Consider the following 112,769-nt stretch of genomic DNA (forward strand, 5'->3'; position numbering starts at 1 on the left):
CCGACGGGAGATGCTCGGCCTGAACGATCCCCTCATCGTGCAGTACTTCGACTATCTCGCGGGTCTGTTCCGCGGCGATCTCGGTGTCTCGATCATCACGGGCCGCTCCGTCACCGAGCTCGTCTCGCACCGGCTGCCCGCGACGCTCGAGCTCGCCGGCATCGCCTTCCTCGTCGTGCTGCTCGTCGCCGTCCCGGTGGGTCTCGGCATCGCGATCATCACCCAGGGCAACGGCCGCCGCGGCGTCGAGACGGTCTTCACGGGGGTCACGGCCTTCATCGCCGCCATCCCCGAATACCTCCTGGGCGTGGTCCTCGTCATCGTCTTCGCCATCACGCTGCACGCGTTCCCCGTCGCCGGGCGCACAGGCCCGGCGTCGTACCTGCTGCCCGTGATCGCCCTCTCCGTGTCGGCGGCCGCGTCCATCTCACGCATCGCCCGTATCGAGGCTCTCCACACGCTCAAGGATGACTATGTGCGTACGGCGCGCTCGAAGCGGCTCCCCGCCTGGATGGTCTACTTCCGGCACGCCCTGCCGAACATGCTCACCGCGACGCTCACGATCGGCGGGACGCTGCTCGGGGCGATGATCGCGGGCAGCGTGCTCGTCGAGCAGGTGTTCAACTGGCCGGGGCTCGGAATGGCATTCGTAGGAGCCATCACGACGAAGGACTACGGCATCGTCCAGGGCCTCGCGCTCGTGTACGCCGCGATCATCCTCGTCGTCAACCTGCTCGTCGACCTCGTGCTCTCCCTGCTCGACCGGCGTACCTCGCTCCTGGAGACCTCATGACGACCCGCCGTTCCGCACTGTCGCGGCAGCCGATGGCGATCATCGCCGTGTGCATGCTCGGGGTGCTGGTCCTGCTCGCCGTGTTCGCTCCGGTCGTGTGGGGCGACGAGGCCGTGGCGGCGGATCCCGACTCCATCGCGCTGCCCCTGTCCGCTGAGCACCTGCTCGGCACCGACAAGCTCGGTCGCGACATCCTCCTCCGCACGCTCGTGGCCACCCGGCTTTCGCTCGTGATGGCCATCGCGGCGACACTCATCGGCGCGTGCATCGGCCTGCTGCTCGGGGCCATGCCCGCGGTGTTCGGCGCTCGCGCCCAGCGTTGGTTCGCGAGCGTCGTCAGCACGTGGCTCGCGTTCCCGGTGCTCCTCGTGGCCATGCTCACGGTAGTTCTCCTCGGGCCGGGGGCCACGACCGCGGTGGTCGCCCTCGCGCTCACGATGACACCGTCGTTCGCGCGCCTCGCGCAGACGCTCTCCTCGCGCGTCGGCGGCTCAGAGTTCCTTGCCGCCGCGCGCATGCTCGGTGTCTCTCGGAGGCGCCAGTTCACGCGGTACGTGCTTCCGAACATCGCCGAGCCCGTCATCGTCAACGTGACCACCTCGATCGGAGGTGGCCTGCTCGCGCTGTCCAGCCTGAGCTTCCTCGGCGTCGGCGTGCAGCCGCCGGACTTCGACTGGGGACGCCTGCTCAGCGAGGGATTCGGTGAGGTGTACAACTCGCCCGTCGCCGCCATCGGTCCCGGTGTCGCCGTCGTGTTCGCCGGCCTCGCGTTCAGCATGCTCGGTGAGTCGCTCGCCGCGCATTTGCGCAACCGCGAGCACGGGAAGGCGTTGTCGCCTCGCCGGCTCGGCCCGGCACCGGTCGCCGAGCGACCGGCGGAGACGCCGTCCGCGTCCGCGACCGACTGCGCGGAGACGATCGTCCCGCTTCTCGAGGTCGACGGACTCTCGGTCTCCTTTCCCGGACCGGACGGCTGGATTCGCCCCGTCCAGGATGTTTCCTTCCGCATCGCCCCGGGTGAGATCGTGGGCGTGGTCGGCGAGTCCGGCAGCGGCAAGAGCGTCACCATGATGTCGGTCGCGCAGCTCGCCCCGGCGGGTGCGGCCGTGACCGCCCGACGGCTCCGTTTCGACGGCGAGGACCTGACCGGCCTCACGCCCGCGGCTGCGGGCAAGGTGCTCGGGACCCGCGTCGGCGTGGTCTTCCAGGACTCCCTCATGGCGCTCAATCCCGCCCTGCGCGTCGGTACCCAGCTCGCCGAGATCCCGCGCGTCCATGGCGCCGTCGGCCGTAGACGGGCGCATGAGATGGCGGTCCGAGCGCTCGACGACGTGCAGATCCCCGATGCCGCGCACCGCGCTCAGCAGTTCCCGCACGAGTTCTCAGGAGGCATGCGCCAGCGTGCGCTCATCGCGATGTCGCAGATCGGCTCGCCGTCGCTCATCATCGCCGACGAGCCCACCACGGCGCTCGACGTGACCGTCCAACGGCGTGTGCTCGCGCTTCTCCGTCGCGAGTGCGCCGAGTCGGGCGCGGCCGCCATCGTCGTGTCGCACGACGTCGCCGTCCTGGCCGAGCTCTGCCAGCGGGTTCTCGTGATGTACGCCGGCCGCGTCGTCGAGGACGTCGACATCGCCCTCCTCGCGACCCCGGAGCGGCTTGCGCATCCCTACACAAGGGCGCTCACCGCATCGCTTCCCGACCTCGACACCGACCGAACCACGCCGCTGGTGACGATCCCCGGCGAGCCGCCGGACCTGTCGCGTCCCATAACGGGGTGCGCCTTCGCCGCCCGCTGCGCGTTCGCGACCGAGCTCTGCCGGACCGAGACCCCCGTCCCTGTTCCGCACCGCCACGGCGGCCGGGTCGCGTGCTGGCATCCGCAAGACGCGATCGCACCTGACACGACACCTGGACGCGAGGAGGTAGGAGCCTGATGGCCGAACTCGTCATCGAGGACTTGGTCGTGACCTTCGGTCACCGTCAACGCGCCTTCAACGCCGTCGACGGGGTTTCGCTGACCGTACCGCACGGTACGATCGTGGGCCTGGTCGGGGAGTCGGGGTCGGGCAAGTCCACCGTCGCACGCACGGTCGCCGGGCTGCAGCGCGCGACATCCGGGCGCATCACGCTCGACGGCGACGACCTACTGCATACGCGCGGCGTGGATCGTCGTCACCGTGCCCAAGGCGTGCAGATGATCTTCCAGGACCCCTACTCGTCGCTGAACCCGCGTATGACCGTCGGCGAGACGATCGAGGAGGCCCTGACCACGCACCGCGACCTCAACGCGAAGCAGCGGGCCGCATCCGTCCGCGAACTGCTCGAGCTCGTGCGCCTGAAGCCGGCGGTCGCAGGCCAGTACCCGTCGCAGATATCGGGCGGGATGCGACAGCGCGTGGCCATCGCGCGGTGCCTCGCCGTGCGTCCGCGGCTCATCGTCGCCGACGAGATCACTTCGGCGCTCGACGCCTCGGTCCAGGGCGCGGTGCTCAACCTCATCCGCGACCTGCAGCGTGAGCTCGAACTTTCGATGATCTTCATCACCCACAACCTCGCCGCCGTCCGCTATATCGCCGATACCACCGCGGTGATGAGCCGTGGACGCGTGGTCGAGTACGGTGACGCAGAGGAGATCGTCGCGAATCCGCGCCATCCGTACACCCAGGCGCTCGTGTCGGCGATCCCGCGCATCGAGAACGCGGGCACCGACCACCTGCTCCGACTCGCCGATGAGGACGGTCTGCGTTGATGCACGAGGACGCCCGCCGGATCCTGCCCGAGCTCATCCGCCTGCGCCGCGGGCTCCACGCGGACCCCGAGATCGGCCTGCGGTTGCCAAGGACCCAGGAGCGGGTCATCACCGCGCTGGCGGACCTCGACCTCGAGGTCACGCTCGGCAAGGAACTGGATTCGGTCGTGGCGGTGCTACGAGGCGGCCGTCCCGGACCGGTCGTGCTGCTGCGTGCCGACATGGACGCGTTGCCCATGCGTGAGGAGGTCGACCTGCCCTATCGCGCGCGTGGAGACGCGATGCACGCGTGCGGACACGACCTCCACGTGGCCGGACTCGTCGGTGCCGCGATGCTCCTGCACACGCGGCGCGAACAGCTCGCCGGCGACGTCGTGTTCATGTTCCAGCCCGGCGAGGAGCTCGGCGACGGCGCTGCTCGCATGATCGCCGAGGGGGTGCTCGACGCCGCGGGGGCGCGCCCCACTGCGGCCTACGGCATCCACGTGGTACCAGGCGAGTTCGGCGTCTTCTCGACGCGTCCGGGGCCGCTCATGGCCGGGTGCGCCGAGTTGGATGTCGTCGTCCGGGGTCGAGGCGGCCACGCTTCCGCCCCGCACCTCACGGTCGATCCCGTGCCCGCCGTCGCCGAGCTCGTCCAGGCACTCCAGACGTTCGTGACGCGCCGGTTCGACGTCTTCGACCCTGTGGTCCTCACCACGACGCAACTGCAGGCGGGTGGAGTGGCCCGCAACATCATTACGGATGAGGCCAAGCTCGGCGCGACGATCCGCATGCTGTCAGCGGATGTGCTCGACCGGCTGCAGGCCGAGCTTCCCGAGCTGGTCAGGGGCGTCGCCGCGGCCCACGGGTGCGACGCCGACGTCGAGGTACGCGTGGTGTGCCCCCCGACGGTCAATGATCCGGCCCTCGCAACCGACGCGTTGGCCACGCTGTCGGCGACCTTCGGCGACGAGCGCGTCCGCGTCTCACCCGCTCCCGTCATGGGATCCGAGGATTTCAGCCAGGTCCTCCGCGAAGTGCCCGGGGTCTTCGTCTTCCTCCGCGCGACGCCGCGCGACATCGATCACGAGACGGCCGCGCCGAACCATTCGCCGCACGTCGTCTTCGACGACGCCGTACTCGCCGACCAGGCCGTCGCGCTCGCGTCGCTGGCGATCCGGCACCTCGGCTGACTGTGAGGACGGCGTCGGTGGCCTGACGCAGGCAATCGGCGAGCCGTGCGGTGCCCATGCCCCGCGCGGCTCGCTCTGCCTCGCTCGCCGAACCGTCAGGAGGGGTCGACCGGCTTGTGAGCGGTCGATCGGGCGTAGAAGGCCGCGAGGTCGGCCTTCATCCGCGCTACGACGACCTCGTCGACGAACGTCATGTGGCCCGATTCGTAGAAACGGAACTCGATGTTCCCGCGCAGATGCGGGGCGAGATACAGCTTGGCGATGTCGACTTCGGCGCCGAAGAACGGAGTCGCGAGGTCGTAGATGCCGCCCATCACCGCGACCCGCAGGTTCGGGTTGCGGCGCATCGCCGCCGAGAGGTCGAGGCTCACGACGGGCACCGGCATCGGTTCGTCGACGCCGGGGGCCTTGTGGTGCCAGTCCCATGCACGCGAGATCACCATGTTGTACAGGTGGCGGTAGTGCAGATCGCTCGTGTAGCCGAGATCGCCGGCGAGGTGCTCCCGGAACGCCGAGAGGTGCGCGCTGTTCACGCCGGCGGTCGCCGCGTCGTCGGTCGCGGGATCGTGCGAGCCGGTGCCGACCACGTACTGGTGATCGGCGACGAAACGAGTGTCGAAGCGGCCGACGACCCGGCCCTTGTCGGCGAGGAGGGCGTAGCGGAACGGCTCCATGCCGATGCGGAACCGACGCTGGCGCACGAGGTCGGCATCGAGGCCGGTGAACGCGCTGAACCGCTCGGCGACCGCCTGCTCACGATCGGCGGGGAGCCGGTCGCCGAGCTGGAGCGCCGTCGCGTACTCGCCCTGTGCGAACTCGCGCGCCTGATCCAGCACCTGCTCGATGCTCGTCGCGTCGATGCGGGACCGGCCGTGATACCAAGCGGTCGCGGCGAACGAAGGCAGGAGGTTGATGTGCTCCTGGTCGAGACCGAGGTGGTTCTCCGCCCAGTTGAGCATGGTCGAGAGCAGCACGACGCCGTTGAAGTCGAGCCCCTGGTTCTGCAGCCGATGCACGAGCGCGGCCGCTCGCGTCGTGCCGTACGACTCGCCGAAGAGGAAACGGGGCGCGTTCCAGTTGTTCGTGAGGGTGAGGTAGCGGGTGATCGCGCGGGCGAACGCGTCGACGTCCTGGTCGACGCCCCAGACCTCCGCGGCCGATGTGTCGCCGAGCAGGCGCGAATAGCCGGTGCCGGGGGCGTCGAGGAAGACGAGATCGCTGTGCTCGAGCAGGCTGTGCGGGTTGTCGTCGACGGTGTACGGCGGGGGCGGGGTCGCCGCCGGTGTCGCGGTCGGCGTGCGCTTCGGCCCGAACCCGCCGATGTTGAGCCACAGGCTCGCCGAGCCGGGTCCACCGTTGAAGAGGAAGGTGATCGGTCGCCTCGGGGCGCCTTCCTCCTGGAGGGCGGAGTACGCGACGTAGAACATGCTCGTCCTCGGGCGCCCCTGGTCGTCCTGGACGACGACGGTTCCCGCGGCCGCGGTGTACTCGAGCGTGCGCTCGCCGAATCGGATCGTGTGCCGGGTCTCGAAGCGTTCCTCCGCGTCGACTGCGGCTACGAGATCGGTCATCCTGCTCCAATCAATACATACGATTATTGCGAATAGCCTAGCGGAATGTTCCGTGATGGCCCGTTCACGCGATGTGTGGGGCTACGTCGTCTACGGGCCCCCGCTTCGGTTCCTGGCTGCTGTTGACAGTGGTAACTTCCGTTTCATATCATCCTAAATGATTATAACTATTTAGGTGATGGCTTCGCGAGGACCACGACATGCCCCAGCACTACACGAGCCGGCACTCCGCAGTGATCCGTGACGCCCGCGTTGAATTCACGGCGGAGGTGCGGCGCATCTCGATCGCCGACGAGTCGGAGCGCACGCTCGGCGACGCGTGGACATTCGCGTACATCCGGGACCCGGCGGAGGCGGAGCGCCCGGTGCTCTTCCTCTTCAATGGCGGGCCGGGCTGTGCCTCTGTGTGGCTCCACCTTGGTGGGCTCGGCCCCTGGCGCGCCGCGGTGCCCGGTGAGCTCGACGCCGCACCCGTCGTGCGCGACGCGCTGGCACCGAGCCCCGACGCCCTCATCGACATCGCCGACCTGGTGTTCGTCGATCCGATCAACACCGGCTTCGGCCGACTCGCTGACGGCGTCGAACCCGCCGCGATCTCGAGCGTCGACCGCGACGCCGCGATCACCGCGCAGATCGTACGGTCGTGGCTGGAGCGCCACAACCGGCTCGAATCACCTGTCTACCTGCTCGGCGAGAGCTACGGCACGATCCGAGCCGCACTCACCGCCACAGCCCTTCTCGCCGCCGATGAGCCGGTCGCGGTTTCCGGCGTCGCCATGCTCGGCCAGTGCGTGAACGCGCAGGAGACCACGCAACGTCCGGGCAACCCCGTCGGGTTCGTCGCCGCCCTCCCGCTGCTCGCCGCCACCGCCTGGTACCACGGGAAGAGCGCCCACGGCGCGCTCGCCCTGGATGAGGTGGTGCGCCGGGCGCATGCGTTCGCCGTGGACGAGTACGCGGTGGCGCTGCTCACCGACGAGATGCCTGCCTCCGTCGTCGAGCGACTGGCGGGCTTCACCGGACTCGGCACCGCGGAACTCCGGTCCCGCCGCCTGCGTGTCGACAAAGAGGAGTTCCGTACGCTGCTCCTGGCGGACCGAGGGCTCGTGCTCGGGCTGACTGACGCGCGCTACACCTTGCCTGCCCCAGCCGGTACAGGCGAGCCGCATATCGACGCCGCGTCCGTACGACTCGATCCCGTCTTCTATGCCGCCGCACGGCGATTGTTCACCGAGCACTTGGGGATCCCCCGCGAGCGGCGCTACCGCGTCGCCGTCGCCGCTCATGAACGCTGGAACTACCTGGAGAACGCTGCCGTCGCACGGTTCGGCGGCAGCGCGATGCCCTCGCCCTTCGCGATGTTCGACTACCCGGCGCACCTCGCGGCGCTGCTCCGTGCGAACGCCGGCGCGCGCCTGTTCTTCGGCACCGGATACTTCGACACCCTGACGACCGTCGGCTCGCTCGAGCACCTGCGCTCGCAGTATGGACTGCCGGCCGCGCGTCTGCGCGAGGGACGCTACCCGGCCGGACACATGATGTACACCGATCCCCACAGCTTGACTGCGCTGTCGGACGACCTCAGGGCCTTCATCCGCGAGGGAACAGCGTGACCGACAACGCCGGGAGCGCACCCGCGCGACTCGACTTTCTCGCACGGTGAGGCCCAGCCGACGACGTGCGTGCCATCCACCTTCAGGATCCCCACGCGTGCGACCTGACGGAGCGCACGTGCGGGTCAACCCGAGATGTGGCATCGCCGGCGTCGGCATCGACACACTCGCGCGGCAGATGGCCGCGCTCGGCAACAGCAGGGAAGGGAAGTAAGCATGGCGGATGTCGCATTCGTCGGTGGACGCGTGGTGACCGGCACCGGCCACGTCATCGACCGCGGCACGGTCCTGGTGCGAAACGGCGTCATCGAACGCGTCGACGACGATCTACTCGTACCCAAGGGCGTCCCCATCATCGAGGCGGACGGGTGCTGGGTGCTCCCCGGGTTCGTCGACACGCACACCCACATCGGCGCCCACGAGGACGGTGAAGGCCCCGCGGGCGCGGATGCCAGCGAGGTCAGCGCACCTGACATGTCCGCCGTGCGTGCCATCGACGGCATCAACATCGAGGACCGCGCCTTCCGGGACGCGCTCGCGGGCGGAGTCACGACCGTCGTCGTGAAGCCCGGATCGGGCAACCCGATCGGCGGGACGAGCGTGGCGATGAAGACCTGGGGCGGCCGGACCGTCGACGAGCAGGTCGTGAAGCATCCGGTCGGGATGAAGTCGGCCCTGGGCGAGAACCCCAAGCACGCCTGGGGGGAGCGCGGTCAGCTGCCGCGCACCCGGCTCGGCGTCGCGCTCGTCATCCGGAAGGCGCTCATCGCGGCGGGCGAGTACGCCGCCCGGCGGGCCGACGCCCAAGAGAAGGGCGAGTTCTTCGCACGCGACCTCGGCAAGGAGGCGCTCGCCGCCGCACTGGCAGCCGACCTCGTGTGGGACCAGCACGTGCACCGCCACGACGACATCGCGACCGCACTGCGGATCGCCGACGAGTTCAACCTTCGCCTCGTGCTCAACCACGGCACTGAGGCCCACCGGCTCGCCGCCGAGCTGGCCGAACGCGACGTGCCCGTCATCTTCGGTCCAGTGCTCAGCACCCGAGGCAAGGTCGAGACCCGCGAGGCGTCCGTGAACAATCTCGTCGCGCTGACGCGGGCCGGCGTCCGCACCGCCATCTGCACCGACCACCCGGTGGTGCCGATCGATGCTCTCGTTCTCCAGGCGGCCGTCGCCCGAAGAGCCGGACTGACCTGGGACGAGGCGATCTCGGCGATCAGCTCGGTCGCGGCTGAGATCGCCGGGCTCGACGAGCGGGTCGGCGCACTGGAGCCAGGCCGCGACGGCGATGTCGTCGTGTGGAGCGGCGACCCGCTCGAGGTCGGCTCGACCGTTGAGCGCGTGCACATCCACGGACGTGAGGTCTACCGAGTCGAGAGCGGCGCGCCGATCGTGGCGGATCGGTGGGCCGGGCGATGAGCGCGTCGACGCCCGAGTCGCTGCGCGAGGACGCCGCCGGACTCGCCGAAGGCCTCATCGCACTTCGACGCCGTCTGCATCGCGAACCCGAGGTGGGCTTCGACCTGCCCCGCACCCAGGCGGCGATCATCGAGATGCTCAAGCCGCTCGAGCTTGAGATCCGCACGGGTGAGCGCCTCAGTTCCGTGACCGCCGTCCTTCGTGGAGACCGGCCCGGCCCCTCGGTGCTGCTGCGGGCGGACATGGACGCCCTTGCGATCCGTGAGGAGACCGGACTGGAGTTCGCGTCGCAGAACGGTGCCATGCACGCCTGCGGCCACGATCTGCACGTCGCCGGCCTCGTCGGTGCGGCGCAGCTGCTCGCGGCTCGGCGATCCGAGATCCGCGGTTCCGTCGTCTTCATGTTCCAGCCCGGAGAGGAAGCGGGCGGGGGCGCGCCCCTGATGATCGACGAGGGCGTTCTCGAGGCGGCCGGGCAGCGCGTCGAGGCGGCGTATGGCATCCACGTTCTCCCCGGTGCGCCCGGCACATTCTCCACGCGTCCCGGTCCGCTCATGGGCGGTGCGAACGTGCTGCGTGTGCGGGTCATCGGGCGCGGCGGACACGGTTCGCGCCCTCACGAGGCCGTGGATCCGGTACCGGTGCTCGCAGAGATCGTGCTCGCGCTTCAGTCGTACGTCACCCGTCGCGTCTCCGTGTTCGATCCGGTCGTCATCTCGGTGGCGAAGCTCGCGGCGAGCGACGTGCTCAACGTGATCCCGGAGCATGCGGAGCTCGGCGGGACGGTGCGCACCATGTCGAAGGCGTCGTCCGAACGCCTGGCCACGGAGTTGCCCGCGCTCGCGACGCGTATCGCGGAAGCCCACGGCTGCCGCGCTGAGACGGAGTTCGAGATCGTCTATCCGGTCACCGTCAACGACGCGGAGCGCGCCGAAGTCGCCATCCACACGCTGGCCGAGACCTTCGGGGCCGACCGCGTGCATCGGCTCGAGTCGCCGGTGATGGCTTCGGAGGACTTCTCGTTCGTGCTCGACGAGGTGCCCGGAGCCTTCGTGTTCCTGGGGGCGACGCCGTCCCACGTCGATCCGGCGCAGGCCGAGATGAACCACTCGCCTCGTGCGGTTTTCGACGATGGCGTGCTCGCCGACCAGGCTGTGGCGCTCGCCGCACTCGCGCTACGCCACGTCACAGCTCGGGGCTGAGCGGCTCGGCGTGGGTTGTGCCGCGATGGCGGCGTGACGACCGCCTGCTGTCCCACCTTCGGCGCCGACGACCCGCAGCGGACTGCCCGGGGCGTCGGCGCCCGCAAGGTCAGGACCGCCGCAGCAGTTCGGCGGCGAGGGTGAGGAAGCGGTCGTTCTCCTCGGTCGCGCCGATCGTCATGCGCAGCCCGTCCGTGCCGTACGCGCGGAGGATGACCCCGCGCTCCTCGAACGCCGCGGCCATGGCCGGGCCGTCGGGCATCGGCATGAAGACGAAGTTGGCCTGGCTGGGCACGACGGGGACGCCCAGGTGGATCAGTTCGTCGGTCACGCGGGTGCGCTCGGCGACGACGTGTCCGATGCGCCGCTTGAGTTCGACGGCGGACTCGGGAGCCAGCGAGGCGAGGGCACCGGCCTGGGCCAAGGTGGAGACCGAGAACCCGACGATCGACTTCCTGATCAGGTCGGCCGTCTCCGGCCGGGTCACGCAGTACCCCACCCGCAGCCCGGCCAGGCCGTACGCCTTGGAGAACGTGCGTAGCACGGCGACGTTGGGCCGCTCGCCGACGAGGTCGATGCCGCACGGCGAGCTAAGGTCGGTGACGAAGTCCTGGTAGGCCTCGTCCAGCACCACGAGCACGTCGTCGGGAAGCGCGTCGAGCAGCTTCTCCAACTCGACCCGGGAGACCACGGTGCCGGTCGGGTTGTTCGGGTTGCAGATGATCACCATGCGGGTTCGGTCGGTGATCGCCGCCGCCATCGCGGGCAGGTCGTGGGCGTACTGGTCGTCCAGCGGGACCGCGACCGCGGTGGCTCCCGAAACCGCGGTCACGATGGGGTAGCTCTCGAAGGCCCGCCACGCGTAGAGGATCTCGTCGCCCGGACCGGCGATGACCGAGGCCAGGACCTGCAGCAGCGCGCCGGAGCCGTTGTCCACGACCACCTGCGACGGATCCACGTCATGCCGCCTCGCCAGCGCCTCGGTCAGTTCCACGCGGTGGAAGTCGGGGTAGCGGTTCAACGTGGCGGCGGCGTGCGAGATCGCATCCAGCACGGTCGGCAACGGTCCGAACGGCATCTCGTTCGAAGAGAGCTTGACCTGGGGACGGCCCGCCACAGGAGCCCGGCCCGGCTTGTAGGAGACCAGCTCGTCGATGGCGGCGCGGTGCTTGACGGTCATCTCACTCCTCTCACAGAGAACAAAATCACGTAAATCTATATAATGATTCTTGTAGAAGGGCAAGACGCGGAAGGGGCCGGCGCCCGTTCGGCGCCGGCCCCTTCCGCGTCCTCGAGGTCCCCGAGGTCAGCGGTCGTCGCGTGTCAGCCCGCGGTGGCGCAGGGCCATGGCCTCGGCGCCGCGCTGGTCGCCCCGGATGACCGCTTCGACCAGGTCGACGTGCACCTGGAGCCGGTCGTCGGAGCCCTTGCGGAAGTCCTCCGCGGTTATGGCAGAGGACAGGTCTCTGCTGATGTAGTCGACCAGCCGGGTGTACATGGTCCGCAGCAGGATGTTGGGGGAGATCAGGGCGAGGCGGCGGTGCAGGTCCCAGTTGCGGCGCTGGGCCTCGGCCGCGTCCGGCCAGGATCGCCGCAGCTGCTCCATCATCTCGACCAACTCGTCGATGTCCCGTTCGGTGCGGTGGGCGGCCGCGTCGAGCGCCACCTCCTGGTCGAGCACGTCCAGGACGGCCAGGCAGTGTGTCACCGACGCACCGTCGTGGCCGAGTTGGAGCATGTCGTGGCCGAGCCGGACCAGTGGTGACTGTTCGGCCACGAAGATGCCGCCACCCGGCCCCGGGCGCACGTCCAGCACGCCGCGCAACCGCAGCACACGGATCGCCTCGGCCAGTGTTGCCGGAGCGACGCCGAACTGCTGGCGGAGCTCGTCCTTCGTGCCCAGGCGGTGGCCCGGCAGGAGGCGGTTGCGGCGAATCGCGTTTTCGAGGCGCTCAACCAGCGTCTCGGCGATCGACGACCGCGCGTCGGTGCGGTCGAAGGTCACCTCGGTGACCGTGTCTGCGTCGTACATTCCGGCTTCTCCCGTGTGCGGCGACCCGTCAACTGTAGATCGTTCGTCGCGCGGCGGGGCGTCTTCCACGCGTCCTCATCCATAGAAACCATACAAATGGTTGACACCCTCCCAGAACAGCCATAACCATATACATGATTTGCGGGGTCGGCTCGGTTCGGAAGAGGTGCGCGATGGGCTCGATCGTCCTCGTGACGAAGATCGCGCACGGGCCGTCGATCCGGCTGTCGCTGAACACTGACACCAGGCATGAGGGCGTCCGGCAGAACGCCGCGGACGGCTGGCTTGGTCGAGCTCGGTCGCCGGGCGCGTGAGCGCGGCGCGGACACCTATGTCCCGCTGAACGCGCACCGGCAGAAAAGCGCCGGCTCTCAGCCTGAACGCGAGCCGCCGGCGACACGATGTTCATCCGCGTCGCCCGCTGCCGCTCGCCGCGCCTGGTCCTCGACCGATGAACTTCCCTAAGGAGACCCATGAACATGACGGGCGGCGAGGCTCTCGCCCGTTCCCTGGCGGCCAACGGCGTCAGCCAGATATTCGGCATCCCCGGCGTGCAACTCGACCACGCCGCGGACGCGCTCTACCACGTGGCCGACGACATCGCCTTCACCTGCGCGCGCAATGAGCAGGCCGCCTCCTACATGGCCGACGGCTACGCCCGCTCCACCGGGCGGCCCGGCGTCTCGATGGTGGTGCCGGGACCGGGCATGCTGAACGGCCTGGCCGGCCTCGCCACGGCGTACGCCTGCTCCTCGCCGCTGCTCTACATCAGCGGGCAGATCGATTCGGGGGCGATCGGCAGGGGGCTCGGCGCGCTGCACGAGATCCCCGACCAGAGCGGCATCCTGCGCTCGCTCACCAAGTGGAGCGGGCTCGCGACCAGGCCGGAGGACATCCCCGGCATGGTCCACCGCGCCTTCGCCGAGCTGCGCTCCGGCCGGCCCCGCCCGGTCGGCCTGGAGATCCCGCCGGACGTGCTCGGTGCGACCGCCGACGTCGAGATCCCCGGTGCGGCTCCGCACGCGCCCGCCGTACCCGACCGGAAGCTGATCGACGCCGTCGCCGAGCTGCTGCGCGGCTCCCAGCGGCCGGTGATCTACGCGGGCGGCGGTGTGATCGCCGCCGACGCGTCGGAGGAACTGCGCGAGCTGGCGGAGATCCTCCACGCACCGGTCGTGGTGAGCGAGAACGGCCGCGGCGCGATCTCCGCCAGGCACCCGCTCGCGTTCGACGCGCTGGCGTTCCGCCGGCTGCGCGAGCACGCCGACGTCGTGCTCGCCGTCGGCACCCGCTTCGTGACCGCCTTCAGCGAGCAGGTGAACACGGCCGGCGCCCGGCTGGTCCTGATCAACGCCGAGGCCGCCGACCTGGGCGAGCCGCGTACGCCCGACCTCGCGGTGCACGGCGACGCGCGCCTCGCGCTCGCGGCGCTGGCCGAGGAGCTGCGCGGAGTGGCCCGCGAGTCCCGCACGGCCGAGCTCGACGCCGCGCGGGCCTGGCTGGAGGAGCAGTACGCCGACATCGCCCCGCAGCGGGCCTACCTCCGGGCGATCCGCGCCGCGCTTCCGGACGACGGAGTGCTGGTCAGCGAGCTGACCCAGATCGGCTACGCCGCCAACACCTGCTTTCCCGTCTACCGGCCGCGCACCTACCTCACCCCCGGCTACCAGGGCACCCTGGGGTACGGCTTCGCCACCGCGCTCGGCGCGAAGGCGGCGGACCCGGACCGGCCGGTCGTCTCCATCACCGGCGACGGCGGCTTCTCCTGGACGCTCCAGGAGCTCTCCACGGCGAAGAAGTACGGCCTGGCCACGGTGACGGTGGTCTTCAACGACGGCTTCTTCGGCAACGTGCGGCGCATCCAGAAGAACCGCTTCGGCGCCCGCTACTTCGCCACCGACCTGGTCAACCCCGACTACGCCAAGCTCGCCGATTCCTTCGGCATCGCCGCGGCCCGCGCGAACGGCCCCGAGGAGCTCGAGGTGGTGCTGAAGGAGGCGCTCACCGCGGGCGAGCCGGTGCTCGTCGAGGCACCCGTCGGGGAGTTCCCCGGCCCCTGGCACCTGATCCACGAGGGCGTCCCGCGCCCCGCACCCCTGGAGGCACCGTGATCCAGCGTGACGACCTGCTGATCGGCGGCGCGTGGACCGCCCCGCGCGGCGACGACACCTCCGACGCCCTGGCCACTCCCCGCACGCTCGACGTGGTCGATCCGGACACCGGCCAGGTGGCCGGACGGGTCCCGATCGCCTCGGCCGAGGACGTCGACGCCGCCGTACGCGCCGCCGCGGCGGCATTCGCGAGCTGGTCCCAGGTGCCGATGGCGGAGCGGGCCGCGCTGGTCGAGCGGATCAGGGCGGGAGTCGAGGAGCGGCGCGAGGAGCTGGCCGGGCTGCTCACCCTCCAGATGGGTACGCCCATCACCTTCGCCAGGCAGGCGCAGCTCGGCGTGGCGCTGGCCGACCTCGACGAGATCGTCAAGGCCGGGCGTGACCACGCCGCCGAGGAGTCCGTCGGTGGCGCCCTGGTCCTGCGTGAGCCCGCCGGCGTCGTCGCCGCGATCACCCCGTGGAACTTCCCGCTGCACCAGATCGCGCTCAAGGTGGGCGCGGCTCTCGTGGCCGGGTGCACGGTGGTACTCAAGCCGAGCGAGCTGACGCCGCTGGACGCCTACGTCTTCGCCGAGATCGTCCAGGCCGCCGGGGCGCCCCCTGGCGTGTTCAACCTCGTGCCGGGCGACGGGCCGGTCACCGGGGAGGCGCTCGTGGCGCATCCGCTGGTCGACGTCGTCACGCTGACCGGATCCGTCCGGGCCGGAGCACGGGTGGCCGAACTGGCCGCCCGCACGATCAAGAAGGTGACGCTGGAACTCGGCGGCAAGTCGGCCGGCGTCGTGCTCGACGACGCGGACCTGGCGTCCGTCGTCCCGCAGGCGGTCGGCGGGTGCTTCGCGAACGCGGGACAGATCTGCGCCGCGCTGACCCGGCTGCTCGTCCCCGAGCACCTGCTGGAGGAGGTGGAACGGCTCGCGGTCTCGGCCGCGTCCGGCTGGGTTCCCGGCCCGCCGTCCGATCCCGCCACCAGGCTCGGCCCGCAGGCGTCGCGGCGGCAGCAGCGGATCGTCCAGGACTACATCTCGGCCGGGATCGCGGAGGGGGCGCGGCTCCTCGTGGGCGGCACCCCGATAGAGGGGCCGGGCGCCTACGTCACGCCGACGATCTTCTCGGGGGTACGCCCCGAGATGACGATCGCGCGTGAGGAGATCTTCGGCCCGGTGCTCTCGATCATGAGCTACGCCACCGAGGACGAGGCCGTCGCCATCGCCAACGACTCCGAGTACGGGTTGTCCGGCGGGGTGTGGTCGGCCGACCCGGCCAGGGCGCTGGCGGTGGCCCGTCGCCTGCGTACCGGGATGGTGAGCGTCAACGGCGCGGGGCTCAACGTGGCGGCGCCCTTCGGCGGCTACAAGCGGTCGGGCGTCGGCCGCGAATGCGGACGCTACGGCATCGAGGAGTTCCTCGAGGTCAAGAGCGTGGTCGGCCTACCCGAAGGCATGGCCCGGGGCGTCGCCTGAGACGTCGGCGGCCGCATCACCGGCCGCACCCCGGCGGCGTCGCGGGTCACGTGACGAGCCGTACCGCGGTTCTCCCACCGGGCCGCGACATCACGGAATTGACATCTATTCGGTTGAGTGGAGCGGGCATGGCGGAAGTCCGGATCACCGGGCTGGTGAAGCGCTTCGGAGACTTCACCGCGGTCCGGGACGTCGAGCTGGCGATCACCGACGGTGAGTTCCTGACGCTGCTCGGCCCCAGCGGCTGTGGCAAGACGACCACGCTGCGCTGTCTCGCCGGCCTGGAGACGCCGACCGAGGGTGAGATCACCATCGGAGGCGACACCGTCTACTCGGCCGCGCGCGGCGTATGCGTGCCGCCGGAGCGGCGCCGGGTCGGCATGGTGTTCCAGAGCTACGCGCTCTGGCCGCACCTGACGGCCGGCGCCAACGTCGGCTACCCGCTTCGCGCGGCCCGCATGGGCGCGGCCGAGCGCAGGGCCAGGGTGGCCGAGATGCTGGAGGCGGTCGGCCTGGCCGACCGCGCCGGGCGCTACCCGGGCGAGCTGTCCGGCGGACAGCAGCAGCGGATCGCGCTCGCCAGGGCGATGGCCGCGCACCCCCGGCTCATGCTCTTCGACGAGCCGCTCTCGAACCTCGACGCCAAGCTGAGGGTCGGCATGCGCACCGCGATCCGCCGGCTCCAGCGCGAGATCGGCACCACGGCCGTCTACGTCACGCACGACCAGGAAGAGGCGATGGCGCTCTCGGACCGGGTCGTGGTGATGAGCGAGGCCGCGGTGCAGCAGGAGGGCACACCCCGGGAGGTCTACACCCGACCGGCCAACCGGTTCGTCGCGGACTTCATGGGGTTCGAGAACCTCCTCGACGGGACCGTGGGGGAGACCGACGACACCGGGTTCGCCTTCCATCCGGCTCCCGGAGGGCCGCCCCTGCGGGTCGCCGGGCCGCCGCCCGGCCCGTCGGGCTCCGCCGTCGAGATCGCCGTACGGGCCGCGCATGTGCGGCTTGTTCCGGAAGGGGCCGCGGGCGAGGAGCCGGGCGTACGCCGGGCCGTGGTCCGTGACGCCGTCTACCTGGGCGGGCGGACCGAACTGACGGTGGACGCGGAGGGGCTGCCGCTCACCGTGTCCCACGGGCACGTCGACGACGGCGCCGGGGTCCCCGGCGTCGGTGAGCGGGTCGCGGTCGCCCTGACCGCCGCGCACGCCGTGGTGCTCGGCCGGGCCGGAACGCCGGCGGGAGTGGCCGCGTGACCGCCGGAGCGCCGCCGCACTCCGGGGTGCGGCGGCGCTTCCCCGGCCGCTTCCCCGGCCGACTCGTCGCGCGGGCGCGGCAGATCGGGCCGGGCGCGTGGGCGCTGGCGGTGCTCTGCACGGTGCTGTTCGTGTGGCCGGTGGCGATGATCGCCGTGGCGGCGTTCCACGACGGGCTGATCAGCGATCCCGGCGGGACCTGGACGGCCGGCCCCTTTGTGGAGACGCTCTCCGATCCCGGCACGCTCGCGGTGCTCGGCCAGTCGGTCCTGCTCGCGGGCGTCGTGTCGATACTGTCGATGCTGATCGCGGCGGTCTTCGCCTGGATGGTCGCGCGTACCGACGTGCCGCTGCGCGGGCTGGTGACGCCGCTGATGCTGCTCACCATGGTCAGCCCGAACCTGTTCTTCGCGATCTCCTGGGACATGCTCGGCAACCCGCGGGTGGGGCTCGTCAACCAGGTGATCATGGCGGTGACCGGGGCGGATCAGGGGCCGGTCGACATCACGTCGTGGCCCGGTCTGGTCTTCGTGTGCGTGCTCAAGGCGGTCGGGTTCAACTACTTCCTGATCCTCGCGCCGTTCCTGGCCATGGACCGGTCGCTGGAGGAGGCGTCGCTGGTCTCCGGTATGGGGAAGGTCCGCACGTTCTTCCGGGTGCATGTGCCGCTGCTCGCCCCGGCCCTGCTGGGGGCGCTGCTGATGGCGTTCGTGAGCTTCCTGGAGGCGTTCGACTTCCCCCAGATCATCGGGCTTCCCGCCGGGATCCGGGTGTTCTCCACCGAGATCTACCGCTACATCAGCGGTGACGCCGGTGGCCGGTACGCCGAGGCCAGCAGCCTCGCGCTGGTGCTCATGGCGATCATCGTGGTGCTGATCGCGGTGCAGTCCAGGGTGCTGGGCAGGCGGCGGTACACCACGATGAGCGGCAAGTCCTACCGTACGGAACGGTGGTCGCTCGGCCCGGTGCGCTGGCTGGGCACGGCGGTGATCGCGCTGCACGCGCTGCTCGCCCTGGTGCTGCCGCTGGTCCAGCTCTACATCGGCAGCTTCCAGTCCTTCTTCGGGCTCTACGACAACTGGACGCTCGACAACTACCGCAGAGTGCTCGACGACCCGGACACGATCAACGCGATCGTCACCACCTTCGGCCTGGCGTTCTTCGGCGGGTTCGTGACCATGTTCCTGTGCGTCGTGCTCGCCTGGGTGATCAGGACGCGGCCCGGTCTGGTCAGCCGTTACATCGGGGGCGCCCTCTGGGTGACCGTCACGGTGCCCGGGATCGTGCTCGGCATGGGGATCATGTGGTCGTTCCTCGCGGTCCCCGGGCTGAACCAGCTCTACGCCACCGTCTGGATCATGCTGATCGGCCTGGTCATCGCCGCCGTCCCGGTCGCGGTGCGTACGGCCGAGGGGTCGGTCGCGCAGATCCCGCCGGAATTCGAGGAGGCCGCCAGGGTCTCCGGAGCCGGTCGTGTGCGCGCCTTCCTCGGCCTGATCCTGCGCCTGCTCATCCCCAGCTTCGGGTACGGCTGGTTGGTCGCCGCCATCCTCATCTCCGGCAACCTCGCCGTCCCGCTCCTTCTGGCCTCGCCTGACGTCGACACCGTGGCGATCGAGGTCCTGAACCTGAACCGATCGGGGGACACCGCCACCGCGGCCGCCCTGTTCGGGCTGCTGCTCGCCGTATGGGGAGCGCTCGCCGTACTCGCTCTGCTGGCCCGCGCCGTGGGCCGGCGCCTCAAGGAGAACCGATGAAGCACCTGTTCAGGGCGGCCTCCGCCATGGCCGTCGCGGGCGCGCTCGCGCTGACGGCCGCCTGCGGCGGATCCGCGGGCACCACCGTCGGAGCCGACCAGCTCGACCTCGCGCCCCTGAAGGTGGACTCGCCCACGGCCGCCCACCTGAAGGACCTCTACACCAAGGCCACGGACGGCGGCGACACCAAGATCGTCGCGTACATGCAGGGCTGGGAGCAGTACCAGAAGGTGTGGGAGGCGTTCGAGAAGCGCTTCCCAGGGATCACCACCAAGGGCCTGGCGATCAACGGTCCCGAGCTGTCGACCAAGCTCTCCACCGAACGCTCATCCGGCAAGCATGTCGGCAGCCTGCTCGGCGGTCCCGACTTCCAGCGCAAGGACGTGCTCAGGACGCTCGACCTGCCGACAGCGGCGACGCTCGACCCGGCCTACCGCGAGGACTCCGGCGTCTTCTACGCGCCGACCACCACGGTCTGGGGCATCGAGTACAACGCCGAGAAGGTCACCGGCGCCGACGTGCCCAAGAAGTGGGCCGACCTGCTCGACCCCAAGTGGAAGGGCCGGATCGTGGCGGGCGACGCCACCACGCCCAGCGCCACCTCCGGCACGCTCATCCGGTTGTACGGCGGGCACGCCATCGACGACGCCTGGCTGGACCGGCTGAAGGCGCAGGACGTCACGTTCAAGTCGTCGCTGGAGATCGCCGACCAGGCGGTGGCCCGGGGCGAGTTCGACATCCTGCTGACCACGTTGTCGGACTTCTACTTCCCGTCGAAGACGAAGGGCGCGCCGATCGGGTTCGCCTTCCCCCTGGAGGACGGGAACGTCTCGACCCCGACCTACTTCGCCGCGCTCAAGGACGGCGCGGCCCCCGAGGCCACCGAGCTGCTCATGAACTGGCTGTTCACCGCGGAGGCGCAGCAGGTGTTCGCCGGGATCAACGCGCTGCCCACCATGCCCGGCGCTCCCGCGGTCCAGGGGCTGGTGCCGCTGGACCAGGTGAAGCTGCTCGACATCCCCGGCCCGGAGGAGATCACCTCCCTCTGGGACCCCATGACCGCCAAGTTCAAGGACGTCTTCGGCTCCCCCAAGGGCTGAGCAGCGGAGCAGGGAGTAGGAGGGGGCCGCCTGCCCGAGGCCCCTCCTACTCCCTCAAGCCGCCCTCGCCGCTCAGCCACTCGGGCGCCCCCGTGGTCCGGTCCGCGCTCGGCTGACGATCAAGAGGTGAGGCTTGTCGGTCTTGTGTCGGCTGCTTGAACGCCACTGGCCTGAGATACTGGATTCACCATGTCTGTTTCACGAGCTGTTCCACGTCGGCGCTCAGCCGTTGACGCTGTGGCGTCCGAGATCGAAGACGGCATCACCGAGGGACGGCTCCGGGTGGGCAGCAGACTCGGCACTCGCGCGGAGCTCGCCAGCAGATTCGGGGTGGCGCCGACGACCATCGCCGAGGTGGTGCGTGTCCTGGAGGCCAAGGGCATGATCACGACCCGCACCGGTCCCCAGGGTGGAGTCTTCATCGCCCAGAGAACGGCGCAGGCGATGATCGCTAACGGATTCCTGAACCTCCAGGATGTGACAAGTACCGCGATCGACTGCGTCCGGGTGATCGACGCGCTGGAGCCTGCCGTCGCACAGGCAGCCGCCGAGCACCGGACCGCAGCCGACGCCGACGACCTCAGCCGGATGCTCGAACAGCTCCGCGCGACATGGAGTGACCGGGTCGCCGGCCTGCGGGCCAACTGGCAGCTGCACCGCCGGATCGCGGAGATCGTGCCCAACCCTGTCCTGAAGACGGTCTATCTCAATCTGCTGGCGTACGTGGAGTCACACGACGACTTCTATGTCGCCGATGACGGCATCCCGCCCAATTCCTCGGTCCGGCTCGAGATCCATGAGGAGTTGGTCACCGCGATCATGGCGGGAGATCGAACCGCCACCGCGGACGCCGTCCGACGCCACCAGACCGTCTACGACGACTTCTGCGTCGTCGAGGCTCCGTGAGAAGACGCTCTTCGAAACGCCGCGTGGAAGACTGCCTCGTCGATCGCGGATAGGTCGAGGCCCACCAGGCCCTTGGAGGGGTCGACCCGGACGACGACACCGCCTGGATCGTCGGGCAGCGGGTCCAGGTCGACGACTGGGTCATCGATCCACACCCAGGGGCGACCGCCGGCGTACTGCCGGATAGCGGCGAGCTTGTTGAACTGCAACGGCAGGTAGGGCCACGGGGTGGCGGGGAGGTCGAGAATGTCGGCCAGTGCGAGGTGAGCGTTCGGTCCCCACTCGGAAGCCCAGACGATGCTGTATCGCTGTGCGAGGTGGGCGACGGCCTCGCGGGTGCCATCGGGTATCTGGAGGTCGCGCACCCACTTTCCTCGTGCCGAGAGATGCTCGAGCCGAGCCGGAACGTGCGCCTCGCCGTCGAGGACGACGACGCCCTCGACGCCGAGCACGGCCAGCGGTGTCCCGGAAGTGACAGCCGCCGGCGTGTACTTGGCCAAGAGCGCGACAGAGCTAGGCATCCACGAGTCCCTCCGCCAGCGCTTCTTCGTGCGTGAGGAAGAAGTTGCCGCCGGTGATGCTGACGACCTCGTCGGCAGGGTCGCGGATCACGCCGACCGGGTCATTGCCGGCGGCGACGGCACGGACCTGCTTGGCCATCATCCGGCGCAGCATCGCCACGCCCTGGTCAGTGGTGGTGAGGTGGTCCTCGGAGTGCAGGGAGATCGGTCCCTGGCTCTTCTGCGCCTCGTAGTCACCGGGCATGCGCCGGTGCTCCTCCTCGTTGAGTTCGGCCCACGGCTTGCCGCCGAAGGTGGAGCGCAGCTTGACCAGGAAGTCGGGGTCCTCGTGGAGCGCGAGGGTGAAGATGCGGAAGGTGGTGTCGTCCTCGGGCACGACCCACCCGATCAGGTTGGTCTGGCCCGGCGTGAGCCGGGGGCTGGGCACGACACGGAGGTTGGGGAACATCACCTCGGTTCGCCGGCGTAGCGCCCGCTTGTCGTCGAGCTTTCTGATCTGTGTCGAGCGGACCCCGACTGGTGTGTACTCGAACGTGACCTCAGGTATCACGGCCATCTCCGGGGTGAACTGCTCGCCGCTGAACCGCGCGTGCAGGATCGGCACGTGGAAGGGGTCCATCACGTTCTCCCAGTGCTGCAGCCAGTTGAAGTCCAGCACCTCCGGCCCACCACCGCCGACGCCGGCGTCGTTGACGATGAGATGCTGCCCCTCGGGGATGGTCTCGAAGACGTCGTACCGGGGCAGGACGGGCTTCTTGTCCGCAGGCCCCATGTAGGCCCACACCAGTCCGTAGCGTTCCTGCACCGGGTACCAGGGTTGACGGACCTTGTCGCGGTGCTGGCCGAGGTCGGGCTCGCATGGCTGCTCCAAGCAGTGGCCCGTCGGATCGAAGACCCAGCCGTGGTAGCAGCAGCGGATGCCATCCTCTTCCACCCCTCCGTAGTAGAGCGAGGCGCCGCGGTGGATGCATCGCGGATGCAGTAGGGCGGGCTCGCCACGGCCGGTGCGGAAGAGGATGAGCTCCTCGCCCAGGACCTTGACGCGGCGCGGGGTGGTAGTAACCTTCTCGACCTTCGAGATCGGATGCCAGTACCGGCGCATCACCTCCCCGTACGGCGTGCCGGGGCCGACCTGGGCGAGCTCGTTCAGCGGCGCGCCGAGCTTCAGCCCGTAGGCGGTTCCCGTGTCGAGTGCGGCTTCGGTGGCGTGGGTTGTCGTCGTGTCAGACATCGAGTTCCAACTCCTCGGTCAGGGCCCGCGAGACGCAGACCATCATCGTTTCGTTTGCTTGCTTCTCCGCGTCGGTGAGGATCGAGTCACGGTGGTCGACCGCGCCGTTGAGCACGGCCAACTCGCAGGTCCCACAGACGCCTTCGCGACAAGAAGACGGGACATCGACGCCGGCACTCGCCAGGGCGTCGAGAATGCTCTGGTCGGGTTCGACCGTGACCGACTGCTGCGAGCGCCCGCAACGCACCACGAAGGTCCCTTGGCGCAACGGCTCACTCAACGGCTTGGCCTGGAAGCGCTCCACTCTGACCTCGCGCCCGAGGTCGCGGGCGTACTGCTCCACCTCGACCAGCATCCGCTCGGGACCGCAGCAGTAGATGGCCGCCGACGGGTGCGCTCGCGCGACGGCATCGCGCAGGTTGAGGCGCTTCCCCTCGTCCGAGGCGAACACATGAACGGTCCCGGTGCCGCTGCCGTCGCCGAGTTCGTCACGCAACGGGATGGCGTGGCGTGAACGGACGGCGAGATACAGATCCCACGGCCTCCCCTCGGCAGTGGCACGCCGCGTCATCGGGAGGAATGGAGTGATGCCGATGCCACCAGCGAGGAAGACATAGCGCGGGGCGTCGACGAAGGGAAACGTGCTGCGTGGCGCACTCACCTTCAGGATCTCGCCGACCCGAAGCCGCTCGTGGACGTGCTTCGACCCACCGCGGCCGGCCTGCTCGAGAGCAACGGTGATCCGGTAGGACGAACTGTCAGCAGGATCACCGCTGAGGGAGTACTGCCGGACCAGGGTCGGCGCCAGTTCGACGTCGACGTGAGCGCCCGGCGTCCACGCCGGAAGAGCCGCGCCGTCGTCCGAGCCGAGTATGACGGACACGATTCCTGCCGCTTCCCAGTGCAGCGTGACGACACGTAGTGCGAGGTACGTCTGCGCTTTCGCACCGGTCTCAAGCGATGGGTCGAACTGCGTCACCGTCATCGAAGCGGCTCACGAACGAAGAGCCCATGGAGATCGGCGGGCGGCCCCATCACGCTCGTCTCGGGTCCGACAGCGGAGAACCCGCCGGGCGCTTCGATGGCACTTTGATTCATCCTGACCTTCCAGTTCAAGGCAGCGGCACCCCCCCCACACAAGGTGACGTGGCAGCGGCCACAGTAGTGCATATTAGACATGTTTAATAGGTCCGAATCATGTGACCCCGGGGGAGACGCCTCGTGTGCGCGACCGCCCGAAGAGCCGCTTGAAGTCAGGCGACTTCCGGCGCCGGCTCCCGAGCCGAGGTCGGCTCGCCCTGCTCCCGTCATGCCGTCCTCCTCGTCCTCGCGGCGTCGTCACCCGGGGACGGGCCGTCTCGCCGCCCATCGAGCCGATGGAGGACGCCTTCCCGTCGCCGGCGGGTGGTGTAGGGGGTATTGGATGTATTGAATAGGTTTAATGGGTTCCATTCTGATGCCGGATCGTATACGTTTCCTGACGATCGATCGCAGCGGCTGCGGCCTGCGCCGCGCCAACTGGCATGAGGGAGGTAGCACGCGTGGCCCACGGCACAACGGCAGCGGGTTGGACACTCGCGGACCGGCTGCGTGCCGATGCCGGTACAGGACGCGTGGCGGCCCGCGAAGTTCCGCGCACGCCTCGCATGACCGGCGAGAGCGCGGGCGCCTATCTCACGGCGGCGGATCCCGGCGATTGCGCCGCCGACCTGACCGCGAGCGTCGGTCCGCCGGCGGCGGACGAACGGATCTTTGCCCGGCCGGCCGCGACAGAGCTCACGTGATGACTGCCGAGCCCTTGATCGCCGACATCCGAACTCCCGTCACCCCTCGGCCAGAGCGTCAGCTGCTGCGGCTGCTTGGCCCTGCCTTCGTCGCCGCGATCGCGTATGTCGATCCCGGTAACGTCGCCGCGAACCTGTCTGCCGGGGCGGAGTACGGCTATCTGCTGGTGTGGGTCCTCGTCCTCGCGAACGCGATGGCGGTCCTCGTCCAGTATCTGTCCGCGAAGCTGGGACTGGTCACGGGGCGCACGCTCCCCGAGATTCTCGGCGACCGCCTGCCACGACCGGCGCGTCTGCTCTATTGGGCGCAGGCCGAAGTCACCATGGTTGCCACTGATCTCGCGGAGGTGATCGGTGGTGCGATCGCCCTTGAGATTCTGCTGGGTTTGCCCCTTCTGGTGGGCGGCATCCTCGTGGGCGTGCTCTCGATGGTCTTGCTCGAATTCCACTCCCGGCGTGGCCAGCGGGCTTTCGAGATGCTCATCATCGGCCTGCTCGCGGTGATCACAATCGGATTCGCCGGCGGCTTGTTGGTGAGCCCCGTGAACTGGTCCAGTGCGGCCGGCGGCCTGGTCCCCCGTCTGGATGGGGCGCCTACGGTACTACTGGCCGCCGGGATGATCGGCGCGACCGTCATGCCACATGCGGTTTACCTCCACTCGGGCCTGGTGCGCGATCGTCATGGCTTCCGCGACGATCCGCGACGTACGAGGCGACTGCTGACGGTCACGGGCTTCGACGTCGTGGCCGCTCTCGTCGTCGCCGGCGGCGTCAATGTCGCCATGCTGCTACTCGCGGCAGCGGCTCTGCCGGGCGCGGCTGGTGTCGACACGATCCAGGGGGCTGCGCGCGCCATTACCGCTCATCTCGGAGTCGTCCCGGGTCTCATCTTCGGAGTCGGTCTGCTTGCCTCCGGGTTGGCGTCCACCTCCGTGGGAAGCCATGCGGGAGCGGCGGTCATGGACGGCCTTCTCCACGTCCGGGTGCCCCTCCTCGTGCGACGGCTCGCGACCCTTGTCCCTGCTCTGACCGTGCTTGGGCTCGGCGTCGATCCGACCTGGGCCCTCGTCCTCACTCAGGTGGTGCTCTCGGTAGGAATCCCGTTCGTGCTTGTGCCGCTCGTCTGGTACACGAGCCGGCGTCGCCTCATGGGGGACTTCGCCAACAGCCCCGCTCTACGTGTCGTAGGTACGGCGGTCTGCGTGGCCATCGCCGTGCTGAACGTCGTCCTGATCCTCATGGTCGTCACATAGGCGAATCACGCAATGTATGCAATTAGATCCAATTATCACGGAGCGTAACAGTGCTTCAGCAAGAACAGATCGAGCAGATCGCCGATGAGCTGCTCGCCGCCGACCGCGAGCGGAGCGTGGTGCCGCTCCTGTCCGCCCGCAACCCCGGGATGGAGATCGAGGACTCCTACGCCGTCCAGGCGCTCTGGGCGAGGCGCCGGGTCGAGGCGGGCCGCACGATCGTCGGCCACAAGATCGGCTTGACCTCCAAGGTGATGCAGGCCGCCATCGGGATCACCGAGCCCGACTATGGGGTGATCTTCGATGACATGGTCTTCGAGAACGGTTCCGTGGTGCCGTTCGACAACTACTCCAACGTGCGCGTCGAGGTCGAGCTGGCCTTCGTGCTGGACAAGCCGCTCACCGGTCCGGCCTGCACCTTGTTCGACGTGCTCGACGCCACCAAGTATGTCGTCCCCGCCTTGGAGATTCTCAACTCCCACATCGAGCTGCGGGGCCGGACCATCGTCGACACGATCAGCGACAACGCGGCGATGGGCGCGATGGTCGTCGGCGGGCGCCCTGTCGCGGTCGACGCGGTCGACCTGCGCTGGGTGAGCGCCCTGCTCTACAAGAACCAGACCATCGAGGAGACCGGGGTCGCCGCGGGCGTGCTCAACCACCCCGCCACGGGTGTGGCCTGGCTCGCCAACAAGCTCGCTCAGCACGGGACCACGCTTGAGGCCGGTGAGATCATCCTGGCCGGTTCGTTCACCCGTCCGATGTGGGTGGAGCGCGGCGACACCGTCCACGCGGACTACGGCGACCTGGGGGCGATCACGTGTCGCTTCGAGTAGATCCGACCTTCCGCGAGGCGCTCGCCGCGGCCCGCCGACCACTGATCGGCATGTGGGTATGCAGCGGCAGTCCGCTGGTCGCCGAGATCTGCGCCGGTAGCGGGCTCGACTGGCTGCTGGTCGACGCCGAGCACAGCCCCAACGGCCTGGAGTCCCTGCTCGCCCAGCTGCAGGCCGTCCACGGTTACCCCGTGACCCCGCTCGTGCGCCCGCCGGTCGGCGACCCCGTCGTCATCAAGCAGTACCTCGACCTGGGCGTGCAGAACCTACTGATCCCGATGGTCGACACCGCGGAACAGGCTGCGGCGATGGTGAGCGCGGTCGAGTACCCGCCGCGCGGCATTCGGGGAGTGGGCAGCGCGTTGGCGCGCGGCTCTCGCTGGAACCGGGTCCCCGACTATCTGCGCACCGCACGCGAGACCGTTTCGCTCTATCTCCAGATCGAGTCCGCCGAGGCGGTCGGGAACGTCGAAGCGATCGTCTCCACGCCCGGAGTCGACGGCGTCTTCATCGGACCCTCCGACCTGGCGGCCTCGATGGGGGTGCTCGGCGAGCAGGACCATCCCGAGGTGGTGGCCGCGGTCGAGCACTGCCTCCGGGTCGCCGCAGCGGCGGGCGTCAAGGTCGGCCTCAACGCCTTCGCGCCGGCGCTCGCCCAGCGGTACCTCACCGCCGGCGCCGACTTCATCCTCGTCGGCGCCGACGTCCAACTGCTCGCCCGCGGGAGCGAGAGGCTCGCCGCCGAGTTCATCGGGGAGACCTCGTGAGCACGATCGAACGGCCCGGCAAGATCATCGCCCTGCACCTGAACTACCCGTCCCGCATCGCGCAGCGCGGGCGAACCCCGGCGTACCCGTCGTTCTTCCTCAAGCCGATCTCGTCGATGGCCGCGAGCGGCGACGTCATCGAGCGTCCGGCCGGCACGGAGCTCCTGGCGTACGAGGGTGAGGTCGCGTTGATCGTGGGCACCCGGGTGCGGCGGGTCACTCCCGAGGAGGGGTGGGCGTCGATCTCGGGGATCACCGCCGCCAACGACTGGGGCGTCTACGACCTCCGCCATGTCGACAAGGGGGCGAACCTTCGCAACAAGGGGGGAGACGGGTTCACCCCGCTGGGCCCCGAGGTGATCCCGGCAGCGTCGGTCGACCCCACGGCCCTGCGCGTCCGTACCTGGGTCAACGGCGTACTCAGGCAGGACGACACGACTGCGGATCTGGTCTTCCCGTTCGGGACGCTCGTGGCCGACCTGTCCCAACTGATCACCCTTGAGCCCGGCGACGTCATCCTGACCGGTACGCCGGCCGGCTCCTCCGTCGCGGTCCCGGGCGACGTGGTGGAGGTCGAGGTCGACGCGCCGACCGCCCCCGGTGCGCCCAGCACCGGCCGTCTGGTCACCAGGGTGGTCGAGGGGACGACGCCGTTCGCCGAGTACGGCGCGAAGCCCCATGTCGACGACCTGCAGCGCGTCGAGGCGTGGGGCGACGCCGAGACAGCAGGTGTCACCGTGCCGGCACCGTTCGTCCTGACCCACGAACTGCGCGACAAGCTCTCGTCGGCCGCCGTGGCGACGATCAGCGCGCAACTGCGCAAGCTCGGCTATCCGCACTCCTCGATCGACGGTGTCCACCCGCTGGTCCCCGGGACGAAGATGATCGGGATCGCGCGGACCCTGCGCTTCGTCGCGCACCGACCGGATCTGTTCGAGTCGCACGGCGGCGGCTTCAACGCTCAGAAGCGGGCCTTCGACTCGCTCACGGAGGGCGAGGTGCTGGTGATCGAGGCCCGCGGCGACGCGACTGCCGGCACCGTTGGCGACGTTCTCGCTCTGCGCGCGAAGACGCTGGGTGCCTCTGGGATCGTCACGGACGGGGCCGCGCGTGACTCGGCCGCCGTCGCCGCCATCGGCATTCCGACGTTCGCCCAGGCCGCTCATCCCTCCGTGCTCGGGAGGCGGCACGTCCCGTGGGAGGTCGACGCCACGATCACCTGCGGAGGTACCACTGTGGTGCCCGGTGATGTCGTGGTCGGCGACGACGACGGAGTCGTCGTCATCCCGCAGCAACTCATCGAACAGGTCGCCACCGGAGCCGCCGACCAGGAGGCCGAGGACGCTTGGGTCGCCGCGCGGGTGGCGGAGGGCCATCCCGTCGACGGCCTCTTCCCACTCAACGCCGAGTGGCGTCAGCGCTATCGGATCTGGCGGGAGGAACAGGCGTGACCCAGGCGAGGAGCAAGTCTCAGATCGCCTACGACTGGATCCGCGAACGGATCGAGACCCGGCAGTTCTCGCCCGGGTACCGCCTGGTCCTCGATGTCCTCGCGAGGCAGCTCGGCGTCAGCACGGTTCCGGTGCGCGAGGCGATACGCCTGCTCGAGGCGGAGGGCCTGGTGACCTTCGAACGAAACGTCGGCGCCCAGGTCGCCTTCATTCAGGAGCAGGAGTACCTGCACACGATGCAGACGCTCGCCCTTGTGGAGGGCGCCGCGACCGCGCTGTCGGCACCCCGCATCACCGGCGACCATGTCGCCCGGGCTCGAGCCATCAACGACCAGATGGCCGAGTCCCTGAAGGACTTCGACCCGCAGCGGTTCACTGAGCTCAACCTCGCCTTTCACACGGTGCTCTTCGAGGAGTGCCCCAACCCGCACATCGTCGACCTCGTCCACCGCGGCTGGAAGCGGCTGGCCGTGCTCCGTGACTCCGTCTTCGGCTTCGTGCCCGGTCGCGCGCGGGAGTCCGTCGACGAGCACGAGGCGCTCCTACGGCTGCTCGAGGCCGGGCAGACACCACTGACCATCGAACTCGCGGCTCGTGACCACAGGCTCGGCACGCTCAACGCGGTGCTGGCCTACCAGGCCGACCGTCAGCGTCATGCCACTTCCAACGCCGACCGCTGACCCCCAATCCACCGACTCACTGACCCAGGAGCAACCATGAGTCAGCACGCCCCCGACGGCCTGCCAGATCGCATCCAGCACTTCATCGACGGAAAGTTCGTCGACAGCGTCGACGGCGACACCTTCGACGTGCTCAACCCCGTCACCAACCAGGTCTACATCAAGGCCGCAGCCGGCAAGAAAGCAGACATCGACCTCGCGGTGACCGCAGCGACGCGGGCCTTCGAGGGTACGTGGCCGAAGCTGCCGCCCCGCCAGCGCTCGCGGGTGCTGCACCGGGTGGCCGACCTGGTCGAGGCGCAGGACAAACGGCTCGCCGCGCTGGAGACGTGGGACACCGGTCTTCCGATCACGCAGGCGCTCGGCCAGGCCCAACGCGCCGCGGAGAACTTCCGATTCTTCGCGGACCTGATCGTCGCTCAGCGCGACGACACCTACAAGGTGCCCGGTCGCCAGATGAACTACGTGAACCGCAAGCCCAAGGGCGTCGCGGGCCTCATCACGCCGTGGAACACGCCGTTCATGCTCGAGTCCTGGAAGCTCGCCCCGGCGCTGGCCGCCGGCAACACCGTGGTGCTCAAGCCCGCCGAGTTCACCCCCCTGTCGGCATCGCTGTGGGCGGAGATCTTCCGCGAGGCGGGCGTGCCGGACGGTGTCTTCAACCTGGTCAACGGCTTCGGCGAGGACGCCGGCGACGCGCTGGTGAAGCACCCCGACGTGCCGCTGATCTCGTTCACCGGCGAGAGCAGCACCGGGCAGATCATCTTCGGCAACGCGGCGCCGTACCTCAAGGGCCTCTCCATGGAGCTCGGCGGCAAGTCGCCGGCCGTGGTCTTCGCCGACGCCGACCTGGAATCGGCGCTGGACGCGACGGTTTTCGGGGTGTTCTCGCTCAACGGCGAGCGCTGCACGGCCGGCAGCCGCATCCTCGTCGAGCGATCCATCTACGACGAGTTCGTGGAGCGCTATGCCGAGCGCGCGAGGAACATCGTGGTCGGCGACCCGCACGACCCCGCGACCGAGGTCGGTGCGCTCGTGCACCCCGAGCATTACGACAAGGTCATGAGCTACGTCGAGATCGGCAAGAACGAGGCCCGTCTCGTTGCGGGCGGAGGCCGCCCGGAGGGCTTCCTTGAGGGCAACTATGTCGCCCCGACCGTCTTCGTCGACGTCCAGCCGGACGCCCGGATCTTCCAGGAGGAGATCTTCGGCCCGGTTGTCGCGATCACCCCGTTCGAAAGCGACGAGGAGGCTCTCAAGCTCGCCAACGGCGTCAAGTACGGCCTTGCGGCATATATCTGGACGAATGATCTCAAGCGCGCCCATACGTTCTCCCAAGGCGTTGACGCGGGCATGGTCTGGCTCAACTCGAACAACGTGCGCGACCTGCGCACCCCGTTCGGCGGCGTGAAGGCCTCCGGCCTCGGCCACGAGGGCGGCTACCGGTCGATCGACTTCTACACGGACCAGCAGGCCGTGCACATCACTTTGAACGACGCCCACACGCCGCGGTTCGGCCGCGGACCTGAGGCGGCCACGTCCTTCACGACGCAGAAATGAGCGAGGAAAGCACCATGACCATGGACATCCCCACCCCGAAGGCTCCGGCGCCTGACATCGTCCGGTGCGCGTACATGGAGCTGGTCGTCACCGACCTGAAGAAGTCGCGTGAGTTCTACGTCGACATGCTCGGTCTCGTCGTCACCGAGGAGAACGAGAACGAGATCTACCTGCGGACGTTTGAGGAGTTCATCCACCACAACCTCGTGTTGCGTCAGGGCCCGGTGGCCGCTGTCGCCGCGTTCGCCTACCGCGTTCGCTCTCCCGAGGAGGTCGACAAGGCGGTTGCGTTCTACACGGAGCTCGGCTGCCGCGTTGAGCGCCGCAAGGAGGGCTTCGTCAAGGGCATCGGCGATGCGGTCCGGGTCCAGGACCCGCTCGGGTTCCCGATCGAGTACTTCTACGAGGTCGAGCACGTCGAGCGCCTCGCCTGGCGCTACGAGCTGCACACCCCGGGTGCGCTGGTGCGCCTCGACCATTTCAACCTGGTCACGCCGGACGTCCCGCGTGCGGCGAAGCACATGGTGGATCTCGGCTTCCGGGTGACCGAGGATATCGAGGACGCCGAAGGCACCGTCTATGCCGCGTGGATGCGCCGTAAGCCGACCGTGCACGACACCGCGATGACCGGTGGCAACGGCCCGCGCATGCATCATGTCGCCTTCGCGACCCACGAGAAACACAACATCATCGCGATCTGCGACAAGATGGGCGCTCTACGCATCTCCGACCGGATCGAGCGCGGCCCGGGCCGTCACGGTGTCTCGAACGCGTTCTACCTCTACATTCTCGATCCGGATGGCCATCGTGTGGAGGTCTACACGCAGGACTACTGGACCGGCGACCCGGACAACCCACTCGTCACGTGGGACGTCCACGACAATCAGCGTCGCGACTGGTGGGGTAACCCGGTCGTCCCGAGCTGGTACACCGAGGCGTCGACGGTGCTCGACCTCGACGGCAACCCGGTGCCGGTCGTGGAGCGCACGCACACCAGCGAGATGGCAGTGACGGTCGGCGCAGACGGCTTCTCCTATACCCGCGTGGGCGACGTCGAGCGCGGCTTCAAGCTCGGCGAACAGTTGTAGCCGGCAGACGACGGCCGCGGCCGAGGCGGAGTTGCCCGCGTCGGTCCCGAAGCGACTCTTCATCGCGGGAGCGTGGGTGGACGCGGTGGCGATCGTCGACGCCGGGGTCTGGGACGGCCGATGTGCTCTCGACGCGGTGGCGGCTCAGGAGACCGGGGCCGCCACCGCGACGTGACCGTGCTTGTGCCGTAGACGATGTCAGGCGGTCAGGCGGGTGCCCCGGCGCCAGACGGCTCGTGTGTTGAGAGTGTCGGAGATCGTGGTGGTGGGATCGCCGTCGACGAGCACCAGGTCGGCGCGCAGACCCTCGGCGATGCGTCCGCGGTCGTCGAGGCCGAAGCGCCGGGCAGGGGTGGCGGTCGCCGCGGTGAGCGCTTCGACCGGTGTGAGGCCCGCCTGGACGAGATAGTGCAGTTCGTGATGGACGCTCGCGCCGTGGGCCAGGCCGCCCAGGAACGGCATCGGCACCGACGCGTCGGTGCCGACCAGGATGTCGACGCCCGCGTCGTGCAGTGCCCTGACCGAATTCAGCACGTGCTCCAGCTTTCCTTCGGGGTAGTGCCCGAAGCTGCTGCGCAGCGTGGTCATCCACGCCTCGTCCAGGCGGGAGGACACGCGTTCGTCATCGGCGAGGGCGTCGCCGGTGACGCCCATCATGGAGGCGTTCAGGACCACGCAGGGTACGACGAACGCGCCGGACTCGGCGATGAGATCGATGATCTCGGCGTCGTGTGGCCGATCCATGAACAGGTGGACCAGCCCGCCGATCCCGGACTCGATCGACATTCTCGTGGCGTCCACGGTCAGGGCGTGTGCCACGGTGAGCATGCCGTGCCGGTGCGCCTCGGCGACCCCGGCGTCCAGCGTCGCCTGGTCGAGCATCGGCAGGCCCGGGCAGCCCTCGATCGAGCCGTCGTCCACCATGAACTTGATGTAGTCCGAACCCGATGCGACCAGCTTGGGGATGAAGGCGACCGCTTCCTGCGGGGTGGTGGAGAACGGCATCACCGGGGGATCCCCGGCCGGCCGGCCGCCACCGCCGGGACGGAAGTCCTTGGGGAACAACTCGCTGGGATGTCCGCCCGGCGGGGTGATCCCGAACCCGGCGGAGCGCACGTCTGCCATCGCGTCGTTCTCGCTGATGTGGCCCCTGCGCGGCTTGGTCGAGGTGCCCTGCATCTCCAGTTCGGTGGTGACCCCGAACCGCAGGGCCAGTGCCAGCGACGCCTCGTCGGTGTGCACGTGCGCGTCGAACAGGCCCGGTAGAAGCGTCGCGCCACGCGCGTCCACCACCTCCGCTCCCTCCGGCGCGTCACCGCCGATGCGGGTGATGACCTGCCCGTCGATCACGACGGTCTGCTCGCCCAGAACACGCTCTCCGTCGAACACGCGCGCGTTGACGATCGCTGTAGTCATGTCGCCTCCTTGTCTTGCCGAGCGGAGCCCATGTTGCGTTAAGTGAAACCACTGACACCCATCGTGATGGGGTGTTGGCGGTGGGGCTCCCGCGCTGGGTCTGCGAACGCCCGCTTCGGCGTCACTGTATACGTAATGACTTCAAAGTCGTAATGACTACGGATATGAATCCGTTGCATGTTCACCCTCGTTCTGTATCCGGATAGGCTGCCGCCCGTGGAGACGTTGGGCCGCCGCGAGCGCAAGAAGATGCAGACCCGGCAGGCGTTGCGCCAGGCCGCGCTGCGCCTGTTCCTTGAACACGGCTACGACAACGTGACCGTCGCGCAGATCGCCGAGGAGGCCGACACCGCGGTCACGACCGTCTTCACCTACTTCCCCGACGGCAAGGAAAGCCTGATCTTCGACGACGGCGTGGAGCGGGCAGAGGGCCTGGTCGCCGCGGTACGAAACCGTCCCCCCGGGGGGGCGATCCTGCGGGCCCTGCGCGCCTACCTGGCCACCCGCGGCCCGTTCGCCACCGACCCCTCACCCGAGCTGCGCCGTACCACCGAGCTGATCATGAACACGCCGGCGCTCCGCGGCTACCAGCGCGAGCTCTGGACCCGCTGTCACGACACGCTCGCCCAGGCCATCGCCGACGCCTCGGGGCATGACCCCGCCGACATGGTGGTGCGGGCCCTGGCCCGCTACGTCCTCGAGGTCCCCGACCTCGCCGCCGGCGAACCTGAGCCTCGGGCGGCCATGGACGCCGTCTTCGACCTCCTGGAAACGGGCTGGAACGGCCCCTGAGACTCAGGCGGCCACTGAGATTCCGCGGCACCCTGAGACTCGGGCGGCCCTCGGGCTCACCCGTGATCCACTACGGTGACCGCCCATGAGAATCATCGTTGTCGGCGGCAGCGGCTTTCTCGGAGGCGAACTCGCCCGGCTGTCCGTGCGGGACGGCCATGCGGTGGCCGCTACGTATCTGACCCGGCCAGGAGAAGTAGCGGGCGTCGACTGGCTGCGGCTCGATGTTCGTGATCGTGAAGCTGTGGCCGACTTGATCGGTGTGCTCAGCCCTGACGTAGTCGTCAACGCGGCCTTCCGTCAGTCCGACTGGGCGACAACGGCGATGGGTGCCGCCCATGTGGCCATCGCGACCTCCAGGGCCGGAGGACGCCTGGTGCACGTGTCCAGCGATGCCGTCTTCTCCGGGAGAGCGATCACCTACGCCGAGGACCGCGTCCCCGATCCGATCACTCCGTACGGGGCGGCGAAGGCGGCCGCTGAAGTGGCTGTGCAGGTGATCACGCCAACGGCGTTGATCGCACGGACGTCTCTGATCGTCGGGGACGGCGGCTCTTCGCACGAGGCCCTGGTGCACTCGCTGGCCGCTGGCCGTGAACAGGGGATGTTGTTCACCGACGATGTGCGCTGCCCCGTGCATGTCAGTGATCTGGCGTCAGCCCTGCTGGAGCTGGCACGCTCCGACCATGCGGGGATGCACCACGTTGCCGGAGCGGATGCGGTAAGCCGTTACGAGCTCGGGTGCCTTATCGCGCAGCGTGACGGATTCGATCCGGCCCGGCTGCCGTTCGGTCGTCGCGCCGACACGGACGTGCCTGGGCCGATCGATGTGCGGTTGGACTGTGGCAGGACTCAGCGGCAGCTGCGGACCAGGTTGCGCGGTGCGCGGGAGTTCCTGAGGTAGTTCCCGGCGATCACTGCCGCCCCGTGGGCGTGCGCCGCGGTTCGGTGCCCTTCTTGCAGCGACCCGGGCGCCGGTAGGCCTCGCCAGGGGCGAGGACGCGGCCGACCCGGTGGCGCGGGACGGCCGGTTCTTGGAACCTCGGGAGCGCCGGGGGCCGACCGCAGCCCCATCTGACGACCCTGGTCCTGTTCCCGACCGGGGAACCGGACCAGGGGTCCTACCAGTAGGCGCCCGCACATCCCGCGGTGGCCGTCCCGCCTTACGTCCCGCCTTACGTCCCGCCTTACGTCACGTCGCCGGGGCGGTCACGCGGGTGAGGTGGACCAACTCGCTCATCGTGTCGAACGGCAGCGGCCGGGGCAGGCCGTGACTCATCAGGACGGCGCCGTGGTGGACGACCCCGGTGTCCTCGTCGCGATAGAGCCCGTCCGGATCGAGGGCCCTGAGCAGGACCGGGGCGGTGGCACGGCGCAGGGCGGACGGCTGCCAGACGAACACCACGGTCTCCGGCCCGCGCGTGTACTGCACCGCGCCCTCCCCGAGGCGGTACATCCGGCCGCCGTGCACGATCGGCCGGATCCGCTTGTACTGCTCCACGAGCGCCGTCGCCCAGCTCAGGTCCTCCTCACTCCAGGCACGCAGGTCGCCGCCGATGCCGAGCGCTCCCGCCATCGCGACGTGGAAGCGGTAGCGGACCGGGGACGGGCGGGCGGTGATCTGGTTCGGGCTGTCGGTGACCCAGGCCCCCATCGTGCAGGCGGGATAGATCTGCGTGTAGCCGTGCTGGATGGCGACCCGCTGGAGCGCGTCGGTGTTGTCGGAGGTCCAGATCTGGTCGGTACGGGCCAGCATCCCCAGGTCGGCCCGGCCGCCGCCGCTGGCGCACCCCTCGATGAGCAGGTCCGGGTGGTCGGCGCGCAGCCGGTCGATGACGGCGTACACGTTCCGGATGTACGGGATCCAGACGTCGTCTCCGGCCTCGGTGAAGGGGCGGTTCATGTCCCACTTCAGGAAGGAGATGTCGTTCCTGGTCACCAGGTCGTCCAGCCAGCCGTGCGCCCACTCGGCGACGTCGGAGCGGGAGAAGTCGAGCAGCAGCTGGTTGCGCACCTCCGTCCGCGCGCGGTTCGGCTGGTGCAGCACCCACTCCGGATGCGCGCGGTGGAGGTCGCTGTCGGGGTTGACCGACTCCGGCTCCACCCAGATGCCGAATCTCATGCCGAGCCGTTTCACGTGGTCGATCAGAGGCGTGAGACCGCGTGGGAAGCGGTCCGGGTTGGGCCACCAGTCGCCCAGCCCCGCGTGATCACCGGTCCGCCCGCCGAACCAGGCGTCGTCCATCACGAACAACTCGACGCCGACGCTCGCGGCCCGGTCGGCCAGCGCCATCTGCTGCGCCTCGGAGATGTCGAACTCGGTCGCCTCCCACGAGTTGTAGATCACCGGTCGGACGCGGTCGGGGGCGGGCAGGACGTGCCGGCGGATGTGGTCGTGCCAGCGGCGGCTGGTGCCTCCGAAACCGTCGGGCGCGTACACGCCGGCGAAGACGGGCGTTTCGAGCTCCTCGCCCGGCTCGAGCCGCCAGGTCAGCCCCTCGTGGCCGAACCCGCCGGTCCATCCGGCCCGGCCGTCCTGGTCACGGTCGAGGGTCATGCGCCAGCTCCCGCTCCAGGCGAGCGCCGTGCTCCACACGTCGCCGTGGTCCTCGGTCGCGTCGCCCGCGTCGAGCATCAGCCACGGGTTCACCTGGTGGCCGCTGTGCCCGCGCCTGCTCGTCAACACCGTCTCGGCCTCGGGTACGGGACCACGCCGGACCTGGAACTCCCGCCCCCAGTCACCGACCACATGGGTCATCCTGTAGCCCTCGCGCGGCGGCATCGTCCAGGCCGCCGAGTCGCAGCGCAGGACGGTGACCGGTTCACTCCCCGCGTTGCGCAGCCGGGTCCAGCGCTCGATCGCGTCACTGCCGGACCGCACCCGATAGTGCAGCGTGATCTCCAGCGGGTAGTGCCGGTCCGCCATCCGGATCGCCAGGTGCCCGCCTCCTGCCTCGCCCCCCGCGCTACCGCCCACGTCCGTATCAATGTCCGTGTCGAGGTCGTGGCCGAGGTGGCGCCACTCCACCCCGCGTACGGCGTCGCCGTACCGGATCTGGAGCGAGGCCGCGCCGAACCGTCCGGCGCCCTCGGCCGGAAGCTCCTCACGGTCCGGCGGCAGGCTGCGCGCCTGCTCGATCGTCAGCCGCCGCCCCCAGTGCACGTTGTACGGGGCGTCGTCGGAGCCGAGCCGGACGGCGTAACCGCTGGACGGAGTGGACAGCAGCCACAGCCGCGCGTCCGCGTCGTAGATCATCATGGTCCTCCCGTGGTGAGGCGTTCAGGCGCCGGTCCGCAGCCACACGGCGGTGTCGGCGGGAAGCAGGTCGCCGTCGAGCGGCCCGCTGGCGAGCAGCACCTCGCCGTGCGCGGGCAGTTCGACCGGCTCCGTACCGAGATTGGCGACGAGGACGAAGCCCGGTTCCCGCCCGAACGCCAGCACGTCGGGACCGAGATCCAGCCAGGTCATGTCACCGTCGCCGAGCGCGGGATGGCGGCGGCGTTCCGCCAGCGCGGCCCGGTAGAGGGCGAGCATCGAGCCGGAGTCGGCCCGCTGACGCTCGACCGCCAGGTCCGCCCAGTCGCCCGGCTGCGGCAGCCAGGTGCGGACCGGCCGGTCGGCGAAGCCGTACGGCGCGGCGGAACCGGACCAGGGGAGCGGCACGCGGCAGCCGTCCCTGCCCATGAAGGTCCGGGCCGTGCGCTCGAACATCGGGTCCTGGCGCTGATCGTCCGGGATGGCCAGGTGCTCGGGCAGGCCCAGCTCGTCGCCCTGGTAGATGTAGGCGGCGCCCGGCAGCGCGAGCAGCAGCAGCGCCGCCGTGCGGGTCCGGCGGGTCCCCAGCGCGCGGTCCACGTCGATGCGGCCGAGCAGGACGTCGGGGGTGGGGTTGCGGACGAGGGCCTGGTCGACGCCGTACCGGGTCACCATGCGGGGCACGTCGTGGTTGCCGAGCACCCACGGGACAGAGCCGCCGGTCTCGACGGCGAGCCGGTGGGAGTCGTCGATGACCGCGCGAAACTCGGCCGCGGACCACGGTGTCGGCATCAGCCGGAAGTTGAACAGCTGCGCGAGGCCGTCCCCGGCGAGGTACGGCGCGGCCCTGGCGGCGTCGTCGAACCAGATCTCGGCCACCGTGCCGCGCGGCCCGGGGAACGCTTCGGAGGGATAGGAGTCCAGGATCTTCCGCCAGGACCGGTACAGCTCCAGCAACTCGGGCTGGTGCTCGTACGGCACCGGCGTGCCGTCGGGGACGAGGTAGGCGTTCTGGCGGTCTGGCGGCAGATCGGGCAGGCCCTCCTGCTTGTACAGCATGGCGGCCACGTCGATGCGGAAGCCCGCCACGCCCCGGTCCAGCCAGAAACGCAGCACCCGCTCGAACATCGCCACCACGTCGGGGTTGCGCCAGTTCCAGTCCGGCTGTCCCGAGTCGAACAGGTGCAGGTACCACTGGCCGTCGGCGACGCGGGTCCAGGCGCGGCCGCCGAAGTTCGACTGCCAGTTGTTGGGCTCGTCGCGGAAGATGAACCGGTCGCGCTCCGGGCTGCCCGGCGGTGCCGCCAGGGCCTCCCTGAACCAGGGGTGTTCCGAGGAGCAGTGGTTGGGCACGATGTCCACGATCACCCTGATCCGGCGGGCCGCCGCCTCCACCACGAGGGCGTCGAAGTCGGCCAGCGTGCCGTACCGCGGATCCACGTCGCAGTAGTCGGCGACGTCGTAGCCGCCGTCCGCCATCGGAGAGGGATAGAACGGGCTGAGCCAGACGGCGTCCACGCCCAGATCGGCCAGGTGGTCCAGCCGCGCCCGCACGCCGCGCAGATCCCCCTCCCCGTCGCCGTCGGCGTCGGCGAAGCTGCGCGGATACACCTGGTAGACGACGGCGTCACGCCACCACGGGCCGGCCGCGGGATCGGGCATGGGGATGGGCATGGGGATGGGCATGGGGATGGGCATGGGGATGGGCATGGTGCCGCTCGAAGGATCGACCATCGAGGCCGGAATCGGGCCTGCCATCGAGGTGGGCATCGAGGTGGGCATCGGGTCGGATGTCGGGTCGGATGTCGGGTCGGGCATCGTTTCCTCTCTCTTCCGCGCGCTCTACCGAACGCCGCGGATCTTCCAGACGAGTAGGGCGCCACACGCGGCGAACGCCGCCGCGACGCCGTACATCAGGGGGTAGCCGCCGGCGGAGGTGACCAGGGGCGCGGCGACTACCGGGCCGAGGACGCCGGCGGCCGAGTTCGCCAGGCTCACCACCCCGAGGTCCTTGGCCCGGTCGGTGGCGGCGGGCAGCAGCTGGGTGACCATGGCCTGGTCCACCGACGCGAACATTCCGGTGCCCGCGCCGAGGAGTGCCGCCGCGGCGATGACGGCAGGCCAGCTCGCCAGTGTGGCGAGCACCAGCGCGGAGGCGGCCATGGTCAGGCCGCCTACGAAGACGATCGGCTTGCGCCGCCCGATCCGATCTGACAGCCAGCCCGCCAGCAGGCCCGGCGCGACGCTGCTCAGCGTGAAGACCGTCACCAGGACCAGCACGCCCTGCTCGGCCGTGGATCCGGGGAAGAGCCGCTCGTACCGCACGGCGTCCCTCAGGAAGAAGAGCAGATAGCCGATTCCCATCGAGAGCGTGAGATTGATCAGGAATCTGCTCAGCCAGGCCCAGGCGAAATCGGGATGGCGGCGCGGGCTGATCCAGAGGCCGGTGACGAACGCGCGCGGCTCCAGCCTGCGGCCGGGGGAACGCGCGATCGGGGCCTCGCGGGTGAGGAGACCGAAGGGCAGCACCGTCAGGAGGACCAGGGCCGCCACCGCCACGTACCCGGGGAACAGGCCGGTGACCGCCATCGTCACGACCAGGCCGCCGAGCAGCGGCCCGGTGAGCTGGCCCACACCCGCCAACGCGGACACCTTGCCCCGCTGGCGTACGGGTACCTGGTCGGGGACGGTCGCCACCGCCGTGGCCATCATCGCGGTGAAGGAGAGCTGGGCCAGGCACCAGCCCACCACCAGTCCGCCCAGCGACTCCTGGCCGCCGAGGAAGACCAGGGAGGTCGCGCAGAGCAGCGCGCCCGTCACGATCCAGGGGCGGCGGCGGCCGAACCGGCCGACGGTCCGGTCCGACAGCGCGCCGAACACCGGATTGGCGATGGCGGTGAACACGGCTCCCGCGGCGAAGACCACGGCCAGGGACGCCTCCTTGTGCAGAGGGTCGATGCGCTCCACATGGGACGGCAGCAGGATCTGGCCTCCCGTGGTGGAGGCCATGACGATCCCCATCTGGACCATGGCGAGGAGGGACATCCAGCCGACGGAGACCCTCCGGGTGGGCTCCGCGGGTACGGCACCCGATCCGGAGTCGGATGAGGTGAGCGCCTCGGATAAGGCGGTGTCCCGTTCGGTGCCGCGCTCACTGTCAGGTTCGGCGTCCCGTCCGGCGTCAGGTTCGGCGTCGGGTTCGGCATCGTGTTCGGCGTTGTGACCGGACTCGCATCCAGAGTCGGGTTCGGGTGTGGTGCGCCGATCGGCCACGGACGCCCCTCCTGTCCTAAGGTGAGTGGGCGCCACGTTAGAACATGACGGGGTGTCATGTTAAGACCCTGGAGGGGATCACGTTGGCCAGTCACGGCATCCGTCGCAGGCCGGTCCAGAAACGCAGCATCGAACGGGTCGAACGGATCCTCGACGCCTGCGCCGGGCTCCTGGACGAGGTCGGCTTCGACGCCCTGACCACCTCGGAGGTCGCCCGCCGCGCGGGTGTGCCGAGCGGTACGGTCTATCAGTTCTTCGACGGCAAGCCCGGCATGATGCGCGAGCTCGCCATGCGCAACCTGGAACTGCTGATCGAGCGGCTGCGGCGCCGCTCCGCCGACGAGCCCGCGCTCACCTGGCCACGGGCGGCCGAGATCGTCATCGAGGAGACCATCGAGATGCGCCGCAGCGTCCCCGGCTTCACCGTGGTCGACTTCGCCGACACCCGCCCCGGTGGCGCGTCCTTCCTGCCCGACGGCGAGACGGAGGAAGGCGGGGACGTGCTGGCCGACCGGCTCTACGCGTTCGCCGTCGAGGAGATCGGGCTGCCTCCGATCGCCGACCCGCATCGCGTCATGCGGCTCGCCATCGAGGCCACGTCGGTGGCGCTCGCCCTGGCCTTCCGCGCCTCGCGCCAGGGCGACCCGGCGATGATCGACCAGGCACGGCGGCTGCTGCGCGCCTACTTCGCCGACGTATCCGCCTGACCCGGCCTGACCCGGCCTGACCCGGGTTCGACTACGCGGCGGACGAGCGGGAGCGGACATGAAGAGAGGGCGTTCAAGATCATCCTGCGCGCGGCGTCGCCCCTGGTCAAGCGGATCCGGGAACCGGCCAGAGACGACGACTTATGGTTCGACACCCACTGGATCGTCGACTCCACACCGGTGCCGTCCGCGTTCCTCCACCTGGGCGGTAGGGCGGCCAGGCGGATCCGCTGAATTGCCGGTGCGCTCCGACGGGGCCGTTGCCTCCTTATGCATGCCAGGCGCGGAGCCACGTCGCCGCTGTGCTCGGGCGACGACCGTGCGATGGCGGATCCCAGTCCTGACGGCGTCGATGAGCGCGCGGCTGACTGCCAACTACGGCTGGGCCAGCTGCCAGAGCGCCGCTGAGGACCACAGGATCGCGATGAGGGTGACCAGGGTGCCGCCGGCGAGCGGCAACGCCCAGCCGGGTAGGTGCCGGCTGCGGACGATGAGTACCTTCGCGGCGAATGCGCCGTAGAAGAAACAGCCGGCGAGGGAATGCAGGGCGACCCGGGCGCTGTCCGTCTGCACTCCGTAGGCGGTGATGCAGTGGTAGGCGATGGGTAGCGAGAGCACGAACAGCACGGCTCCACCGATGCGGTGGGCGAGGTGTATCGGGCGGGGGGCGGCGCCGGCCCCGGGTAGCCGTTGGTAGATCCACAGCGCCAATATGAGCTGGTAGAAGGCCAGGACCAGCAGCGCCGTACCGACTTGCGCCTTCAGAAGGTTCGCGTCGTCGCCGCGGCGTCCGAACAGGCTGCTGGCGTAGTCCGGGGTGTGTATCCGGCCGAACGCGTACAAGGCCACCGTCACGGCCAGGGCGAGCCCGGCGGCTGCCGCCAGCCGCAGCCGGGCCGGGCGGGGTGGCATCCTCCGCGCATCTCCCACGTCCGCCTGCTCCCTCCCATGACCCCGGCCGTCGGCGTCGTAACACCCCGCTCGACGTTGTGCGTATGGCGGCTTACCCCGGACGACGGCACTCAGCCCGTGCTCGCGGGGCTGGCGCTGCCGGCCGGGGTCTTTCCGGTCGGCGAACTCGGCACGGCTGGGGCGAGCTTCGACTGGCCGAGCGCGTAGCGGGCGATGGCGGCGCCGAGTTCGTTGCCAGACTTGTGGTCGAGCCGGGTGTGCACGCCTCCCCAGATGCGGCTGAGCCCGGCTTCGGTCGCGGTGGCGCTCAGGCTGGTATAGGGCTTGGTGTAGGGCCGGGGGCTGCTGGCGGTGGCCGGTGAGGTGAGGGTGAAGGTGTTGCGGTCGCCGTAGAAGCCGGCGAGTACCGTGGCGGCGGCCGTGCTGATGTCGCTGTGCATGCCTGGATAGGACGGGTCCGGAGGGGTGGTGACAAGCGGGGTCCATGCCGGGTCTCGTTTGACCTGCGGATTGTCGGCGGCGAGGCGGATCGCGGTGATCGGCCGCCAGAACCGGTATGTGTACTTGGCGTCGTAGATGCCGATGGTGGCATCGGCGAGGGTGAGGTTGAGCAGGGCGAACATGTCCGCCGACTGGTCGATGTCACTGTGGCGCGCGAGGGCGACCTGTTGGGCGACGTCGTACCAGTAGTTCTGGGCGGGGCCGCCCCAGAGCTTGGCGAGCGTGGTCTGTTCCGCCGTGCGCGTGGTGCTGCGGGCGGCGCCGATGGTCTTGACCTCGTTGATGGCGGCCGCGTACGCACGGCTGGTCAGCGTCGGGGGCGCTGTGGGACGGAACTGGTGGCCGGTACGGAGGAGGAATGGGGTGACTTTGCCCCAGTGGGTGAACTCGGGCGCCTTGAAGGCGGGCGGAGTCGACCGGTAGTCGCCGGGTTTGCCGGTGGTGGCGTAGGGCGGCGGGGTGGCGTCGGCGCCGTCGTGCGCGCGCAGGGCGATGATGGCGCGGGCCGCTTGGGCACCGACCTTGATGCCCTCCTGCTTGGCGCGGCCGTCGGGAATGCCGGCGAGATCGGTGGACAACTGGCGGTCCAGGCTGGTCTTGTGCGCCGGGTACAGGGCGGTGAGGGTGTCGTGCGCGGCCGCCGCGGCCGCGGCGGGGCGTGATGCGTCCCGTGGTGCGGTGAGGCTGGGGCCGTAGAGGGGGTGAGCGCGGCTGATCGCGTTGACCGCGTCATAGACGGCTGCGCTCATGATGGCGAAGTTACGGGTGGGGTGGACGGTGGACGGCTCCGCGTGCGGATTGCGCACGATGTCGAGCAGCGCCCGGTTCCACTCGATCACCACGTTGCCCCGGGCCGGCCGCGCGACGACGTTCGCGGTCGTGAGCGGGGTGGCATGGGCCGCGGGTGCTGCGGCGTGCTGAGCGCCGAGCGTCAAGAAGGCCACCGCGAGCGCGAGCACAGACCGACGTGGGGTTCTCCCCGGTTCTGGAAGCGCGAAAATCCTCACGATACTCCTCAGTCAGGTAGCGGAGGTTGAGGAAAGATGACAGGCCACTTCAGCGTCTCTACGCCAACCAGCGCCCACCGTGTCAGGGACCGCCGCCCTTCAACCCAGGCGGGATTTGGCCGTGCCGATCGTCACCGTGCGGGCTCGTAGGGCTTGCGTCGTCAGGACCCGCTCGGCGCATCGCTGGTTCGGTTGCGGAAGCCGCTCCAGTCATGGCGAATAGCACCGCAACGACAGGACGCGACTAAATCCGTAATCTCGTTGTCCTTTTCATAGAGAACAGCGCCCCTTCGTCAGCATTGCTCGAATTTTGAACGCAGAAGACTCTCTCTCCTGAACGAAGACACTTCCCGATCGGGTGGTCGGCGGCGAGAATTTTCACGGGCCGCTGCAACAGGGACTCACAACAAATACCCCATATCGTCGCATTCACTACCATAGCCGACAGCAAGCGCGCGTAAACATCGCCGAGGCAAATCCCTATGCAAACTGGACCATCCACTCCGCAGCACGGGTAAGCCCACCATCGATCGGGAGTGCCCAGAAAAGGGCTCAGCCTGGATCCCAGGGCTCAAGCGTTCTCGGCTGATGGGACAAGTCGCGCCCCTGAGACGGGCGGGTCGTTGAGGGCACTCAAGTACGGAGGCCGCCCGGCGCGCGTCCGTCGGCCAGGCCGTACGCCTCGGCGAGGACGACGGCGTCCTCACGGGCGACGGCGACGGAGGCCGACGCGCACCCGCCCGCCCGCGGTGTCGTGACGCAGTGCTCGCACGAGCCCCTCGAACACGGCGCCCTTTATGGTCTCGATCGCCTCATATTGCGCATTCCGCTGGAAAAGGACTACCGGCACCGGAAGGGGCACGATCGAGAGCCGGTCAGCGGTCGGTGTGGTGTCCCCGGGCGCGGTTGACGGCGGCCATCACCGCCCGCACCGACGCGGTCAGTACGGAGGTGTCCTGACCGGCTCCCCAGCACGTGGTCCGGCCGACGCGGCATTCCACGTACGCGATGGCCGGGCTGTCGGGCCCCTGCCCCGTGGCGTGCTCGGCGTACTGGAGGATGTCGACGGTGACACCGGCGGAGGCCAGGGCGTCGGCGAGCGCGGAGAGGGGGCCGTTGCCGCCGCCGCTGAGTTCGCGCCGCTGTCCGCCGGCGTCCAGCACGCAGGTGAACTCGTGCCTGCCCGGCGCGGTCTCGCTCGTGGTCCAGCCGGTCAGGGACAGCGGGCCGTCCTCCCCGGGAGCGAGATAGGTGGCCTGGAACAGGTCCCACAGCTCCTTGGCGGTGACCTCGCGGCCGCCGTCGTCGGTCGTGCGCTGCACCACGGCGGAGAAGTCGATCTGCAGGCGGCGCGGCAGGTCGAGCCCGTGGTGGGTGTGCAGCAGGTACGCGATGCCGCCCTTGCCCGACTGGCTGTTGACCCGGATCACCGCCTGGTAGTCGCGGCCCACGTCGGCCGGGTCGATCGGCAGGTACGGAACGTCCCAGGGAGCCCGGCCGGCGGCGACGCCCAGATCGGCGGCCCGCAGGTCGTGGTGGGCCAGACCCTTCTTGATGGCGTCCTGGTGGGTGCCGGAGAAGGCGGTGTAGACCAGGTCGCCCGCGTACGGGTGGCGCTCGTGCACCGGGAGGCGGTTGCAGTGCTCGACGACCCGGCGGATCTCGTCGATGTCGCCGAAGTCGAGCATCGGGTCGACGCCCTGCGAGTAGAGGTTCAGGGCGAGGGTGACCAGGTCGACGTTGCCGGTGCGCTCGCCGTTGCCGAACAGGCAGCCCTCGACGCGCTGGGCTCCGGCCAGCACGGCGAGCTCGGCGCAGGCGACGCCGGTGCCGCGGTCGTTGTGCGGGTGCACCGACAGGATCACCGCCTCGCGCCGGTCCAGGTGGCGGTGCATGTACTCGATCTGGTCCGCGTAGACGTTGGGGGTGGCGATCTCGACGGTGGCGGGCAGGTTGTGGATCACGGGCCGGTCCGGGGAGGCGTCCCACAGCGCGGTCAGGCCGTTGCACACCTCCAGCACGTAGTCCGGCTCGGTGAGGTTGAAGACCTCGGGGGAGAACTCGAACCGCACCGGCGCTCCGGGGCGGGCGTCCGCCATCCGCGCCATGTGTTCGGCCGCCCGCCGGATGAGCGCGTGCAATTCGGCCCGGTCGTGTCCGAGCACCACGTTCCGCCAGGTGGGCGCGGTCGCGGTGTACAGGTGCACGACCACGCGCGGCAGGCCGTCGACGGAGGCGAAGGTCCGCTCGATCAGGTCCGTGCGTGCCGCGGTGAAGACCACGATGGTCACGTCGTCGGGTACGGCACCGGCCTCGGCCAGGTGCCGGACGAAGTCGAAGTCCGTCTGGCTGGCCGACGGATAGCCGACCTCGATCTCCTTGAAGCCCATCGCCACCAGCAGGTCGAACATCCGGCGCTTGCGCGACGGGTCCATCGGCTCGGCCAGCGCCTGGTTGCCGTCGCGCAGGTCGACCGGCACCCAGAGGGGCGCCCGTTCGATACGCCGGGACGGCCAGCCGCGCTCGTCCTCCGACACGACCCGGACGCGCTCGTGCGCGGGCCGATAGCGCCGGTACGGCATCGCGCTCGGCCGCTGCGGGTTCCACGCCGGCGCGTCGGCGGGAACGGGGCCGTACGGCGTGCGCAGGGTGGGGAACGCCGTCGGCGACGGAGGCGAGACCGGGGACACGGTCGGGGACACGGTCGGGGAAGAGGACGGGGTGCGGGTGGTCATCGGCGGGGACTCCTGGCCGGTCGTGGGGTGAGTCGACCAGCAGGGGCGAGCGCCGCGGCGGGGTGCCGGTCGGTTCAGGCCCCGCCGCGGCGGCCAAGAAGGAGACCACGCGACATCATGGGCGTACACTAACCACAACACAGGTCCTCAGACAACCTGAGAGGTGACATCCGGATGCCGCTCGGCACGCTCCGCCCCAGCCCGCTCGTCGAACAGGCCACCGAGCACCTGCGCGAGCAGATCACCGGCGGGCACTGGCCGGTCGGCACCAAACTCCCCGGGGAGAACGCTCTGGCCGCGACCCTCGGCGTCGGGCGCTCCACCGTGCGCGAGGCGCTGCGGGCCCTCGCCGGGGCCGGCCTGGTGCAGGCCCGCCAGGGATCCGGGGTCTTCGTGGTCGCCACGGAACCCGCCGAGGACTGGTCCGCCCGCCTGCGCCGCGCGGCCGTCACGGACGTGTACGAGGTGCGCATGATGGTCGAGGTGCAGGCCGCCCGCCTGGCGGCCGCCCGCCGTACCGACGCCGACGTCACGGCGTTGGCCGCCGCGCTGGACGCGCGCCGCGCGGCCGGGCGGGGCGACGACGCGGCCTTCGTCGACGCCGACATCGCCCTGCACGCCGCGGTCGTCGCGGCGGCGGGCAATCCGGTGCTGACGGACCTCTTCGCGGAGTTCGCCCCGGCCCTGCGTCAGGGGCTGATCGACGTGGTCGACCTGCTCGCGCTGCGCGAGAACGATCCCGACCATGGCGACGAGGCCCACGCCGCCCTGGTGGACGCCATCACGCGCGGCGACGTGGACGAGGCGAGCGCCGTCCTGGAGGCCGAGCTCCAGCAGACCCTGGCGTACCTGCACCGCGCCTGAGCCCGCACCACATGGGCGGGCGCGGCGATGGGCGGCCTCAGTTCAACCGGAGCGAGGCGACGGCGGCGCGGTGATCGCTGCCGGTCGCCTCCTCGACGCCCGCGCTGGTCGCGGTGAGGCCCCGGTAGAGGATGTGATCGGGCCGCGTGATCGGGAACGACGACGGCCAGGTGAAGCCGAAGCCGCCGCCCGCCTCCTGCTGGGCGTCGGTGAGCGGCGGAACCAGCCCCGAGCGCACGCGGTCGGTGGTGGCGGTGTTGAGGTCGCCGAGGAGCAGCAGGTGGTCGCTCGGATCGCGGTCGACGAGGCGCCGGGCGTTGGCCAGGGTCTCGTCACGACGGGCCGTCGCGCCGGGCCGTGCCGAGGCGAGGTGCATCACGTAGACGGTCACCTTCCCCTTGGGCGTCTTCACCACCGCGCGCAGCGCGCGGGTCCACTCCAGGCCGATGTCCACCCTGCGCTGCTCGACGATGGGGAAGCGGCTCCACAGGCCGATGGTGCTGACCTGCGCCTTGTGCGGGAAGAGCCGGTCGAGTTCCTTGGCCGCCGGACCGCCCGGGGTCAGCTCCTGTGCCGCGAACAGGTCCCGGCCCTTCGCCACGGCGTGCACGGCACGTCCCGAGCTGGCGTTGACCACGCCCACGTTGAGGGTGCCGACCGACAGGTCGCTCGTCCCGCCCGGAGGGGTGCGCAGCAGGTCCGGGCCGAACATGACCCCCCACACGAGCGCCGGGAGCGCCACGGCGGCGACCGCCTTCCACGAGCGGCTGAACAACGCGCCGATCAGGAGGACGGGAACGCCGACGCCCAGCCAGGGAAGAAGGCTCTCCAGGATGGGCGTGAACCCGTTCAGGTCCGGCAGGAGCCCGTGCCCTCCGAGAATCAGGGCAAGCGCGCCCGCCATCACGATGATCGCCCGCCTCAGCACGCCGCTCCTTGTCCGCCTCGCCCCGAGGGCTCGGCTGCCCCGAGATGCGTAGGCTAGTCGGCTCCGGCGGCATCCGCGCGCATCGCCGCGTCGTACCCCCTCAGGCCCGGCCGGTCCGTACGGAGGGGCCGGACGGCGGCCGGGTCCCGCGGGCGGGGAGGATGAGCAGCTCAGCGGTCATGCGGGCACGGTGATCACTGGAGGGCCCGGGCGTCGGCGAGGCGTTCCCGCGCCTCGGCGAGATCCTCCTCGGTCGGGGCGTCGTCCTGGGTCAGGCGAAGTCGCCAGTATCCCGTGAAGTCGATCGACCGCTTGTCGACGCCGCGGTCGTCGACGAGGTGCCTGCGCAGGGCGCGTACCGCGCCCGACTCGCCGCCGAGCCAGGCGAACACCGACCCGCGCGGGAACTCGGCGTCGCGTACGGCGTGGACCAGTAGATCGGAGCGTCCGGCCGGGGTCGGCCCCCGGTGCAGCCAGTGCACGGTCACCTCGCCGAGCGTCTCGAACCGCTGCTCGTCGTCGGCGTCGCCGACCTCGATGAAGGCCACCGCGCGGCTTCCCTCGGGCAGCCACTCGATCACCGTGCCGATCGCGGGCAGCGCGGCCTCGTCACCGGCCAACAACAGCCAGTCGGACCCGGAGACGGACACGCTGAGGGGGACGGGCCGGGCGAAGTCCGCCGACGGGCCGAACATGCCGAGCGTGTCACCGGGGCTCGCGGACTGCGCCCATCGGGTCGCCGGGCCCGCGTCGCCGTGCAGGACGAAGTCGACGTCGATCGTTCCGCGCCGGTGATCGTACGCGCGGACGGTGTAGCTGCGCATCCACGGCCGCTCGTCCTCGGGGATCTCGAGGAACGCCTGGTACCAGCGGTACGCGTCGCTGTCCGCGCTCGGCTCGGGAAGGCGGGGTACGGCCTGCCCGGGGCGCGGGAAGTACAGCTTCACCTGCTGATCGGGTTCGGCGCCGATGGCATCGGCGAGGCCGTCCCCGGTGAAGGTGACGCGTGCCATGTGCGGCGTGATCCGCGCGACCTCGACGACTTTGATCAACATGACCGGGGGTTTCTCCATAAGTCCTCCCAAAATGTGATGAGCAGCAAAAACATGGGCGGCCACGTACGCGAACCGAGGCGGAACCCACCGGTGCCACTGATATCCTTATGGCGTAAAGAGATGGAGTGAGAGATTACTTTATGCCATAAGGAGTTGCAAGTGGTCGTCTTCGCCGGGCAGGGTGACGCACGTCGTTCGATGTCCCTCCTGTGGCGGGTTCCGGGGTCCGGCGCCGCGCGGGGCGGCCGGGGCCCCAAGCCCGGCCTGAGCGTCGACGTGATCGTGGACGCGGCGATCGCCGTCGCCGACGCCGACGGGATGGCGGCGCTGTCCATGCGCGCGGTGGGCGAACGCCTCGGGCGTACGGGCATGGCCCTCTACACCTACGTCCCCAACAAGGGGGAGCTGGTCGACCTCATGTACGACCGGGCACTCGCCGAGCTGCCCGCCGACTACGACCTGGAGGCGGGCTGGCGACCGGCGGTGACGTCCTGGGCCGAGGACACCTGGGAGTTCTACCTGCGTCACCCGTGGGTGCTCCAGGTGTCGCAGGCGCGGCCGGTGCTCGGCCCCAACGAGTACGTCATGCTGGAAACGCTGCTCGCCATCCTGCGCGAGACCGGCCTGGACGCCGCCGTGGTGCGGCGGGTCGTCGGCACGCTCTTCCATTTCGTACGCGGAGCGGCCCAGACGGTCACGGAGTCACGGGAGGCCGCCACGGCGACCGGGGTGCCCGACGAGGAGTGGTGGCAGACCCGTTCCGCACTGCTGCGCGAGGTCGTGCCCGATTTCTTCACGCGGTTCCCGATGGTCGCCTGGCTCGAGAGCGACACGGCGCCCCCGGCCGAGGACGACGCCACGCCCTTTCTGGAGCGGGAGGCGAGAAGGACGTTCGTGGTCGGGCTCGACATCCTCCTGGACGGGATCCACGCGGCCGTCCGCCGGGCCGGAGTCGCCGTCCTGTCCCCGGCGGGTTCCGCCGCCGGGCGCGAGGAGTGAGCGGTGCGGGCCGCACGGGTCCTGTCCCTGCTGCTGTTGTTGCAGGCACGGCGGGGGATGACGGCCGCCGAACTGGCGGCGGAGCTGGAGGTGTCCGAGCGGACCGTCCAGCGTGACGTCGCCGCACTGGCCGAAGCCGGCGTGCCGGTGTACGCGGAACGGGGAAGGGCCGGAGGCTACCGGCTCGTGGACGGGTACCGTACCCGGCTGACCGGGCTGGAGCGGGCCGAGGCCGAGGTGCTGCTCCTGGCCGGGTTGCCCGGCCCGCTGCACGAGATGGGGCTGGCCGGTCAGGCGCTCGCCGCGCGGCTGAAGGTGGCCGCGATCCTTGGCGACGGCCCGGGGACGGTCACGCAGCGGTTCCACCTGGACGCGCCCGCCTGGTTCCGCACCGCGCGCCCGCCCGCGCTCCTCGGCGCCGTGGCGCGCGCGGTGTGGGAGGACCGCGTATTGCGGGCCCGGTACGCGCGCGACGGCGCGGCCCGCGAGCGCACGGTGGAACCGTACGGGCTCGTCCTCAAGGCCGGGCACTGGTACCTCGTCGCCCGCGCGGACGACCGGCGGTTCCGTGCCTACCGGGTGGACCGGTTCGAGGCGGCCGAGCCGGGGGAGGAGCGCTTCACGAGGGACGCGGAGTTCGATCTCGCGGCCTTCTGGGAGGCGAAATCCGCCGAGTTCGCCCGGTCGCTGCTCCGCGAGCACGTCACCGTACGGCTGAGCGCCCGAGGCGTGGCACGCCTGCCCCGGATGCTGGAGGGCACGGCGGCGGCGGAGGCCCTCGACACGGCGGGTGAGCCGGACGAGGAGGGCCGGGTCACGGTGCGGCTGCCGGTGGAGTCCCAGGAGGTCGCCTACGACCAGATGCTGCGGCTGGGACCGGAGGCCGAGGTCCTCGACCCGCCGGAACTGCGGGAGCGGATGGCGCGGGCGGCCCGGCGCGCGGCCGCTCTCTACCAGCGTCAGGAAGTGTCCGACAGGCGTTCTGCCGGCAGATGAACGGTGCTCACGACCCCGAGTCGACACCGCTGACAGAGTTCTATCGGTTCGCCGAAGCGTCAGGGCTCGCGGGACGACTGGCGGCGCGGCTCGCGCATGGCGGCGTACCGCTCTACCGGGAACTCGGCTTCTTCGACCACCCCGACCCCGCCCTGTGCTGGCGCCCGTGACGGCACCGGGCGACCAGCGAGGTTCCGGGATCGGGTCGGTCAGCGGTAGCCGGTCGCGTCGGCGGGCTTCCCCGCGTCCTGAACATCGACGATGTAACGCCAGGCGTCCGGCCGACTGCCGTCGAGGTCGGTGAAGCCGTAGACACCGGCGAGCTGCCCGCTGGACAGCGACTGCCCGTTCCAGCGGGAGACGTCAGGGTCGGCGGCCAGCGCGACGACGGCACGCCCGACGAACGACGGCGTCTCGGAGATGCAGAAGTGCGGTTGGCTCGACAGCGCGTCCCGCCAGGTCTCCTCGGTGACGCCGAAGGCGTCAAGCATGATCTCCGAGCGCAGCCACCCCGGCGTCAGTGCCACGGCGGTCGCGCCGCGCGGGCCCAGCTCGTGGCCGAGCGCGAAGGCCATGCGGAGCACGGCGGCCTTGGCGATGTCGTAGAAGAACGAGTTGCGGTACGTGTCGCGGTTGTACTCGGCGGTGCCGTCGGTCATCTCCACCACCAGCCCGCCACGGTGACGCAACAGCAACGGCAGCGCGTGATGGCTGGTGATCGCGTGCGTGTCCACCGCGAGCCGGAGCAGCCGCAACCCCTTGTCGAGGTCGTGCTCCCACACCGTGGAGTCCCACTCGAACAGCAGCTCGCCGCCCCAGATGTCGTTGACCAGGACGTCCAGCCGGCCCTGCTCGGCGTCGATGCGCTCGACCAGGGCCCGGACCTGGTCCGGGACCAGATGATCGGTCGGGACCGCGATGCCCCGGCCTCCGGCGGCGGTGACCAGGTCGGCGGTGTCCTCGATGGTCTCCGGCCGGTCGTACTCCGAGCGGCGCTCGCGGGTGCTGCGGCCGGTCACGTAGACGGTGGCCCCGGCCGCTCCGAGCTCGACCGCGATCCCTCGGCCGGCCCCGCGTGTCGCCCCCGCCACCAGGGCGACCTTGCCGTCAAGTGCTGCTGACATATGCGTCCTCACATGCGTGCTCGTCAGTGTTCTCATCGGGCCGGTGTCCACGGTCACCGGCTCCATGATGATGTCGCCGATACCCGACACCTCATGTCGTATTTTCCACGGAGCTACGCGATCACGAGGGCGCGATGGCCTCGGCGGTTCGCCAGAGCTCGGGCAGGGCGGCCAGCACGCGCCCACCGCGGCGCCGCCGATCGTCGAACGTCTCCGCGCCGAGGTCCGCGAGCAGCTCGCGCAGGCCGTCCTCGTGCGGCCGGGTGGCGGCACCGGCGACGGACAGCTTCGCCAGGCACCGCGCGTACGTCGCGACCAGCCAGAAGACCGCCTCGCGATGGAGCCCGCGTCCGATGAGCTCTCGGGTTCCGCCGATCGAGATCGCGCGGGCCGCATCGCTGACGTCCGACGCGAAGCGGTACGACTCCGCCTGGACCGCCGCCGCCGCGTCGAACGCCTTCTCCAGCACGGCGAGGTGGTGCTCCACGCGGCTCCGGCCCATCTCGGCGCATCCCAGCAGTTCGAGGAGGCTTTCGTGGCACTCCAGCCGGTCGCGTTCGGCGAGCAGTTCCCGGACGGCCGCATACCGTCGCCGGATGGTCGGGTTCCGCAGCCCGGCGACGAGCAGGACGTGCGTCGTCACCCCGGTGCCGAACAGCCACGGCATGACCTGGTCGGGGAACGACGCCGCCGCGTCCATGCCGTTGATCATCGTGCGTACGGCGTCCGCCGCGTGCGCGCAGCGCGCCAGCACCCAGCGCCGCCGCGCGAAGTCGACGGACACGGCCCGCTGGATCTCGGTCAGCCGCCCGGTGGGGTCGGCCAGCACGCTCGGCACGTGGAAACCGCCCGCCAGGTGGTAGTCCCCCAGCACGGCCTCCGGCGTGCCGAGCGCCGCCGCGGGCATGAAGGAGACCTCCAGCAGCACGCCGCGGTGGACGAACTTGCCGAGCTTCGCCGGTGCCTCGGCGGTGTCGAGCACCACCATCACGTCCACGTCGGAACTCGGCTCCAGTTCCTCGTCACCGTGCGCCCAGAGCGTGGAGCCGGTGAGAAACGCGCCGGCGAAACCGGGTACGCCCACCCCCTCCTCGATCACCCATCGCCGTGCGATCTCCCTGGCCTGCGCGACGCGCGTCATCGTTCCTTGCCCCTTTCGTTCGTACGCGGTGGCTGCCCGTCCACCGCCTGCGTAGGGCGCTCCGTCCATGCCGGGAGCGGAGCCCGGGAGCTCAGGCGTCGCCGAGCGCGATCCGGACGAAGTCGCCCGTGGTGGTGGCCCAGTAGTCCCGGAACAGCACGACCCGGCCGTCACGGACGCGCCACACCTGGACGTACGGCACTTTGAGCACGTCATCGGTCGTCTCCACGTCCACGTGCAACTCGATCTCGGCGATGATCACCTCGGGGTCCGCGGTCTCGTGCACGGTCATGACGCTCTTGTCCTGGTCGAGGCGCATGCCCGCCTGCGCCGTCCCCCGGCCGAGCGAGGTGAGCATGGCCCTGATCTCTTCCCGTCCCTGAAAGCGGCTGGGGGTCCCCGGCGGGGCGAACGGGAACTCGATGACGGCGTCGTCGCTGAACAGGGCGGCCTGCGCCTCGCGGTCTTCGGTCAGCCCCGCGCGGAGATAGCGCTCGAAGATCTCGCGGGGCCCGGCCGTGGTCGTGCTCATGACTGTCTCCTCTGATCGCCGATACAATCGGAGTCGTGACTCCGATTAGAGGATACGAAGTGATGACTCCGTTTGTCCATGGGGTGGCGCGTTGAGCGCCTCCCCGGCGGGCCGGCCGATGCGCGCGGACGCCGCGCGGAACCGGGCTCGCGTCCTGGAGGCCGCCGAGGCCGTGTTCGCCGAGAACGGGACGTCCGCGTCGACCGAGGACGTGGCCCGGCGGGCCGGCGTCGGCATCGCCACCGTGTTCCGGCACTTCCCGACGAAGGAGGCGCTGATCGAGGCGGTGTTCGCCGGGCTCATGCGGCGCTTCGCCGACGAGGCCGACGCCCTGTGCGCGGCCGAGGACCCGGCCGAGGCGTTCTTCTCCTTCCTCACCCGGATCGTGGACGTCTCGGCCACGAAGAACGCCTACACCGAGGCGCTGACGGCCGCCGGTGTCGACGTGGACGACGTCCTCGCCGAGGGGCGGCAGGAGTTGCCCCGGGCGCTCGGCGCGCTGCTCGACCGCGCCCAGCGAGCGGGGGCCGTCCGCGCGGACATCGGCGTTCCCGAACTGATCGTGCTCATCGTCGGCACCTCGCGCGCGGCCGAACGCGCCACCCCGGAGATCCAGTCCCGCGTCCTGGAGGTCGTCTTCGACGGTCTCCGGCGCTGATCGGCCGTGCGGCGCCTTCGGGCCGCTCTGTTGGAGCGCCCGAGCGTTCCGCGCCGACGCCCGACCAGGCGGATCGGCTCCTCCCGGACCGCGAACGCACCTCCGGTCGTAACGACCACACATGCGCCGCGATCCGCGTCTTCCGTCCGGACGACGTGGGACCGCATGCTCGTCGCGACTGCCGCCAGTGGCGTCACGCCGGCGACATCACCTCGTACAGGTTCCGTGCCGAGTCGACGAAGAACAGGCCGCGCGGGCACAGCGGATGATCGATCCGCCCGTTGTCCGGGTGGGCCGGATCGTTGCCGTATGGCACGCCGGCCGCGCGGATGCGGGCCAGGATCTGGTCGAAGGTCGCCGGGTCCACATCGAACGCCAGATGGTGCCCTTCGGGATTCTCCACGGTCATGAAGTCGAGGATCAGCGTCTCGTTCACCCGTACGGGGGCGAAGTGTCCGTTGCGGCCGGCGGGCGGCAGTTCCTCCAGACCCATGATCGACGCGAAGAACCGGGCCGCCTGGCGGTTGTCGACCGCGGGGACGATGGTGTGGTTCAGGGTGATGGTCACGTCACGCTCCCCGGGTCATTGAGTGCACCGTGGAGGAGGACACTGACGAAGTCCTCCAAGGTCGCCTCCGCACCGCCGGAAGCGGGGTGGAGCCGGGTGAAGGGCATCCCGAGGAAGATCGAAGCGACCTTCCCGGGCTCCAGGCGAAGCGCGTCGCGATCGGGTTCGATCAGCTCGGTCACGGCGTCGCCGAGCACTCTCATCGACGCCTCGCGGCTGCCCGGAGGCGGCCGGTCACCGGGTGAGCGGCCGCGGCTGTGGCCGGAGGCGTGCAGGCTCCCGATCACCGCGCCGATGCGCTCCAGGTGGGCGCGCAATGCCTCGGCAGCCTCGATCAGCCGTGCGGACAACGGCTGGTCGAGGGGGATCGAGGCCAGCTCGCGCAGGACGTGGTCGGGATTCACCGCCTCGGCCACGCACGCGTCCAGCACCTCGTCCTTGTCCTTGAACGCCCGGAAGATGGTGGCCTCGCCAATGCCGGCGGCCCGGGCGATCTGGCTCGTGGTGACCGCGGCGCCGCTTTCGGCGACCAGCGGCAGCGCCGCCGCCACGATCATCGCTCTGCGTTGTTCGGAGGTCATGCCCGGCGCGCGTCGCCGGGGAGGCGTGTCTGTCGTTTCTGTCATACGCGAAAGCGTACGGAGTGAGTACTCACTCCGTCAAAGGGATATCCGACCGCCGCCCGTCCCGGTTGAAGCCCGGTGACGTTCCGGATCCCGCACACAGCCCCCGTGGAGGCGGGTCGCCACGAGGTCATGAGCCCGACCCTTTCCGGGCGCTGACCCGCGTGATCGGTCGGCGGCCAGGGCCTCGGCGAAGCGCTCGGCGTGCCCTAGTTCGACGGCGTACGCACCGGTGGCGGGTAATGCGGCAGCCCGGCGAGGGTGTTCTCCGACTGCGGTCGCTCGACGGCGGTCAGTAGTCCCAGAGCGCGTTCTGCACGATCGTCGCCAGTCCCGGCGTGGCCCACTGATCGACGATCAGGATCTTCTCCTTCGGCAGATACCATTCACGCTGCCTGAACGTCGTCTTCTGCTGGCCGTTGTCGTACCGTACGCACCGGCCCGGGTACACGCGATAGTGCGCCTTGTGCATCACGCCGACGTTCCGGTACGCCGCGGTGATCGCCTTGCCCAGGACCTGGCCGTACGCGGGATTCGTCGCGCACGGCGCCACGTCGCTCGCCGGATAGTACGGGCCCTGGTCGGGGTCGTATCGCTGGAAGCCCTCGCCTCCGGTCTTGAGCGCCTTCGGCCCGATCACCCAGAAGCTGTCGCACCGGGGCTCGAAATACTTCGCCTTCGGCCGCGCGCAGGAACCCGTCACCACCCGGACCTGGTCCGCGCTGCCGTACACCTGCCAGGAACTCGGGATCTCCAGGGTCAGCCCGCCGCGCAGTCGCAGCATCGTGGTCCCGGAGGACGCCGCCGACGCCGGTATCTGAGCGGTCAGCGAGGCGACGCCCGCCGCGACGAGCAAGGTCATCACTTTTTGCATCATGGCGGCGACGCTATCGACGCCGACTTGCAGATGATCTTGATTTGTCTAGGGATTTTCTGACGAATGCTGCCGGTCGGCGAGCGCGCATCCGCGTACGTCCCCGTCGACCCGCCGCCCATCAGCGCCTGGAGGAGGACACACACGGGCCGCGCTACAAGGGGCGGGCGACGGGCCGAACTCCACCCTCGCCCTGCGACGCGCGGTGATCGACCTGCCCGGCTCGGGCCGGGGACGGCGGCGAAATCCGGTTGTCACCTCCGCAGGACTGGTGCTGGGGTAGCCGGATGGATCGCGACACGGTGCTGGCGGCCTTCGACCGCCAGATGAGGCAGGACATGCGGGCCGACGGCCCCGGCGCGCGGGTCGAGTGGGCCGACGGCGTGGTGCGGCAGGTCGGCCCGGACGACGCCTGGAACGGCGTCGTCTGGTCGGACCTCGACCGGTCCACCGCGGACGCGGCGATCACGGCGCAGGTGCGCTACTTCACCTCGATCGGGCGCGAGTTCGAGTGGAAGCTGTACGCCCACGACCGGCCGGACGACCTCTCCGGGCGGCTGCGAGCGGCCGGTTTCGTGCCCGAGCCGGAAGAGGCGCTGATGGTCGCAGAGATCCGCGACCTGCCCACCGCCGTCGAACTTCCGGAGGGGATCCGGTTGCTGCCGGTCACCGACGCCGCCGGGGTGGATCTCATGACGGACGTTCACGAGAGGGCTTTCGGTACGCCTCGCCCCCAGATCATGCGGAGGTTCCTCGCGCAGATGGCCGAGGAGCCCGGCTCGGTCGCAGCCGTCGTCGCCATGGCCGGTGACGTGCCGGTGAGCGCGGCACGGATGGAGATGCACTCGGGCACGCACTTCGCCAGTCTCTGGGGCGGGGGAACCGTACCGGCCTGGCGCGGGCGGGGTGTCTATCGGGCGCTCGTCGCCTTCCGTGCGCGCGTCGCGGCCGAGCGCGGTTACCGCTATCTGCAGGTCGACGCCTCCAGCCAGAGCCGCCCCATCCTGCGCCGGCTCGGCTTCGAGCCGCTGAGCACCACCACTCCGTACGTGTACCAGCCCTAGAGCTCGGTTAGCTCCGGCTCTATTTGGGGCGGACCAAGGTACGGGAGAAAGGGGCTCACGTCTTTGGCCACGGCTTTCACGGGGACCCGGGCAACGTGGAACGCCACCGATGGCGTGCTCCGGAGGTGACGATGGAGTCGACGCCGCCGGGCCCGGTGGTGATGTCGAGCGTCCAGTCGTGGGCCGATGATTCGAATCGCTGCCGTGGTCTGTGCTCGCCACTCGCTGGACATTGGTTCACTACTCTGTGGTACCGTATAGCGGTACTCGGTACTACAAGGTACCAGGAACCGAAGAGGATCCACGATGGACGACCTGACGGAGATGCTGAAGGGCACGCTTGAGGGCTGCGTGCTGGAAATCATCGGCAGCGAGGAGACCTACGGGTACGCCATCACGCGTCGGCTGAACGAACTCGGCTTCATCGATGTCGTCGAGGGGACGGTTTACACCATTCTGCTGCGGCTGGAGAAGAACGGGCTCGTCCAGGTGACGAAACGACCGTCCGGGGTGGGCCCGCCACGCAAGTTCTACGCGCTCAACGACGCGGGGCGCGAAGAACTCGCGAGGTTCTGGGCGAAATGGGAGTACGTCTCCTCACGGATCGACAAGCTCAAGGAGGGCGGCAGATGAACTTCTGGGAGACCATGACAGGCAGCGATCTCACCAGGGAATGGAAGGCGTTCGAAGCCCGGGCCGAGGCATTGCCGGCCGACTACCGGGCGGCGTGGGAGAAGATCAAGGGTCACCTTTTTCCCTACGCGGACTTCACCGGCCGCAACCTGATGCCGATTCTCGACAATGCTCTGGGGTTGCTCGAAGAGACAGCCTCCGATGGGCAGAGCATTCACGAGGTACTGGGTGACGACATCGAGGGCTTCTGCGCGGCGCTGGCCGGCGGAGAAGGGGCTCGGAGCCATCGCGACCGGTGGCGCGAGCAGTTGAACAGGAACGTCGCAAGGAAACTGGGCCGGCTAGGAGGCTGACGTGGGCATCCAGGACATCATCGCGGGCAAGAAGCAGTGGCGGGCGCACATGGCCCGGGTCAAGGCGCTCCCGTCGGACTACCAGATCGTCTACAAGGAGATTCAGAGGTACCTCTTCAAGGTCGGACCGATCGACTTGCCAGACGGGCGCCTGCTCTCAGGGATCGTCGATTTCTTCGAGGAGGGCGTCGCGGCCGGCAAGGGAGTCCTGGAACTCATCGGCAACGACGTCGCCGCCTTCTGCGACGACCTGGTCAAGGACTCGCGCACCTACGCGGACATCTATCAGGAGTCCATCAGCGGGAAACCCGGCACGGCCGGGAAGTAACACCGTTCGTCGACCCAAGGCACCGGCGGGCGCTGGGCTGTGCAGTAGAGCAGTAGGACCGGGTAGCTGTCGAAGTCGGACCTTGGTCGGCGCCGGAGGGGCGATCGTGGAGCCCGAGCAGCCCGATGGCCACTTGCGCGTCTTCTGCGAGTAGGCGCCGTTCCGTTGGACGGACCCCTAGGGGGTGTTTGAACACCCTCCCGAGGCCGCGCCTGCCGTAGCAGAGCGCGGCGAACGGGACCCCGATCCGCGAAGACGTCGGGGAGGATCCCGTGGACGCCGAACCGCCCCTTGGGAGGCGTGTCAGGCCGGCGGGATGCCCCGGCGATAAGCAGGCCTGCTGCGGTGTCGTGTCGGCGGCCGTGTCAGCACGGCAACGGCCTGGTATCAGCGCTTTCGGTGATGGTGGATGCCATGAACCGTTCAGTGATTGCGCACTCGTGGTCGCGGGCGCTCCCGCCTCGTCCGCGACGATCGAACTCTCCAGTGGGCCGACGGAGCCCGTCTTGGCCTAAGGGATGACGGACTCGCTCACGAACAGCGACCAGGCCGCCCGCCCGCACCCACACGCTTAAGCTTCCGTTTCACATCTCAGCTATTCGGTGTTGCTAGGTACCAGTAGTAAGTGTTACTTTGTACCGGTAGCTAGCGACACGAAGTAGCTGAAAGAGGTGTTCCATGGGCAAGCTCGTGACGGAGATGCTCAAGGGAACGCTGGAGGGCATCGTCCTGGCGATCCTGTCCGGCCGGCCCGCGTACGGCTACGAGATCACGGCGTGGCTGCGAGAGCAGGGCTTCTCCGACATCGCCGAGGGCACCATCTACGCGCTGCTGGTCAGGATCGAGCAGCGCGGCCTGGTCGACGTGGAGAAGGTCCCGTCGGAGAAGGGGCCGCCGCGCAAGGTGTACTCCCTCAACGACCAGGGACGGGAGTACCTCGAAGAGTTCTGGCGAACCTGGAGCTTCCTGGCCGACCGGCTCGAACAGCTCCGCAAGGGAGGCAAGTAGGCATGACTACAGGATCAAACGAGCCGAAGAGCCGCTACCTGCAGTACCTGGAGATCGTCACCGGATCGCTGGAGGAGAAGAAGCGCTACCGGCAGTACAAGGCACGCATCAAGCAGCTTCCCGAGAACTACCGCATCGCGGTCGAAGCGCTGGAGCGGTACCTGATGCACTTCGGGCCGGCCGACGGCGCCGGTGCGATGGCGATGTACGACGACCTTGCCGAGCTGTTCGAGCAGGGCGCGGCGGACGGCACCCCGATCCGCGACATCTTCGGCGCGGACCCGGTGGAGTTCGTCGAGGCGTTCATGGCCAACTACCCCCTCGGCCAGTACAGGACCCGGGAGCGCAACCGCTTCACCAGCGCCATCGAGCGCGCCGCCGGCGAGAACACCACGACAAAGGACAGGACAGACTGATGACGACACAGCAAGCTGCGGCGATCCAGGTGCAGGGCCTGGAGAAGGCGTACAAGGAACTGCGGGTGCTGCGCGGCGTGGACTTCACCGTGGCGCGGGGCAGCATCTTCGCCCTGCTCGGCTCCAACGGGGCGGGCAAGACCACGGCCGTGAAGATCCTGTCCACGCTGCTCAAGGCCGACGCGGGGACGGCCCGCGTCAACGGCTTCGACGTCGCCACGCAGGCCGCGGACGTACGCGAATCGATCAGCCTCACGGGGCAGTTCGCCGCCGTCGACGAGATCCTCAGCGGGCGGGAGAACCTCGTGCTGGTCGCCCGACTGCGACACCTCAAAAGTCCGGGCGAGATCGCGGATGGCCTGCTCGCGCGTTTCTCGCTGACCGACGCGGGCGCCCGGAAGGTGTCGACGTACTCGGGTGGCATGCGCCGCCGCCTGGACATCGCGATGAGCCTCATCGGGAATCCGCCGGTCATCTTCCTCGACGAGCCGACCACCGGCCTCGACCCCCAGGCCCGCATCGAGGTCTGGCAGGCCGTCAAGGAACTCGCCGATCGCGGCACAACGGTGCTGCTCACCACGCAGTACCTGGACGAGGCCGAACAACTCGCCGACCGGATCGCGATCCTCCACGAGGGCCGGATCATCGTCAACGGCACCCTGGCCGAGCTCAAGCAACTGCTCCCGCCCGCCAAGGTCGAATACGTCGAAAAGCAGCCGACCCTCGAGGACGTCTTCCTCACCCTCGTCGGCACGAAGGCATAAGGAACAACGATGAGCAAGCATTTCTTCGGCGACACCGCCGTCCTGCTGGGACGATCCCTGCGCCACATCACGCGCAGCCCGGACACCATCATCACGACCGCGATCATGCCGATCGCCATGATGCTGATGTTCGTCTACGTGTTCGGCGGCGCGATCAGAACAGGGTCGGATTCGTATGTGAACTACATGCTGCCCGGCATCCTGCTCATCACGGTCGCCTCCGGCATCGCCTACACCGCGTACCGGCTCTTCATGGACATGAAGGGCGGTATCTTCGAGCGCTTCCAGTCCATGCCGACCGCGCGGTCATCGGTGCTGTGGGCGCACGTGCTGACCTCGCTGGTCGCCAATCTGATCTCGCTCGTGGTCGTGACGCTCGTGGCCCTGCTCATGGGCTTCCGCTCCTCGGCGGGAGTGCCGGCGTGGCTGTCGGTGGCGGGCATCCTGATCCTGTTCACCCTGGCGTTGACCTGGATCGCCGTCATCCCCGGCCTGTCCGCCAAGACCATGGAAGGCGCGAGCGCGTTCTCCTACCCGCTCATCTTCCTGCCGTTCCTCAGCTCGGCCTTCGTGCCCACCGACACCATGCCCGGCCCGGTGCGCGTCTTCGCCGAGAACCAGCCGGTGACCTCCATCGTCAACGCCATCCGCGCCCTGTTCACCGGGCAGCCGGTCGGCACCGACATCTGGATCGCCCTCGCCTGGTGTGTCGGCATCCTCATCGTCGCGTACGGCTTCGCCATGACCACGTACCGCCGCAAGATCTCCTAGGTCGGTCGGGTGCCTGCACATCGAAAGGAAAAGTCATGAACGATTTTGTCCATACCCTCACGGTGATGCCGACGGCGCGTCAGCCCGGCTGTCCCTTCGACCCGCCCAAGGAGCTGATCGAGATCCGCGAGCACGGCCCGATCAGCCGATTCACCTTCCCCGACGGGCATCAGGGCTGGCTGGTCACCGGATTCGACCTGGTCAGGGCGGTGCTGGCCGACTCACGGTTCAGCTCGCGCAAGGAGCTCATGCGCCACCACCCGACCATCGACTACGGCGACATCGAAGTCCCCCCGGCGCCGCCCGGCGAGTTCCTGCTCATGGACGAGCCCCAGCACAGCCGCTACCGCAAGCCGCTGGTGGGCAAGTTCACCGTACGCCGGATGCGGCTGCTCACCGAGCGGATCGAGCAGATCACCGCCGAGCACCTGGACGCGATGGAGCAGGCCGGACCGACGGCTGACCTGGTGACCGCCTTCGCCAAGCCCATTCCCTCCATCGTCATCTGTGAGCTGCTGGGCGTGCCGTACGAGGACCGCGGCCGTTTCCAGGAGAACATCGACGCGTTCCTCGGCGGGGAGGCCGGCGACGAGGAACTGATCGCGGCCTACACCGCGACACAGCACTACCTCGCGGAGCTGGTGGCCGCCAAGCGCGCCAACCCCACCGACGACGTGCTCAGCGACCTGCTCGACAGCGACCTGACCGATGAGGAACTGCGGGGGATGGCCCTGATCCTGCTGTCGGCCGGGTTCGACACCACCGCGAACATGTTGGCGCTGGGCACCTTCGCGCTGCTGCGCAACCCGGAGCAGCTGGCCGCGCTGCGCGCCGAGCCCGCGCTCGCCGACGGGGCCGTGGAGGAGCTGCTGCGGTATCTGAGCGTCGCCAAGACGTTCATGAGGACGGCGCTGGAGGACGTCGAGTTGGGCGGTCAGACCATCAGGGCCGGTACGGCGGTCATCCTGTCCTACGTCACCGCCAACCGCGACCCCGAGCGCTTCACCGACCCCCACGTGCTCGACCTGCGCAGGCAGGACGGCGGGCACCTGGCCTTCGGTCACGGCATCCACCAGTGCCTGGGCCAGCAGCTGGCCCGGGTGGAGATGCGGGTCGCGTTCCCCGCGCTGGTCAACCGCTTCCCCACGCTGCGCCTGGCCGTACCGGCCGACGAGGTCGCCCTGCGCCCGGAGATCGCCGACATCTACGGCGTAAAGAGCCTCCCGGTCACCTGGGACGCGTAACCACGAACCGATGACAAGCGAGGGTTCGTAACGGGCCGGACGCTTCACCGTCTACGCATCACTCGCGCGATGCTGACCAGCCCCTGTCCCATCCCGTGCCCCCACAGGTCGGGATGTTCACTGCGGACTCACCGCGACTCACGGGAATCTCCTGCCGCACTGGAACAGTCGGGACACGCTTCATCAGCGGCCTCCCCTGAGCGGCATCACCCAGTACGAGCCGGAGCGAGACGACGGACTGGGGCTGACGGCCGGGTCGCCTTTCGACAGAAACCGCTCGTGCTCCTCGTGCACCGCTCTTGCCGTGCCGATTCAGTAACGCGGACCGTCCCGGTCGATCAGAGCGTACGTCTTCTCCAGAAGTCTCAGATCTCTGAGTTTCAGCTCTCTAGAAAGGAATCTCAACGTGGCAGACACAACAAGCGGGACACCCGAACAGGGACACGTCGGGCGTCGGACCGTGTTGAGGGGCGTGCTGGGCGCCGGCGCGCTCGCCGGCGCACATGCCGCCCTCGCCGGCCGCGCCTACGCCTCCGTGAGCGGTGGTGGTGGCGATGGCGAGCGCGGTGTCGAGCACGGCTGGGGAAAGGTCGCCGACGCGTTCCGCGCGAACTTCAGAAACTCTGGCGAGGTCGGTGCGGCGTGCAGCGTCTACGTGGGCGGCCGCCCCGTGGTCAACCTGTGGGGCGGCCTCGCCGATCGCGAGGCGAATCGGCCGTGGCGCAGGAACACCATCGTCCAGGTGGCCTCCACGACGAAAGGTGCCACCGCCATCTGTGCCCACATGCTCGTTCAGCGCGGTGAGCTGGATCTGGACGCCCCGGTGGCCCGGTACTGGCCGGAGTTCGGCGCCGCCGGCAAGGAGCAGATCCCGGTGCGCTGGTTACTGTCGCACCAGGCCGGTCTGCCGATCGTCGACGGGCCGCTGACGTTCGAGCAGGCGTGCGCCTGGCACCCGGTCATCCGCGCGCTCGAGGCGCAGAGGCCGCTGTGGCAGCCGGGCACCGAGCACGTCTATCACAGCGTCACGTACGGGTTCCTGGTCGGGGAGGTCGTACGCCGGATCACCGGCAAGTCGCTCGGCACGTTCTTCGCCGAGGAGGTGGCCGCCCCTCTCGGGCTGAGCGCCTGGATCGGGCTGCCCGAGAAGGAAGAGAAGCGGGTGGCCCGGCTCCACGATGCCGCCCCGTTCAGCGTGGAGGAGCTGCTGGCCGGGCTGATCGCGACGACCGGGCTCGATGCTGAGACGGTCACCGCCTGGGTGAACGCCGTGTGGGCTCCGGGTTCGGTCCAGGCCCGCGCCGGCGAGCTCGGCGGCGCCTTGACCAACCCCGAGGTCTACGTCACGCGCGCCTGGCGCGCGGCCGAGTTCCCGGCCGCGAACATGCTCGCGGATGCCCGATCGGTGGCGCGGGTGTATGCCGCCACGGTCAGCGACGTCGATGGGGTGCGGCTGCTCGAACCGTCGACGGTCGAGAGGATGACCGTCGTCCAGACCGACAGGACGCCGATGCACGGACTGCCGCCGGGGCTGAACCTCCCGGCCGACCGCTCCTTCTACATGTCGCTCGGGTTCTGGCGGGCCTGCCCGCCGATGCCGCTGACCGGGCCGGGGGCGTTCGGTCACCCGGGCTCCGGCGGATCGATCGGCTTCGCCGACCCCGATGCCGGTGTCGGCTTCGCCTACGTGACGAACCTCTGGAACTATCGGCCCGACGACCCACGGGCAGCGAACCTGGCCAAGGCCGTCCGCTCCTGCCTCGGCTGACGACAGCCCTCGTGGGGGTGGGGCACCGAATACGTCAGAAAGGGGCCGTGGCCACGCGTAGTCGCTGGTCACACTTGGTCGCGTCGGGGCGACGGGCGGACTACGGGGCACGGAGGGTCGCATGCCGGCACCTCGGTCCGAGCGCCTACCAACGGGCTTACCGGGCGGCGCGTCGCCGGCCGGGCGACGAGGATCCGAGCGGCGGGTGGGTAGCGGATCGTTGATTCCGGCGAGGAGATGACGATGTCCGATATGCGACCCATTCTCGTAACCGGCGCCGCGGGGCGCGTCGGAGCGGTCGGTCGAACCGTGGTCGAGATTCTGCGGCGGCGCGACCTCCCCGTTCGTGCGCTCGTCCATCACGAGAACGACCTGGCCCAGGCGCTGCGCGCGACGGGAGCCGAGGTCGTGGCCGGCGATCTCACGCGCGGTGCGGATGTCGTCCGCGCGATGGCCGGCTGCCGCCGCGTGTACTTCGGCATGAGCGTGTCCGCCTCGTACGTCGACGCGACGGTCACCGCGGCGGCCGCCGCTCGCGAGCAGGGGGGCGTGGAGGTATTCGTCAACATCTCGCAGATGACGGTCTCCCAGATGAGCCTCACGAGTACGGCGGAATCGACGCAGCAGCGGCTGCACTGGCTCGCCGAACAGGTCCTCGAATGGTCCGGCCTGCCGGTCGTGCACGTACGGCCGACCGTGTTCATGGAGAACCCGCTTTTCATGGCCTTCGCTGTTTCCTCGATCGCGAAGGACGGCACGATCCGGCTGCCGTTCGGCTCCGGCCGTACCTCGCCCGTCGCGGCCCGTGACGTCGCCGAAGTGGTCGCGGCCGTCCTCTCGGACCCCTTCCCGCACATCGGGAAGGTCTACGAACTGACCGGGCCGCGATCTCAGGACATGACCGGCATGGCGGCGGAGTTCTCCGAAGCGCTGGGCCGGCCCGTCACGTACGTCGATGTGCCCTATCGGCAGTGGGTCGACCGGGAACTGAGCGCGCTCGGGCTGCCCGACCACGTTTTCGAGCACCTCGCCGTCATGGCGCGCCTCCACTCGGAAGGTCGCTACGACCGCGCGACGCGTGACGTCGAGGAGGTCACTGGAAGGCGGGCGTCCAGCGTCCGGGATTTCGTCGTGGCCAACCCCGCGCTGTTCCAGAGCTGAAGCCGCCGCCGGACCATCTCCAGCTCGACGACATCCATCTCCAAGACGACTACACGGTGTGGTTGTGGCAGAGGTTGAAGGACTGAAGTCACCTCACCGAGGTATGACGATCGGCCCACGGAGCTGCCGGCTGCCGTGCGATCGGCGCTCAAGCGTGCTCTGGCCGATCTCGCCCCTCGTGACGTCGACGGGCTCACCGCGATGGTCGCCACCAGGCCCAAGCGGATGCGGTATTCGGTCCGGCGTGCTGGACGGCCTCATCGCGCGGACCGGCTTCGTCCCGAACCGCCGCCCGTAGCCTCAGCCCTTCACCCTCACTGGTGACGGCCCGGTGAATCTCGGTCCATGAGGGGCTGATGTTCGGCGGGGTGAGAGGACCGCCGGAGACGTGCGTCTACTAACCGGCCATGAAGACGGCGCGAAGGGTCGTGTTCAGCACCCGGGCCGCGTCGTTCTGGTCGAGCCGGCCCGCGTCCACCTCCTGTGCGGCGCTGTGCAGGGTGGCGTAGAAGTGCGCGACCAGCCAGGTCGGCGGCAGATCCGTACGGAAGACCCCGTCGTCCTGGCCGCGGAGGATGAGCCGCTCGACGCGGGCGAGCGCCTCGTCGTGGTAGTGACGGATGCGCTCCGTGGGCAGGACGCGGTCGGCGGCGGCCAGCAGACGACGATTCCTGTCGAGGAGCTCCCAGCTGGACACGATGAGCCGGCTGATCGCCTCAGGCGCGGGGAGCTCGTCGTAGGCGGAGTCGTCGAGGGCGATGTTCGCCAGGGTGACCGCGTGGTCGAGCACGGCTTCGAGGAGGGCTTCTCGTGTGGGGAAGTGCCCGTACAGGGTGACCCGGCCGACGCCGGCGGCCTTGGCGATGTCGGCGGTGCTCGCGTCCGGGTCCTTGACCAGCAGGTCGAGTCCGGCCGCGACGATCGCCGCGATGTTGCGCTCGGCGTCGGCGCGCCGGGCTGGCCGCTGGCGTGGAGGCGTCATGGACCTGGCTCCTGGTCGATCGGGGTCGAGCGTCGATCTGGGGTCGAGCGTCGATCCGGGTTCGGGCGTCGATACGGATTCGGCAGGGCGACGACACGCCCTGCCCGGAACCGTATACGGTCCGCCCCGCGGAGCGAGATCGCAGTACGCGGGGGCGCTGTGCGGCCCTGTCAGTGGACGTGCGGTCCGTCGAGCGCGGGCAGCTTCCCTGAGGGCAACAGGCCGAGGGTGACGACCGCTGAGAACACCGCGGTGACCGCCCAGGCCGTGAACCCGTTCGTGAATCCGGTGACGGCACCGCCGATCAGACTGGGCGCGGCGAGGCTGGAGGCCACCGCGACACCGATCGCCCCGCCGAGCTCGTGGAAGGTGTTGACGACACCGGAGGCGAGCCCCGACTCGTGCTGGGCGACCAGCGAGAGCGCGGTGGTGGTGGCAGACACGAACACCGCTCCGAGTCCGACCGAGGCGACGACCAGGCCCGTCACCAGGACGACGGGGGTGATGGCGAGCACGGCGACCAGCCCGGTGCCGATCGCGGCCAGGGCCAGGCCGGTCGCCGCGGGGACGCGCCCGCCGAGGCGCCCCACCAGCCGGCCGCCCAGGTGCGCGCCCAGGCCGGTGCCGACCGCCACCGGCAGGAACAACAGGCCGGTGACCAGGGCGCTGTACCCCTGATGGCGCTGCAGATAGAACGAGCCGAGGAAGAACAGGCCGATCAGCAGCCCGGTGGCGACCAGCATCAGGAACGCGCCCGCCAGGACCGGCCGCTGGGCGAGAAGCTGGACGCGCATGAGCGGGGTGCGCACCGCTCGCTCGACTACGGCGAAGAGGATGTAGAGGATCGCCGCGGCGGCCGTCGTCGCCACCGTGACCAGGTCACCCCAGCCTTCGTCCCCGGCGTTGACCAGGCCGTAGATCAGGGATCCGGTGGCGGCGGTGACGAGCAGCGCCCCCGGCAGGTCGACGCGCTGCCGCGTGGGCTGTGCCGTACCGACTCGGACGACGAGGGGCAGCGCCACGAGTACGGCCAGGCCGACCGGGACGTTGATGAAGAAGATCCAGCGCCAGCCGGGGCCGGCGGTCAGCGCGCCGCCGAGGAGCACGCCGATGGCCGATCCCGCGCCGCCGATGGCGGCCCACACTCCGAGCGCCCGGTTGCGCTCCGGGCCGTGGAAGGTGGTGGTGACGGTTGCCAGCGCGGCGGGGGACAGCAGGGCCGCGCCGATGCCCTGGCCGATCCGGCCGCCGACCAGCAGGGCGGCGGTGCCCGCGAGGCCGGAGGTCAGCGAGGCGAGGACGAAGATCGCGAGACCGGTGAGCATCAGGCGGCGCGCGCCGAACAGGTCCGCCAGCCGCCCGCCGAGCAGCATGAGGCCGCCGAAGAACAGCGTGTACGCGGTGACGACCCAGGTGAGGGTGGCCCGGTCGAGGCCGAGGTCGGCTCCGATGTCGGGCAGGGCGACGTTCACCACGGTGACGTCGAGGATCAGCATGAGTTGGGCGACGCTGATCAGCGTCAGCGCCCGCCATCGGCGCGGGTCCGGCGGCGCGTGATGGACGGTGGGGGAGCTGTGGATCATGACACCTCATAACTCGAACACTAGTGTACGAGTTAATACCATAGCCCCGCAGGGTATCCAAGTCGCCGGGAGCCGGTAACCATCCCCTCTGATTCGCGGGCGCGGCCCCCTGGCCGATGACGGGGCCGCGCCCGGCGCCGCTCGTGCGCGGTCTTACAGCCGCTTCCCGCCGTATCTCGGAAGCGCCCCGGTGGGAGCGAACGACGCCGTGAGCCTCCTCCGTCGGCTCCACGGGGGGTGCCACCGGAATACGGCAGAAACGGGCCGCCGAGAGGAGTTCGGCCTGGTCAGACTCTGCGGTGGGGATCGCGGCGGGCTTGCCAACGGGTGAGGGCGTCGGGAGATACCCGGGTGTAGCGGGCCAGACTGGCGACCGAGGCGTGACCGGAGTAGGCCAGGAGAGTGCCGGTGTTGGCGCCGTTCTCGGCGGCGTGGGTGAGCGCGGAGTGCCGAAGGTCGTGCAGGGTCCACCCGGGCGCGGCGACGAGGTCTTCCAGGTCGGTGAGATCCGGGTGCGCGAGCGGTTTGGTCAGCTCGTTGAAGATCTCTTCAGCTCGCCGGTAGGACAGCCGGGCCCGACCGGTGACCGGGTCCAGGTCGCCGGCGGCGAGGGCGACACGGGCGCGCCGCTCGGTGAGGAACACCGGCCCCTTGCTGCGGCCGACGAGCAATTTCGGTAGAAGGCGCGCAGTGCGGGTCTGCCACACGATGATGTCGACCGCGCTGCCCTTGCGGGTGACCCTGGCGCGTCGGTTGCGCCGGTCCAGGTGCTCGACGTCCAGGCCGAGTACCTCGCTGGCGCGCGCGGCGGTTTCGTACAACATCGTCCACAGTGTCTTTTCCCGGAGTGGAGCCTCCAGGTCGAACAGCGCCTCGATGTCGGCGATGGCCAGCGCGCGAGTCCGATCAGGGGCACGGCCTCGCCGCCGGAGTCGGCGGGTCGGGTCGGCGCTCAGCCAGCCCTGGTCCATCCAGAAGGTCACCGCGGAACGGAGGGCGTCCAGGTGCCGGTTGAAGGTCGCGGCGGCGCGGCCGCTCCACTGGCGGGCGAACCAGGCGGTGAGTCGCTCGGCGCCCTGTTCGTTGTCGAGCTCGGCGAGCAGGACGTGGGTGCCGGGCGAGGCGAACTCGGCGATCAGGGCGCGCAGGGTGGAGTGGTAGGCGCGCCGGGTGTTGCGCTGCTCGGGACCGGACAAGGTAGCTAGGTAGGCAGCCGCCGCAGCGGGCAGCGGTGGTGATCCGCCGCGCTCCAGACGATGAAGCTCGCCCATGTCCACCTCCTGACGCCACTGTCGCAGATAAGCATGCCGACCTGACCCATGTTCGGCGAGGCGTTCTGCCTGCTCGATTCAGGCAGTATCGCAGATAACAATCAGTTATCCGCGGTAGTCCGTTCGCTGCCCTGCAACTCTAGGACGCGATTGTTTGCCGCTCGGAGGGGGCGTAAGCCTGGAGGAAGGTGTCGACGGCGACCCGAGCCACCTCCTGCAGTTCATCGTCGCCGAGAAGTCGGGTGCCCATGCGGCTGCGAGCCTCCAAGGGGCCGACGAGCAGGGCGAGTAGCTGCTCGGCCGCCTGCTCGGGGTCGGTGGCGCGCAGGCGGCCGGCCAGGACGAGGCGGGCCAGCCGGTCGGCCAGCGCCTGGGTGAGCCGGTGCGGACCGGACTCGGTGACAACGTCGAGGACGTCGGGGAAGCGGATGATCTCCGAGTAGAGGAGCCGTCGCAGCGCGCAGGAGTGCTCGTCGCAGTGCAGGCGCAGCAGCTCGTGTCCGACGCCCTCGAGGGTGGCGCGCAGGTTGTCGCCCGGTTCGACGAGCGGCTCCAGCGCGGCCAGGCGCTGCTGCAAGGCGGCCTGCGCCGCATCCTGAACGGCGTGCCTGAACAGGGTGGCCTTGTCGGTGAGGTGGTTGTAGACCGTCGGCTTGGCCACGCCCGCCTCGTCGGCGATCTCCTGGACGCACGCCTGGGCGTAGCCCTGCCGGGCGAACACGGCGAACGCGCCCCGCAGGATCGCCTGCCGCTTGTCGATCCGTCCGCGCGATGTGCTCATGAACCGACTATACCAACGGGTTCAGTGCGGTGGACTACCAAGTTGCATGCATACGCACTGGATAACTATGTTGAACCCGTGAGTTCAATAGACGATCGTTTGGATCCCCGGCTCCTGGCGATGATCGCCGTGATCCTGCTCGGCGGACTGCTGGGCATTCTCAACAGCACGATGGCGGCCGTGGCCACCGACACCCTGGCCACCGCCTTCGACACCTCGCTCAGCACCGTCGGCTGGGCCTCGACAGGATTCCTGCTCGCCGTCACCGCCACCATCCCGTTCACCACTTGGGCGGTCGACAGGTTCGGCGGCAAACGGCTCTGGCTGGCGGGGCTGGTGGTGTTCACGGCGGGCTCGCTGACAGCAGGGCTGGCGTGGAACGTCGGCAGCCTGATCGCTTTCCGTGCCCTCCAGGGCGTCGGCGCCGGGATCCTGGACCCGCTGGTGCTGATTCTGCTGGCCCGCGCCGCAGGACCGCGACACGCCGGACGGGTGATGGGACTGATGGGAGTGGTGCTGTCGCTGGGGCCCGTCCTCGGGCCGGTCGCGGGGGGCGCCGTAGTGAACGCCCTGAACTGGCGCTGGATGTTCCTGCTCAGCGTGCCCATCGGCATGCTCGCCTACCTGCTCGCGCGGCGCGTGGTGCCCGACGAGGCGCCTGCGGACCACGTGCGGACCCGGCTGGACGCCCTGGGCCTGGCCCTGCTCGCGCCCGGTTTCGCGGCTCTGGTGCTGGCCATGTCGCAATCGGCCGAGCAGGGCGGGCAGGTCGCCCTCCCACTGATCGCCGGCGCGGCGCTGATCGCTGGCTATGCCATGCACGCGCTGCGGACCTGCAGCACGCCCCCTCTGATCGAGCCCAGGCTGTTCGCCAGCCGCGGCTTCGTCGCCAGCGTTACCATCATGGGGCTCGGCGGCCTGGCCAACTTCGCCACACTGTTCGCCCTGCCGCTGTACTACCAGCAGGCACACGGGCACGGCGTGCTTGCCGCCGGGCTGCTGATGGCTCCCGCGGGGCTGGGCGGAGCGATCGCGATGCCGCTGGCCGGACGGCTGTCGGACCGGTTCGGCGCCCGCGGCCTGGCCACGGCGGGCGCGCTCCTGGCCGGGCTCAGCGCGCTCGCCTTCACTCGCATCGGCGCCGACACCGCCGAGGTCTGGCCAGTGCTCACCGCGCTGGCGATCGGGCTCGGCATGGGTTGTTTCAGCGCCCCGACCATGGGGTCGCTCTACCGCAGCCTGCCCGGCCCGCTGGTGGCACAGGGCAGCTCCGTGCTCTACATGCTCAACCAGCTCGGCGCCGCACTGGGCGTCGCCCTGGTCACACTCGTCCTGCAGATCGCCGGCGACCCGATCACCGGCTTCCACGGCATCTTCTGGCTCGCCCTCGCCATGATCGCGATCATTCTCGCCGTCATCCCGCTCCTGCCCACCCGCGAACCCGCTCCGACCGTAAAGGCATCCCTGTGAAGACCCTCGTGATCACCGGTGGCACCGACGGGATGGGCCGCGAGCTCGCCCGCACCTACCTGTGCCGCGGCGACACTGTTGTCATCGTCGGCCGCGACAAGGCCAAAGCCCTCCCCGGCGCCCACTCCATCCCGGCCGACCTGAGCCTGGTCAGCGAGAACCGGCGCGTCATCGACGAGATCAACGCCGTCTACCCGGCCGTCGACGCACTCGTGCTGTGCGCCCGCTACTTCCGCTCCGCCCGGTATGTCACCGCCGAGGGATTCGAGGCCACCTTCGCACTGGAGTACCTGAGCCGCCACCTGCTCAGCCACGGCCTGACTGATCCCGGAGTCATCGTCAACGTGTCCGGACCCGGCGTCCCGATTGGCCGCATCCACTGGGACGATCCGATGCTCGAGCGCGGCTACGACGGGGTCGCGGCCCAGATGCAGGCCGGGCGTGCCAACGACCTGCTCGGTGCCGCCTTCGCCGCCGAACGGGCGGCCAGCCGTACCCGCTATGTCCTGATCAACCCGGGGCCGGTGTCCACCGCGTTCCGCGGCGAGTATGACGCCGCCACCGCCGCCCACGTCGAGTCGCTCAAGAGGTACGGCGCGCCGGTCGCCGAAGGCGTCAAACCCATCGTCGCCCTCCTCGACGACCCGCCCGCCGCCCCGCTCAGTGCCTTCATGCAGGCCAAGCCGATCAGCCTGGACCACCCGTCCTTCTCCCCCGAGGCCGCCGCGCGGCTCGGCGACCTCACCCGCCACCTGCTGAGCTCCCTGGAGGACTGAACACATGACCACCACATGGACGGCGGCCTTCAGATCCGCCCCGGTCAGCGCGCATGAGTCGATGACGCTCATCTACCCCTCACGCGCCTTCCGCGATCAGACGCTCCGTCAGATCGTGCGCGTGCGCGGGGCCAGTGATCGTCTGCGGGTACGGCTCAGCAACCAGTACGGCAAGCAACCCCTCACCATCGCCCGCACCCACGTGGCCGCGCACGACTCCCGATCCTCGATCACCCCTGGCACCGACACCGCGGTCACCTTCGCGGGGACAGCGCAGGTGACGATCGAGCCCGGCGCCGAAGCCGTGAGCGATCCCGTCGACTTCGCCACCGCAGGCGAGACCGACCTGGTGGTCAGCACCTATCACGCCTCAGATGCCGGGCTGGCCACCTACCATCCCTTCGCACTGCAGACCGGGTACGTGGTGGCCGGGGACGCCGTCTTCCGAAGGCACCTGACGGGCGCCGAAGAGGTGGAACCCCGCTTCTACCTGAGCGGCATCGACATCGAGGCTCCCGAGGGACGCCAGGTGGTCGCGGCCTTCGGCGACTCACTCACCGACGGGGTGGGCACCGCCCACGGCGCCCACCACCGCTATCCCGACCTCTTGGCCGGCAAGCTCGACGACACACTCGTGCTCAACCTCGGCATTGCCGGCAACAGGCTGCTCAGTGACGTCTTCGGCGAACGTGGCATCGCCCGCTTCGAGCGCGACGTGCTCGCCACGCCGGGAGTGACACGCGTCGTCGTGCAGCTCGGCATCAATGACATCGGCATGCCGGGCATGCTTGGCCTGCCCGCGGTGTCGGCGGGCGAGCTCATCGCCGGGCTGACCTCGATCACCGACCAAGCCGGGAGAGCGGGACTGACGACGATCGTCGCGACTGTGTCCCCCTTCGGCGGAGCGGACGGCGTCAGTCCTGGATTCGACACCCCCGAGGGGGAACGGACACGCCAGCTCGTCAACGAGTGGATCCGCGCCCACTGCGACACCGTCGCAGACCTGGATCGCCTGCTGTATGACCCGGCCGCGCCGAGCGTCCTGCGGCCCGCCTACGACTCCGGCGATCACATCCATCCCAACGACGCGGGAGCCGAGGCCATAGCCGACACACTCGCCAGACTCATCACCGCCTCCACCTGAACGCGGCGATCGGGTGGTGTCGGCAACTCGCCTACCGGGACCGGATGGCCACCGCCCCAGCAGAGCCCCACTGGTTGAGCAACCGAGCGCGATGTCAACGGGCTGAGCAGGGGCAGACGAACGCCAGACCGGCGCCCCGCATCACGCGCTTCGACCTCGGCGGCGCCAGCAACTCATGGTGCGAACAGGACGGCTGATCAAGCCCGCGGCCCGTTTCTGCCGTATTCCGGTGGCACCCCCACGGCACCGTTCGTCTCCATCGGCTCTGTCGGCGCAGCCGGTTACCGTCAAGCGGGCCGGCGGCCAGCCCGCACACCAACAATCACCTGGCGATCCCGGGCGCCGCCTTCGGTGGGGGGCGGGCATGGATGGTGCGATTGACGCGCGTGCGTGTCAGCCCGGCCTGGCACGCGCGGGCCTGTCAACCCGGCCTGACAACCTGCGTGAGGAAGACGACGCCGTCGATCATGTCGAGCTGGGCCGGGTCCAGCGGGAAATAGGCGAAATCGTGGGAGACGCGCGGGGCGTGTTTCGTGATGGCCTCGGCCAGGCGGCGGGCGTCGATGAGGGAGTGGTCCCACGGGAGCGCGGACAGGATGCCCTCGACGGTGTCCGGGGGCGGGGTGTCGTCGCCGATCCTGCCGAGGGCCGAGGCCAGGAAGGCGTACCGGTCGCCCAGGCGCGTTCCGGTGATCGCCCCCGCGCTCCACCATTCCAGCAGCTGGTCGCCGAACGGCATGCAGCTCTTGTTCCGCTGCAGGTGGAGGTTGGAGGCGAAGACCAGGGCCGGGCCGTGCTCGGCGACGGCACGCAGGTTGGCGGCCATCATCGCGTCCCGCAGGGCCGACAGCCGGGTCCACCGTGCCGGGGACGCGTCGGCCATCCAATGGTGGTAGCGGAGCAAGCCGACGGCGGTGCGCCCGTACAGAGCCGCCCGCTCCCTGTCCTCCGCGCTCAGCCGCGGTGCCTGCGTGTCGAGCAGCGCCACCAGGTCGTCGGCGATCACCCGCAGCCGCTGGGCGTCGGCGGACCGGCCGATCGACTGGGACGGATCCATGGCCGCGGCCTCGTTCTCCCACCGGTCGTCCGGGCCCAGCAGCGTGTCGAGGGTTTCCCCCGTTACTACAGTGCCGGGGAGCGGGCCGTCGAGGAGGGCGTAGAGGGCGGTGAGCGCCTGGCGCGGGCTCGCCGCCCAATACTCCAGAGGGCCGTCGAACCCGAAGAACCGGAGCTTTTCGTCATGCTCCTCGTTGTACGCCCGCATCCAGCGTACGAGCTCGCGGTTGGCCGGTGAGGTGCCGAAGCCGTGGCTGAAGCCGCGTCCCATGACGTCGTCGAGCGTGCCCGCGCCCGTTCTGATGTAGTCGTCCACCACGAGTCCCATGAGACAGTCGCTCTCGATGGCGAACGACCGGTAGCCCTCGTGCTCGACCAGATGCCGGAAGATCTCGTTGCGCAGCTCGCCCAGCTCCCCCACGAAGTGCCTGGCCTCGCCCAGGCCGAGCAGCAGGGGCGTGGCGGGAAGCGACCGGAGGAACGCCGAGACGCCCGCGCCATCGAGCGGCCGGGCCGTGTCCTTGATGTCCATTCCTTGAACGGTATCGTTGAACACTCGGTGTAAACTTTTCCAGGAAATCCGCACTTTCGTTGCGATGAACCTTCAATCGGTGATGCATCCATGAGACCAGTGGACCTGGCGCGCGAGCACGGCATGTCCACCCAGGCGATCAGGAACTACGAGGACGCCGGCATCCTGCCCGCCGCCGAACGCACCGTCCACGGCTATCGCACCTATACGCCGCTGCACGCGCGAGCCCTGCGCGCGTTCCTCGCCCTCGTGCCCGGGCACGGTCACCAGACGGCCACGTCGATCATGCAGGCGGCCAACCGGGGCGCCACCGAGGACGCGCTGCGGCTCATCGACGAGAGCCACGGCCGGCTCCTCGACGACCGCCGCACCCTTCAGGCCGTCGAAGCCGCGCTCCGCGATCTGGCGCCGGTCCCGCAGGAGCGCGGCGACACGTTCATCGGCCCTCTGGCCAGGAGGCTCGGCATCCGCCCTGCCACCCTGCGTAAATGGGAGAACGCCGGGCTGGTCCGGCCGCGCCGCGATCCGCGGACGGGCTACCGGATCTACAGCGCGGCCGACGTACGCGACGCCCGGCTGGCCCACCAGCTCAGGCGGGGCGGCTACCTGCTGGAGCAGATCGCCCCACTGATCGCTCAGGTCCGCGCCGCCGGAGGCGTCGCGCCGCTGGAGTCGGCCCTGCGCGACTGGCAGGCCCGCCTGTCCGCCCGGGGCCGCGCCATGCTCAAGGGCGCCGCCGACCTGGACGCATACCTCAGCACCCGCGAACCCTGAGGCCGGGTCACTCAAGGCCGGGATCGCGACGTTCTCGACGGCCGCCCTGCTCGCCGCTCCGGTGGTCCTCTCGGCCCCCGCCCACGCCGCCACCTCGACCGTCGGTGGGACCAGCCGGGTGCCCGCCGGCGACGACGTGTACCGAGACTGGTACGCGAGCCACTCCAACTGTGTGACAGCGGGCCAGGGCGGCATCGACCGGGGTCACTGGGACCACTACACCTGCTCCGAGGGTGACCGGCTGTGGCACCTGTGGACCAACCGCTGAGCGACGGCTCGACGGTGTACGGAAGGCGCCCGGCGCGGCGGGCGCCTTCCCCGTTGTCCGCGGCGGTCGACGAGCCTCGGAACCGTGATTCTGGATCTACAGCCGATCCGAAAGTCGCCAGGGGACTCGTCGAGTACGGTTCGGCATGGATGGGAAGAAAGTCGTGATCGCGTAGGATTCGACCCACGATGAGCCTTGAACCAGCGCCGCGCCACGCGACCATCGAGCGCATGATCGGGATTCCCGCCGGGGAGATCGTCCTGCGGGACGAGGGCACGCGGACGAGCTGGAAGGTCGAGATCGGAGCCTTCCACCTGGCGCCCCATCCCGTGACCCGCGAGCTGTACGGCGCCATTCGAGGCGAGGTGCCCGCGAGCCCGGCGGGGCTGCGGACTCCGGTGACCGAGGTCTCCTGGATGGAGGCCGTCCGGTTCTGCAACCTGCTCTCGCAGGCGACCGGGCTCACCCCCTGCTACGCGATGGGCGACGACCCCGACGGGCAGGACGTGGTCTGCGACTGGGAGGCCGACGGCTATCGCCTCCCGTCCGAGGCGGAGTGGGAGTACGCGTGCCGGGCCGGGACCTCCGACGTCCGCTACGGAGATCTGGACGAGATCGCCTGGTACCGCGACAACTCCGGCGGCGAGGTGCACGATGTCGCGACCAGGGCGCCGAACGCGTGGGGCCTCCACGACATGATCGGCAACGTGTGGGAGTGGTGCTGGGACGTCTACGATCCCGGCGTCTACGGGCCGTACCGCGTGTTCCGCGGCGGAAGCTGGTCTGATCGCCCCCGAGGATGCCGGGCATCCTGCCGCCGCAAGAGCCACCCGACCTTCCGCATCGACGACCTCGGGTTCCGCCTCGCCCGGTCGCTGTGAGCGAGGGGACGCCGCAGTCGACGTGGCCCGGCGCGAGATGTACGCCTCTCTGTCACCGATCCGGCACGACCACATCGACGTCCGGCATGCCGGGCCGTGGGACGGGACGACGATTCGCGACGAGGCCCGAAATCCGGTCGGCGCGCGGCCGCTCCCTCAGAAGCTGACCGGACGGGCTTGTCCCGTACGCGGGTCCGGGCGCTCGGTGCGCGGGATCTCCGGGCGCTCCAGGACGACGGTCACCTCGAGCCCGCCTTCCGGGAGGGGGCGGGCCTCCAGCACGCCGCGATGGGCGTCGACGATGGCGGTGACGATCGACAGGCCCAACCCCAGGCCGTCGCCGGTCGCCCTCCTGCCGGTTTCCATGCGCTGGAAGGGCTGCAGGAGCGTGTCGACCCGGTCGGGCGGGATCACCGGGCCGCTGTTGGAGATCCTCAAGGTCGGACGGCCGGCCTGTACGGCGGTCGCCACCGTGATCCAGCCGTCGGGCACGTTGTGCCGTACGGCGTTGTCCAGCAGGTTCGCGACCAGGCGTTCGATCAGAGCGGGGTCGCCGGACGCGGGTGCCGGGTGAAGCGGGGACTGGACGCGGACGCCCGGGTCCCCTTGGCGGCCGATGGCCTGGCGGGTGATCACGGCCAGATCGAAGGGCTGCCGGTGATCCAGTCCCTGCTGGCCGCGGGCCAGGGTGAGGAGGGCCTCGATCAGCCGCTCCTGGTGCTTGCCGGCGGCCAGCAGCCGTTCCATCACGACCCGCAGTGACTCGGCGTCGGCTTCCACGTCGGCGAGTGCGACCTCGACCATGGCCTGCTGCAGCGTCAGCGGAGTGCGCAGCTCGTGGGAGGCGTTGGCGACGAACCGCCGCTGCGCGGTGAACGCGGCCTCCAGCCGGTTCAGCAGCTCGTCGAACGTGTCGGCCAGTTCTTTGAGCTCGTCGTCCGGCCCGGACGCGGCCAGCCGCCGGTCGAGCCGGTCGGCCGTGATGCGCCGGACGGTGGCCGTCATCTCGCCCAGCGGCCGCAGCACGCGCCCGGCCATGAGCCATCCCAGCAGCATCGACGCGAACGCCATGACCGCCAGCGCGATCAGGGAGTTGACCAGCAGCCGGCGCAGGTTCTCGGCCTGCTGTTCCTCGACCTGGGGCACCGGGACCGGCAGCCGCATCCCACCAGGCGGCGTGGGAGCGGTCGGCGGCCCGGGGAAGGGCGAGTGCTCGACCAGGACGTAGATGAGCACGACCAGCAGCACTCCGGCCATCAGGAACAGGCCGCTGTAGAGCAGGGTCAGGCGCAGCCGCACCGTCCGTCTCATATTCGGTATCCGGCCTGTGGGACCGTCTCGATCAGCGGCGGGTCGCCGAGCTTGCGGCGCAACCGGCTGATCGTCACCTTGACGGTCTGCGTGAACGGGTCGGCGAACTCGTCCCACGCCCGCTCCAGGAGCTGTTCGGCGGAGACGACGGCACCCCCGGCGGCCAGCAGCAGCTCCAGCACGGCGAACTCCTTGGGGCTCAGCGGCAGCCGCTGCCCGTCGCGGGTCGCGATCCGGGTGGCCGGGTCGAGACGCAGATCGCCGTGGACCAGCACCGGCGGAAGAGCCGGGCGCGACCGCCTGGCCAGGGCCCGGATCCGGGCGACCAACTCGGCGAAGGCGAACGGCTTGGGAAGGTAGTCGTCCGCGCCGACGGCCAAACCGGTCACCCTGTCCTCGATCGTGCCGGCGGCGGTGAGCATCAGCACCCGCGCCGGATGGCCCGAACCGATCAGCGACCTGCACACCTCGTCGCCGTGCAGTCCCGGCAGGTCCCGGTCGAGGACGACGACGTCGTAGTGGTTGGCCGAGGTGCGGTCGAGCGCGGCGTGGCCGTCCAGCACCACGTCGACGGCCATGCCCTCGCGGCGCAGCCCCGCGGCCACGGTCTGGGCGAGTTCCTCGTGGTCTTCGACCATCAGCACCCTCATGATCCCCCCAGGATGCGCCGGTGCCGGTTACAGCGGGGTAACCGTCGCCGTTCCCGCCCCGTAACCGGCCTTCGGCTTCTCTGGCTCCATCGGCAGACGCCGACAGATGACGACAGATGACGACAGATGACGACAGATGCCGACAGACGTCGGCAGACATCGATGGAAACGGAGGAACCCTAATGTACGGCTCGATGATCAGGAGAACGGTTCTCGCCGCCGCGGTCCTGGCCGCGGGCGTGGCGGGGCCGGCCGCCCCGGCCCTGGCGTCCGCAGGGGACGGCGAGGCGTTCACCGCCTGCATGCGTTCGCACGGGCTGCCCGACTTCCCCGAGGTCGCGGTCTCGACCGACGGGCTGATCAACCTCGACATCGAGGGGGAGCGCGTCGACGTCTTCTCCGACACGTATGGGGCGGCGGTGAAGGCGTGCGAGTCGCTGCTTCCCACTCCCGCCCATCTGCCGGAGGCGCCCACCGCCCCCGTCGCCCCGGATGCGCCAGTCGCCCCGATCGCCCCGGAAGCCCCGATCGCTCCGGAAGCGCCCACCGCCCCGATAGCTCCGTCGCTCGCGTCCTGATCAGGGGGATCTCGGCCGTCCCCGTCGTGTTTCCCGTCCGTCCACGAGCGGGAGGTGATCACGAATGGGACGGGCGGGCGCGTTCCGTGAGTCGCTATTCGCGGGGAAGGGCCGACGCTTCGGCGGCCATGTCGAAGAAGCGCCGTTCCAGGTGGGTCGCGCGCTGGAAGACGTCGAGTACCCGTGACTGCTCCGCGTCGGGGAGATGGGGTCCGAGGCGGTCCAGCTCACCGCGGAGGAAGTCCACCCAGGCGCGGAAGCCGGGGCCGTCGTGCAGGCCGATCCACTCGCGGTGGACGAAGTTCTCCGGGAGTGGATCGCGTGCGCGGCTCGCCCAGCCGAGATACGTCCACTCGGCCACACACAGCACCGCGATGATCAGTGCGTACCGCCGGCCGGCGCGCGCCTCGTCCATGAGGGCGCGGAAGTCGACCGTCACGGGTTCCAGCATCTCCGGGACCAGGTCCGCACCCAGCGCCGCCAGGGCGCGGTGGAAGTAGCCGCGCTCGGTGTCGGTCACGGTAAGGCCGAGGAAGCGGCCGATGGGTACCCGTGCCTCGAACGAGTCGGCGCAGGCCACGGCGGCGCCGAGTAGCGCGGTGAAGGCGTCGACGAACTGGAAGTCCTGCACCAGATAGTGGCGCATGTCGGCCTCGCCGCGAATGATGGCGGCGGCGAAGGGGTGCGTCACCACGGCGGTCCAGTCGGGCTCGCTGGACGAGCGCAGCCATTCGCTGAAGACGGGATCGCTCGCTGTCGTACGCCACTGGGCGAAGGGAATCACAGGGCTCCTCTGACTCGTGCTCGCTCCTCCATGGTCTCAAGGGACGGAACTCGCCCGCCCGTTCCCCCTGCCCCTCTCTCGCCGACGATTCATCGCCAAAGCATGTGACGTTCCTTCTAGAACAATGATCTGCTGCGTGTTTAAGTGGGTGAAACGCAGCGAAAGGGACGCACGTATGGAGCAAGTGGAGTACCGGCGGCGAGCCAGAACCTGGCTGGAGGAGAACGCGGGAGCGCGGGCCGAGGCCGATCCCGGCACGGACGGCCTGGCCGCCGCGCGGGCCTTCATGGCGGCGCTGCACGACGCGGGCTACTCCGGCATCACCTGGCCGAAGCAGTGGGGCGGCCAAGGGCTCACCCAGGCGGAGGAGCGCGCCTTCGCCGCGGAGGCCAGGGACTTCACGCTGCCGACCTACGTCTTCTCGATCGGCCTGGGCATGTGCGGGCCCACCCTGGTGGACCTGGGAACCGACGCCCAGCGGGCCAGATACATCCGCCCACTGCTGCGGGGCGAGGAGATCTGGTGCCAGTTGTTCTCCGAACCCGGTGCGGGCAGCGACGTCGCCGCGCTGCAGACCCGGGCCGTACCCGCCGACGGCGGCTGGATCGTCAACGGGCAGAAGGTGTGGACGTCGGTCGCGCAGCATGCCGATTTCGGCCTGCTGCTGACCCGCACCGACGTGGACGTGCCCAAGCACCAGGGCCTGACGATGTTCATCGTGGACATGCGCGCCCCCGGTGTCACGATCCGCCCGCTCACGGACATGACCGGCCACGCCCGCTTCAACGAGATCTTCTTCGACGACGTCCAGATCCCCGCCGAGAGCCTGGTCGGGGAGGTCAACGGTGGCTGGAAGTGCGCGGTCACGACCCTGCTGCACGAGCGGCTGTCCATCTCCGCCGAGGTCGGCATGAGCGGGCAGAAGGACAACCCCGCCACGTTCGCCGCGTTGCGGAAGGTCGTCGACACCTCCGACCCACTGGTGCGCGACCAGCTCGTCGAGCTCCACATCCGCTCCCGCGCGCTGGCCCTGTTCAACCAGCGGCTGGCACAGGAGACCAAGGCGGGGATCTTCCCTGGAGCCCGGGGGAGCGCGGCCAAGCTGCTGCTCGCGGAGCTCACCAACTTCAGCGCCGACCTCGCGGTCTCACTGGTCGGCCCGGAGGCGGTCGCCTACGACGACGACAGCGGTGGCGGCGGGCTCGCCGGGGCGATCGCGTTGGCTCCCGCCATGTCCCTCGGCGGCGGTACCAACGAGATCATGCGCAACATCATCGGTGACCGCGTGCTCGGCCTGCCGCCCGAGCCCCGCCTGGACAAAACCGTGCCGTTCAAGGACCTGAAGGTGGGGACCCAGTCATGAACCTCGTTCTCACCGCCGAGCAGCAGGAGCTGCGCGCCGCCGTCCGCTCCTTCCTCGGTACGGCCTCGCCGCTCGCCAAAGTCCGCCGGGACATGGACTCCGAGCAAGGCTACGACCCGGAGGTGTATCGCAGGCTCACCGGCGAGCTCGGACTGGCGGGGCTGGTCGTGCCGGAGGACCGGGGTGGCGCGGGGGCGGGCCACGCCGAACTGGCCGTCGTCCTGGAGGAGACCGGCGCCGCGCTGCTCCCCGGCCCGTTCCTGGCCACGACCTTCGCCGCGATCCTCCTCACCGAGCTGGGGGACAAGGAGCTGCTGCCCGGCGTCACGGCCGGGACCACGATCGCCACGGTCGCGCTGGACGCGGATCGGGTGCTCAACGGGGCCGAGGCCGACGTCATCCTGGTGATCGACGGCGGTGAGGTCAGGGCCGTGCGCGGCGGCGACCGTACTCCGTTGACCACGCTGGATCCGACCCGCAGGCAGGCGCGGGCCGCGCTGGACGGCGGCGAGGTGGTCGGCGCCTCCGAGGCCGCGGTCGCCCGCGCCCGCGATCTGTTCGCGGTGGCCCTGGCCGCCGAACAGCTCGGCGTGCTGCGCGCGACACTGGACGCCATCGTCGCCTACAGCAAGATCCGCGTGACCTTCGGTCGGCCGATCGGCTCGTACCAGGGCGTCAAACACAAGCTCGCCGACATGCACTGCCGGCTGGAGCAGGCCGAGTCGATCGTCCGGTTCGCCGCCTGGGCCGCCGACGAGTCGGCCGGGGAACTGCCCGCGGCGGCCGCGCTGGCCCAGGCGTACGTCGGGCGGGCCTGCTTCGAGACGGCCCGCGACAGCCTGCTGCTGCACGGCGGTATCGGTTTCACCTGGGAGCACGACGCGCATCTGTACTACAAGCGGGCGAAGTCCGACGAAGTGCTGCTCGGGCCGACCCGCGTCCACCGGACCAGGCTCGCGGACCTGCTGGAGCTCTGACATGCCCGACCACAGCGAACTCGCCGGTTTCTACCGGATCGCCGAGGCCGACCCGGACCGGCCCGCGGTGATCGACGCGGACGGTGCGGTGACGAGCTACGGCGACCTGCACGCCATGGTCAACCGGGTCTCGCACGGCCTGCGGGCCCGCGGGCTGGCCCGGGGCGACGTGGTCGCCGGTGTGGTGCCCAACGGCCTGGACGCGGTCGTGATCCTGATGGCGACCGGGCAGATCGGCCTTTACCACGTCCCGATCAACTGGCACCTCACCGCGAGCGAGATCGGCTACATCCTCGACGACTGCGACGCCGCGATCGTGATCACCGCCCCGGCCCATGAGCGGACCGTACGGCAGGCGGCCGGCGCGGCCGAGGTCCACGTCGGCCTGGCGGAGCTCGCCGCAGGGCAGCCCTCTTCCCCGCCCGGCGACCGCACCGCCGGGAGCGTCATGTGGTACACCTCCGGCACCACGGGCTTTCCCAAAGGTGTGCAGCGACCGCTGTCCGGTGCTCGGCCGGAGGATCTCGTCCCTGTCTCCGTCTGGTTCCTCGGCGAGGTGTGCGACCTGCGGCCGGGGCCGGCCGTCCACCTGGTGACGTCGCCGATGTACCACTCCGCCCCGTGCGCGCACACGCAGTTCGCGCTGCACCTGGGTCATACGGTGGTGATCGCGCCGCGCTTCGACCCGGCCGAGATCCTGGCGCTGGTCGACAGGTACCGGGTGACCAACGCGATGATGGTGCCGACGATGTTCCACCGGATGCTCCGGCTTCCGGCCGAGGTGCGGGAGCGGTACGACCTGTCCTCGCTCCGGCAGGTCATCCACACCGGTGCCGCCTGCCCGGTGGCCGTCAAGCAGGCGATCATGGACTGGTGGGGGCCGGTGCTCTACGAGTACTACGGTTCCACCGAGTCGACGGTCGCCTTCGCGGTGAAACCGCACGACTGGCTGGCCCGCCCCGGAACCGTCGGCCGTCCCGCCCCCGGCTTCCGGGCGCGGATCCTCGACGAGAACGGCGCGGAGTTGCCGCCGGGCGAGCCCGGTCTGATCTACGTCACGTCCTCGCTCGGCGGCTTCGTGTACCGCAAGGACCCGGCCAAGACCGCCGCCAGCATGCGTGACGAGTGGTACACCCCCGGCGACATCGGCTATCTGGACGAGGACGGCTTCCTGTTCCTCTGCGACCGCCGTACCGACCTGATCGTCTCCGGCGGGGTCAACGTCTATCCGGCCGAGATCGAGGCCGCCCTGCTGGAGCACCCCGCCGTGGCCGACGTCGCCGTGATCGGCGTCCCGGATGAGGAATGGGGCCACGTCGCGGTGGCCCTGGTCCAGGTGGTCGAGGACGCCGGAGTCACCGCCGAGGAGCTGCTCAAGCACTGCGAGCCCAGGATCGCCAGGTTCAAGCACCCCAGGGTGATCGAGTTCCGGGCCGAACTGCCGCGCACCCCGACAGGGAAGCTGTCGCGCTCCAGCGTCAGGGAGGAGTACCTCGCCACGAGAGGAAGCGTCCGCTCCGACGTCGAGTAGTTTCCCGCGGAGGGTGCGCGGGTCACTTGCCGGTGGGGCGGGCACGCACGTGCATCCGCTCGCCCTGCGGCCCGAACAGGCTGATGAACTCGACCGGCTCCGGCCCGGGGTTGGCGAACGCGTGCGGTACGCGGGTGTCGAACTCGGCTGCCTCCCCAGCGGTGAGGACGAGGTCGTGCTCGCCCAGGAGCAGCCGTAGCCGGCCGGACAGGACGTAGAGCCACTCGTAGCCCTCGTGCGTCCGCTGCTCCAGCTCGCCTCCGCACCCGTGCCCGGCGGGCACGACCTGCTTGTAGGCGGCCAGCCCGCCCAGATGGCGGGTGAGCGGGACGAAGGTCATGCCGTGCCGGCTGAAGGGGCGGGGGTGGATGCGGGGGTCGCCGGTCGGCGGCGCGCCGACCAGCTCGTCCAGCGGTACGTGGTGGGCGTGGGCCAGGGGCAGCAGCAGCTCCAGGGTGGGCTTGCGCTGCCCGGACTCCAGGCGCGAAAGGGTGCTGAGGGAGATCCCGGTCGTCTCGCTCAGCTCGGCCAGGGTGACGCCGCGTTCGCGGCGCAGCGCTCGCAGGCGCGGGCCCACAGCGGTCAAAACGGTCACGAGGTCACTGTCTGCCATCCTCCTATTTGCTATGTTGGCAAGAGGATTTGTCAAATCGTCGGGGCAGGGCGCAGCATCTCCCGTGGACGGAGGTACTTCGCATGACTGAGCGAACAAGAGAGATCGTTGCCCCCCAGGGGGAGGACCGGCGTTACGAGGTCGTGGTCGTGGGTGGGGGAGCCGCCGGGCTGAGCGGGGCGCTGACCCTGGCCCGGGCACGCCGCTCGGTGCTGGTGATCGACGCCGGGCGGCCGCGCAACGCACCGGCTGGGCATGTCCACAGCTACCTCGCCCGCGAGGGCACGCCACCCGCGGACCTGCTCGCCACCGGCCGGGCGGAGGTGACCGGGTACGGCGGCGAGATCGTGGACGGCGACGTCGTGGCGGTCGAGCGCCTGGACGCCGGAGGCTTCCGTGTCGTACTCGACGGCGGGGCCGCGGTCGTCGCGGACCGGCTGCTGGTGACCACCGGCCTGGTCGACGAACTGCCCCCGGTGCCGGGAGTGGCGGAGCGGTGGGGGCGCGAGGTGCTGCACTGCCCGTACTGTCACGGCTGGGAGGTGCGCGACCAGGCGATCGGCGTCCTGGCCACCGGGCCGCTGGCGGTCCACCAGGCGCTGATGTGGCGGCAGTGGAGCACGGACGTGACCCTCTTCACGCACACCGCGTCTCGGATCGGCGATGACGATTATGAGCGACTCGTCGCCCGCGGCATCGCCGTGGTGGACGGGGAGGTGACGGATCTGGAGGTGACGGACGACCGGCTCACCGGCGTACGGCTGACCGGCGGCCGGGTGGTCTCCTGCCAGGCTCTCGTGGTCGGGCCGCGCTTCACCGCTCGTGCCGACATCCTCACCGGCCTGGGCCTGGAGACGACCGAGCAGGAGATGGGTGGACATGTGGTCGGCACTTACGTCGCCGCGGACCCGTCCGGAGCGACGCGAGTCCCCGGGGTGTGGGTGGCCGGCAATGTGGCCAACCTGACCGAGCAGGTCATCGGCGCCGCCGCCGCGGGGGTGCGCGCCGCCGCAGCCATCAACGCCGACCTGACCGCCGAGGAGACCAGCCGGGCCGTCGCCGCCCGGCGGCACGACCATCCCGTACGCGAAGGCACGGGACGCGAAGGCACAGGACACGAGCACACGGCACATGAGCACACGAGGGAGCACACGCCGATGACAGAGGACAACGCCGCGACCGAGGAGTTCTGGGACGCCCGCTACGGTCAGAGCGACCAGATCTGGAGCGGGAACCCCAACGCCGTCCTGGTGCGTGAGGTCACCGACCTGGAGCCGGGCAGGGCCCTGGACCTGGGATGCGGTGAGGGAGCCGACGCGATCTGGCTCGCCCGGCGCGGATGGCACGTCACCGCGGTCGACATCTCCCGCGTCGCCCTCGACCGGGCGGCGAAGTGGGCGGCGGCGGAGGACGTCGCCGAACGCATCGACTGGCAGTGGCACGACCTCGGGAAGTCCTTCCCCAGCGGCGTCTTCGAGCTCGTCTCGGCCCATTTCCTGCACTCGCCCGTGGAGTTGCCGCGAGAGGAGATCCTGCGGACGGCCGCCGCGGCCGTCGCGCCCGGCGGGGTCCTCCTCGTCGTCGGGCACGCGGGGTTCCCCTCCTGGGAGCACAATCCGCATCCGGAGGTGCACTTCCCCACGTCGGACGAGGTCCTCGACGCGCTTGACCTCCCGGACGGTCAGTGGGAGGTCCTGCTCAGCGAGGAGTACGAGCGTGTCCAGACCGGCCCTGACGGGCAGCCGGCCACCCGTATGGACAACGTCCTCAAGATCCGACGTCTGGGCGCCTGATCCCGGGCCGCTTCCTGCCCACGCATCGCACTCCTGGGGTGGCGCAGGGCTGTCAGGGCGCCGCGTGGCCGCTGCTCCCCGGCGCCGGACAGCGGTTGGTCTTCCTTCCGGCGTGACCAGAGGAGGCCGACCCCGGTTGTCCGCGAGGAGCTATAGGTGGGGCCGTGCACGGAAGGTGTGCGGCCCCACAACCGGTGTGCGGCCCACTCAACACACGGACATCACGGTTCGCCCTCATCTGTCGGGATCCGCCTGGTGCGGTGCGGGCGGTTCGGGGCCCGGGGCACACCGAGGCCGGAGAACGGCCACGGCGATAATATGTGATCCATGTCACACTTCGGAAAGGGAATGTCGGTTGCGACAGGAGATGTTGTAGCCGCTCGTGAGGTTCTCGGTGGTCATCGTGTGGCTCGTGGAGCGGTTGCACGTCGATCTGTGCCGCATCGACGGCGATCTCTGTCGCTGAACGCGCCTTCGACCTCCCCCCTTCCTCACCCGCGTGCCGTGTCCACTCCGGCATGCCTTTCTCCGGAGTCTTGTTCGTGAAGAAGTTCTCCTTCTCCCTGCAGTTGCTACTGGGCCTCGTCGTCGGCGTCGGCCTCGGGCTCATCGCCCGCGCCGCCGAGGTCGCCTGGCTCGCCGACACGCTGACCGAGGTCGGCAAGATCTTCGTCCAGCTTCTCAAGCTCGCGGTCCCGCCGCTGGTCTTCACCGCGGTCGTCGTCAGCGTGGCCAACCTGCGCAACGTCAGCGGAGCCGCCAGGCTCGCCGGAAAGACGCTCCTCTGGTTCATGGTCACCTCGCTGGTCGCGGTGGCCGCCGCGATCGGCCTCGGCCTGCTGATCAATCCCGGCCAGGGCGTCACCATCGCCACCGAGGGCGCCAAGGCCGTCGACCTGGACGGCGCCGGAACCTGGCTCGACTTCCTGACCGGCATCGTCCCGACCAACGTCGTCACCGCGTTCACCGAGCTCAACGTCCTCCAGATCGTCTTCCTGGGAGTCGTCTTCGGCGCCGCCGCCATGGCGGTCGGCGAGAAGGCCGAGCCGTTCCTGAACGTCAGCCGTTCGGTCCTGGAACTGGTCCAGAAGGCCCTCTGGTGGGTCATCCGCCTGGCACCGATCGGAACCGCCGGCCTGATCGGTAAGTCTGTGGCCACCTACGGCTGGGATCTGCTGGCTCCGCTGGCGAAGTTCAGCGTGGGCGTCTACGTCGGCTGCTTCATCGTGCTGCTGGTGATCTATCCGGCACTGCTCGCGCTCGTGGGCAAGGTCAGCCCGTTCACCTTCTACCGCAACGCCTGGCCCGCGATCGAGCTGGCCTTCGTCTCCCGCTCCTCCGTCGGCACCATGCCGCTGACCCAGCGCGTCACCACCGACAGGCTCGGCGTCGACCGTGACTACGCGTCCTTCGCGGTGCCGTTCGGCGCGACCACCAAGATGGACGGCTGCGCGGCGGTCTACCCGGCGCTCGCCGCGATCTTCGTGGCGCAGGTGTTCGACGTCCCGCTCGGCGTCGGCGACTACCTGCTGATCGCGTTCGTCTCCGTGGTCGGCTCCGCCGCCACCGCCGGCCTGACCGGCGCGATCGTGATGCTGACCCTGACCCTGAGCACGCTCGGCCTGCCCCTGGAGGGCGTCGGCCTGCTGCTGGCGATCGACCCGATCCTGGACATGATCCGCACCGCCACCAACGTCGCGGGCCAGATGGTCGTCCCGGTCCTGGTGGGCCGTTCGGAGAACCGCCTCGACGAGAGTGTCTTCACGGCTCCGCCGCAGCCGCTGGACGACGTCCCCCCGGGTAAGGCCGCCGGGTCGGCCGAGCCGGCCCTCGCCTGACATCCGCGGCGGAAACACACGGGCGCGGCGTCCGCGACCTTCGATAACCAGGAAGGTCGCGGACGCCGCGCCCGTCGTCCGTCCGGCCCGGTCTTCAGCTCGCCGGTCGTCGGATCAAGCCACGTCCTGGAGGACGCGGCGCAGTTGTGCGGCGTAGGCGCGGGGGTGGGTGGTGTTGCCGTTGTGGCCACCCGGGAACTCCGTGATCTCGGTGCCGAGCACGACGGCCAGTTCCTGGGCGCAGCGGTAGTCGAAGACGGCACGCGGGGTGGTACGACCGGCGGCGGACACGATGCGCGTGGAGGTGGCGGGCAGCTCGGTGACGGACAGGGTGTCGCCGATGACGGCGGTGAAGTCGTGTTCGATGAAGAACCCGAAGTTGGCGACCCGCTGGGCGTTCATGGGCTGAGGGGTCAGGCCGGGCTCGGCATCGGGGTTGGCCGGGTCGATGCCCAGCACCGCGGTGATGGCTTTGATCGCCGGCTCCAGTCCGTCGCGGCGATGAATCCGCTGGATCTCGGCCAGCTCTTCCTCATGCCGGACCCGCTCGGCGTGGGGGAGCAGCCGGGGAGCGACCGGCTCGTGCGCGACGAGGGTGGCGATTTGGCCGGGGTGGCGGACGGCGAGGTGCAGGCCGATGACGGCGCCGAGGCTGCAACCGAGCATCAGGGCCGGTTCGTCGGTGAGTGCGGCGAGCAGGTGGTGGACGTCCTCCGCGTGCTCGGCCAGTGTCACGCCCCGACTGGGGTCGTCCAGGGTGCTGCGGGACAGGCCGCGCCGGTCGTAGGTCACCACGGTGTAGTCGTCGCTGATCCGGTCGACCAGATCGGTGCTGCGGCCCGCGTCGCCTTCGCCGCTCTGGGAGATCAGCAGTGTCGGGCCCGTGCCGCGTACCTCGTAGTGGAGGGTCGCGCCGGGAACGGGCAGGCGGCCGGTCGTGGTGGTGGCCATGTCGACTCCTTCGATGTGGGGGCTTCGGCGCCGTGCTCGAACTCTAAAGCATCAAATTTGATACATCAAATCAGATGCATCTTTTCTGATGTACCTTGGACGCGTGAACGGAGTCGAACTGTTCCTGCTGGGGCGCACGCTGATGAAGATCGGCGAGGAGGCCCTGCCCACGGAAGGGCTGGGCGACCAGCCGACCAGCGTTCGGACGGTCCTGATCGTGGTCAGCGACGTGCGGGCGCATCCCGGCAGCGCGGTCGGGGAGATCGCCACCCGCACCGGCCTGCCGCAGAGCGCCGTGTCCGCGGGGGTGGCCCGCCTCCGCGAAGCCGGTGCCGTCGTCACCGAACCCGACTCCCGCGACCGCCGCCGTCTCCTGATCCGGCCCGCCCCCGAGATCTCCGACCGGGTGGAACAGGTCCGCTCGACCTCCGTCGATGCCGCGCTGGCGAAAGCCCTGGACACCGCCGACCCGCAACGGGTCGCCGAGATCGTCGCCCTCCTGGAAGAGGTCGCACGACACCTGACTCCACAGGCAGTCGTCCGCCTACGCAGCGAGGGCGTCCAGTAGACGGTCGCCTTCGGCGGCGACGACGCGAGGAGCCGGGATGATCCGCTCGGGTCTTCACGATCATCAGTCGTCATCGACACGATGGACAGACCCGGCCGGTGCGGTGGGCGCGCGCGAAGGACGTGCCCGAGAAGCGGTCACTACCTGACCGCTTCTCCTGCGACTGTGGTCACCGAGCAGGGGCAGGCGAGCCGAGCCCATCAGAGTCCGGGCGGCGGGGCCGGACAACACTCCGACCGTCACGGCGCCGCCGGCTCCCACCTGACCAACACACGACTCGAAGGCAAGGACGTAGCGGTGAAGATGCGCGCACGGGGCCGGACCGGAATCCAGGTCAGCCCCCACTGCCTGGGCACCAGGATGGTCGGCCAGGCCGGGAACCCCGACCGCGGGGGCAGCCCGCCGGCGATGGGCCTGCTCACAGGCCGCTACCTCAAGAACCGGCCCGAGCCACGGAACGCGCGGAGGAAATGGGTGCCCCGGCACCTGGCCGACGAACGCGCGGCGGCATGAGCCGATGACCGTTCTCGACGTCCGGGCGCTCAACCGCGCGACGCTCGCCCGCCAACTGCTGCTCGACCATGCCGACATGCCGGCCGTCGACGCCGTCGCGCACCTGTGTGGCCTGCAGGCCCAGGAGCCGCAGGAACCGTTCGTCGGGCTCTGGTCGCGGCTGCGCGCCTTCGACCCGGCGGACCTCTCGAACCTGCTGATCGGCCGAAGCGTCGTACGGACCCACCTCATGCGCCGCACCGTCCACCTGCTGACCGCCGACGACGTCCTGGCATGGCGTGCCCGCCACGACGCGATGCTGCGCCAACGGGTCCTTGGGACCTACCGCGGCGAGCTCGACGGGGTGGACCTCGACGAGCTCGCCGAGGCGGGACTGGCGGTGATGGCCGACGGTGAGCCCCGGTCGATGGGCGAACTCGCGCGGGCCCTCGCCGACCGTTGGCCCGCGCCGGGCCCGCGGGCGCTGGGCGAGATGCTGGTCGCCGCTCTCATCCCGATGGTGCAGCTGCCGCCCCGCGGGATATGGCGCACCAAGGCGGGCGTGCGCAACGTCCCGCTCTCCTCCTGGCTGGGCCGCAAGATCGACCCGTCCGCCCTGGACGGCTCGGACCCGGTCGGCCAGCAGCTGGTACGCCGCTATCTGGCCGCCTACGGCCCCGCGGCCACAGCCGACCTGCGCGCCTGGTCCGGCCTTGCCGGACTCCCCGCCGCGGTCGCCGCGATACGCGAGGAGCTGGTCACCTTTCGCGACGAGCGCGGCCGCGAACTCCTCGACCTCCCCGACGCTCCCCGCCCCGACCCCGACACACCCGCGCCCGTCCGCTTCCTACCGGCCTTCGACAACGCGATCCTCGGCTACCACGACCGCACCCGCATCATCGACGACGCGCACCGCGGCCTGTCGGTCGCCGGCGAACGCGTCGTCCTCCTCGACGGCCGGGTCGCCGCGACCTGGACTGTCCGGGCTGACACCGTGGTCATCACCCCGCTGCGCCGCTTCTCCCGCGGTGACCGCACGACCGTGGCCGAGCAGGGGCGGGCGCTGGCGGCGTTCCTCTCCGACAACGACAGTCACCGCGTACAGATCGCCGCGTCTCCCTGCTGAGCGACAACCCGCGGGCTGGTCTCCTCCGATGAGGCAGAGAGGCCGGCCTTCGTGACCCATTCGCAGGGGGTGCGGGTGCGGCCTCCCAGGGCGCCGCCGACCACCTTCGCGCCGAGTTCGTCGTCTCGTCCGACCGGTTCACGACCGACCGGCGGCGGACGACGGCTCCTCGCCCGCGACGTAGCGGTGCAGGTGGCTGGAGCCCTCCAACATGGCGGTCGCCCGTTGGGTCAGTTCGGCCTGGCGCTGGGCGATCGCCGCGCGTAGCGCGTCGCTGCTGCCCGTCCTGCGGAGGCCGTCGAGGATGACCTGGATCTGGGTGAGGGGATAGCGGCCCTGACGGAGCATGTTGATCATGCGTGCGTCTCGGACGCCGGCGGGGCCGAACGTACGGTAGCCGGTGCCCGGGTCGCGCTTCGGCGTCAGGAGGCCGGAGGACTCCCGCACGCGCAGGGCGGATGTGCGCACGCCCAGGTGGGCGGCCAGCTCGCCGATGCGCATGCCCGGCCTCGGCGCGGAGGTGTCCGGTGTCTGCTCCGCGACCGCCTCCAGCGCTTCACCCGCCGCCTGGAGGGAGAGCCGCGCTCCGCCGGTGAGGTGCGGGTGCTGGGCACCGACCCGGAGGCCGGTGACGAGGCATGGCGCGCGGCTGGACATCGTGCTGCAGTCCTGGCGCGACCACGGCAAGTGGCGGGTCCGCGAACTGCTCGGCCACCTCGGCCGCTACTACACCCCGTACGGCACGCCGGAACGTGCCAGGCCGTACGACACGGACGAACTGGTCTCCATGGTCGGGCTGACCGATCAGGCGGACACCCCGGTCGCCAGGCTCTCCGGCGGGCAGCGACGCAGGCTGGACGTGGCCATCGGCATCGTCGGCAAGCCGGACCTGCTCTTCCTGGACGAGCCGACCGTCGGCTTCGACCCGCAGGCCCGGCAGGAGTTCCACGACCTGGTGCGCCGGCTGTCCGATCGTGAGGACACGACGATCCTGCTCACCACGCACGACCTGGACGAGGCGGAGAAGCTCGCCGACCGGATCGTGATCCTTTCGGGCGGCGTGGTCGTGGCCGACGGCAGCGCGGCGGAGCTGGCCGAGCGGGTCTCCGGCAAGGCGGAAGTCCGCTACAGCAGGGACGGCGAGTTCTTCACGCACTCCGACGAGGACGCCACCGGCTACGTGCGCGAACTGTTCGCGGCGTACGGCGAGGCGATCGGCGATCTGGAGGTGCGCAGGGTGCGCCTGGAGGACGTGTACCTGGCCATGGTGCGCGAGTTCGAGTCCGGACAGCGCACCGTGGCGCCGAGCGAGTTGACGGAGGTGACCGCGTGAACGCCGGCGCGGTGGCCCTGCGCGCGGGCGTGCATCGAGGCTGGATCGAGTTCCGGCAGAACATGACCAACGCGCAGGACATCTGGAGCGTGGTGTTCTTCCCGGTCATCGCGCTGATCGTGATGTACATGCTGAGAGGCGACAAGGTTCCGGGCACGGACTTCTCCCTCGGCTCGCATCGGCGAGTCCTGGCGGCACCTGGAGACGATCGGCGTGCTCGGCGCGTGGGCGGTCATCGGGCTCCTGCTGGCGCCCGTCGTGTTGCGCCGGATGGCGCGGCGCGAGTCCGGTTCCAGCGTGGCCGCCCGGCGGAGGAAGGCCATGCAGCGGCCGATGTAGGCCCGTGGAGTACGGTCGCCCACCTCGCCGACGAGCAGATCCCGCAGGCCAAGGCAGGCGTCGCCCTGCAGACGATGACCGACTACGTCAACACGCCGGCCGAGACCGAGATCGACCGGCCTCCGGCCTCCTGAGGTTCCCGGCCCAGCCGCCTGATCGGCTTGATCAACAGCAGCGCCGCCACCACGCCGACCGTCACCAGGGCCGACCCCAGCATGAAGGCGCGCGGTTCGACCAGCGCGGTGACCGGACCGGCCAGCGCCTGCCCGACTGCCATGCCCGCGACCGACCCGGCCACCTGGTAGGCGTTGACCCGGTTCAGCACGTCCGGCGCGACCTGCGTCTGCACGCTGGTCGACCACATCACCGACCAGAACGCATACGCGCACCCTCCGAGCAGGTGCCCGGCCATCAGCAGCGGCAGCGGCAGCCCGAGCGCGACCGTCAGCGGCACCACCACGTACCCGCTGAGCGCCACCGCCCCGGCCGCCAGCGGCCTGCGCGGCCTGAGCCTGATCGCCACCAGCCCGCCCAGCACAGTGCCGAGGCCGAGCGCCGCCATCACCCAGCCGTAGTCGGCCCCGATGACCTGTGACGACAGCGGCACGTACGGCCCGACCACCAGAACGCCCCAGAACACCCAGACCAGGATGACCGACCACATCCAGCTCCTGGCCTTGAACTCCTCCCAGCCCCTGCGCAGGTCGCTCAGCACGTTGGAGGGCCCTGGCCTGGGTACGGCGACCCGGACCAGCAGCAGGCACACCCCGCTGACCAGGAACGTCGCGGCGTCCACCGTGTAGACGAAGACCGGCCCGGCGACGACGATGAGAACTCCGGCCAGTGCGGGACCCGCCAGCTGGGTGACCGCCTCGGCGATCTTCAGCGTCGCGTTGGCCCGCTGCGGCTCTTCGGCGACCAGGGGGACCATGCCGTTGACGCCCGGTTCGAACATCCCGGCGGCCATGCCCGACAAGGACGCCATCACCAGCAACAGGGCGTACGGCGGAGCACCGTCCAGGAAGGCGACGGCCACGACCCCCTGGGTGACGACCCTGACCATGTCTGCGAAGATCATCAAGCGCCGGGCGCCGATCCGGTCGGCGACAACCCCGCCGAACAACATGACCAGCACAGCCGACGCGGTCCAGAGCGCGAGCACGTAGCCGACGCCCGCGATCCCATAGACTTTCCCGATCGCGAGCGCCGAGGCGACGGGCATCATCGCGTCACCGAGCAGCGAGATCGTGCGGGCCCCGAAGTAGAGGGTGAAGTTCCTCGTCCACATGATCCCCAATTCTGGATTTTTCCAGATCGGAGCACCGGTGTCCCAAATGACATCATTGGGTACATTTGCGCCATGCCCCCGGACTGCCCGGAAACGCCCCCGACGCCCCTCAGCCCGCATCGCGTGGTCGCCTTGGTCGCCCCGAACCAGGAGCTCTACCCGGTCACCTCCGCCTCGGCCGTCTTCGGCTACCACGGCACCGACATCACCCAGCACTACAGCTTCAGCCTGTGCGCCGAACACCCCGGCTCCCTCCCCACCACCCTCGGCGTCCCCATCCAGGTGGACGGCGGCCTCGAAGCCCTCGACGACGCCGACACCGTGGTCATCGCGGGCTGGACCCTCACCCCCTCGCCCGCCGTACTCCACGCGGTGTCCCAAGCCCATGCCCGAAGCGCCCGCATCGTCGCCGTCTGCGCCGGAATCTTCATCCCCGCCGCCCTGGGCCTCCTGGACGGCCGTCGCGCCTCCGTCCACTGGGAACTCTCCGGCGAACTCGCCGCCCGCCACCCCCGCGTCATCCCCGACGACACCGTCATCTACGTCGATCACGGCGACGTCGCCACCGCCGGAGCCTCGGCCGCCACCCTCGACCTCTGCCTTCACCAGGTCCTCCAGGAGTACGGCGCGGCCCACGCCATGCGCATCGGCCGCCAGCTCGCCGCCGGTCCGCACCGCGAGGGCTGCCAGCGCCAGTACCCTCCCCTCCCCACCACCGGCCCCATGCCAGACTCCCTGGCCCCCCTGCTCGAATGGCTCCTCTCGCGCCTGCCCGACCAGATCACCGTCGAGGACATGGCCGCCTACTCGGGCGTCTCCACCCGCACCCTCACCCGCCAGTTCGCCGACCAACTCGGCGTACCACCCGCCCGCTGGCTGCTGGAACGCCGCCTGGCCGCCACCCGCGCCCTGCTGGAGGAGACCGACCTGCCCGTCGAGACCATCGCCACCCGCGTCGGCCTCTCCTCGGCGGTCAACCTCCGCCGCCGCTTCCACACCGCCCTGCGTACCACCCCGGCCGCCTATCGCCGCTCCTTCCGCTGAGGGTCCCGGGCGGTTCCGCCGCGAAGTTGATCGCATAGCGGCGCCGTAGGCGCCCTCGACTCGGTGGCCTCAACCGGGACACTCGATCAGTGAGGAGGACGTGAACCCGTCAGGGGAGTTGGACTGTCTCATGTGGGCCGTGCTCAGGACGTCGGCCCGCGAGGATGCCCCCGATGTCGTCGCTCAAGGTCGTACAGGCTTTTCGTCGGACTCGCGTGCCAGGATCTCCATGATCTGTCCCTGGAGAGAACAGGAGTCTCATGAGCGGCTACGACTGGCTCGATGACGAGGCGTTCTGCGCAACCTTCGTCCGCGGCCTTACCCCGCACGAGGCGCTGGCCCGCCTTGGCATCGACGTATTCGACGGCGATGACGAGGAAGGCGAGATAGAGGAGGGCCTCATCTCTGCCCGGTCGGCCGAGGGCGGGACCATTCTGAGCGAGTGGAACGGCTTCGCCGGCACGCTGGACGAGGTGCTGCGGCCCTTGTCGGCTGGGACGGTCACGGCGAGTGTCTTCGTCAACGTGAACATGGTCGCGTCCTTCGACCATTACGTTGACGGCCGCAGGATCCTGTCCTTCGATCCGCTGTTTCCCGGCGACGAGGATGGCATCTCGGAGGACTACCTGGCCGACCGGGTCGCGCTCGGGCTGGTTGGCGACAAGTCGGAGGGTGGGCTTGCCGCCGCGCTGCTGCTGGCCGAGCGCATCACCGAGGTACGGCCGAACGCATCGAGTGACATCGTGGCCGCCCACGGCGTTCTCGAGTACTGAGCCGCGTCCGCCCTGTTTCCACGGCTCGACAGTGCGGCCCTGAAGTCTTTTCGGGCCCGGAGCCGCCTGCATGAAGTTTCGACGATTGCCAACCGCACTGCACGGTGAGCCGGGGTGAGGAACGAACCCCGGATCTTCGATCGCTCCCGACCACGACAGACAGCGGCCACCCCGTGGCGATCGTCGTGCTGCATTGGGGCGGCGGCGCGACCAGCGGCCGACGGATGGCTTTGGTACGGCGCGGCGTACGTGCGGTGACGGCCCGGCGTCCTCCGAGCGTTTCAGGCAGTGGATGATCTTTTCCTTGGGCAGGCCGTTCGGCCGCGAAGCAAGTGGACTGACCTGCACTGACGCAGTCGCGTGTACCTGGTGGCGGCAGTCTGCCGACACCCCATTCTGTGGCAGTGGTCACAAACTGGCCGATCGGTCAGAGTCTGACCGATCGGTCATGTAGCGTTGCCGCCATGGCGCGCAACAGCTCCGGCTTCCGCAGGGAGATCCTCGAGGTGGCGTCGCGGCTGTTCGCCGTGACCGGCTTCAAGGGCACCTCCCTGCAGGACATCGCCGGCGAGGTCGGCTGTTCCAAGGCGGCCCTGCTGTACCACTTCGACGGCAAGGACGCGATACTCACCGAGCTGCTGACCCCCGCGGTGGAGGCGCTCGCCGAACTCGACGTACGGCTGGCCGGGCTGGACGGCGACACGGCCGTTCGCCCGGCCGTCGAGGGATTCGTCGACCTCGTGCTGCGCTTCCGGCGCGAGGTCAAGATCCTCTACGACGAGATCCCCGAGATGCTCCGCCACCCGGCGCTGGCCGGCGTCCTGGAGATGTCGGACCGGCTGGTCGACGCGCTCGCCGGCCGCACCGCCGATCCGGAGGCCCACGTGGCCGCGCTGATGGTGCTCGGTGCCGTGCCCGTCGTCGGCACGCAGCCGGTTCCGCTGGGTGACGACGAGCTGCGCGCCGTCCTCGTCCGCCGTGCGCTGCACACCCTTGACCACGATGACACCCGCCCCTGAGAGGGACCCCCATTCCATGGCCACACTGCTCTACCGGCTCGGCCGCGCATCCTTCCGCCATCGGCGGCTGGTGCTCGCCCTGTGGATCGCCGTACTGGCGGCGCTCGGCGCGTCGGCCGCGGCATTCAACGGCCCGACGGCCAGCAACTTCACCATGCCCGGAACCGAGTCCCAGCGCGCTCTGGACGCCCTGGCCGAACAGTTCCCGCAGGCGGCGGGCGCCACCGGCACGATCGTGGTCGCCGCCCCCGACGGGCAGGCGCTGACCTCGGCCGACAACCGGGCCGCGGTGCAGGCCCTCACCAAAGAGGCCGCCGCGCTGCCGGGCGTGGTGGCGGCCCTCGACCCCTTCCAGATCGGCTCCGTCTCCCAGGACGGCCGCTACGCCCTGGTGCAGGTGCAGTTCGCCGAGTCCGGCGACAAGGTGACCGACACGCAGCGCACCGCGTACGGGAACAGCGGAAAGAGCGCGCAGGCGGCCGGGCTGCGGGTCGAGCACGGCGGCGAGGTGACCACGACCGAACCGGAGATCGGCGGGACCGAGGGCCTGGGCGTCGCCGTGGCGGCCGTCGTTCTCCTCATCACCTTCGGCTCACTCGTGGCCGCGGGGATGACCCTGCTCAACGCGCTCATCGGCGTCGGCGCGGGCATGGCCGGGCTCTTCGCCCTGAGCAGCACCGTCGAGCTGACCAGCACCGCCCCGGTCCTGGCCCTCATGCTCGGCCTGGCCGTCGGCATCGACTATTCGCTGTTCATCACCTCACGCCACCGGCAGAACCTGCTTGACGGGCTCGACCCGGAGGACGCCGCCGCCCGGGCCGTCGGCACCGCGGGCTCGGCCGTCGTCTTCGCCGGCGCCACGGTGGTGATCGCCCTCGCGGGCCTGGCCGTGGTCGGCATCCCGTTCCTCACCGTGATGGGCCTGGCCGCTTCCGCCACCGTCGCCGTCGCCGTGCTCGTCGCCATCACCCTCCAGCCCGCCCTGCTCGGCTTCGCCGGGCTCCGGGTGATGCCCCGCAAGCAGCGCGGGACGGACCGCGACCCCGCCGCGACGCGCCCTGGTTTCGGGTTCCGCTGGGCGTACGTCGTGACCCGCTGGCGGGTGCCGTTCATCGTGGCCGGGGTGCTCCTCCTGGGCGGCCTGGCCGTACCGGCCGCGCAGATGCGCCTGGCGCTTCCCGACGCCGGAACGGCGGCGCAGGGCACAGCGGCTCGGCAGGCGTACGACCTCATCAGTGAGGGCTTCGGCCCCGGCTTCAACGGCCGCCTGGCCGCCGTCGTCACCGGCGAGTCCGCCGAGGCCACGACCCGCGCCGCGAAGGAGGCCGCCGCAGCGATCCAGACCGTCAAGGGCGTCGTGGCGGTAACGCCGCCGCAGCTCAACGCCTCCGGCACGACCGCCCTGCTGGGGGTCATCCCGGCCACGGGCCCCACCGACGAGGCCACCGAGACACTCGTCCACGACATCCGCACCACGGTCGCGGACATCGGCGACGTCTCCCTGACCGGCCAGACCGCGATCGGCATCGACGTCTCCGAGAAGCTCTCCGACGCGCTGCCCGTCTACCTGCTGCTCGTGGTCGGCCTGTCGGTGCTGCTGCTGATGCTGGTCTTCCGTTCCGTCCTGGTCCCGATCAAGGCCGCGCTCGGCTTCCTGCTCACCGTGGGCGCCACCTTCGGCGTCACCGTCGCGGTCTTCCAGCGGGGCCTGCTGGGCGGCCTGCTCGGCGTCGACACTCCCGGGCCGCTGGTCAGCTTCCTGCCCATCCTGCTGATCGGCATCCTGTTCGGCCTGGCCATGGACTACCAGGTCTTCCTGGTCTCCCGGATGCGCGAGGACTTCGTGCATGGCGACACCGCACGCCAGGCGACGATCTCCGGGATGGGACACGGCGCCCGCGTCGTCACCGCCGCCGCACTCATCATGATCGCGGTCTTCGGCGGCTTCGTGCTCATGGACGACCCGATCATCAAGTCGATGGGCTTCGCCCTGGCCCTCGGCGTGGCCGTCGACGCCTTCGTGGTCAGGATGACGATCGTGCCGGCCGTGATGTCGTTGCTGGACGACCGCGCCTGGTGGCTGCCCCGCTGGCTCTCACGGATCCTCCCCAACGTCGACATCGAGGGCGAGGGACTGCGCGAGCACCTCGACCGCGAGGTCTCGGAGGGCGCCGTGCGGGTCTGAACACCCCGAGGGATTCTCATGGTCGTCGCCGCCCTCGGCGACGACCATGTTCCCTCCGCCGTCCCGGGTCCGTGGCGGTCAGCCGATCGCGGCGACCCGGGGTGCGATGTCCTCGGCGACCTGTTCGACGAAGGCGACCGGGTGCCGGTCCGGCAACACCTGGATCTCGCCGACGCCCAGCTTCGCGTACGCCTCGACGTCGGCGAGGAACGCGTCGGCCGCGTCCAGCACCGGGCGGCTGAACATGACGGTCTTCTCGATGGTGTCGTAGTCGCGGCCCTCGCCGGCACAGTGCTCGCGCAGCACGTCGAGCTTGCGCGCCACCTCGTCCACGCTGGTCGCGAACAGATTGCAGGCGTCCGCGTACCGTGCGACCAGCCGCAGGGTCTTCTTCTCTCCGCCGCCGCCCACCATGATCGGCGGTCGTCCGCTCGGCGGCGCCGGCACGCACAACGTCTCGTCGAGCCGGTAGTGCCGCCCCTCGTACGGGCCGTCGTCGTGGCTCCACATCTGGAGACAGATCTGGAGCGTCTCCTCCAGCCGCTCGAACCGCTCGCTCATCGGGACGACGGGCACGCCGAGCCCGCGCTGCTCCCGCTCATACCAGGACGCCCCGAGGCCGAGGCAGGCCCGGCCTCCGGACAGCACGTCCAGAGTGGTGACGATCTTCGCCAGCAGGCCGGGATGCCGGTACATCACACCGGTGACCATCAGGCCGAGCGTCATCCGCTCGGTCAGCGCCGCGACGTACCCGAGCGTGGTGTACCCCTCCAGCATCGGTTCGTCGGCGGTGGAGGTGCGTGTCCTCATCTGGAAGTAGTGGTCCATCACAGTGAAGGACGAGATCCCCGCCTGCTCTGCGATCCTCACCGTGTCCGCCAGCGTCGGCGCGATCAGCGTGGGATCGGCCGGTGTCGAGTAGTTCCAGTAGTGCAGGCCGAGTTTCAACTTCCACCTCGCATGGAAAGGGGCGGCCGGGCCGTACGCGATCTCCACCGTAGCGCCGGTGAGCCGGGGAGGGGCGGTCCTCCCCGGCCCGGGGTGCGACCGCCCCGGGTGACCCGATCTAGAAGTCCATGTCGCCGCCGCCGGGCATGGCGGGAGCGGACGGGGTCTTCTCGGGCTTCTCGGCGATGACGGCCTCGGTGGTGAGGAACAGGGCCGCGATGGAGGCGGCGTTCTGCAGCGCGGAGCGCGTCACCTTGGCCGGGTCGATGATGCCCGACTCGAACATGTTGACGTACTCGCCGGAGGCGGCGTTGAGGCCCTCACCCGGGGTGAGGTTGCGCACCTTCTCCACCACGACGCCGCCCTCAAGACCGGCGTTGACGGCGATCTGCTTCAGCGGCTCCTCAAGAGCCCTGCGCACGATCGCGGCACCGGTGGCCTCGTCGCCGCCCAGCTCGAGCTTGTCGAACGCCTTGGCGCCGGCCTGCAGCAGGGCCACACCACCGCCGGGGACGATGCCCTCCTCGACGGCCGCCTTCGCGTTGCGAACGGCGTCCTCGATGCGGTGCTTGCGCTCCTTGAGCTCGACCTCGGTCGCCGCGCCGGCCTTGATGACGGCGACGCCGCCGGCCAGCTTGGCGAGGCGCTCCTGGAGCTTCTCGCGGTCGTAGTCGGAGTCGGTGTTCTCGATCTCGGCGCGGATCTGGTTCACCCGGCCGGCGATCTGCTCGGCGTCACCGGCACCGTCGACGATGGTGGTCTCGTCCTTGGTCACCACAACCTTGCGGGCCTTGCCCAGCAGGTCGAGGGTCGCGGACTCGAGCTTGAGGCCGACCTCCTCGCTGATGACCTGACCACCGGTGAGGGTGGCGATGTCGCCCAGCATGGCCTTGCGGCGGTCGCCGAAGCCCGGGGCCTTGACCGCCACCGACCGGAAGACGCCCTTCATCTTGTTGACGATCAGGGTGGCCAGGGCCTCGCCCTCGACGTCCTCGGCGATGATGGCCAACGGCTTGCCCGACTGGACCACCTTGTCGAGCAGTGGCAGCACGTCCCTGTTGGCGGAGACCTTGCCGCTCACGATCAGCACGTACGGGTCGTCCAGGACCGCTTCGAGCCGGTCGGAGTCGGTGATGAACAGCGGGGCGATGTACCCCTTGTCGAAGCGCATACCCTCGGTGAGCTCAAGCTCCAGGCCGAAGGTGTTGCTCTCCTCGACGGTGATGACGCCTTCCTTGCCGACCTTGTCCATGGCCTCGGCGATGAGCGAGCCGATCTCGGCGTCGGCGGCGGAAATGGAGGCGGTGGAGGCGATCTGCTCCTTGGTCTCCACATCCTTGGCCAGCTTGGAGAGCTCCTCGCTGACGCGCTCGACGGCGGCCTCGATGCCCTTCTTCAGGGACATCGGGTTGGCGCCGGCGGCGACGTTGCGCAGGCCCTCGCGTACCAGAGCCTGGGCGAGCACGGTGGCGGTGGTGGTGCCGTCACCCGCGACGTCGTCGGTCTTCTTGGCGACTTCCTTGACGAGCTCGGCCCCGATCTTCTCCCACGGGTCCTCGAGCTCGATCTCCTTGGCGATGGAGACACCGTCGTTGGTGATCGTGGGGGCGCCCCACTTCTTCTCCAGCACGACGTTGCGGCCCTTGGGGCCCAGGGTCACCTTCACGGCGTCGGCCAGCTGGTTCATACCGCGCTCGAGGCCGCGCCGGGCGTCCTCGTCGAACGCAATCATCTTCGAAGCCATCTACTGCTCCTGCTCTTGATAGGGGGCTGTCCGGGACGGCGCCCGCGACGGACGGTTCGCCGACAGGCATGCCGGCGGACCTCGCCGTCCCGGCACACGCCGGATGGTTGGCACTCTCCAGGCGCGAGTGCCAGGCGTCTCGTCGCACTCTACCCACAATGTGCGCGCCGCGCACTTCATGCGTGGCGCGCACTAGCTGGTAGGGTCACTCCAAGAGCGACGACGCCACGAGGCGATCGCGGCACGCACCGGCATCGACGCCGGACGCGACCTGTTTCCGGCCGGCATGGGCGCGACGCCTCCCCGATCCATCGTCGATGGTGGAGTCAAAAATACTAGACATCATGTCGCCGTTGCTTTACTTTCGTGATGTCAAGTTTTTTATACATGGGAGAGCGGGCATGTCATTCGGAGAGAAGCGCTCGTGGATCTACGCCGTGTCCGCGCTCGTCGTGTCGGTGGTCTACTTCGCGACCGTCCTCGGGCAGGTTCCCGGGGCAGACGTCACGAAAATCGCCTACATACGGCCGATGCTCACGGCCATCGGCGTCGCGGTGGTCCTGAACATCGTCGCGAGCGTCGTGGCCACGATCGCCTCGCCCAGGGACGCCGACAAGGAAGACGAACGCGACAAGGAGATCAACCGGCTCGGGCAGCACATAGGGTTCTACGTCGTCAGCGTCTGCGCGCTGGTCCCGCTCGGCCTCGCGATGGTGGAGGCCGAGCACTTCTGGATCGCCAATTCGCTCTACCTGGCGTTCGTCGTGTCCGCATTCACCTCTTCGATCGTCAAGATCGTCGCGTACCGCCGAGGCTTCTGACCATGGCCAAGCCCACCAAAGTCACCAACTCGATCCGAGCCCTGCGATTCGCCCATGGCGAGATGACGCAGGCGGAGCTGGCCGACCGCATCGGCGTGACCCGCCAGACCGTCATCGCCATCGAGCAGGGCCGCTACTCACCGTCGCTCGAGATGGCCTTCCAGATCGCCCGGGTGTTCACGGTGCCGCTCGACGACGTGTTCCAGTACCCCGACACCGAAGAGTAGTCGCCACATCACCACACCGGGACGCGTGGGACACCACCCCGCGGCCTCCGTTCAGCACGCCAAAAAACCCCAAAAATGCCCAAAAACAGGGAGGAACCATGCGCGCGCCTCACCATCTCGCCAGAACCGCTGGACTGTTCTACCTGATCGTCGCGATCCTGGGCGGCTTCGCCCACTTCTTCTCCCGCGGCGAGGTCTACCGCCCCGGGGACGCCACCGGCACGGCGCGGAACGTCGTGGCCCACGCGGACCTGGTCCGTGCCGGCTTCGTCGCCGACCTCGTGCAAGCCGCGTTCTTCCTTTTCACGGCCATGACGCTGTACGTGCTCCTCAAGCACGTGAACAGGAACGCCGCACGCGCGATGGTGATCTTCGTGGCGGTCGCCGTCGCCATCATCTGCCTCAACATGGTTCACCAGCTCGCGGCGCTGCTCGTCGCCACCGACACCTCCTATGTCGGCGCCCTCGGGGCGCGCGGGTCAGACGCGCTCGTGTTGCTCATGCTCGACCTCCAGCACTACGGCTACCTCATCGCGCAGATCTTCTTCGCCCTGTGGCTCCTGCCGCTGGGGTATCTCGTCCACAGGTCGGGAATGTTCCCCCGCGTGCTGGGTGTCCTGCTCGTCATCGGGTGTGTGGGCTACCTCCTGGACACGTTCACGCTGTTTCTGGCACCGGATCTCGGTGCGGCGCTGGACCCGTTCCTCGTCGCGCCGGCGGGAATCGCGGAGATCGCGATGCTTCTGTGGCTGCTCGTGAAGGGTGTCAGGATCCCCCGCCAGGACACATCCGTACTCGCGACGGCCTGAGAGCCTGCTGACGAAGGCCTACCAGAGATCATCGCCGCCACCTACCGGCATGAGGCGCTGTTCGGGGTCAGCCAGGGATCGAACTGGTCGAAGCCCGGAGATGGGGTGGACTTACGGAGCGCTTCGACGCTCATCGACGGTGAGACGGGGCTCCCTCAACGATCCGGGAGGGACAGCGAGGCCGCGGCCGGCGAGCGTCCGCGCCCGGCCGTCGGCCAGGCGGTAGGACAGGGCCACCACGGCGACCTGGCCGGCGGAGACCCGCTCCGCCAGGACCCGGGACCGATCCAACAGCAGGTCCATCGTGTGCCGTGTGTGCTCCTCCACGATCTCGCCGGGCCGGGCGAGCCCGGCGGCGCGGGCCGCCAGCACGCTGGGCGTCACCCGTTCCACGACGTCGCGTACGTAACCGGCCGGGGTCGAGCCCTGTTCGAGCACGGCACACGTGGCCGCGACGGCACCGCAGGAGTCGTGGCCGAGAACCACGACCAGGCGGCAGTCCAGCGCACTCACGCCGTACTCGATGCTGCCCAGCACCTCCGGGCCCATGACGTGGCCGGCCGTGCGTACGACGAACATGTCGCCGAGACCACGATCGAAGATGATCTCGGCGGCCAGCCGGGAGTCGGAGCACCCGAAGAGCACGGCGAACGGGTGCTGGACCGGTGCGATCTCAGCGCGGCGCATGGCGTTCTGGTTCGGATGCTGAGGGGTGCCGGAGACGAACCGTTGGTTGCCTGCCAGCAGCACCTCGAACGCTTCGCGGGGAGTAAGTGCCCGAGCGTCAGTCATGATCGCAGATTACGATCTCCATCCTGGGCGATTTCAGGGGCCGAATGGCCGGGATACCGGAGCTAAAGTCCCTCTGTGGAGTGACCTGTGTAGGGGTGAACGCAGGAGGAACGCCTCTTGTGTTCGTCCGGAAATCGGCGTGGCCCGAACCGTGGCATCGGACCGAAGCGAGTGGGCACAGCTCGGCGGCATGCCGACGGCGGGCAGGCGCGACGTCCGCCTGCCACCAGCGGCCGCCAGGACGGGTCGCCGTCCCCGGAACCGTGTACGGCTCGTCCCGCCGGAGGTCCCGGCCGGACCGAGAACCCCTCGTGTGCTCCGTTTCAGTGCTCGCCGGTGTAGCGACCGGCGAGTTCGGCGCCGATGCGGGCGAGCTCGTTCTGGACCGAGCGCGGTTCGATGACCTCGATCATCGTGCCCCAGCCGGCGAGGTGGCGGGCGATGTCCAGGGGAGTCGGGGCGGCGAGGCGGACCCGGGCGCGCCCCTGGTCGGGTTCGCCGTCGGTGTGGCAGTGCCGTCCGAACTGGTCGCGCAGGATCGGCACGAACCGCTCCTCGACGAGTACGGTCGCCCAGGTGCGGGAGCGCTGCCCCTCGATCTCCTCGACGATCTCCCGCCAGGCGGTGGCGAGGGTGAAGTTGTCGGGGCGTTCGGCGGGCTGGTCGGTCGGCTCGGCCTGGACGATCCGGTCGACGCGGAAGGTACGCCGTCCCCGGTCGGTTCCGGCGAGGAGGTACCAGACGTCGTCCTTGTCGATCAGGCCCCACGGGTCGACCAGCCGTTCTGTCCGTTCCCGGGTACGACCGGCGTAGGTCAGGCGGACCTTGCGTCGGCGGATCACGGCGGTCTGCAGCAGGTCGACCGTCGCGGGCCGGGAGCGGTCGCGTTCGCCCCAGCGGGTGGGGTCGATCACCGTGGCGTCGGCGGCGGCCTCGGCGTCGGCCCGGAAGGTCCGAGGCAGGGCTCGTACCAGCTTGCGGAGCGCCGCCTTGGCCTCGGAGGAGACGGCCGTGGCGGGTCCGACGAGCAGGAACAGTGCCTGTGCCTCGGTCGCCGTCAGCCCGCTGAGGTCGGTGCGGGCACCGCCGACGAGGGACCAGCCGCCGCCGCGTCCGGGCTGCGGGTAGACCGGGACGCCCGCCGCCGACAGCGCCTCCAGATCCCGGCGGGCGGTGGCGACGGACACCTCGAGCTCGGTGGCCAGTTCGGCGGCGGTCACCCGGCCACGGGCCTGCATCAGCAGCAGGACGGCTACGAGACGGTCAGCGCGCATGGTCCCAGATTCTCCAACAAAGTGCTCAGAAGATGAGCACTTCAGATCGGAGGATGGGTGGTGTCACCAACTGAGGAAGGAACCCCCGATGCTGCGAGGCCTCACCACTGTCAGCTTCTTCGCCGACGACGTCACCGCCGCCGCCCGCTGGTACGGCGAAGTGCTCGGCGTCGAGCCGTACTTCACGCGCCCGATCGACGGGACGCCCGCCTACGTCGAGTTCCGCGTCGGCGACTACCAGCACGAGCTCGGCGTCATCGACAGCCGCTTCGCGCCCCACCCCCGCCCGGGTACGGCCGGCGGCGCGGTGACGTACTGGCACGTGGACGACGTCGAGACCGCCTTCGAGCGGCTGCTGTCCCTGGGCGCCACGGCACACGAGAAGCCGATCGAGCGCGGTCCCGGCTTCGTCACCGCCTCCGTGGTCGACCCCTTCGGCAACGTCCTCGGTGTCATGTACAACCAGCACTACCTCGACGTCCTGTGCCCGACGGCCGCGGATCGCGTGGCACCGACCGGGACCACCCCTGGACTCTGACGCCGACTTCGCGTAACGCGTCACCGGTTCGCGCGGCTCACACCTGAGCGGGCAGCGCGTCGCGGAGTTGGTGACGACGCCGGATCCCCAGCTTCTGGTACGCGTTCGAGAGGTGGACCTCCACGGTCTTGACCGTGATGTAGAGGCGTTGGGCGATCTGACTGTTCGTCAGCCCATCGGCGGCCAGACCGACGACCCTCGCCTCGCTGGGGGTGAGCGATTCCGGGCCGGTGAGATACGAACGCCTGGGACGGGCTCCGGTGGCGGCGAGCTCGCTCCGCGCGGACTTCGCGAGAGGGACGGCGTGGCAGCGCTGGGCGATTTCCATGCCCTCGTAGAGAAGGGCCCGAGCCACCGAGAGGTGGCCGTTGCGTCGCTCGCACGCCCCGAGATCCACCAGGGCGTGCGCCAGCTCGAGGCGGGCGGGAGACCGGCGTAGGACCTCGACGCTGCGTTCCAGCAGCTTCGGCATGGTGGACGGGGGGCCGACCAGCCCGGCCACTCGCAGCGCCCGGCCGATCGTGTCCGGCGCCCCCCAGCGTTCGGCGAGTTCGATCTCCTCGTCCGCGTACGCGCGTGCCCTGTCCGGCTCGCCCAGCGCGTGCAGGCACAGGGCGGCCTGCGAACGCCACGCCACGATCGCGGGATTTATGCCGTTATGTCCTGCGAACCTGCTACCGGCGGCCAGCGCGGCGTCCAGGGCCCGGTCATGGAAACCCCCGGTGGCCAGGATCCGGGCCCGGGCGTGCAGACAGGTGTAGAAGATTCCGTTCTGCGGCAGCTGCGCGGGAAGGTCGGCCTCCTGCAGGATCTCCGAGGCCTCATCGATCCGCCCCTGCTCGACGAGGACCTCGGCGAGGAGTCCCTGCGCCATCGTGAGCACGGTGCCTACCGGAGAGATCCGGCGTATCTGGATCACCTCGCGAAGGTCGTTCTCGGCTTCGGCCAGCTCTCCCTTCCGCAGCCAGCCCATCGCCCGGCACGTCAGCGACGTCCCGAGGGCGATGCTCGACCCCCGCCTGCGGACCTCCGCGATCAGGAGACCGTAGGCGTCGATGCCCCTGTCGGGGTCGCCGACCATCAGGGTGAAGTGACCGAGCAGGCCGGCGGTGGCCCCTTTGGCCGCCGCTTCCAGCATCTGTGGATGCCTCAGCGCGGCCTGGGCGCGGGCGGCTCCACGGGGATCCCCGGCGTAGCATTCGTTGCCCGCGATCATGCACTCAAGGAGCGCCGCGTTCAACGTGTCCGAACGAGGAAGCCGGACCAACTCCGGGATACGCCGCAACACGCTCTCGGCGCCGACGGCGGCCAGCGGGGCGTCCAGCAACGCCGCTTCGAGCCCCCGCCGCAGGTCGTCCGCGTCGTCGGGGAGGCGCGTGATGGCCTCGACCATCTGGGCGATCATCGTGGTGCTCCGGCCCACCAACGACTTGGTGAGCCCGCTGAGACACAGCAGTTCTCCTGTCTCGACCGGATCGTGGGTCAGCCGTAGGGCGACGTCCAGGTGACCGAGTGCCGCCTCGCCGTCCACGAGGAGGGCGGCCGTGATGGCCTCCCTGAGCAGGTCCAGCCTCTCCCGCTGCCCCATGCTCCCCGTGAGCGCGTGCGCCAGGTAAACGTGCGCCGACTCGGGTGTCCCCCGTTCCAGCGCCTGCTTGGCCGCCTGCCTCAGCACCGCCACATGCTCGGGTTCCGGACTCGGAAGCGCCAGAAGATGACCGGCGGCCTCGTCCAGCCGGCGGCCTTCGCGCGTCAGCAGGGCCGCCGCGGCCAGATGGCACCGGACGCGGTCGGCGGGATCCAGCCGCTCATAGACGGCCGAGCGGACCACGGGGTGCACGAACCCGACGGACGCGTCCTCGCTCTCTGTGCTGAGAATGTGCGCGTCCTCCAGTTCGTGCACCGCCGACTGTACGGTCGCGTAATCGAGCCCGGTGAGAGCGGCGATGTGGCCGACGTCGGCGTGACGGCCGAGGACGGTCACCATCTCGGCCGTTCGCCGGGCCGCCGGAGACAGCCGCCCCAACTCGACGGAGACGTGCCTGCCGACCGCCCTGGTGCCGATCTCACTGATCCGGGCGTCGTCCATCCCCGCCGGGCCGGCGCGTCGTACGCCGAGCGCTCGTACGGTCTCCACCAGCAGTAGTGGGTTTCCTCCGGTGGCTGCGTGATAGGCCGACACCACCTCAGGACCAGGAGTCTCGCCGAGGATCTCTCCCAGCACGATGCCGACGGCAGCCTCGCTCAACGGCCGCGGCTGCAACATCCGGCATTCGGGATAGGTGAGAACGACGTCGAGCAGGGCTTCGGCGGCAGCGGGATCCGACGGCCGTGTCGCCGCCACCACCATGAGCCTGACGTCCCGCAGCCGTCGCTGCAGGTACGCCAGGAAGCGGAGCGAGGCGTCGTCCGCCCAGTGCAGATCGTCCACCGCGAGCAGCACCGGACTCCGCCGGCAGATGTTCACGGTGAGCCAGAAGAGGCCATGGAAGAGGTTCATCTCGCTACTGTGAGCACCTTCGCCCGCAGTGAGGCCGAAAGCGAGTCCGAAGAGGTGCCGAACCTCCGCGGTCGCACCCGACAACAGCTGCTCGCGCTCGGCGTCGTCGGCCCTCATGAGCACGCCCTCGAACAACTGGCGTACCAGCCCGAACGCGTACTCGCGCTCGAAGGGGGAGCCGTTGGCCGCGAGGACGCGAAGGCCGCCCTCGGAGGCCATCCTCCTGGCTCCGCCGAGCAACCGTGTCTTTCCGATGCCCGAGGGTCCGATCACGACGAAGAAGGAGCCGATCCCCGCTCCGGCTCCCTCGACACCGGCGGAAAGCGCGGATATTTCGGAATCGCGCTCAAGGAGCCGGTCTGTCGGCAGGTCACTCACTCCCACGCCCACCTGGTCACCGGGGGGAGAAGAGCCTCGGGTCGGCACGTGGTGTCGTGGTGGTCGGCGCGTACCCGGCGGGGAGCTGTGCCCTCGCCACGCCGGGCGCGTCGATCCGACGGACCGGCACCCGCATGAACAATCGTGCCGTCGAAAGTGGTCGTCACCCTAGCCCTCGCTTCGATCAAGGAAGATTCGATCATGAGCGCTTGCTGATCACTTACAGGTGACTTACAAGGGCTCCCGCGCACGCGATGCGGCGAGGGCGACGGTGCGCGCCGTCCGTTCGATCGCGTTACGCGGGCGGCCCGGCGACGGCTCGGGGACCCGCTTCGGATCAGGGCCCGTTCACAGGAAAGCCGGTGTGATTCCCGGCAAGGAAAAGGCCCGGGTGTTCAGCCCGGGCGGGGTGGCGACACGGCTGGTCGGCGGCTACGGCGTGGCCGGCTCACCGCCCCTGACCTGTACGCCGGGGACGGCGGCCGAATCCACTGTCACATCGATGTGATCGAGGGCGGAGGCGCCCGCGATCACACCCCGTGCGCCTACTAAACGGTCCCGGTGCCAGCGGTGGTACGACGGCACGTACCGTACTTCTCGCAGGTCCACTCGCAGATCGCCCTGCTGTGTCCGGCCGTCGTCTCCGGCAGGACCTGCAGCGCGTTGATGTCGATGGTCATATTCGTTCACCTCCTCTCCGTGAGCGGAGTCGTCCCGGCACGGCATGTGCCGGGAGGCTTTCGCGCGGCCCGCCGGATCGAGCTGGTGACCGCCGGCAGGCCGCCCGGCGCGTGATGCTCATACGCGGCCCGGTTGTGGGGCGGATCGGGGCTCCTCCTCCCAGTGACCGACCAGATCGGCGTAGAGGCCGGAGGTCCGCAACAGCCGATCGTGTGTGCCCACGCGCACGCCGTACCCGTCGAGCAGGACGACGCGGTCGGCCCGGCGGGCGGAGCTGATGCGGTGCGCGACGACAACGAGGGTTCCCCCGCGGTCGGCGAACGCCCGCTCCGCGCGGGCCTCCGCCGCCGGGTCGAGGCCGGAGGTGGCCTCGTCGAGGATGACGACCCTGCTCGGCGACAGGTAGACACGGGTGAGGGCGATGAGCTGCTTCTCCCCCGTGGACAGGTCGGGGCCTCCGGCACCCACTCGTGCGTCGAGCCCCCCGAGGCGCTCGACGACGTGTTCCAGGCCCACGACCGCTGCGGCCCGGCCCACGTCGTGGTCGGTCGCGTTTGGGGCGAGGTAGGTCAGGTTGTCGCGCAGGGTTCCCGCGAAGACGTACGCCTCCTGCGGGATGAGGGCCGGCGCGTGGTGCGGCTCGCCCGCGCGGACCCGCCGGACGTCGGCACCGCCCAGCGTGATCGCCCCGCGCTGGGGGGTCATCAGGCCGGTGAGGAGGTTCGCGAGGGTCGACTTCCCGATCCCGCTGGGCCCGGCGACGACGATGTGCTCCCCTTCGGGGACGACGAGGTCAAGGCCCTGGAAGATCGGCGCCGCGTGGAGACCGTACGCGAACGTGAGGTCGCGGATGTTCAGGTCGTATCGGGTCGGCAGGGACGTGGCCTCCTCGACAGGAGGGCCGGGCTCGGCGAATCCTTCCCCGAGCCTGTCGAGGTTGACCACCAGTTCGACACCCCAGCTCCCCATCGTGCCGACCAGGCCGCGCAGGGCCGGCTCCAGGCGGACCAGCAGATAGGTGGCCGCGCCGACCGCCTCGGAGACGGTGAGGTGATGCTCGCGCAGGAGCCAGGGAACCGCGGCCAGAAGGACGACCACGGGAAGCTGCCCCCCGACGAAGACGAGCAGGCTTCGCACGGCGGTGCTCCAGGCCAGCGCGCGGGTGAGCGCCGCCTCGGCCCGGACCGC

Annotated in this window: 106 protein-coding genes (2 of these 106 cut by a window edge); 66 read left to right on the forward strand and 40 right to left on the reverse strand. The window is 69.9% G+C overall.

Annotated elements, in window-relative coordinates; all coding sequences use genetic code 11:
- The 4 genes in view from AB0I59_RS15085 to AB0I59_RS15100 are tightly spaced (each overlapping or abutting the next) and all read left to right on the forward strand, a layout consistent with a single transcriptional unit that may run on beyond the window.
- Positions 1-793: the 3' portion of an ABC transporter permease gene (locus AB0I59_RS15085; protein WP_358133042.1), read on the forward strand. Its footprint begins 179 nt before the window's first position; the window shows 793 of its 972 coding nt (coding positions 180-972); its start codon lies beyond the left edge, outside the window; the stop codon is at positions 791-793.
- The gene (locus AB0I59_RS15090) at positions 790-2,730 is read left to right on the forward strand and encodes a dipeptide/oligopeptide/nickel ABC transporter permease/ATP-binding protein (protein ID WP_358133045.1); all 1,941 of its coding nucleotides are present in this window, start codon (positions 790-792) and stop codon (positions 2,728-2,730) included. The genes AB0I59_RS15085 and AB0I59_RS15090 overlap by 4 nt, the downstream gene beginning before the upstream one ends.
- Positions 2,730-3,545, forward strand: coding sequence for an ABC transporter ATP-binding protein (locus AB0I59_RS15095; protein ID WP_358133048.1), 816 nt, complete (start codon positions 2,730-2,732; stop codon positions 3,543-3,545). The genes AB0I59_RS15090 and AB0I59_RS15095 overlap by 1 nt, the downstream gene beginning before the upstream one ends.
- The gene (locus AB0I59_RS15100) at positions 3,545-4,720 is read left to right on the forward strand and encodes a M20 metallopeptidase family protein (RefSeq protein WP_358133051.1); all 1,176 of its coding nucleotides are present in this window, start codon (positions 3,545-3,547) and stop codon (positions 4,718-4,720) included. The genes AB0I59_RS15095 and AB0I59_RS15100 overlap by 1 nt, the downstream gene beginning before the upstream one ends.
- A 95-nt stretch (positions 4,721-4,815) precedes the next feature.
- Here the strand turns inward: AB0I59_RS15100 and AB0I59_RS15105 are convergent, their stop codons facing one another.
- Entirely contained in the window at positions 4,816-6,291 is a 1,476-nt protein-coding gene (locus AB0I59_RS15105; RefSeq protein WP_358133054.1) for a S10 family peptidase, read from the reverse strand.
- Positions 6,292-6,491: 200 nt separating this feature from the next.
- Between AB0I59_RS15105 and AB0I59_RS15110 the strand changes: the two genes are divergently transcribed.
- From AB0I59_RS15110 to AB0I59_RS15120, 3 genes are all read left to right on the forward strand, one after another.
- On the forward strand, positions 6,492-7,904 hold the full coding sequence (locus tag AB0I59_RS15110) for a S10 family serine carboxypeptidase-like protein (RefSeq protein ID WP_358133056.1): 1,413 nt from the start codon (positions 6,492-6,494) through the stop codon (positions 7,902-7,904).
- A gap of 216 nt (positions 7,905-8,120) precedes the next feature.
- Entirely contained in the window at positions 8,121-9,326 is a 1,206-nt protein-coding gene (locus AB0I59_RS15115) for an amidohydrolase family protein (protein ID WP_358133059.1), read from the forward strand.
- Entirely contained in the window at positions 9,323-10,528 is a 1,206-nt protein-coding gene (locus tag AB0I59_RS15120) for a M20 metallopeptidase family protein (protein WP_061258654.1), read from the forward strand. Before AB0I59_RS15115 ends, AB0I59_RS15120 begins: the two co-directional genes overlap by 4 nt.
- 109 nt (positions 10,529-10,637) lie before the next feature.
- Here the strand turns inward: AB0I59_RS15120 and hisC are convergent, their stop codons facing one another.
- Together hisC and AB0I59_RS15130 are read right to left on the reverse strand one after the other, a co-directional pair.
- On the reverse strand, positions 10,638-11,708 hold the full coding sequence (gene hisC / locus AB0I59_RS15125) for a histidinol-phosphate transaminase (protein WP_358133062.1): 1,071 nt from the start codon (positions 11,706-11,708) through the stop codon (positions 10,638-10,640).
- Between the two features lie 126 nt (positions 11,709-11,834).
- A complete protein-coding gene (locus AB0I59_RS15130; protein WP_061258535.1) occupies positions 11,835-12,560 on the reverse strand; it encodes a FadR/GntR family transcriptional regulator in 726 nt (241 codons plus the stop codon).
- A gap of 173 nt (positions 12,561-12,733) precedes the next feature.
- On the opposite strand from AB0I59_RS15130, the gene AB0I59_RS15135 reads away from it, so the two are divergent.
- The 7 genes from AB0I59_RS15135 to AB0I59_RS15165 all read left to right on the forward strand — a co-directional run bounded on the left by AB0I59_RS15135 (position 12,734) and on the right by AB0I59_RS15165 (position 21,153).
- Entirely contained in the window at positions 12,734-12,874 is a 141-nt protein-coding gene (locus AB0I59_RS15135) for a hypothetical protein (protein ID WP_358133065.1), read from the forward strand.
- A gap of 159 nt (positions 12,875-13,033) precedes the next feature.
- Complete coding sequence (locus AB0I59_RS15140; protein ID WP_061258534.1) at positions 13,034-14,671, forward strand: thiamine pyrophosphate-dependent enzyme; 1,638 nt, start codon at positions 13,034-13,036, stop codon at positions 14,669-14,671.
- Positions 14,668-16,134 carry an aldehyde dehydrogenase family protein gene (locus AB0I59_RS15145; protein WP_358133068.1) on the forward strand — a complete coding sequence of 489 codons (1,467 nt, stop codon included), beginning with the start codon at positions 14,668-14,670 and terminating at the stop codon, positions 16,132-16,134. Before AB0I59_RS15140 ends, AB0I59_RS15145 begins: the two co-directional genes overlap by 4 nt.
- Before the next feature lie 128 nt (positions 16,135-16,262).
- Entirely contained in the window at positions 16,263-17,390 is a 1,128-nt protein-coding gene (locus tag AB0I59_RS15150) for an ABC transporter ATP-binding protein (protein WP_358133071.1), read from the forward strand.
- Entirely contained in the window at positions 17,387-19,147 is a 1,761-nt protein-coding gene (locus tag AB0I59_RS15155) for an ABC transporter permease (protein ID WP_358133074.1), read from the forward strand. Before AB0I59_RS15150 ends, AB0I59_RS15155 begins: the two co-directional genes overlap by 4 nt.
- Positions 19,144-20,247: an ABC transporter substrate-binding protein gene (locus AB0I59_RS15160; RefSeq protein ID WP_358133076.1), complete on the forward strand. Its 1,104-nt coding sequence runs from the start codon at positions 19,144-19,146 to the stop codon at positions 20,245-20,247. The genes AB0I59_RS15155 and AB0I59_RS15160 overlap by 4 nt, the downstream gene beginning before the upstream one ends.
- Positions 20,248-20,484: 237 nt before the next feature.
- Positions 20,485-21,153: a FadR/GntR family transcriptional regulator gene (locus tag AB0I59_RS15165; RefSeq protein ID WP_358133079.1), complete on the forward strand. Its 669-nt coding sequence runs from the start codon at positions 20,485-20,487 to the stop codon at positions 21,151-21,153.
- On the opposite strand, the gene AB0I59_RS15170 is transcribed toward AB0I59_RS15165, so the two are convergent.
- Genes AB0I59_RS15170 through AB0I59_RS15180 form a run of 3 tightly spaced genes read right to left on the reverse strand, consistent with a single transcriptional unit; the run spans position 21,120 to position 23,890 of the window.
- The gene (locus AB0I59_RS15170) at positions 21,120-21,653 is read right to left on the reverse strand and encodes a hypothetical protein (RefSeq protein ID WP_061258529.1); all 534 of its coding nucleotides are present in this window, start codon (positions 21,651-21,653) and stop codon (positions 21,120-21,122) included. The two genes, AB0I59_RS15165 and AB0I59_RS15170, sit on opposite strands and share 34 nt — an antisense overlap.
- Positions 21,654-21,666: 13 nt before the next feature.
- A complete protein-coding gene (locus tag AB0I59_RS15175; protein WP_228638788.1) occupies positions 21,667-22,905 on the reverse strand; it encodes an aromatic ring-hydroxylating dioxygenase subunit alpha in 1,239 nt (412 codons plus the stop codon).
- Entirely contained in the window at positions 22,898-23,890 is a 993-nt protein-coding gene (locus AB0I59_RS15180; protein WP_358133083.1) for a PDR/VanB family oxidoreductase, read from the reverse strand. The genes AB0I59_RS15175 and AB0I59_RS15180 overlap by 8 nt, the downstream gene beginning before the upstream one ends.
- 556 nt (positions 23,891-24,446) lie before the next feature.
- Here AB0I59_RS15180 and AB0I59_RS15185 point away from each other — a divergent pair.
- The 8 genes from AB0I59_RS15185 to hpaD are packed head-to-tail and all read left to right on the forward strand — an operon-like array spanning position 24,447 to position 32,324.
- Entirely contained in the window at positions 24,447-24,689 is a 243-nt protein-coding gene (locus AB0I59_RS15185) for a hypothetical protein (RefSeq protein WP_358133086.1), read from the forward strand.
- On the forward strand, positions 24,689-25,942 hold the full coding sequence (locus AB0I59_RS15190) for an Nramp family divalent metal transporter (RefSeq protein WP_358133420.1): 1,254 nt from the start codon (positions 24,689-24,691) through the stop codon (positions 25,940-25,942). Before AB0I59_RS15185 ends, AB0I59_RS15190 begins: the two co-directional genes overlap by 1 nt.
- A gap of 50 nt (positions 25,943-25,992) precedes the next feature.
- On the forward strand, positions 25,993-26,778 hold the full coding sequence (gene hpaH, locus AB0I59_RS15195) for a 2-oxo-hept-4-ene-1,7-dioate hydratase (RefSeq protein ID WP_061258526.1): 786 nt from the start codon (positions 25,993-25,995) through the stop codon (positions 26,776-26,778).
- Entirely contained in the window at positions 26,763-27,545 is a 783-nt protein-coding gene (locus AB0I59_RS15200) for an HpcH/HpaI aldolase family protein (protein ID WP_358133089.1), read from the forward strand. The genes hpaH and AB0I59_RS15200 overlap by 16 nt, the downstream gene beginning before the upstream one ends.
- A complete protein-coding gene (locus AB0I59_RS15205) occupies positions 27,542-28,996 on the forward strand; it encodes a fumarylacetoacetate hydrolase family protein (RefSeq protein ID WP_358133092.1) in 1,455 nt (484 codons plus the stop codon). Before AB0I59_RS15200 ends, AB0I59_RS15205 begins: the two co-directional genes overlap by 4 nt.
- The gene (locus tag AB0I59_RS15210; protein ID WP_358133095.1) at positions 28,993-29,676 is read left to right on the forward strand and encodes a GntR family transcriptional regulator; all 684 of its coding nucleotides are present in this window, start codon (positions 28,993-28,995) and stop codon (positions 29,674-29,676) included. Before AB0I59_RS15205 ends, AB0I59_RS15210 begins: the two co-directional genes overlap by 4 nt.
- Before the next feature lie 36 nt (positions 29,677-29,712).
- Positions 29,713-31,236, forward strand: a complete 1,524-nt coding sequence (gene hpaE / locus AB0I59_RS15215; protein ID WP_358133097.1) for a 5-carboxymethyl-2-hydroxymuconate semialdehyde dehydrogenase — start codon at positions 29,713-29,715, stop codon at positions 31,234-31,236.
- A 14-nt stretch (positions 31,237-31,250) separates the two neighbouring features.
- The gene (gene hpaD, locus AB0I59_RS15220; RefSeq protein WP_358133100.1) at positions 31,251-32,324 is read left to right on the forward strand and encodes a 3,4-dihydroxyphenylacetate 2,3-dioxygenase; all 1,074 of its coding nucleotides are present in this window, start codon (positions 31,251-31,253) and stop codon (positions 32,322-32,324) included.
- A 198-nt stretch (positions 32,325-32,522) separates the two neighbouring features.
- Here the strand turns inward: hpaD and AB0I59_RS15225 are convergent, their stop codons facing one another.
- Entirely contained in the window at positions 32,523-33,740 is a 1,218-nt protein-coding gene (locus AB0I59_RS15225) for an amidohydrolase family protein (RefSeq protein ID WP_358133103.1), read from the reverse strand.
- A 216-nt stretch (positions 33,741-33,956) separates the two neighbouring features.
- Here AB0I59_RS15225 and AB0I59_RS15230 point away from each other — a divergent pair, with 216 nt between their 5' ends.
- Together AB0I59_RS15230 and AB0I59_RS15235 are read left to right on the forward strand one after the other, a co-directional pair.
- Positions 33,957-34,532 carry a TetR/AcrR family transcriptional regulator gene (locus AB0I59_RS15230; RefSeq protein ID WP_358133106.1) on the forward strand — a complete coding sequence of 192 codons (576 nt, stop codon included), beginning with the start codon at positions 33,957-33,959 and terminating at the stop codon, positions 34,530-34,532.
- A gap of 85 nt (positions 34,533-34,617) precedes the next feature.
- The gene (locus AB0I59_RS15235; RefSeq protein WP_061258519.1) at positions 34,618-35,436 is read left to right on the forward strand and encodes an SDR family oxidoreductase; all 819 of its coding nucleotides are present in this window, start codon (positions 34,618-34,620) and stop codon (positions 35,434-35,436) included.
- A 288-nt stretch (positions 35,437-35,724) separates the two neighbouring features.
- Here AB0I59_RS15235 and AB0I59_RS15240 read toward each other — a convergent pair whose 3' ends face one another.
- Genes AB0I59_RS15240 through AB0I59_RS15250 form a run of 3 tightly spaced genes read right to left on the reverse strand, consistent with a single transcriptional unit; the run spans position 35,725 to position 41,061 of the window.
- Positions 35,725-37,791 carry an alpha-galactosidase gene (locus tag AB0I59_RS15240; RefSeq protein WP_358133109.1) on the reverse strand — a complete coding sequence of 689 codons (2,067 nt, stop codon included), beginning with the start codon at positions 37,789-37,791 and terminating at the stop codon, positions 35,725-35,727.
- A gap of 21 nt (positions 37,792-37,812) precedes the next feature.
- Positions 37,813-39,606 carry a glycoside hydrolase family 13 protein gene (locus AB0I59_RS15245; protein WP_358133112.1) on the reverse strand — a complete coding sequence of 598 codons (1,794 nt, stop codon included), beginning with the start codon at positions 39,604-39,606 and terminating at the stop codon, positions 37,813-37,815.
- 24 nt (positions 39,607-39,630) lie between these two features.
- Entirely contained in the window at positions 39,631-41,061 is a 1,431-nt protein-coding gene (locus AB0I59_RS15250; protein WP_358133114.1) for an MFS transporter, read from the reverse strand.
- A gap of 83 nt (positions 41,062-41,144) precedes the next feature.
- Between AB0I59_RS15250 and AB0I59_RS15255 the strand changes: the two genes are divergently transcribed.
- Positions 41,145-41,768, forward strand: a complete 624-nt coding sequence (locus tag AB0I59_RS15255; protein WP_061258516.1) for a TetR/AcrR family transcriptional regulator — start codon at positions 41,145-41,147, stop codon at positions 41,766-41,768.
- Positions 41,769-42,143: 375 nt separating this feature from the next.
- Here AB0I59_RS15255 and AB0I59_RS15260 read toward each other — a convergent pair whose 3' ends face one another.
- From AB0I59_RS15260 to leuA, 3 genes are all read right to left on the reverse strand, one after another.
- Positions 42,144-42,680 carry a DUF6529 family protein gene (locus AB0I59_RS15260; protein WP_358133116.1) on the reverse strand — a complete coding sequence of 179 codons (537 nt, stop codon included), beginning with the start codon at positions 42,678-42,680 and terminating at the stop codon, positions 42,144-42,146.
- A gap of 110 nt (positions 42,681-42,790) precedes the next feature.
- Positions 42,791-44,116: a vanadium-dependent haloperoxidase gene (locus AB0I59_RS15265; protein ID WP_358133119.1), complete on the reverse strand. Its 1,326-nt coding sequence runs from the start codon at positions 44,114-44,116 to the stop codon at positions 42,791-42,793.
- Between the two features lie 947 nt (positions 44,117-45,063).
- Entirely contained in the window at positions 45,064-46,770 is a 1,707-nt protein-coding gene (gene leuA, locus AB0I59_RS15270; RefSeq protein WP_435830972.1) for a 2-isopropylmalate synthase, read from the reverse strand.
- 327 nt (positions 46,771-47,097) lie between these two features.
- On the opposite strand from leuA, the gene AB0I59_RS15275 reads away from it, so the two are divergent.
- The gene (locus AB0I59_RS15275) at positions 47,098-47,787 is read left to right on the forward strand and encodes a FadR/GntR family transcriptional regulator (RefSeq protein ID WP_358133124.1); all 690 of its coding nucleotides are present in this window, start codon (positions 47,098-47,100) and stop codon (positions 47,785-47,787) included.
- 37 nt (positions 47,788-47,824) lie between these two features.
- Here AB0I59_RS15275 and AB0I59_RS15280 read toward each other — a convergent pair whose 3' ends face one another.
- Together AB0I59_RS15280 and AB0I59_RS15285 are read right to left on the reverse strand one after the other, a co-directional pair.
- Complete coding sequence (locus tag AB0I59_RS15280; protein ID WP_061258512.1) at positions 47,825-48,715, reverse strand: endonuclease/exonuclease/phosphatase family protein; 891 nt, start codon at positions 48,713-48,715, stop codon at positions 47,825-47,827.
- A gap of 194 nt (positions 48,716-48,909) precedes the next feature.
- Positions 48,910-49,770, reverse strand: a complete 861-nt coding sequence (locus AB0I59_RS15285; protein WP_358133127.1) for a siderophore-interacting protein — start codon at positions 49,768-49,770, stop codon at positions 48,910-48,912.
- Between the two features lie 159 nt (positions 49,771-49,929).
- Here AB0I59_RS15285 and AB0I59_RS15290 point away from each other — a divergent pair, with 159 nt between their 5' ends.
- The 3 genes from AB0I59_RS15290 to AB0I59_RS15300 are packed head-to-tail and all read left to right on the forward strand — an operon-like array spanning position 49,930 to position 51,935.
- Positions 49,930-50,769, forward strand: coding sequence for a TetR/AcrR family transcriptional regulator C-terminal domain-containing protein (locus AB0I59_RS15290; RefSeq protein WP_358133130.1), 840 nt, complete (start codon positions 49,930-49,932; stop codon positions 50,767-50,769).
- 3 nt (positions 50,770-50,772) lie between these two features.
- Positions 50,773-51,765: a helix-turn-helix transcriptional regulator gene (locus tag AB0I59_RS15295; RefSeq protein WP_358133132.1), complete on the forward strand. Its 993-nt coding sequence runs from the start codon at positions 50,773-50,775 to the stop codon at positions 51,763-51,765.
- Entirely contained in the window at positions 51,762-51,935 is a 174-nt protein-coding gene (locus AB0I59_RS15300) for a hypothetical protein (RefSeq protein ID WP_358133134.1), read from the forward strand. The genes AB0I59_RS15295 and AB0I59_RS15300 overlap by 4 nt, the downstream gene beginning before the upstream one ends.
- A 39-nt stretch (positions 51,936-51,974) precedes the next feature.
- On the opposite strand, the gene AB0I59_RS15305 is transcribed toward AB0I59_RS15300, so the two are convergent.
- From AB0I59_RS15305 to AB0I59_RS15315, 3 genes are all read right to left on the reverse strand, one after another.
- The gene (locus tag AB0I59_RS15305; protein WP_358133137.1) at positions 51,975-52,889 is read right to left on the reverse strand and encodes an SDR family oxidoreductase; all 915 of its coding nucleotides are present in this window, start codon (positions 52,887-52,889) and stop codon (positions 51,975-51,977) included.
- Positions 52,890-53,010: 121 nt separating this feature from the next.
- Positions 53,011-54,030, reverse strand: coding sequence for a hypothetical protein (locus tag AB0I59_RS15310; RefSeq protein ID WP_358133139.1), 1,020 nt, complete (start codon positions 54,028-54,030; stop codon positions 53,011-53,013).
- 91 nt (positions 54,031-54,121) lie between these two features.
- Entirely contained in the window at positions 54,122-54,562 is a 441-nt protein-coding gene (locus AB0I59_RS15315) for a nuclear transport factor 2 family protein (RefSeq protein ID WP_358133142.1), read from the reverse strand.
- Between the two features lie 91 nt (positions 54,563-54,653).
- On the opposite strand from AB0I59_RS15315, the gene AB0I59_RS15320 reads away from it, so the two are divergent.
- A complete protein-coding gene (locus AB0I59_RS15320) occupies positions 54,654-55,220 on the forward strand; it encodes a TetR/AcrR family transcriptional regulator (RefSeq protein WP_358133144.1) in 567 nt (188 codons plus the stop codon).
- Positions 55,221-55,413: 193 nt separating this feature from the next.
- Here AB0I59_RS15320 and AB0I59_RS15325 read toward each other — a convergent pair whose 3' ends face one another.
- The 3 genes from AB0I59_RS15325 to AB0I59_RS15335 form a co-directional block, all read right to left on the reverse strand.
- Positions 55,414-55,788 carry a VOC family protein gene (locus AB0I59_RS15325; protein ID WP_358133147.1) on the reverse strand — a complete coding sequence of 125 codons (375 nt, stop codon included), beginning with the start codon at positions 55,786-55,788 and terminating at the stop codon, positions 55,414-55,416.
- Positions 55,785-56,414: a TetR/AcrR family transcriptional regulator gene (locus AB0I59_RS15330; protein WP_082777256.1), complete on the reverse strand. Its 630-nt coding sequence runs from the start codon at positions 56,412-56,414 to the stop codon at positions 55,785-55,787. The genes AB0I59_RS15325 and AB0I59_RS15330 overlap by 4 nt, the downstream gene beginning before the upstream one ends.
- Before the next feature lie 289 nt (positions 56,415-56,703).
- Entirely contained in the window at positions 56,704-57,288 is a 585-nt protein-coding gene (locus AB0I59_RS15335; protein WP_358133150.1) for a hypothetical protein, read from the reverse strand.
- A gap of 284 nt (positions 57,289-57,572) precedes the next feature.
- Here AB0I59_RS15335 and AB0I59_RS15340 point away from each other — a divergent pair, with 284 nt between their 5' ends.
- The 11 genes from AB0I59_RS15340 (at position 57,573) to AB0I59_RS15390 (ending at position 66,795) form a co-directional block, all read left to right on the forward strand.
- Positions 57,573-58,349 (forward strand): GNAT family N-acetyltransferase, encoded by a 777-nt coding sequence (locus tag AB0I59_RS15340; RefSeq protein ID WP_061258502.1) that lies wholly within the window; start codon positions 57,573-57,575, stop codon positions 58,347-58,349.
- Positions 58,350-58,655: 306 nt separating this feature from the next.
- A complete protein-coding gene (locus tag AB0I59_RS15345; RefSeq protein ID WP_061258501.1) occupies positions 58,656-58,982 on the forward strand; it encodes a PadR family transcriptional regulator in 327 nt (108 codons plus the stop codon).
- Positions 58,979-59,335, forward strand: a complete 357-nt coding sequence (locus AB0I59_RS15350) for a DUF1048 domain-containing protein (RefSeq protein ID WP_061258500.1) — start codon at positions 58,979-58,981, stop codon at positions 59,333-59,335. Before AB0I59_RS15345 ends, AB0I59_RS15350 begins: the two co-directional genes overlap by 4 nt.
- A 1-nt stretch (position 59,336) precedes the next feature.
- Positions 59,337-59,663: a DUF1048 domain-containing protein gene (locus AB0I59_RS15355; protein WP_061258499.1), complete on the forward strand. Its 327-nt coding sequence runs from the start codon at positions 59,337-59,339 to the stop codon at positions 59,661-59,663.
- Positions 59,664-60,341: 678 nt separating this feature from the next.
- Entirely contained in the window at positions 60,342-60,671 is a 330-nt protein-coding gene (locus tag AB0I59_RS15360) for a PadR family transcriptional regulator (RefSeq protein ID WP_061258498.1), read from the forward strand.
- A 2-nt stretch (positions 60,672-60,673) separates the two neighbouring features.
- A complete protein-coding gene (locus tag AB0I59_RS15365) occupies positions 60,674-61,087 on the forward strand; it encodes a DUF1048 domain-containing protein (protein WP_061258497.1) in 414 nt (137 codons plus the stop codon).
- Positions 61,087-61,851, forward strand: a complete 765-nt coding sequence (locus tag AB0I59_RS15370; RefSeq protein ID WP_061258496.1) for an ABC transporter ATP-binding protein — start codon at positions 61,087-61,089, stop codon at positions 61,849-61,851. Before AB0I59_RS15365 ends, AB0I59_RS15370 begins: the two co-directional genes overlap by 1 nt.
- 9 nt (positions 61,852-61,860) lie before the next feature.
- On the forward strand, positions 61,861-62,622 hold the full coding sequence (locus AB0I59_RS15375; protein ID WP_061258495.1) for an ABC transporter permease: 762 nt from the start codon (positions 61,861-61,863) through the stop codon (positions 62,620-62,622).
- Positions 62,623-62,657: 35 nt separating this feature from the next.
- Positions 62,658-63,866 (forward strand): cytochrome P450, encoded by a 1,209-nt coding sequence (locus AB0I59_RS15380; RefSeq protein WP_358133157.1) that lies wholly within the window; start codon positions 62,658-62,660, stop codon positions 63,864-63,866.
- Between the two features lie 406 nt (positions 63,867-64,272).
- Positions 64,273-65,634, forward strand: a complete 1,362-nt coding sequence (locus tag AB0I59_RS15385; RefSeq protein WP_358133160.1) for a serine hydrolase domain-containing protein — start codon at positions 64,273-64,275, stop codon at positions 65,632-65,634.
- A 252-nt stretch (positions 65,635-65,886) separates the two neighbouring features.
- Positions 65,887-66,795 (forward strand): NmrA family NAD(P)-binding protein, encoded by a 909-nt coding sequence (locus AB0I59_RS15390; RefSeq protein WP_358133162.1) that lies wholly within the window; start codon positions 65,887-65,889, stop codon positions 66,793-66,795.
- A gap of 397 nt (positions 66,796-67,192) precedes the next feature.
- On the opposite strand, the gene AB0I59_RS15395 is transcribed toward AB0I59_RS15390, so the two are convergent.
- The 4 genes from AB0I59_RS15395 to AB0I59_RS15410 form a co-directional block, all read right to left on the reverse strand.
- Positions 67,193-67,777 carry a TetR/AcrR family transcriptional regulator gene (locus AB0I59_RS15395; protein WP_358133165.1) on the reverse strand — a complete coding sequence of 195 codons (585 nt, stop codon included), beginning with the start codon at positions 67,775-67,777 and terminating at the stop codon, positions 67,193-67,195.
- Positions 67,778-67,947: 170 nt separating this feature from the next.
- Positions 67,948-69,360: an MFS transporter gene (locus tag AB0I59_RS15400; protein WP_358133168.1), complete on the reverse strand. Its 1,413-nt coding sequence runs from the start codon at positions 69,358-69,360 to the stop codon at positions 67,948-67,950.
- Between the two features lie 287 nt (positions 69,361-69,647).
- Positions 69,648-70,631: a tyrosine-type recombinase/integrase gene (locus AB0I59_RS15405; RefSeq protein ID WP_358133171.1), complete on the reverse strand. Its 984-nt coding sequence runs from the start codon at positions 70,629-70,631 to the stop codon at positions 69,648-69,650.
- Positions 70,632-70,770: 139 nt separating this feature from the next.
- A complete protein-coding gene (locus tag AB0I59_RS15410; protein ID WP_358133174.1) occupies positions 70,771-71,412 on the reverse strand; it encodes a TetR/AcrR family transcriptional regulator in 642 nt (213 codons plus the stop codon).
- Between the two features lie 78 nt (positions 71,413-71,490).
- On the opposite strand from AB0I59_RS15410, the gene AB0I59_RS15415 reads away from it, so the two are divergent.
- The 3 genes from AB0I59_RS15415 to AB0I59_RS15425 are packed head-to-tail and all read left to right on the forward strand — an operon-like array spanning position 71,491 to position 74,802.
- Positions 71,491-72,882: a DHA2 family efflux MFS transporter permease subunit gene (locus tag AB0I59_RS15415; protein ID WP_358133176.1), complete on the forward strand. Its 1,392-nt coding sequence runs from the start codon at positions 71,491-71,493 to the stop codon at positions 72,880-72,882.
- Positions 72,879-73,658 carry an SDR family NAD(P)-dependent oxidoreductase gene (locus AB0I59_RS15420; RefSeq protein ID WP_358133179.1) on the forward strand — a complete coding sequence of 260 codons (780 nt, stop codon included), beginning with the start codon at positions 72,879-72,881 and terminating at the stop codon, positions 73,656-73,658. Before AB0I59_RS15415 ends, AB0I59_RS15420 begins: the two co-directional genes overlap by 4 nt.
- A gap of 4 nt (positions 73,659-73,662) precedes the next feature.
- Positions 73,663-74,802 carry a GDSL-type esterase/lipase family protein gene (locus AB0I59_RS15425; protein ID WP_358133181.1) on the forward strand — a complete coding sequence of 380 codons (1,140 nt, stop codon included), beginning with the start codon at positions 73,663-73,665 and terminating at the stop codon, positions 74,800-74,802.
- Between the two features lie 421 nt (positions 74,803-75,223).
- Here the strand turns inward: AB0I59_RS15425 and AB0I59_RS15430 are convergent, their stop codons facing one another.
- Entirely contained in the window at positions 75,224-76,390 is a 1,167-nt protein-coding gene (locus tag AB0I59_RS15430) for an erythromycin esterase family protein (RefSeq protein ID WP_358133183.1), read from the reverse strand.
- A gap of 90 nt (positions 76,391-76,480) precedes the next feature.
- Between AB0I59_RS15430 and AB0I59_RS15435 the strand changes: the two genes are divergently transcribed.
- From AB0I59_RS15435 to AB0I59_RS15445, 3 genes are all read left to right on the forward strand, one after another.
- Entirely contained in the window at positions 76,481-77,164 is a 684-nt protein-coding gene (locus AB0I59_RS15435; protein WP_358133186.1) for a TioE family transcriptional regulator, read from the forward strand.
- A 61-nt stretch (positions 77,165-77,225) separates the two neighbouring features.
- Complete coding sequence (locus tag AB0I59_RS15440) at positions 77,226-77,432, forward strand: hypothetical protein (protein ID WP_061258488.1); 207 nt, start codon at positions 77,226-77,228, stop codon at positions 77,430-77,432.
- Between the two features lie 188 nt (positions 77,433-77,620).
- Complete coding sequence (locus tag AB0I59_RS15445) at positions 77,621-78,313, forward strand: formylglycine-generating enzyme family protein (protein WP_358133189.1); 693 nt, start codon at positions 77,621-77,623, stop codon at positions 78,311-78,313.
- Between the two features lie 156 nt (positions 78,314-78,469).
- Here the strand turns inward: AB0I59_RS15445 and AB0I59_RS15450 are convergent, their stop codons facing one another.
- Complete coding sequence (locus AB0I59_RS15450) at positions 78,470-79,624, reverse strand: sensor histidine kinase (RefSeq protein ID WP_358133192.1); 1,155 nt, start codon at positions 79,622-79,624, stop codon at positions 78,470-78,472.
- On the reverse strand, positions 79,621-80,274 hold the full coding sequence (locus AB0I59_RS15455) for a response regulator transcription factor (protein ID WP_358133195.1): 654 nt from the start codon (positions 80,272-80,274) through the stop codon (positions 79,621-79,623). Before AB0I59_RS15455 ends, AB0I59_RS15450 begins: the two co-directional genes overlap by 4 nt.
- A gap of 194 nt (positions 80,275-80,468) precedes the next feature.
- Here AB0I59_RS15455 and AB0I59_RS15460 point away from each other — a divergent pair, with 194 nt between their 5' ends.
- A complete protein-coding gene (locus tag AB0I59_RS15460; protein WP_358133197.1) occupies positions 80,469-80,852 on the forward strand; it encodes a hypothetical protein in 384 nt (127 codons plus the stop codon).
- Between the two features lie 94 nt (positions 80,853-80,946).
- On the opposite strand, the gene AB0I59_RS15465 is transcribed toward AB0I59_RS15460, so the two are convergent.
- Positions 80,947-81,636, reverse strand: coding sequence for a TenA family protein (locus AB0I59_RS15465; protein WP_358133199.1), 690 nt, complete (start codon positions 81,634-81,636; stop codon positions 80,947-80,949).
- Positions 81,637-81,811: 175 nt separating this feature from the next.
- Here AB0I59_RS15465 and AB0I59_RS15470 point away from each other — a divergent pair, with 175 nt between their 5' ends.
- From AB0I59_RS15470 to AB0I59_RS15480, 3 genes are read left to right on the forward strand one after another with little or no spacing between them, the layout of a single operon-like run.
- Positions 81,812-82,999 (forward strand): acyl-CoA dehydrogenase family protein, encoded by a 1,188-nt coding sequence (locus AB0I59_RS15470; protein WP_358133201.1) that lies wholly within the window; start codon positions 81,812-81,814, stop codon positions 82,997-82,999.
- Positions 82,996-83,976, forward strand: coding sequence for an acyl-CoA dehydrogenase family protein (locus AB0I59_RS15475; protein ID WP_358133203.1), 981 nt, complete (start codon positions 82,996-82,998; stop codon positions 83,974-83,976). Before AB0I59_RS15470 ends, AB0I59_RS15475 begins: the two co-directional genes overlap by 4 nt.
- A 1-nt stretch (position 83,977) precedes the next feature.
- Complete coding sequence (locus tag AB0I59_RS15480; protein WP_061258482.1) at positions 83,978-85,507, forward strand: AMP-binding protein; 1,530 nt, start codon at positions 83,978-83,980, stop codon at positions 85,505-85,507.
- Positions 85,508-85,529: 22 nt separating this feature from the next.
- Here AB0I59_RS15480 and AB0I59_RS15485 read toward each other — a convergent pair whose 3' ends face one another.
- Positions 85,530-86,120, reverse strand: coding sequence for a helix-turn-helix domain-containing protein (locus tag AB0I59_RS15485; protein WP_061258481.1), 591 nt, complete (start codon positions 86,118-86,120; stop codon positions 85,530-85,532).
- An 83-nt stretch (positions 86,121-86,203) separates the two neighbouring features.
- Between AB0I59_RS15485 and AB0I59_RS15490 the strand changes: the two genes are divergently transcribed.
- Positions 86,204-87,913, forward strand: coding sequence for an FAD-dependent oxidoreductase (locus AB0I59_RS15490; RefSeq protein ID WP_358133206.1), 1,710 nt, complete (start codon positions 86,204-86,206; stop codon positions 87,911-87,913).
- A 542-nt stretch (positions 87,914-88,455) separates the two neighbouring features.
- On the forward strand, positions 88,456-89,751 hold the full coding sequence (locus AB0I59_RS15495) for a dicarboxylate/amino acid:cation symporter (protein WP_358133209.1): 1,296 nt from the start codon (positions 88,456-88,458) through the stop codon (positions 89,749-89,751).
- A 114-nt stretch (positions 89,752-89,865) separates the two neighbouring features.
- Here the strand turns inward: AB0I59_RS15495 and AB0I59_RS15500 are convergent, their stop codons facing one another.
- On the reverse strand, positions 89,866-90,702 hold the full coding sequence (locus AB0I59_RS15500) for an alpha/beta fold hydrolase (RefSeq protein ID WP_061258478.1): 837 nt from the start codon (positions 90,700-90,702) through the stop codon (positions 89,866-89,868).
- 103 nt (positions 90,703-90,805) lie between these two features.
- On the opposite strand from AB0I59_RS15500, the gene AB0I59_RS15505 reads away from it, so the two are divergent.
- The 3 genes from AB0I59_RS15505 to AB0I59_RS15515 all read left to right on the forward strand — a co-directional run bounded on the left by AB0I59_RS15505 (position 90,806) and on the right by AB0I59_RS15515 (position 92,888).
- Positions 90,806-91,270: a MarR family winged helix-turn-helix transcriptional regulator gene (locus tag AB0I59_RS15505; protein ID WP_358133212.1), complete on the forward strand. Its 465-nt coding sequence runs from the start codon at positions 90,806-90,808 to the stop codon at positions 91,268-91,270.
- A 297-nt stretch (positions 91,271-91,567) separates the two neighbouring features.
- Positions 91,568-91,783, forward strand: coding sequence for a hypothetical protein (locus AB0I59_RS15510; protein WP_358133215.1), 216 nt, complete (start codon positions 91,568-91,570; stop codon positions 91,781-91,783).
- Positions 91,784-91,787: 4 nt separating this feature from the next.
- Positions 91,788-92,888: a winged helix DNA-binding domain-containing protein gene (locus AB0I59_RS15515; protein ID WP_061258476.1), complete on the forward strand. Its 1,101-nt coding sequence runs from the start codon at positions 91,788-91,790 to the stop codon at positions 92,886-92,888.
- A gap of 138 nt (positions 92,889-93,026) precedes the next feature.
- Here AB0I59_RS15515 and AB0I59_RS15520 read toward each other — a convergent pair whose 3' ends face one another.
- Positions 93,027-93,545 (reverse strand): MerR family transcriptional regulator, encoded by a 519-nt coding sequence (locus AB0I59_RS15520; RefSeq protein ID WP_358133218.1) that lies wholly within the window; start codon positions 93,543-93,545, stop codon positions 93,027-93,029.
- On the opposite strand from AB0I59_RS15520, the gene AB0I59_RS15525 reads away from it, so the two are divergent.
- Together AB0I59_RS15525 and AB0I59_RS42090 are read left to right on the forward strand one after the other, a co-directional pair.
- Entirely contained in the window at positions 93,517-94,221 is a 705-nt protein-coding gene (locus AB0I59_RS15525; RefSeq protein WP_358133221.1) for an ATP-binding cassette domain-containing protein, read from the forward strand. The genes AB0I59_RS15520 and AB0I59_RS15525 overlap by 29 nt on opposite strands.
- On the forward strand, positions 94,218-94,694 hold the full coding sequence (locus AB0I59_RS42090; protein WP_435830967.1) for a hypothetical protein: 477 nt from the start codon (positions 94,218-94,220) through the stop codon (positions 94,692-94,694). The genes AB0I59_RS15525 and AB0I59_RS42090 overlap by 4 nt, the downstream gene beginning before the upstream one ends.
- On the opposite strand, the gene AB0I59_RS15535 is transcribed toward AB0I59_RS42090, so the two are convergent.
- Complete coding sequence (locus AB0I59_RS15535; RefSeq protein ID WP_358133224.1) at positions 94,643-95,848, reverse strand: MFS transporter; 1,206 nt, start codon at positions 95,846-95,848, stop codon at positions 94,643-94,645. The genes AB0I59_RS42090 and AB0I59_RS15535 overlap by 52 nt on opposite strands.
- Positions 95,849-95,920: 72 nt before the next feature.
- Between AB0I59_RS15535 and AB0I59_RS15540 the strand changes: the two genes are divergently transcribed.
- The 4 genes from AB0I59_RS15540 (at position 95,921) to AB0I59_RS15555 (ending at position 100,869) form a co-directional block, all read left to right on the forward strand.
- Positions 95,921-96,892, forward strand: coding sequence for a GlxA family transcriptional regulator (locus AB0I59_RS15540; RefSeq protein ID WP_358133227.1), 972 nt, complete (start codon positions 95,921-95,923; stop codon positions 96,890-96,892).
- Between the two features lie 260 nt (positions 96,893-97,152).
- Positions 97,153-97,665: a DUF6461 domain-containing protein gene (locus AB0I59_RS15545; RefSeq protein WP_358133230.1), complete on the forward strand. Its 513-nt coding sequence runs from the start codon at positions 97,153-97,155 to the stop codon at positions 97,663-97,665.
- Positions 97,666-98,129: 464 nt separating this feature from the next.
- On the forward strand, positions 98,130-98,684 hold the full coding sequence (locus AB0I59_RS15550) for a TetR/AcrR family transcriptional regulator (protein ID WP_061258472.1): 555 nt from the start codon (positions 98,130-98,132) through the stop codon (positions 98,682-98,684).
- A gap of 16 nt (positions 98,685-98,700) precedes the next feature.
- A complete protein-coding gene (locus tag AB0I59_RS15555; protein WP_358133233.1) occupies positions 98,701-100,869 on the forward strand; it encodes an MMPL family transporter in 2,169 nt (722 codons plus the stop codon).
- 78 nt (positions 100,870-100,947) lie between these two features.
- On the opposite strand, the gene AB0I59_RS15560 is transcribed toward AB0I59_RS15555, so the two are convergent.
- Both AB0I59_RS15560 and groL read right to left on the reverse strand, forming a co-directional pair.
- A complete protein-coding gene (locus tag AB0I59_RS15560) occupies positions 100,948-101,817 on the reverse strand; it encodes an LLM class F420-dependent oxidoreductase (protein WP_061258643.1) in 870 nt (289 codons plus the stop codon).
- A gap of 118 nt (positions 101,818-101,935) precedes the next feature.
- Complete coding sequence (gene groL, locus AB0I59_RS15565) at positions 101,936-103,561, reverse strand: chaperonin GroEL (protein ID WP_358133236.1); 1,626 nt, start codon at positions 103,559-103,561, stop codon at positions 101,936-101,938.
- Between the two features lie 401 nt (positions 103,562-103,962).
- Between groL and AB0I59_RS15570 the strand changes: the two genes are divergently transcribed.
- The 3 genes from AB0I59_RS15570 (at position 103,963) to AB0I59_RS15580 (ending at position 105,418) form a co-directional block, all read left to right on the forward strand.
- Positions 103,963-104,382: a hypothetical protein gene (locus AB0I59_RS15570; protein WP_061258469.1), complete on the forward strand. Its 420-nt coding sequence runs from the start codon at positions 103,963-103,965 to the stop codon at positions 104,380-104,382.
- A 2-nt stretch (positions 104,383-104,384) separates the two neighbouring features.
- The gene (locus AB0I59_RS15575; protein WP_061258468.1) at positions 104,385-104,609 is read left to right on the forward strand and encodes a helix-turn-helix transcriptional regulator; all 225 of its coding nucleotides are present in this window, start codon (positions 104,385-104,387) and stop codon (positions 104,607-104,609) included.
- A gap of 98 nt (positions 104,610-104,707) precedes the next feature.
- On the forward strand, positions 104,708-105,418 hold the full coding sequence (locus tag AB0I59_RS15580) for a DUF4386 domain-containing protein (protein ID WP_358133240.1): 711 nt from the start codon (positions 104,708-104,710) through the stop codon (positions 105,416-105,418).
- Positions 105,419-105,529: 111 nt separating this feature from the next.
- On the opposite strand, the gene AB0I59_RS15585 is transcribed toward AB0I59_RS15580, so the two are convergent.
- Together AB0I59_RS15585 and AB0I59_RS15590 are read right to left on the reverse strand one after the other, a co-directional pair.
- Positions 105,530-106,210, reverse strand: coding sequence for a carbonic anhydrase (locus AB0I59_RS15585; RefSeq protein ID WP_358133243.1), 681 nt, complete (start codon positions 106,208-106,210; stop codon positions 105,530-105,532).
- Between the two features lie 323 nt (positions 106,211-106,533).
- Positions 106,534-107,484, reverse strand: a complete 951-nt coding sequence (locus AB0I59_RS15590) for a helix-turn-helix transcriptional regulator (RefSeq protein WP_358133245.1) — start codon at positions 107,482-107,484, stop codon at positions 106,534-106,536.
- Between the two features lie 88 nt (positions 107,485-107,572).
- Here AB0I59_RS15590 and AB0I59_RS15595 point away from each other — a divergent pair, with 88 nt between their 5' ends.
- On the forward strand, positions 107,573-108,022 hold the full coding sequence (locus tag AB0I59_RS15595; protein ID WP_358133248.1) for a VOC family protein: 450 nt from the start codon (positions 107,573-107,575) through the stop codon (positions 108,020-108,022).
- Positions 108,023-108,059: 37 nt separating this feature from the next.
- Here AB0I59_RS15595 and AB0I59_RS15600 read toward each other — a convergent pair whose 3' ends face one another.
- The 3 genes from AB0I59_RS15600 to AB0I59_RS15610 all read right to left on the reverse strand — a co-directional run.
- A complete protein-coding gene (locus AB0I59_RS15600; protein ID WP_061258463.1) occupies positions 108,060-110,900 on the reverse strand; it encodes an ATP-binding protein in 2,841 nt (946 codons plus the stop codon).
- Positions 110,901-111,448: 548 nt separating this feature from the next.
- Complete coding sequence (locus AB0I59_RS15605; protein ID WP_358133251.1) at positions 111,449-111,580, reverse strand: ALQxL family class IV lanthipeptide; 132 nt, start codon at positions 111,578-111,580, stop codon at positions 111,449-111,451.
- Between the two features lie 118 nt (positions 111,581-111,698).
- Positions 111,699-112,769, reverse strand: the 3' portion of a protein-coding gene (locus AB0I59_RS15610) for an ATP-binding cassette domain-containing protein (protein ID WP_061258462.1). Its footprint extends 693 nt past the window's final position; 1,071 of the gene's 1,764 nt are visible here — the last part of the coding sequence; its start codon lies beyond the right edge, outside the window; the stop codon is at positions 111,699-111,701.

The organism is Microtetraspora glauca, assembly GCF_040656155.1.
GTDB classification, from domain to species: domain Bacteria; phylum Actinomycetota; class Actinomycetes; order Streptosporangiales; family Streptosporangiaceae; genus Microtetraspora; species Microtetraspora glauca.

Bases quoted from the DNA above. Each gene is read 5' to 3' on its own strand.
- AB0I59_RS15090 (WP_358133045.1), top strand. From the start codon at position 790: ATGACGACCCGCCGTTCCGCACTGTCGCGGCAGCCGATGGCGATCATC.
- AB0I59_RS15095 (WP_358133048.1), top strand. From the start codon at position 2,730: ATGGCCGAACTCGTCATCGAGGACTTGGTCGTGACCTTCGGTCACCGT.
- AB0I59_RS15100 (WP_358133051.1), top strand. From the start codon at position 3,545: ATGCACGAGGACGCCCGCCGGATCCTGCCCGAGCTCATCCGCCTGCGC.
- AB0I59_RS15105 (WP_358133054.1), bottom strand. From the start codon at position 6,291: ATGACCGATCTCGTAGCCGCAGTCGACGCGGAGGAACGCTTCGAGACC.
- AB0I59_RS15110 (WP_358133056.1), top strand. From the start codon at position 6,492: ATGCCCCAGCACTACACGAGCCGGCACTCCGCAGTGATCCGTGACGCC.
- AB0I59_RS15115 (WP_358133059.1), top strand. From the start codon at position 8,121: ATGGCGGATGTCGCATTCGTCGGTGGACGCGTGGTGACCGGCACCGGC.
- AB0I59_RS15120 (WP_061258654.1), top strand. From the start codon at position 9,323: ATGAGCGCGTCGACGCCCGAGTCGCTGCGCGAGGACGCCGCCGGACTC.
- hisC (WP_358133062.1), bottom strand. From the start codon at position 11,708: ATGACCGTCAAGCACCGCGCCGCCATCGACGAGCTGGTCTCCTACAAG.
- AB0I59_RS15130 (WP_061258535.1), bottom strand. From the start codon at position 12,560: ATGTACGACGCAGACACGGTCACCGAGGTGACCTTCGACCGCACCGAC.
- AB0I59_RS15135 (WP_358133065.1), top strand. From the start codon at position 12,734: ATGGGCTCGATCGTCCTCGTGACGAAGATCGCGCACGGGCCGTCGATC.
- AB0I59_RS15140 (WP_061258534.1), top strand. From the start codon at position 13,034: ATGAACATGACGGGCGGCGAGGCTCTCGCCCGTTCCCTGGCGGCCAAC.
- AB0I59_RS15150 (WP_358133071.1), top strand. From the start codon at position 16,263: ATGGCGGAAGTCCGGATCACCGGGCTGGTGAAGCGCTTCGGAGACTTC.
- AB0I59_RS15160 (WP_358133076.1), top strand. From the start codon at position 19,144: ATGAAGCACCTGTTCAGGGCGGCCTCCGCCATGGCCGTCGCGGGCGCG.
- AB0I59_RS15175 (WP_228638788.1), bottom strand. From the start codon at position 22,905: ATGTCTGACACGACGACAACCCACGCCACCGAAGCCGCACTCGACACG.
- AB0I59_RS15180 (WP_358133083.1), bottom strand. From the start codon at position 23,890: ATGACGGTGACGCAGTTCGACCCATCGCTTGAGACCGGTGCGAAAGCG.
- AB0I59_RS15190 (WP_358133420.1), top strand. From the start codon at position 24,689: ATGACTGCCGAGCCCTTGATCGCCGACATCCGAACTCCCGTCACCCCT.
- hpaE (WP_358133097.1), top strand. From the start codon at position 29,713: ATGAGTCAGCACGCCCCCGACGGCCTGCCAGATCGCATCCAGCACTTC.
- hpaD (WP_358133100.1), top strand. From the start codon at position 31,251: ATGACCATGGACATCCCCACCCCGAAGGCTCCGGCGCCTGACATCGTC.
- AB0I59_RS15225 (WP_358133103.1), bottom strand. From the start codon at position 33,740: ATGACTACAGCGATCGTCAACGCGCGCGTGTTCGACGGAGAGCGTGTT.
- AB0I59_RS15235 (WP_061258519.1), top strand. From the start codon at position 34,618: ATGAGAATCATCGTTGTCGGCGGCAGCGGCTTTCTCGGAGGCGAACTC.
- AB0I59_RS15240 (WP_358133109.1), bottom strand. From the start codon at position 37,791: ATGATGATCTACGACGCGGACGCGCGGCTGTGGCTGCTGTCCACTCCG.
- AB0I59_RS15245 (WP_358133112.1), bottom strand. From the start codon at position 39,606: ATGCCCGACCCGACATCCGACCCGACATCCGACCCGATGCCCACCTCG.
- AB0I59_RS15260 (WP_358133116.1), bottom strand. From the start codon at position 42,680: ATGCCACCCCGCCCGGCCCGGCTGCGGCTGGCGGCAGCCGCCGGGCTC.
- leuA (WP_435830972.1), bottom strand. From the start codon at position 46,770: ATGCCGTACCGGCGCTATCGGCCCGCGCACGAGCGCGTCCGGGTCGTG.
- AB0I59_RS15275 (WP_358133124.1), top strand. From the start codon at position 47,098: ATGCCGCTCGGCACGCTCCGCCCCAGCCCGCTCGTCGAACAGGCCACC.
- AB0I59_RS15285 (WP_358133127.1), bottom strand. From the start codon at position 49,770: ATGTTGATCAAAGTCGTCGAGGTCGCGCGGATCACGCCGCACATGGCA.
- AB0I59_RS15300 (WP_358133134.1), top strand. From the start codon at position 51,762: ATGAACGGTGCTCACGACCCCGAGTCGACACCGCTGACAGAGTTCTAT.
- AB0I59_RS15305 (WP_358133137.1), bottom strand. From the start codon at position 52,889: ATGTCAGCAGCACTTGACGGCAAGGTCGCCCTGGTGGCGGGGGCGACA.
- AB0I59_RS15310 (WP_358133139.1), bottom strand. From the start codon at position 54,030: ATGACGCGCGTCGCGCAGGCCAGGGAGATCGCACGGCGATGGGTGATC.
- AB0I59_RS15315 (WP_358133142.1), bottom strand. From the start codon at position 54,562: ATGAGCACGACCACGGCCGGGCCCCGCGAGATCTTCGAGCGCTATCTC.
- AB0I59_RS15330 (WP_082777256.1), bottom strand. From the start codon at position 56,414: ATGACAGAAACGACAGACACGCCTCCCCGGCGACGCGCGCCGGGCATG.
- AB0I59_RS15335 (WP_358133150.1), bottom strand. From the start codon at position 57,288: ATGATGCAAAAAGTGATGACCTTGCTCGTCGCGGCGGGCGTCGCCTCG.
- AB0I59_RS15340 (WP_061258502.1), top strand. From the start codon at position 57,573: ATGGATCGCGACACGGTGCTGGCGGCCTTCGACCGCCAGATGAGGCAG.
- AB0I59_RS15345 (WP_061258501.1), top strand. From the start codon at position 58,656: ATGGACGACCTGACGGAGATGCTGAAGGGCACGCTTGAGGGCTGCGTG.
- AB0I59_RS15350 (WP_061258500.1), top strand. From the start codon at position 58,979: ATGAACTTCTGGGAGACCATGACAGGCAGCGATCTCACCAGGGAATGG.
- AB0I59_RS15360 (WP_061258498.1), top strand. From the start codon at position 60,342: ATGGGCAAGCTCGTGACGGAGATGCTCAAGGGAACGCTGGAGGGCATC.
- AB0I59_RS15365 (WP_061258497.1), top strand. From the start codon at position 60,674: ATGACTACAGGATCAAACGAGCCGAAGAGCCGCTACCTGCAGTACCTG.
- AB0I59_RS15370 (WP_061258496.1), top strand. From the start codon at position 61,087: ATGACGACACAGCAAGCTGCGGCGATCCAGGTGCAGGGCCTGGAGAAG.
- AB0I59_RS15375 (WP_061258495.1), top strand. From the start codon at position 61,861: ATGAGCAAGCATTTCTTCGGCGACACCGCCGTCCTGCTGGGACGATCC.
- AB0I59_RS15380 (WP_358133157.1), top strand. From the start codon at position 62,658: ATGAACGATTTTGTCCATACCCTCACGGTGATGCCGACGGCGCGTCAG.
- AB0I59_RS15390 (WP_358133162.1), top strand. From the start codon at position 65,887: ATGCGACCCATTCTCGTAACCGGCGCCGCGGGGCGCGTCGGAGCGGTC.
- AB0I59_RS15395 (WP_358133165.1), bottom strand. From the start codon at position 67,777: ATGACGCCTCCACGCCAGCGGCCAGCCCGGCGCGCCGACGCCGAGCGC.
- AB0I59_RS15400 (WP_358133168.1), bottom strand. From the start codon at position 69,360: ATGATCCACAGCTCCCCCACCGTCCATCACGCGCCGCCGGACCCGCGC.
- AB0I59_RS15405 (WP_358133171.1), bottom strand. From the start codon at position 70,631: ATGGGCGAGCTTCATCGTCTGGAGCGCGGCGGATCACCACCGCTGCCC.
- AB0I59_RS15410 (WP_358133174.1), bottom strand. From the start codon at position 71,412: ATGAGCACATCGCGCGGACGGATCGACAAGCGGCAGGCGATCCTGCGG.
- AB0I59_RS15425 (WP_358133181.1), top strand. From the start codon at position 73,663: ATGACCACCACATGGACGGCGGCCTTCAGATCCGCCCCGGTCAGCGCG.
- AB0I59_RS15430 (WP_358133183.1), bottom strand. From the start codon at position 76,390: ATGGACATCAAGGACACGGCCCGGCCGCTCGATGGCGCGGGCGTCTCG.
- AB0I59_RS15435 (WP_358133186.1), top strand. From the start codon at position 76,481: ATGAGACCAGTGGACCTGGCGCGCGAGCACGGCATGTCCACCCAGGCG.
- AB0I59_RS15445 (WP_358133189.1), top strand. From the start codon at position 77,621: ATGAGCCTTGAACCAGCGCCGCGCCACGCGACCATCGAGCGCATGATC.
- AB0I59_RS15450 (WP_358133192.1), bottom strand. From the start codon at position 79,624: ATGAGACGGACGGTGCGGCTGCGCCTGACCCTGCTCTACAGCGGCCTG.
- AB0I59_RS15455 (WP_358133195.1), bottom strand. From the start codon at position 80,274: ATGAGGGTGCTGATGGTCGAAGACCACGAGGAACTCGCCCAGACCGTG.
- AB0I59_RS15460 (WP_358133197.1), top strand. From the start codon at position 80,469: ATGATCAGGAGAACGGTTCTCGCCGCCGCGGTCCTGGCCGCGGGCGTG.
- AB0I59_RS15470 (WP_358133201.1), top strand. From the start codon at position 81,812: ATGGAGCAAGTGGAGTACCGGCGGCGAGCCAGAACCTGGCTGGAGGAG.
- AB0I59_RS15475 (WP_358133203.1), top strand. From the start codon at position 82,996: ATGAACCTCGTTCTCACCGCCGAGCAGCAGGAGCTGCGCGCCGCCGTC.
- AB0I59_RS15480 (WP_061258482.1), top strand. From the start codon at position 83,978: ATGCCCGACCACAGCGAACTCGCCGGTTTCTACCGGATCGCCGAGGCC.
- AB0I59_RS15485 (WP_061258481.1), bottom strand. From the start codon at position 86,120: ATGGCAGACAGTGACCTCGTGACCGTTTTGACCGCTGTGGGCCCGCGC.
- AB0I59_RS15490 (WP_358133206.1), top strand. From the start codon at position 86,204: ATGACTGAGCGAACAAGAGAGATCGTTGCCCCCCAGGGGGAGGACCGG.
- AB0I59_RS15500 (WP_061258478.1), bottom strand. From the start codon at position 90,702: ATGGCCACCACCACGACCGGCCGCCTGCCCGTTCCCGGCGCGACCCTC.
- AB0I59_RS15515 (WP_061258476.1), top strand. From the start codon at position 91,788: ATGACCGTTCTCGACGTCCGGGCGCTCAACCGCGCGACGCTCGCCCGC.
- AB0I59_RS15520 (WP_358133218.1), bottom strand. From the start codon at position 93,545: ATGTCCAGCCGCGCGCCATGCCTCGTCACCGGCCTCCGGGTCGGTGCC.
- AB0I59_RS15535 (WP_358133224.1), bottom strand. From the start codon at position 95,848: ATGTGGACGAGGAACTTCACCCTCTACTTCGGGGCCCGCACGATCTCG.
- AB0I59_RS15540 (WP_358133227.1), top strand. From the start codon at position 95,921: ATGCCCCCGGACTGCCCGGAAACGCCCCCGACGCCCCTCAGCCCGCAT.
- AB0I59_RS15545 (WP_358133230.1), top strand. From the start codon at position 97,153: ATGAGCGGCTACGACTGGCTCGATGACGAGGCGTTCTGCGCAACCTTC.
- AB0I59_RS15550 (WP_061258472.1), top strand. From the start codon at position 98,130: ATGGCGCGCAACAGCTCCGGCTTCCGCAGGGAGATCCTCGAGGTGGCG.
- AB0I59_RS15555 (WP_358133233.1), top strand. From the start codon at position 98,701: ATGGCCACACTGCTCTACCGGCTCGGCCGCGCATCCTTCCGCCATCGG.
- groL (WP_358133236.1), bottom strand. From the start codon at position 103,561: ATGGCTTCGAAGATGATTGCGTTCGACGAGGACGCCCGGCGCGGCCTC.
- AB0I59_RS15570 (WP_061258469.1), top strand. From the start codon at position 103,963: ATGTCATTCGGAGAGAAGCGCTCGTGGATCTACGCCGTGTCCGCGCTC.
- AB0I59_RS15575 (WP_061258468.1), top strand. From the start codon at position 104,385: ATGGCCAAGCCCACCAAAGTCACCAACTCGATCCGAGCCCTGCGATTC.
- AB0I59_RS15580 (WP_358133240.1), top strand. From the start codon at position 104,708: ATGCGCGCGCCTCACCATCTCGCCAGAACCGCTGGACTGTTCTACCTG.
- AB0I59_RS15585 (WP_358133243.1), bottom strand. From the start codon at position 106,210: ATGACTGACGCTCGGGCACTTACTCCCCGCGAAGCGTTCGAGGTGCTG.
- AB0I59_RS15590 (WP_358133245.1), bottom strand. From the start codon at position 107,484: ATGCGCGCTGACCGTCTCGTAGCCGTCCTGCTGCTGATGCAGGCCCGT.
- AB0I59_RS15595 (WP_358133248.1), top strand. From the start codon at position 107,573: ATGCTGCGAGGCCTCACCACTGTCAGCTTCTTCGCCGACGACGTCACC.
- AB0I59_RS15605 (WP_358133251.1), bottom strand. From the start codon at position 111,580: ATGACCATCGACATCAACGCGCTGCAGGTCCTGCCGGAGACGACGGCC.